Annotated in this window: 106 protein-coding genes and 7 tRNA genes (2 of these 113 only partly in view); 80 read left to right on the top strand and 33 right to left on the bottom strand. The window is 67.7% G+C overall.

The window, feature by feature from the left end:
• The 3 genes from ACLM5J_RS02460 to ACLM5J_RS02450 form a co-directional block, all read left to right on the top strand.
• Positions 1 to 1,405, top strand: partial view of a CDP-glycerol glycerophosphotransferase family protein gene (locus ACLM5J_RS02460; protein WP_413654413.1) — the 3' portion only. It extends 818 nt beyond the left edge of the window; only the last 1,405 of its 2,223 coding nucleotides appear in the window; the start codon falls outside the window, past its left edge; it ends in the stop codon at positions 1,403 to 1,405.
• Between the two features lie 66 nt (positions 1,406 to 1,471).
• Positions 1,472 to 2,470: a dTDP-glucose 4,6-dehydratase gene (gene rfbB, locus ACLM5J_RS02455; RefSeq protein WP_413654412.1), complete on the top strand. Its 999-nt coding sequence runs from the start codon at positions 1,472 to 1,474 to the stop codon at positions 2,468 to 2,470.
• On the top strand, positions 2,470 to 3,894 hold the full coding sequence (locus ACLM5J_RS02450) for a sugar nucleotide-binding protein (protein WP_413654411.1): 1,425 nt from the start codon (positions 2,470 to 2,472) through the stop codon (positions 3,892 to 3,894). Before rfbB ends, ACLM5J_RS02450 begins: the two co-directional genes overlap by 1 nt.
• Here ACLM5J_RS02450 and rfbA read toward each other — a convergent pair.
• On the bottom strand, positions 3,842 to 4,711 hold the full coding sequence (rfbA, locus tag ACLM5J_RS02445; protein WP_413654410.1) for a glucose-1-phosphate thymidylyltransferase RfbA: 870 nt from the start codon (positions 4,709 to 4,711) through the stop codon (positions 3,842 to 3,844). The genes ACLM5J_RS02450 and rfbA overlap by 53 nt on opposite strands.
• A 121-nt stretch (positions 4,712 to 4,832) precedes the next feature.
• On the opposite strand from rfbA, the gene ACLM5J_RS02440 reads away from it, so the two are divergent.
• The 4 genes from ACLM5J_RS02440 (at position 4,833) to ACLM5J_RS02425 (ending at position 12,085) form a co-directional block, all read left to right on the top strand.
• Positions 4,833 to 8,342, top strand: a complete 3,510-nt coding sequence (locus ACLM5J_RS02440; protein ID WP_413654409.1) for a CDP-glycerol glycerophosphotransferase family protein — start codon at positions 4,833 to 4,835, stop codon at positions 8,340 to 8,342.
• 1 nt (position 8,343) lies between these two features.
• Positions 8,344 to 10,452, top strand: coding sequence for an acyltransferase family protein (locus ACLM5J_RS02435; protein ID WP_413654408.1), 2,109 nt, complete (start codon positions 8,344 to 8,346; stop codon positions 10,450 to 10,452).
• Positions 10,453 to 10,577: 125 nt separating this feature from the next.
• On the top strand, positions 10,578 to 11,201 hold the full coding sequence (locus ACLM5J_RS02430) for a PIG-L deacetylase family protein (protein WP_413654407.1): 624 nt from the start codon (positions 10,578 to 10,580) through the stop codon (positions 11,199 to 11,201).
• Complete coding sequence (locus ACLM5J_RS02425) at positions 11,198 to 12,085, top strand: hypothetical protein (protein WP_413654406.1); 888 nt, start codon at positions 11,198 to 11,200, stop codon at positions 12,083 to 12,085. Before ACLM5J_RS02430 ends, ACLM5J_RS02425 begins: the two co-directional genes overlap by 4 nt.
• 38 nt (positions 12,086 to 12,123) lie before the next feature.
• On the opposite strand, the gene ACLM5J_RS02420 is transcribed toward ACLM5J_RS02425, so the two are convergent.
• On the bottom strand, positions 12,124 to 13,872 hold the full coding sequence (locus tag ACLM5J_RS02420; RefSeq protein ID WP_413654405.1) for a glycosyltransferase family 4 protein: 1,749 nt from the start codon (positions 13,870 to 13,872) through the stop codon (positions 12,124 to 12,126).
• On the opposite strand from ACLM5J_RS02420, the gene ACLM5J_RS02415 reads away from it, so the two are divergent.
• The 4 genes from ACLM5J_RS02415 to ACLM5J_RS02400 are packed head-to-tail and all read left to right on the top strand — an operon-like array spanning position 13,871 to position 18,814.
• Positions 13,871 to 14,986, top strand: a complete 1,116-nt coding sequence (locus ACLM5J_RS02415; protein ID WP_413654404.1) for a DegT/DnrJ/EryC1/StrS family aminotransferase — start codon at positions 13,871 to 13,873, stop codon at positions 14,984 to 14,986. The genes ACLM5J_RS02420 and ACLM5J_RS02415 overlap by 2 nt on opposite strands.
• A complete protein-coding gene (locus ACLM5J_RS02410; RefSeq protein ID WP_413654403.1) occupies positions 14,983 to 15,969 on the top strand; it encodes a Gfo/Idh/MocA family protein in 987 nt (328 codons plus the stop codon). Before ACLM5J_RS02415 ends, ACLM5J_RS02410 begins: the two co-directional genes overlap by 4 nt.
• Positions 15,970 to 15,971: 2 nt before the next feature.
• The gene (locus ACLM5J_RS02405; protein ID WP_413654402.1) at positions 15,972 to 17,516 is read left to right on the top strand and encodes a glycosyltransferase family 2 protein; all 1,545 of its coding nucleotides are present in this window, start codon (positions 15,972 to 15,974) and stop codon (positions 17,514 to 17,516) included.
• A gap of 8 nt (positions 17,517 to 17,524) precedes the next feature.
• Positions 17,525 to 18,814 (top strand): nucleotide sugar dehydrogenase, encoded by a 1,290-nt coding sequence (locus tag ACLM5J_RS02400; RefSeq protein WP_413654401.1) that lies wholly within the window; start codon positions 17,525 to 17,527, stop codon positions 18,812 to 18,814.
• A gap of 7 nt (positions 18,815 to 18,821) precedes the next feature.
• Here the strand turns inward: ACLM5J_RS02400 and ACLM5J_RS02395 are convergent, their stop codons facing one another.
• Entirely contained in the window at positions 18,822 to 19,412 is a 591-nt protein-coding gene (locus ACLM5J_RS02395) for an acyltransferase (protein WP_413654400.1), read from the bottom strand.
• A 155-nt stretch (positions 19,413 to 19,567) separates the two neighbouring features.
• On the opposite strand from ACLM5J_RS02395, the gene ACLM5J_RS02390 reads away from it, so the two are divergent.
• The 3 genes from ACLM5J_RS02390 to ACLM5J_RS02380 all read left to right on the top strand — a co-directional run bounded on the left by ACLM5J_RS02390 (position 19,568) and on the right by ACLM5J_RS02380 (position 22,849).
• A complete protein-coding gene (locus ACLM5J_RS02390; RefSeq protein ID WP_413654399.1) occupies positions 19,568 to 20,698 on the top strand; it encodes a hypothetical protein in 1,131 nt (376 codons plus the stop codon).
• A gap of 92 nt (positions 20,699 to 20,790) precedes the next feature.
• Positions 20,791 to 21,765: a sulfotransferase family protein gene (locus ACLM5J_RS02385; RefSeq protein WP_413654398.1), complete on the top strand. Its 975-nt coding sequence runs from the start codon at positions 20,791 to 20,793 to the stop codon at positions 21,763 to 21,765.
• 34 nt (positions 21,766 to 21,799) lie between these two features.
• Positions 21,800 to 22,849: a sulfotransferase family protein gene (locus ACLM5J_RS02380; RefSeq protein ID WP_413654397.1), complete on the top strand. Its 1,050-nt coding sequence runs from the start codon at positions 21,800 to 21,802 to the stop codon at positions 22,847 to 22,849.
• An 11-nt stretch (positions 22,850 to 22,860) separates the two neighbouring features.
• Here ACLM5J_RS02380 and ACLM5J_RS02375 read toward each other — a convergent pair whose 3' ends face one another.
• Positions 22,861 to 24,291, bottom strand: a complete 1,431-nt coding sequence (locus ACLM5J_RS02375) for an SDR family NAD(P)-dependent oxidoreductase (RefSeq protein WP_413654396.1) — start codon at positions 24,289 to 24,291, stop codon at positions 22,861 to 22,863.
• A gap of 135 nt (positions 24,292 to 24,426) precedes the next feature.
• On the opposite strand from ACLM5J_RS02375, the gene ACLM5J_RS02370 reads away from it, so the two are divergent.
• The 10 genes from ACLM5J_RS02370 (at position 24,427) to ACLM5J_RS02325 (ending at position 37,126) form a co-directional block, all read left to right on the top strand.
• Complete coding sequence (locus tag ACLM5J_RS02370; protein WP_413654395.1) at positions 24,427 to 26,130, top strand: class I SAM-dependent methyltransferase; 1,704 nt, start codon at positions 24,427 to 24,429, stop codon at positions 26,128 to 26,130.
• A 143-nt stretch (positions 26,131 to 26,273) separates the two neighbouring features.
• On the top strand, positions 26,274 to 28,016 hold the full coding sequence (locus tag ACLM5J_RS02365; protein WP_413654394.1) for a class I SAM-dependent methyltransferase: 1,743 nt from the start codon (positions 26,274 to 26,276) through the stop codon (positions 28,014 to 28,016).
• A 244-nt stretch (positions 28,017 to 28,260) separates the two neighbouring features.
• The gene (locus ACLM5J_RS02360; RefSeq protein ID WP_413654393.1) at positions 28,261 to 29,229 is read left to right on the top strand and encodes a Rossmann-like and DUF2520 domain-containing protein; all 969 of its coding nucleotides are present in this window, start codon (positions 28,261 to 28,263) and stop codon (positions 29,227 to 29,229) included.
• Positions 29,229 to 30,131: a pantoate--beta-alanine ligase gene (gene panC / locus ACLM5J_RS02355; RefSeq protein WP_413654392.1), complete on the top strand. Its 903-nt coding sequence runs from the start codon at positions 29,229 to 29,231 to the stop codon at positions 30,129 to 30,131. The genes ACLM5J_RS02360 and panC overlap by 1 nt, the downstream gene beginning before the upstream one ends.
• Positions 30,131 to 30,550: an aspartate 1-decarboxylase gene (gene panD / locus ACLM5J_RS02350; protein ID WP_413654391.1), complete on the top strand. Its 420-nt coding sequence runs from the start codon at positions 30,131 to 30,133 to the stop codon at positions 30,548 to 30,550. Before panC ends, panD begins: the two co-directional genes overlap by 1 nt.
• A gap of 19 nt (positions 30,551 to 30,569) precedes the next feature.
• Positions 30,570 to 32,252 carry an L-aspartate oxidase gene (locus tag ACLM5J_RS02345; protein WP_413654390.1) on the top strand — a complete coding sequence of 561 codons (1,683 nt, stop codon included), beginning with the start codon at positions 30,570 to 30,572 and terminating at the stop codon, positions 32,250 to 32,252.
• Positions 32,253 to 32,254: 2 nt separating this feature from the next.
• Positions 32,255 to 33,178, top strand: coding sequence for a carboxylating nicotinate-nucleotide diphosphorylase (gene nadC / locus ACLM5J_RS02340; protein ID WP_413654389.1), 924 nt, complete (start codon positions 32,255 to 32,257; stop codon positions 33,176 to 33,178).
• A 1-nt stretch (position 33,179) separates the two neighbouring features.
• Positions 33,180 to 33,950: a type III pantothenate kinase gene (locus ACLM5J_RS02335; protein WP_413654388.1), complete on the top strand. Its 771-nt coding sequence runs from the start codon at positions 33,180 to 33,182 to the stop codon at positions 33,948 to 33,950.
• A 74-nt stretch (positions 33,951 to 34,024) separates the two neighbouring features.
• The gene (locus ACLM5J_RS02330) at positions 34,025 to 34,348 is read left to right on the top strand and encodes a histone-like nucleoid-structuring protein Lsr2 (RefSeq protein ID WP_413654387.1); all 324 of its coding nucleotides are present in this window, start codon (positions 34,025 to 34,027) and stop codon (positions 34,346 to 34,348) included.
• Between the two features lie 216 nt (positions 34,349 to 34,564).
• The gene (locus ACLM5J_RS02325; protein WP_413654386.1) at positions 34,565 to 37,126 is read left to right on the top strand and encodes an ATP-dependent Clp protease ATP-binding subunit; all 2,562 of its coding nucleotides are present in this window, start codon (positions 34,565 to 34,567) and stop codon (positions 37,124 to 37,126) included.
• Positions 37,127 to 37,188: 62 nt separating this feature from the next.
• Here the strand turns inward: ACLM5J_RS02325 and ACLM5J_RS02320 are convergent, their stop codons facing one another.
• Positions 37,189 to 38,052, bottom strand: coding sequence for an A/G-specific adenine glycosylase (locus ACLM5J_RS02320; RefSeq protein ID WP_413654385.1), 864 nt, complete (start codon positions 38,050 to 38,052; stop codon positions 37,189 to 37,191).
• Positions 38,053 to 38,110: 58 nt separating this feature from the next.
• Here ACLM5J_RS02320 and ACLM5J_RS02315 point away from each other — a divergent pair, with 58 nt between their 5' ends.
• Complete coding sequence (locus tag ACLM5J_RS02315) at positions 38,111 to 38,887, top strand: hypothetical protein (RefSeq protein ID WP_413654384.1); 777 nt, start codon at positions 38,111 to 38,113, stop codon at positions 38,885 to 38,887.
• A 33-nt stretch (positions 38,888 to 38,920) separates the two neighbouring features.
• Here the strand turns inward: ACLM5J_RS02315 and disA are convergent, their stop codons facing one another.
• From disA to ACLM5J_RS02300, 3 genes are all read right to left on the bottom strand, one after another.
• The gene (gene disA, locus ACLM5J_RS02310; protein ID WP_413654383.1) at positions 38,921 to 40,006 is read right to left on the bottom strand and encodes a DNA integrity scanning diadenylate cyclase DisA; all 1,086 of its coding nucleotides are present in this window, start codon (positions 40,004 to 40,006) and stop codon (positions 38,921 to 38,923) included.
• 98 nt (positions 40,007 to 40,104) lie between these two features.
• Positions 40,105 to 41,514 carry a DNA repair protein RadA gene (gene radA / locus ACLM5J_RS02305; protein WP_413654382.1) on the bottom strand — a complete coding sequence of 470 codons (1,410 nt, stop codon included), beginning with the start codon at positions 41,512 to 41,514 and terminating at the stop codon, positions 40,105 to 40,107.
• Between the two features lie 50 nt (positions 41,515 to 41,564).
• Entirely contained in the window at positions 41,565 to 42,230 is a 666-nt protein-coding gene (locus tag ACLM5J_RS02300) for a TetR/AcrR family transcriptional regulator (protein WP_413654381.1), read from the bottom strand.
• A 50-nt stretch (positions 42,231 to 42,280) separates the two neighbouring features.
• On the opposite strand from ACLM5J_RS02300, the gene ACLM5J_RS02295 reads away from it, so the two are divergent.
• On the top strand, positions 42,281 to 43,135 hold the full coding sequence (locus tag ACLM5J_RS02295; protein WP_413654380.1) for an oxygenase MpaB family protein: 855 nt from the start codon (positions 42,281 to 42,283) through the stop codon (positions 43,133 to 43,135).
• Positions 43,136 to 43,158: 23 nt separating this feature from the next.
• On the opposite strand, the gene ACLM5J_RS02290 is transcribed toward ACLM5J_RS02295, so the two are convergent.
• The 3 genes from ACLM5J_RS02290 to ACLM5J_RS02280 all read right to left on the bottom strand — a co-directional run bounded on the left by ACLM5J_RS02290 (position 43,159) and on the right by ACLM5J_RS02280 (position 45,343).
• Positions 43,159 to 43,836 carry a class I SAM-dependent methyltransferase gene (locus ACLM5J_RS02290; RefSeq protein WP_413654379.1) on the bottom strand — a complete coding sequence of 226 codons (678 nt, stop codon included), beginning with the start codon at positions 43,834 to 43,836 and terminating at the stop codon, positions 43,159 to 43,161.
• 17 nt (positions 43,837 to 43,853) lie between these two features.
• Positions 43,854 to 44,492: a VOC family protein gene (locus tag ACLM5J_RS02285; protein ID WP_413654378.1), complete on the bottom strand. Its 639-nt coding sequence runs from the start codon at positions 44,490 to 44,492 to the stop codon at positions 43,854 to 43,856.
• An 89-nt stretch (positions 44,493 to 44,581) separates the two neighbouring features.
• Positions 44,582 to 45,343 carry a hypothetical protein gene (locus ACLM5J_RS02280; protein WP_413654377.1) on the bottom strand — a complete coding sequence of 254 codons (762 nt, stop codon included), beginning with the start codon at positions 45,341 to 45,343 and terminating at the stop codon, positions 44,582 to 44,584.
• Positions 45,344 to 45,395: 52 nt separating this feature from the next.
• On the opposite strand from ACLM5J_RS02280, the gene ACLM5J_RS02275 reads away from it, so the two are divergent.
• From ACLM5J_RS02275 to proC, 6 genes are all read left to right on the top strand, one after another.
• Positions 45,396 to 46,361, top strand: a complete 966-nt coding sequence (locus ACLM5J_RS02275; RefSeq protein ID WP_413654376.1) for a Ppx/GppA family phosphatase — start codon at positions 45,396 to 45,398, stop codon at positions 46,359 to 46,361.
• Between the two features lie 7 nt (positions 46,362 to 46,368).
• Positions 46,369 to 47,160, top strand: a complete 792-nt coding sequence (locus ACLM5J_RS02270) for a sugar phosphate isomerase/epimerase family protein (protein WP_413655002.1) — start codon at positions 46,369 to 46,371, stop codon at positions 47,158 to 47,160.
• 87 nt (positions 47,161 to 47,247) lie between these two features.
• A complete protein-coding gene (locus ACLM5J_RS02265; protein ID WP_413654375.1) occupies positions 47,248 to 47,964 on the top strand; it encodes an ABC transporter ATP-binding protein in 717 nt (238 codons plus the stop codon).
• A complete protein-coding gene (locus tag ACLM5J_RS02260; protein WP_413654374.1) occupies positions 47,961 to 48,698 on the top strand; it encodes an ABC transporter permease in 738 nt (245 codons plus the stop codon). Before ACLM5J_RS02265 ends, ACLM5J_RS02260 begins: the two co-directional genes overlap by 4 nt.
• 129 nt (positions 48,699 to 48,827) lie before the next feature.
• Entirely contained in the window at positions 48,828 to 49,760 is a 933-nt protein-coding gene (locus ACLM5J_RS02255; protein ID WP_413654373.1) for a proline dehydrogenase family protein, read from the top strand.
• Between the two features lie 15 nt (positions 49,761 to 49,775).
• Positions 49,776 to 50,576 carry a pyrroline-5-carboxylate reductase gene (proC, locus tag ACLM5J_RS02250; protein ID WP_413654372.1) on the top strand — a complete coding sequence of 267 codons (801 nt, stop codon included), beginning with the start codon at positions 49,776 to 49,778 and terminating at the stop codon, positions 50,574 to 50,576.
• Between the two features lie 41 nt (positions 50,577 to 50,617).
• Here proC and ACLM5J_RS02245 read toward each other — a convergent pair whose 3' ends face one another.
• The 3 genes from ACLM5J_RS02245 to ACLM5J_RS02235 form a co-directional block, all read right to left on the bottom strand.
• Complete coding sequence (locus ACLM5J_RS02245) at positions 50,618 to 51,925, bottom strand: hypothetical protein (protein WP_413654371.1); 1,308 nt, start codon at positions 51,923 to 51,925, stop codon at positions 50,618 to 50,620.
• Positions 51,926 to 52,681 carry a hypothetical protein gene (locus ACLM5J_RS02240; protein WP_413654370.1) on the bottom strand — a complete coding sequence of 252 codons (756 nt, stop codon included), beginning with the start codon at positions 52,679 to 52,681 and terminating at the stop codon, positions 51,926 to 51,928.
• Between the two features lie 159 nt (positions 52,682 to 52,840).
• Positions 52,841 to 52,914, bottom strand: a tRNA-Phe gene (locus ACLM5J_RS02235).
• Between the two features lie 126 nt (positions 52,915 to 53,040).
• Between ACLM5J_RS02235 and ACLM5J_RS02230 the strand changes: the two genes are divergently transcribed.
• Positions 53,041 to 53,113, top strand: a tRNA-Glu gene (locus tag ACLM5J_RS02230).
• A 111-nt stretch (positions 53,114 to 53,224) separates the two neighbouring features.
• Here the strand turns inward: ACLM5J_RS02230 and ACLM5J_RS02225 are convergent.
• Positions 53,225 to 53,539 carry a hypothetical protein gene (locus ACLM5J_RS02225; protein WP_413654369.1) on the bottom strand — a complete coding sequence of 105 codons (315 nt, stop codon included), beginning with the start codon at positions 53,537 to 53,539 and terminating at the stop codon, positions 53,225 to 53,227.
• Positions 53,540 to 53,717: 178 nt separating this feature from the next.
• Between ACLM5J_RS02225 and ACLM5J_RS02220 the strand changes: the two genes are divergently transcribed.
• A tRNA-Asp gene (locus tag ACLM5J_RS02220) sits at positions 53,718 to 53,791 on the top strand.
• 84 nt (positions 53,792 to 53,875) lie between these two features.
• Entirely contained in the window at positions 53,876 to 54,217 is a 342-nt protein-coding gene (locus tag ACLM5J_RS02215) for a metallopeptidase family protein (protein WP_413655001.1), read from the top strand.
• Here the strand turns inward: ACLM5J_RS02215 and ACLM5J_RS02210 are convergent.
• Complete coding sequence (locus tag ACLM5J_RS02210) at positions 54,208 to 55,089, bottom strand: ATP-binding protein (protein ID WP_413654368.1); 882 nt, start codon at positions 55,087 to 55,089, stop codon at positions 54,208 to 54,210. The genes ACLM5J_RS02215 and ACLM5J_RS02210 overlap by 10 nt on opposite strands.
• Before the next feature lie 209 nt (positions 55,090 to 55,298).
• Between ACLM5J_RS02210 and ACLM5J_RS02205 the strand changes: the two genes are divergently transcribed.
• A complete protein-coding gene (locus ACLM5J_RS02205; RefSeq protein WP_413654367.1) occupies positions 55,299 to 56,792 on the top strand; it encodes an NAD(P)/FAD-dependent oxidoreductase in 1,494 nt (497 codons plus the stop codon).
• Positions 56,793 to 56,861: 69 nt separating this feature from the next.
• Here ACLM5J_RS02205 and ACLM5J_RS02200 read toward each other — a convergent pair whose 3' ends face one another.
• From ACLM5J_RS02200 to ACLM5J_RS02190, 3 genes are all read right to left on the bottom strand, one after another.
• A complete protein-coding gene (locus ACLM5J_RS02200; protein ID WP_413654366.1) occupies positions 56,862 to 57,512 on the bottom strand; it encodes a PaaI family thioesterase in 651 nt (216 codons plus the stop codon).
• 91 nt (positions 57,513 to 57,603) lie between these two features.
• Complete coding sequence (locus ACLM5J_RS02195; protein ID WP_413654365.1) at positions 57,604 to 59,985, bottom strand: hypothetical protein; 2,382 nt, start codon at positions 59,983 to 59,985, stop codon at positions 57,604 to 57,606.
• Between the two features lie 165 nt (positions 59,986 to 60,150).
• Positions 60,151 to 60,226, bottom strand: a tRNA-Lys gene (locus ACLM5J_RS02190).
• A 449-nt stretch (positions 60,227 to 60,675) separates the two neighbouring features.
• Between ACLM5J_RS02190 and ACLM5J_RS02185 the strand changes: the two genes are divergently transcribed.
• From ACLM5J_RS02185 to ACLM5J_RS02165, 5 genes are all read left to right on the top strand, one after another.
• On the top strand, positions 60,676 to 60,879 hold the full coding sequence (locus ACLM5J_RS02185) for a cold-shock protein (protein WP_056905888.1): 204 nt from the start codon (positions 60,676 to 60,678) through the stop codon (positions 60,877 to 60,879).
• A gap of 217 nt (positions 60,880 to 61,096) precedes the next feature.
• Positions 61,097 to 61,297 carry a hypothetical protein gene (locus tag ACLM5J_RS02180; protein WP_413654364.1) on the top strand — a complete coding sequence of 67 codons (201 nt, stop codon included), beginning with the start codon at positions 61,097 to 61,099 and terminating at the stop codon, positions 61,295 to 61,297.
• A 106-nt stretch (positions 61,298 to 61,403) separates the two neighbouring features.
• Complete coding sequence (locus ACLM5J_RS02175; protein WP_413654363.1) at positions 61,404 to 62,021, top strand: DUF47 domain-containing protein; 618 nt, start codon at positions 61,404 to 61,406, stop codon at positions 62,019 to 62,021.
• 4 nt (positions 62,022 to 62,025) lie between these two features.
• On the top strand, positions 62,026 to 63,030 hold the full coding sequence (locus ACLM5J_RS02170; protein WP_413654362.1) for an inorganic phosphate transporter: 1,005 nt from the start codon (positions 62,026 to 62,028) through the stop codon (positions 63,028 to 63,030).
• Positions 63,031 to 63,215: 185 nt separating this feature from the next.
• Positions 63,216 to 64,292: a hypothetical protein gene (locus ACLM5J_RS02165; protein ID WP_413654361.1), complete on the top strand. Its 1,077-nt coding sequence runs from the start codon at positions 63,216 to 63,218 to the stop codon at positions 64,290 to 64,292.
• Between the two features lie 114 nt (positions 64,293 to 64,406).
• Here ACLM5J_RS02165 and pstB read toward each other — a convergent pair whose 3' ends face one another.
• The 5 genes from pstB to ACLM5J_RS02140 all read right to left on the bottom strand — a co-directional run bounded on the left by pstB (position 64,407) and on the right by ACLM5J_RS02140 (position 69,421).
• A complete protein-coding gene (pstB, locus tag ACLM5J_RS02160) occupies positions 64,407 to 65,186 on the bottom strand; it encodes a phosphate ABC transporter ATP-binding protein PstB (RefSeq protein WP_413654360.1) in 780 nt (259 codons plus the stop codon).
• A 30-nt stretch (positions 65,187 to 65,216) separates the two neighbouring features.
• Positions 65,217 to 66,290, bottom strand: coding sequence for a phosphate ABC transporter permease PstA (gene pstA / locus ACLM5J_RS02155; RefSeq protein WP_413654359.1), 1,074 nt, complete (start codon positions 66,288 to 66,290; stop codon positions 65,217 to 65,219).
• Positions 66,291 to 66,296: 6 nt separating this feature from the next.
• On the bottom strand, positions 66,297 to 67,229 hold the full coding sequence (gene pstC / locus ACLM5J_RS02150; protein WP_413654358.1) for a phosphate ABC transporter permease subunit PstC: 933 nt from the start codon (positions 67,227 to 67,229) through the stop codon (positions 66,297 to 66,299).
• A 63-nt stretch (positions 67,230 to 67,292) separates the two neighbouring features.
• On the bottom strand, positions 67,293 to 68,390 hold the full coding sequence (gene pstS / locus ACLM5J_RS02145; protein ID WP_413654357.1) for a phosphate ABC transporter substrate-binding protein PstS: 1,098 nt from the start codon (positions 68,388 to 68,390) through the stop codon (positions 67,293 to 67,295).
• A 173-nt stretch (positions 68,391 to 68,563) separates the two neighbouring features.
• The gene (locus tag ACLM5J_RS02140) at positions 68,564 to 69,421 is read right to left on the bottom strand and encodes an NUDIX hydrolase (protein WP_413654356.1); all 858 of its coding nucleotides are present in this window, start codon (positions 69,419 to 69,421) and stop codon (positions 68,564 to 68,566) included.
• Between the two features lie 44 nt (positions 69,422 to 69,465).
• On the opposite strand from ACLM5J_RS02140, the gene ACLM5J_RS02135 reads away from it, so the two are divergent.
• A complete protein-coding gene (locus ACLM5J_RS02135) occupies positions 69,466 to 70,521 on the top strand; it encodes a hypothetical protein (protein ID WP_413654355.1) in 1,056 nt (351 codons plus the stop codon).
• Positions 70,522 to 70,535: 14 nt separating this feature from the next.
• Here the strand turns inward: ACLM5J_RS02135 and ACLM5J_RS02130 are convergent, their stop codons facing one another.
• Positions 70,536 to 72,707: an RNA degradosome polyphosphate kinase gene (locus ACLM5J_RS02130; protein WP_413654354.1), complete on the bottom strand. Its 2,172-nt coding sequence runs from the start codon at positions 72,705 to 72,707 to the stop codon at positions 70,536 to 70,538.
• Positions 72,708 to 72,795: 88 nt separating this feature from the next.
• On the opposite strand from ACLM5J_RS02130, the gene ACLM5J_RS02125 reads away from it, so the two are divergent.
• From ACLM5J_RS02125 to ACLM5J_RS02110, 4 genes are read left to right on the top strand one after another with little or no spacing between them, the layout of a single operon-like run.
• Positions 72,796 to 73,863, top strand: a complete 1,068-nt coding sequence (locus ACLM5J_RS02125) for an alpha/beta hydrolase (RefSeq protein ID WP_413654353.1) — start codon at positions 72,796 to 72,798, stop codon at positions 73,861 to 73,863.
• Positions 73,860 to 74,816, top strand: coding sequence for a glucosyl-3-phosphoglycerate synthase (locus tag ACLM5J_RS02120; protein ID WP_413654352.1), 957 nt, complete (start codon positions 73,860 to 73,862; stop codon positions 74,814 to 74,816). Before ACLM5J_RS02125 ends, ACLM5J_RS02120 begins: the two co-directional genes overlap by 4 nt.
• Entirely contained in the window at positions 74,813 to 75,676 is an 864-nt protein-coding gene (gene folP / locus ACLM5J_RS02115; protein ID WP_413654351.1) for a dihydropteroate synthase, read from the top strand. The genes ACLM5J_RS02120 and folP overlap by 4 nt, the downstream gene beginning before the upstream one ends.
• Complete coding sequence (locus ACLM5J_RS02110; RefSeq protein ID WP_413654350.1) at positions 75,673 to 76,248, top strand: hypothetical protein; 576 nt, start codon at positions 75,673 to 75,675, stop codon at positions 76,246 to 76,248. The genes folP and ACLM5J_RS02110 overlap by 4 nt, the downstream gene beginning before the upstream one ends.
• Before the next feature lie 6 nt (positions 76,249 to 76,254).
• On the opposite strand, the gene rarD is transcribed toward ACLM5J_RS02110, so the two are convergent.
• Positions 76,255 to 77,163, bottom strand: coding sequence for an EamA family transporter RarD (rarD, locus tag ACLM5J_RS02105; protein ID WP_413654349.1), 909 nt, complete (start codon positions 77,161 to 77,163; stop codon positions 76,255 to 76,257).
• A gap of 152 nt (positions 77,164 to 77,315) precedes the next feature.
• Between rarD and ACLM5J_RS02100 the strand changes: the two genes are divergently transcribed.
• Entirely contained in the window at positions 77,316 to 77,975 is a 660-nt protein-coding gene (locus ACLM5J_RS02100) for a hypothetical protein (protein ID WP_413654348.1), read from the top strand.
• Between the two features lie 115 nt (positions 77,976 to 78,090).
• Here the strand turns inward: ACLM5J_RS02100 and ACLM5J_RS02095 are convergent, their stop codons facing one another.
• Positions 78,091 to 79,188: a 2-oxoacid:ferredoxin oxidoreductase subunit beta gene (locus tag ACLM5J_RS02095; protein ID WP_413654347.1), complete on the bottom strand. Its 1,098-nt coding sequence runs from the start codon at positions 79,186 to 79,188 to the stop codon at positions 78,091 to 78,093.
• A complete protein-coding gene (locus ACLM5J_RS02090) occupies positions 79,185 to 81,098 on the bottom strand; it encodes a 2-oxoacid:acceptor oxidoreductase subunit alpha (RefSeq protein WP_413654346.1) in 1,914 nt (637 codons plus the stop codon). Before ACLM5J_RS02090 ends, ACLM5J_RS02095 begins: the two co-directional genes overlap by 4 nt.
• 323 nt (positions 81,099 to 81,421) lie before the next feature.
• On the opposite strand from ACLM5J_RS02090, the gene ACLM5J_RS02085 reads away from it, so the two are divergent.
• From ACLM5J_RS02085 to ACLM5J_RS02065, 5 genes are all read left to right on the top strand, one after another.
• The gene (locus ACLM5J_RS02085) at positions 81,422 to 82,450 is read left to right on the top strand and encodes an extracellular solute-binding protein (protein WP_413654345.1); all 1,029 of its coding nucleotides are present in this window, start codon (positions 81,422 to 81,424) and stop codon (positions 82,448 to 82,450) included.
• A complete protein-coding gene (cysT, locus tag ACLM5J_RS02080; protein ID WP_413654344.1) occupies positions 82,447 to 83,298 on the top strand; it encodes a sulfate ABC transporter permease subunit CysT in 852 nt (283 codons plus the stop codon). The genes ACLM5J_RS02085 and cysT overlap by 4 nt, the downstream gene beginning before the upstream one ends.
• The gene (locus ACLM5J_RS02075; protein ID WP_413654343.1) at positions 83,291 to 84,142 is read left to right on the top strand and encodes a sulfate ABC transporter permease subunit; all 852 of its coding nucleotides are present in this window, start codon (positions 83,291 to 83,293) and stop codon (positions 84,140 to 84,142) included. The genes cysT and ACLM5J_RS02075 overlap by 8 nt, the downstream gene beginning before the upstream one ends.
• On the top strand, positions 84,139 to 85,125 hold the full coding sequence (locus ACLM5J_RS02070) for a sulfate/molybdate ABC transporter ATP-binding protein (protein ID WP_413654342.1): 987 nt from the start codon (positions 84,139 to 84,141) through the stop codon (positions 85,123 to 85,125). The genes ACLM5J_RS02075 and ACLM5J_RS02070 overlap by 4 nt, the downstream gene beginning before the upstream one ends.
• Before the next feature lie 268 nt (positions 85,126 to 85,393).
• The gene (locus tag ACLM5J_RS02065; protein WP_413654341.1) at positions 85,394 to 86,569 is read left to right on the top strand and encodes a thiolase family protein; all 1,176 of its coding nucleotides are present in this window, start codon (positions 85,394 to 85,396) and stop codon (positions 86,567 to 86,569) included.
• Positions 86,570 to 86,659: 90 nt separating this feature from the next.
• Here ACLM5J_RS02065 and ACLM5J_RS02060 read toward each other — a convergent pair whose 3' ends face one another.
• The gene (locus ACLM5J_RS02060) at positions 86,660 to 86,836 is read right to left on the bottom strand and encodes a hypothetical protein (protein ID WP_413654340.1); all 177 of its coding nucleotides are present in this window, start codon (positions 86,834 to 86,836) and stop codon (positions 86,660 to 86,662) included.
• 15 nt (positions 86,837 to 86,851) lie between these two features.
• Here ACLM5J_RS02060 and npdG point away from each other — a divergent pair, with 15 nt between their 5' ends.
• Both npdG and mshD read left to right on the top strand, forming a co-directional pair.
• Positions 86,852 to 87,523: an NADPH-dependent F420 reductase gene (gene npdG / locus ACLM5J_RS02055; protein ID WP_413654339.1), complete on the top strand. Its 672-nt coding sequence runs from the start codon at positions 86,852 to 86,854 to the stop codon at positions 87,521 to 87,523.
• Positions 87,524 to 87,536: 13 nt separating this feature from the next.
• Positions 87,537 to 88,373 carry a mycothiol synthase gene (mshD, locus tag ACLM5J_RS02050; protein WP_413654338.1) on the top strand — a complete coding sequence of 279 codons (837 nt, stop codon included), beginning with the start codon at positions 87,537 to 87,539 and terminating at the stop codon, positions 88,371 to 88,373.
• 223 nt (positions 88,374 to 88,596) lie between these two features.
• Here the strand turns inward: mshD and ACLM5J_RS02045 are convergent, their stop codons facing one another.
• The gene (locus ACLM5J_RS02045; protein ID WP_413654337.1) at positions 88,597 to 89,316 is read right to left on the bottom strand and encodes a winged helix-turn-helix transcriptional regulator; all 720 of its coding nucleotides are present in this window, start codon (positions 89,314 to 89,316) and stop codon (positions 88,597 to 88,599) included.
• Positions 89,317 to 89,371: 55 nt separating this feature from the next.
• On the opposite strand from ACLM5J_RS02045, the gene ACLM5J_RS02040 reads away from it, so the two are divergent.
• The 11 genes from ACLM5J_RS02040 to ACLM5J_RS01990 all read left to right on the top strand — a co-directional run bounded on the left by ACLM5J_RS02040 (position 89,372) and on the right by ACLM5J_RS01990 (position 96,815).
• Positions 89,372 to 89,665, top strand: a complete 294-nt coding sequence (locus ACLM5J_RS02040) for a MoaD/ThiS family protein (protein WP_413654336.1) — start codon at positions 89,372 to 89,374, stop codon at positions 89,663 to 89,665.
• Between the two features lie 120 nt (positions 89,666 to 89,785).
• A complete protein-coding gene (locus ACLM5J_RS02035; protein WP_413654335.1) occupies positions 89,786 to 90,820 on the top strand; it encodes a GDP-mannose 4,6-dehydratase in 1,035 nt (344 codons plus the stop codon).
• A gap of 96 nt (positions 90,821 to 90,916) precedes the next feature.
• Positions 90,917 to 91,726, top strand: coding sequence for an FkbM family methyltransferase (locus ACLM5J_RS02030; RefSeq protein ID WP_413654334.1), 810 nt, complete (start codon positions 90,917 to 90,919; stop codon positions 91,724 to 91,726).
• A complete protein-coding gene (locus ACLM5J_RS02025) occupies positions 91,723 to 92,934 on the top strand; it encodes a glycosyltransferase family 61 protein (protein WP_413654333.1) in 1,212 nt (403 codons plus the stop codon). The genes ACLM5J_RS02030 and ACLM5J_RS02025 overlap by 4 nt, the downstream gene beginning before the upstream one ends.
• Before the next feature lie 35 nt (positions 92,935 to 92,969).
• Entirely contained in the window at positions 92,970 to 94,382 is a 1,413-nt protein-coding gene (locus ACLM5J_RS02020) for an amidase (RefSeq protein ID WP_413654332.1), read from the top strand.
• 63 nt (positions 94,383 to 94,445) lie between these two features.
• Positions 94,446 to 94,518, top strand: a tRNA-Thr gene (locus ACLM5J_RS02015).
• Between the two features lie 47 nt (positions 94,519 to 94,565).
• A tRNA-Met gene (locus ACLM5J_RS02010) sits at positions 94,566 to 94,639 on the top strand.
• 58 nt (positions 94,640 to 94,697) lie between these two features.
• A complete protein-coding gene (gene rpmG, locus ACLM5J_RS02005; protein WP_110206760.1) occupies positions 94,698 to 94,868 on the top strand; it encodes a 50S ribosomal protein L33 in 171 nt (56 codons plus the stop codon).
• Between the two features lie 135 nt (positions 94,869 to 95,003).
• On the top strand, positions 95,004 to 95,402 hold the full coding sequence (locus tag ACLM5J_RS02000; RefSeq protein ID WP_413654331.1) for a MaoC family dehydratase N-terminal domain-containing protein: 399 nt from the start codon (positions 95,004 to 95,006) through the stop codon (positions 95,400 to 95,402).
• Complete coding sequence (locus ACLM5J_RS01995) at positions 95,402 to 95,788, top strand: MaoC/PaaZ C-terminal domain-containing protein (protein ID WP_413654330.1); 387 nt, start codon at positions 95,402 to 95,404, stop codon at positions 95,786 to 95,788. Before ACLM5J_RS02000 ends, ACLM5J_RS01995 begins: the two co-directional genes overlap by 1 nt.
• The gene (locus tag ACLM5J_RS01990; protein WP_413654329.1) at positions 95,781 to 96,815 is read left to right on the top strand and encodes a UDP-N-acetylmuramate dehydrogenase; all 1,035 of its coding nucleotides are present in this window, start codon (positions 95,781 to 95,783) and stop codon (positions 96,813 to 96,815) included. The genes ACLM5J_RS01995 and ACLM5J_RS01990 overlap by 8 nt, the downstream gene beginning before the upstream one ends.
• 7 nt (positions 96,816 to 96,822) lie before the next feature.
• On the opposite strand, the gene ACLM5J_RS01985 is transcribed toward ACLM5J_RS01990, so the two are convergent.
• The 3 genes from ACLM5J_RS01985 to ACLM5J_RS01975 are packed head-to-tail and all read right to left on the bottom strand — an operon-like array spanning position 96,823 to position 99,695.
• The gene (locus tag ACLM5J_RS01985; RefSeq protein WP_413654328.1) at positions 96,823 to 97,266 is read right to left on the bottom strand and encodes a hypothetical protein; all 444 of its coding nucleotides are present in this window, start codon (positions 97,264 to 97,266) and stop codon (positions 96,823 to 96,825) included.
• Between the two features lie 47 nt (positions 97,267 to 97,313).
• The gene (locus ACLM5J_RS01980) at positions 97,314 to 98,336 is read right to left on the bottom strand and encodes an adenosine deaminase (protein WP_413654327.1); all 1,023 of its coding nucleotides are present in this window, start codon (positions 98,334 to 98,336) and stop codon (positions 97,314 to 97,316) included.
• 57 nt (positions 98,337 to 98,393) lie between these two features.
• Positions 98,394 to 99,695 (bottom strand): aminotransferase class I/II-fold pyridoxal phosphate-dependent enzyme, encoded by a 1,302-nt coding sequence (locus ACLM5J_RS01975; protein WP_413654326.1) that lies wholly within the window; start codon positions 99,693 to 99,695, stop codon positions 98,394 to 98,396.
• A gap of 166 nt (positions 99,696 to 99,861) precedes the next feature.
• Between ACLM5J_RS01975 and ACLM5J_RS01970 the strand changes: the two genes are divergently transcribed.
• The 15 genes from ACLM5J_RS01970 to ACLM5J_RS01900 all read left to right on the top strand — a co-directional run.
• Positions 99,862 to 99,934: transfer RNA gene (locus ACLM5J_RS01970), tRNA-Trp, on the top strand.
• Positions 99,935 to 100,010: 76 nt separating this feature from the next.
• Positions 100,011 to 100,253 carry a preprotein translocase subunit SecE gene (gene secE, locus ACLM5J_RS01965; protein ID WP_413654325.1) on the top strand — a complete coding sequence of 81 codons (243 nt, stop codon included), beginning with the start codon at positions 100,011 to 100,013 and terminating at the stop codon, positions 100,251 to 100,253.
• 56 nt (positions 100,254 to 100,309) lie between these two features.
• Positions 100,310 to 101,134 carry a transcription termination/antitermination protein NusG gene (nusG, locus tag ACLM5J_RS01960; protein ID WP_413654324.1) on the top strand — a complete coding sequence of 275 codons (825 nt, stop codon included), beginning with the start codon at positions 100,310 to 100,312 and terminating at the stop codon, positions 101,132 to 101,134.
• A gap of 85 nt (positions 101,135 to 101,219) precedes the next feature.
• On the top strand, positions 101,220 to 101,648 hold the full coding sequence (gene rplK / locus ACLM5J_RS01955; protein WP_413654323.1) for a 50S ribosomal protein L11: 429 nt from the start codon (positions 101,220 to 101,222) through the stop codon (positions 101,646 to 101,648).
• Positions 101,649 to 101,711: 63 nt separating this feature from the next.
• Complete coding sequence (gene rplA, locus ACLM5J_RS01950) at positions 101,712 to 102,425, top strand: 50S ribosomal protein L1 (RefSeq protein ID WP_413654322.1); 714 nt, start codon at positions 101,712 to 101,714, stop codon at positions 102,423 to 102,425.
• A gap of 216 nt (positions 102,426 to 102,641) precedes the next feature.
• Complete coding sequence (locus ACLM5J_RS01945; RefSeq protein WP_413654321.1) at positions 102,642 to 103,448, top strand: hypothetical protein; 807 nt, start codon at positions 102,642 to 102,644, stop codon at positions 103,446 to 103,448.
• A gap of 263 nt (positions 103,449 to 103,711) precedes the next feature.
• Entirely contained in the window at positions 103,712 to 104,353 is a 642-nt protein-coding gene (gene rplJ, locus ACLM5J_RS01940; protein ID WP_413654320.1) for a 50S ribosomal protein L10, read from the top strand.
• Between the two features lie 76 nt (positions 104,354 to 104,429).
• The gene (gene rplL, locus ACLM5J_RS01935; protein ID WP_413654319.1) at positions 104,430 to 104,816 is read left to right on the top strand and encodes a 50S ribosomal protein L7/L12; all 387 of its coding nucleotides are present in this window, start codon (positions 104,430 to 104,432) and stop codon (positions 104,814 to 104,816) included.
• A gap of 272 nt (positions 104,817 to 105,088) precedes the next feature.
• Positions 105,089 to 106,045 (top strand): ABC transporter ATP-binding protein, encoded by a 957-nt coding sequence (locus tag ACLM5J_RS01930; protein WP_413654318.1) that lies wholly within the window; start codon positions 105,089 to 105,091, stop codon positions 106,043 to 106,045.
• 8 nt (positions 106,046 to 106,053) lie between these two features.
• The gene (locus ACLM5J_RS01925; RefSeq protein ID WP_413654317.1) at positions 106,054 to 106,833 is read left to right on the top strand and encodes an MlaE family ABC transporter permease; all 780 of its coding nucleotides are present in this window, start codon (positions 106,054 to 106,056) and stop codon (positions 106,831 to 106,833) included.
• A complete protein-coding gene (locus ACLM5J_RS01920; protein WP_413654316.1) occupies positions 106,830 to 107,666 on the top strand; it encodes an MlaE family ABC transporter permease in 837 nt (278 codons plus the stop codon). Before ACLM5J_RS01925 ends, ACLM5J_RS01920 begins: the two co-directional genes overlap by 4 nt.
• 2 nt (positions 107,667 to 107,668) lie before the next feature.
• Positions 107,669 to 108,949 carry an MCE family protein gene (locus tag ACLM5J_RS01915; protein WP_413654315.1) on the top strand — a complete coding sequence of 427 codons (1,281 nt, stop codon included), beginning with the start codon at positions 107,669 to 107,671 and terminating at the stop codon, positions 108,947 to 108,949.
• Positions 108,946 to 109,992: an MCE family protein gene (locus tag ACLM5J_RS01910; RefSeq protein WP_413654314.1), complete on the top strand. Its 1,047-nt coding sequence runs from the start codon at positions 108,946 to 108,948 to the stop codon at positions 109,990 to 109,992. Before ACLM5J_RS01915 ends, ACLM5J_RS01910 begins: the two co-directional genes overlap by 4 nt.
• Positions 109,989 to 110,963, top strand: a complete 975-nt coding sequence (locus tag ACLM5J_RS01905) for an MCE family protein (RefSeq protein ID WP_413654313.1) — start codon at positions 109,989 to 109,991, stop codon at positions 110,961 to 110,963. Before ACLM5J_RS01910 ends, ACLM5J_RS01905 begins: the two co-directional genes overlap by 4 nt.
• On the top strand, positions 110,963 to 111,820 hold the 5' portion of the coding sequence (locus ACLM5J_RS01900; RefSeq protein WP_413654312.1) for an MCE family protein. 249 nt of this gene lie beyond the right edge of the window; the window shows 858 of its 1,107 coding nt (coding positions 1-858); the start codon lies at positions 110,963 to 110,965; its stop codon lies off the right edge, out of view. Before ACLM5J_RS01905 ends, ACLM5J_RS01900 begins: the two co-directional genes overlap by 1 nt.

The raw sequence follows: 111,820 nt of genomic DNA, 5'->3' as shown, positions 1-111,820 counted from the left end.
TCCCGGCGCGGCGACCGATGCCCGGGTGGTGGGGCGCGAGCTGATCATCGACGGCGCCGAGCTGACCTTGCCGTTGTGGCACGAGCCTTTCGGGCTGCCCGCCCGACCCCGCCCGACCGGGCCCGTCGAGCTGCCGCACGATGTCGAGGTGGCTGAGGAGTTCGCCGCGACGTTGCCCAGGACGCTGGCCACCGACGTTCAGCTGCTCGAGTTCGTCGCCGAGAAGGGGCGGCTCAAGGTCCGGCTCCTGCCGCCGTTGAGCGAGGACGAACGCGGCCGGTACCGGCAGCAGCAGTTGCAGCTGGTGGAGCCGCCGCTCGACCGCAACCACGTGCTCTTCTCCGCCTACGCGGGCAGTGGCGTCACCGACAGCCCGGCTGCGATCTTCGAGGAGCTCCGCCAGTCCCGGCTCGACCTGCGGTTCAGTTGGGCGGTCACCGACCACTCGGTGCCGGTGCCCGCGGGGGCCGAGGCGTTGATCGTGCACAGCCGGGCCTGGCACGAGGCCTGGGCGAGCGCGCACCTGGTGGTCACCAATGTCGAGGTGCAACGGAACTTCACGCCGCGGGCCGGACAGACCGTCGTGCAGACCTTCCACGGCTACCCGTCGAAGTCGATGGGCAAGGTGCTGTGGGAGTCGAAGAACTTCTCGCCGCGCAAGATCCAGTACCAGTTGGACCGGACCTCACGGGTCTGGAACGTGCTGCTCACCCCGCACCCGTCGATGGACCGGCACTACCGCGAGCAGTACGAGTTCGACGGCAGGATCCTCAACCAGGGCTACCCCCGCGACGATGCGCTCGTCGTCGGGGCGGAGGAGCGCCGCGCCGAGACCCGACGTCGGCTCGGCCTGCGCGACGACCAGATCGCCGTCCTCAACGCGCCGACCTGGCGCGACAACGCTGCCACCGACTTCCGGTCGGCGGCGCTCGCCGACCACCTCGACAACGAGCAGCTGATCGAGGCGCTGGGGGAGCGCTACGTGGTGCTGCAACGCGGACACCGATTCAACGTGGCCGGTACCAGCAGCAGCGGCGTGATCGACGTGACCGAGTACCCGGAGATCAACGACCTGATCCTGGCCGCCGACGTCGCCGTCCTCGACTACTCCTCGCTCCGCTTCGATTTCGCCGTCACCGGGAAACCGATGCTCTTCCTGGTGCCCGACCTGGCCGAGTACACCCAGGACGCCCGCGGCTTCCTCTACAGCTTCACCGAGAGCGCTCCGGGGCCGCTGCTGGCGACCACCGCCGAGGTGATCCGAGAGCTAGGCGACCTGCCGGCGTTGCGAGAGCGGCAACAGCCGGTGATCGACGCCTTCAACGCGCGCTTCAACGGCTTCCACGACGGTCAGGCCGCGGCCCGAGTGGTGGCCGCCCTCGAGGAGCTGCTCGGTCCACCCTGATCTTGTCGACGGGTACTCCACCGGTTTCTCGCGCTGAGCGGCCGTCGACCGTCTAAGGTCACGGGCATGGAGAGACTGTTGGTCACCGGTGGTGCCGGATTCATCGGCTCGAACTTCGTTCACCACCTGGTCGAACAGACCGATACCCGGGTGACGGTCCTCGACAAGATGACCTATGCGGCGAACGAGGCCTCCCTGGCCCCGGTGCTGGGCGACCGGGTCGAGCTGGTCGTCGGCGACGTCGCGGATCGCGCGTTGGTGGACCGGCTGGTCGGGACCCATGACGCCGTCGTCCACTTCGCTGCCGAGTCGCACAACGACAACTCGCTGCGAGACCCCGAGCCGTTCATCGCCACCAACGTGATCGGCACCTTCACCCTGCTCGAGTCCGTGCGTGCCGCAGGGGTCAGGTTCCACCACGTCTCCACCGATGAGGTGTACGGCGACCTCGAGCTGGACGACCCGGAACGGTTCACCGAAGAGACTCCGTACCGGCCGAGTAGCCCATACTCGGCGTCGAAGGCTGCCTCCGACCACCTGGTCCGCGCCTGGGTACGGAGCTTCGGGGTCCAGGCAACGCTGTCGAACTGCTCCAACAACTACGGTCCGTGGCAGCACGTGGAGAAGTTCATTCCGCGCCAGATCACCAACCTGATCGAGGGCCGCCGTCCGCGCCTCTACGGCGCCGGGCTCAACGTGCGGGACTGGATCCATGTCGACGACCACTCAGCGGCCGTCTGGCAGATCCTCAACGAGGGAAAGGTCGGCGAGACCTACCTGATCGGAGCCGACGGCGAGCAGAACAACCTGCAGGTTGTCCGCGCACTGCTGGCGCACTTCGGGCGGGCCGCGGACGACTTCGACCACGTTGTCGACCGGCCCGGGCACGACCTGCGCTACGCGATCGACGCCACCAAGCTCCGTACCGAGCTGGGCTGGAGCCCGCGGCACGGTGACTTCGCCGAGGGCCTCGCCCGCACCATCGAGTGGTACCGCGCCCATCAGGACTGGTGGGGGCCGATGAAGGCTGCCACCGAGGCCGCCTACGCCGCTCAGGGGCAGTGATGGCTCAGCCGCTCGGCGTGACCGAGACTCCGATCCCCGGACTGCTGATCGTCGACCTTCCGGTTCATGAGGACCCTCGTGGTTGGTTCAAGGAGAACTGGAACCGCGAGAAGATGCTGGCGTTGGGCCTGCCCGACTTCGGGCCGGTGCAGAACAACGTCTCGTTCAACACCCGTCGCGGCGTCGCCCGTGGCATCCACACCGAACCGTGGGACAAGTTGGTCTCCGTCGCCACCGGCCGGGTCTTCGCCGCCTGGGTGGATATGCGGGAGGGGGAGAGCTTCGGCACCGTCTTCACCGCCGAGATCGGTCCCGACCGGGCGGTCTTCGTGCCCCGCGGTGTCGGCAACTCGTACCAGACGCTGGAGGATGAGACCTCCTACGTCTACCTGGTCAACGACCATTGGCAGGCCGGCGTCTATCCGGCATTGGATCTTGCCGACCCGCAGCTCGGCATCTCCTGGCCGATCCCCCTTGCCGAGTGCGAACTCTCGGAGAAGGACCGGGTGGAGAACCCGGCGCTCGCAGAGATCTCACCGATCCCGCACCGGACCACCCTGATCCTCGGTGCCGACGGTCAGCTCGGGCGCGCCCTACGGGCTTTGCTGCCCGACGCCGTCACCTTCACCCAGGCGGACGGTGATCTGAGCAGTACTGAGGTGCTGGCCGGGATCGACTGGCGCCGTCATGACGTAGTCATCAATGCGGCCGCGTACACCGCTGTGGACGCCGCCGAGACGGCTGAGGGCGGGCCCGTCTGCTGGGCGGTGAATGCGCACCTGCCGGCCGCCTTGGCGGTGCTCGCCCGCGAGCATGGGTTCACCCTCGTGCACTACTCCAGCGACTACGTCTTCGACGGCGTGCGCTCCAGCCACGATGAAGCGGAGACGTTCGCCCCGCTCGGTGTCTACGGATCGGCGAAGGCGGCCGGCGATCTCGCCGTCGGCTCGGTGCCGCACCACTACCTGCTCCGGACCTCCTGGGTCGTCGGCGAGGGCGCGAACTTCGTGGCCACGATGGCGAAACTGGCTCTCGACGGCGTCTCGCCCTCGGTGGTCGACGACCAGATCGGGCGGCTCACCTTCGCCGACGAACTCGCGAAGGCCACCCTCCACCTGCTGCAGAACCGCGCAGCGTGGGGAACCTACAACGTCACCAACGCCGGGGCTCCGATGAGTTGGGCACAGATCGCTGCCGCCATCTTCGCCCAGCTCGGCCGCGAGGCCGCAGACGTCGCACCGATCAGCACCGAGGAGTACGCGCGCGGGCGGGCTTCAGCACGACGCCCTGCCTACAGCACCTTGGAGTTGGCGAAGCTGACGGACGCCGGGTTCGTCCCTGAGGACCAGTTGGTCGCTCTGGAACGGTTCGTCAGCGACCTTCGGCCAGCAGTGACAGTAGGTACCGGCCGTAGCCGCTCTTGAGCTGGGCCTCGGCGCGCTCGGTGAGTAGCGCGTCGTCGATGTAGCCCAGCCGCCAGCCGATCTCCTCGGGGCAACCGATCTTGGTGCCCTGGCGAGCCTCGATCGCCCTGACGTAGTTACCGGCCTCGTTCAGGTCGTCGAAGGTGCCGGTGTCGAGCCAGGCGGAGCCGCGGGGGAGGACCTCGACGTGGAGTCGGCCCTCCTCGAGGTAGCTCCGGTTGAGGTCGGTGATCTCCAGCTCGCCGCGCGGCGAAGGCTCCAGCTTCCGGGCGCGCGCCACCACCGAGTTGTCGTAGAAGTAGAGGCCCGGGACGGCATAGAAGCTGCGGGGCTCGGCCGGCTTCTCCTCCAGCGAGATGGCGATCCCGTCGTCGTCGAACTCGACGACACCGTAGGCGGTGGGGTCGGCCACCCGGTAGCCGAAGACCGCAGCTCCATCGAGGTCGGCGAACCGGTTGAGGCGGGTACCGAGGCTAGCGCCGTGGAAGAGGTTGTCGCCGAGGATCAGCGCGCAGTGGTCGTCGCCGATGTGCTCCTCGCCGATCAGGAACGCCTGAGCGATGCCGGCCGGTGTCGGCTGAGTGGCATAGGTGAGGTTGATCCCGAACTGGCTGCCGTCGCCCAAGAGCCGACGGAAGAAGTCGGACTCGTGGGGCGTGGAGATCACCAGGATGTCGCGGATGCCGGCCAGCATCAACGTGGAGAGCGGGTAGTAGACCATCGGCTTGTCGTAGAGCGGCAGTAGCTGCTTGCTCACGCCGAGAGTGATCGGGTGCAACCGCGAACCGGTCCCGCCGGCCAGGATGATGCCTCGCATGGCGCGAGTCTAGGGACGGGGGCGGCCCCGGAGGCGAGAATCCGTGAACTCGCTCCGAGCTGGGCTTGCGCATCCTCGGGTAGCGCTTCGGCGAGCGGGGCCGCATGGCATGATTTCGCGCATGTCTGTGACCTCGAGGATCCGCCACTCACTGGTCACCACCGCGGCTCGTGGCCGCCGATTCACGCTCCGTACCCGCGTCGGACGTCGTCTGATCACCCCGGAGATCTCGGTGATCATCCCGTTCTACAACGTGGAGCAGTACTTCGAGGAGTGCCTCGACAGCATCCGCGACGGTGGCGTCGCGAACATCGAGGTGATCCTCGTCGACGACGGATCGCCGGATGGTTCTCGCCTGATCGCGGAGCGGTTCGTGGCCCGGGACCATCGCTTCCGACTGATCATCCAGGAGAACGCCGGCCTGGGCGCGGCGCGTAACACCGGCGTCCGCGCCGCCCGGGGGCGCTACCTCACCTTCGTCGACTCCGACGACCTGTTGGCGCCCGGCGCGCTGCGCGAACTGTTGACCGCGGCCGAGTCGAGTGGTTCGCAGATCGTGGTCGGCGCCGTGGAGCGTTTCACCGCAGCCCGGCGTTGGCGGGCGTCATGGGTCCGCGACGTACACAAGGTGCCGCTGCGCGCGGTCCGGGTGGAGAAGAACCTCCCGATCCTGCGCAACCTGTACACCTGGAACAAGCTGTACCGCCGCGACTTCTTCGACAGTCAGGGCCTCTGGTTCCGCGAAGGTGTCTCGTATGAGGACCAACCGATCGTCACCCAGTTGCTACTCGCAGCCGACGCCGTCGACGTCCTGCCCAGCGTCGTCTACCGGTACCGGGCTCGTGACGACGGTTCCTCGATCTCGCAGCAGACCAGCACGTTGAAGGATCTCCGCGACCGGGTCTCGGCCTGGCGGGAGACCGAGGTGGCGCTGCGCGATCAGTCGGCCGCCGTCAAGGAGGCATGGTTCCAGACCCTCTTCGACGCGCACTTCATCTGGTACGTGACCAGCGACGGCACCGCCGACGACGAGTACTGGAGCATCCTGCGCGCGGTTGTGGTGGAGCTGACCGACAAGGCACCGGCGGCGGTCTGGGACCGGGCTCCGGCCCCGAGCCGGGTGCTGCTTGAGCTGGTCCGTCAAGACCGACGCGACGCCGTCCAGGAGTTCGCCCGGCAGAGCGCCCACGTGCGGAACTTCCTCTTCGACTCCGAGCTGACGGCTGCCGGCATCGACCTCCAGCTCCCGTTCCGGGACGACGCGGACCTCGACCCGGAGCTCTTCTTGATCCGACCCGAGCAGATGACGCTCGGACATCGTTTGGATCAGTTCCGCCAGATCGGCGACGAGATCCAGGTCGCGGGCTGGGCCTATGTGCTCAAGGTGGATCTCGCCCGGCATGACGAGCAGATCGAGTTGGTCCTGGTCGACGACCGTGGCACCGAGACCGCGGTGGAGACCAGCCAGGATCCGGATTTCTGCCAGCGCCACGATCTGTTGCCTCCCGACGTCGACGACTGGTGTGACTACCGCCCCGGCCGCTTCACCGCCCTGGTCCCGGCCGCGATGCTGGCCGGCAGCGACTGGCAGCTCAAGCTGCGGGTTCGCGTGGGTGGACACGTTGTCGAGGACCTGATCACCAAGGCGCTGCGCCGCGGCCCGCTGGGTGCGCCGCCGGCGGTGGCACTGCCCGACGGTGAGCGTCTTGTGCTGACGGCACGAGCCGGTCACCCGGTGATGTTGCGACGGCTTCCGTCGGCGGTCCGGGTCGAGGGAGCTGTGGTTCGCGACCGGGTGTTGAGCGGACGGTTGGCGGACGGCGCGGCGCAGGTCGACTACATCGAGGCAGCGGTCGACACCTTCGCGGTGCGCGGCCGGGTCGCGGCGGACCGGAGCTTCGAGATCACGTTGCCGGTGCCGCCCCAGTTGTCGGACGCCGCGCCGAGCCAGCGGTGGACGTTGAGCGCCTCCACGGGCGCACCGGTCGTGGGGGAGACCCCCGTGACGCAGCACGGTGTGGTCCGGCTCGACCGCGACCGTCGGCTGGCACTGGGCGTCGTGGACCAGCTCCGCGGGGTCGAGTTCGACGAGGTGACGAGCTCCGGCGAGGGCACGCTCACGCTCGCCGGGCACGCCTTCGGAGTAGACGTCACGCAGGTCCGGGCGACGTTGGTCAATGCGCAGACCCGTACCCGCAGCCACGCCGCGGGCGTCGTGGACTCGGCGTTCCGGCTCGATCTCCCGTTGACGCACGAGGTCTTCCGGTTCGGCGACCTTCCGCTTCCGGTCGGCGCCCACCGCGTCCAGGTCGAGGTCAACGTCGGCGGGCGCTGGCGTGAGATCGCTGCGGTGAACGCCCACGCTCTCCTCGAAGAGCTGCCGATCGTGCTCGACGTCCCCACGGTGCGTGGCTCGGTGGGCCGCGGCGGTCGTGAGGCTCTCGACGTCCAGATCAATCGGCCTACCGGCACGGGCAGTACCCGGCAGAGCCAGGCGGCGTTGGTCCGCCAGGCGGAGAGCCAGCGCGGCAAGGCGACGACGCGCGGCATCCTGTTCCGTTCGTACTTCGGGGAGAAGGCGACCGACAACGGGGTGGCGATCCAGGCCGAGTTGGCCCGCCGCGGCTCGGATCTCCCGGTCTACTGGGCGGTCCAGGACCATTCGACGCCGGTACCCAGCGGCGCGATCCCGGTCGTGGTCAACACTCCGGAGTGGTTCGAGCTGCTCGGCTCGGTCACCTACTACGTCGACAACATGTACCAGCCGACCTACCACCACAAGCCTGAGGGCCAGGTGCTGGTGCAGACCTTCCACGGCTACCCGTTCAAGCAGATGGGTCTGCCGCACTGGCGTCACCAGCACTTCTCCCAGTCGCTGATCGACTCCTACGCCCGGCGCTCTGCCGAATGGGACTACCTCGTCTCGCCGGCGCGGTACGCAACTCCCTTGCTCACCAGGGACTTCGGCTACGACGGGCCGGTGCTGGAGATCGGCTATCCGCGTAACGACGTGCTCTTCGCGCAGGACCGGGACCAGGTCCGTGAGGCGACCCGCGAGTCGCTGGGGCTGCGCCCCGGCCAGCGGGCCGTGCTCTACGCGCCGACGTTCCGGGACTATCTCGCCCGCAACAACAACGAAGCGGTGATGTCGGACTTCCTCGACTTCGACCTGATCCGTCGGGAGTTGGGCGACGACACCGTGGTGTTGCTGCGTGGCCACGCGTTCAACGCACGGACCGGGCAGCGCACCGGCAGCATGGCCGGGATGATCGACGTCACCGACTATCCGGAGGTCTCCGACCTCTACCTGGCTGCCGACGTCTGCATCGCCGACTACTCCTCGCTCCGCTTCGACTTCGGTGTCACCGGCAAGCCGATGATCTTCCTGGTCCCCGACCTGCAGCGGTACGTCGACTCGCGGGGCTGGCTCTTCGACTTCGAGCCCACCGCGCCGGGGCCGCTGGTCTCCACGACCGACGAGGTCGTGCACCACCTGCGGAACCTCGATGCGATGGTGGCTGAGTATGCCGACGCCTACGCGCAGTTCCGCGCCGATTTCCTCGACCTGGAGGACGGTCACGCGGCCCAACGGTTCGTCGACGCAGTGATCGCACCACGCGGTGACCTCTGAGGTGAGCGAGCACTCTGCCGGGCCGCGGAACGACTTCCGGCCCGATATCCAAGGGCTGCGCGCCATCGCGGTACTGCTGGTCGTCGTCTACCACCTGTGGCCGAATCGGCTCTCGGGCGGCTTCGTCGGTGTCGACGTCTTCTTCGTCGTCTCGGGTTACCTGATCACCCGGCATCTTGCGGAGGACGTCGAGCGCCAAGGCCGGGTCCGGCTGCTGCGGTTCTGGGCCCGTCGTGCTCGACGCCTGCTGCCGGCGTCGTTGATGGTGCTGGTGGTCTCGTTGGCGGCGGCTTGGGCCTGGTTGCCGCAGACGGTCTGGGAACGGACCGCCGAGCAGGTGGGTGCGAGCGCGCTCTACGTGCTGAACTGGAAGCTGGCCGCTGACGCCGTCGACTACTCGGCGCTCAACGCGGAGGCCACCGTCGCCCAGCACTACTGGTCGCTCTCGGTCGAGGAGCAGTTCTACCTGGCCTGGCCGCTGCTGATCGCGGCGCTGTTGCTGATCGGCCGCCTGGTGGCGGGTCGCAACAACGCGTTGCCCGTGCGGCGGCTGATCGGTGCCGGCCTGGCCCTCACCGTCGTCGCCTCGCTGTGGTGGTCGATCCAACAGACCGCCCAGGACCAGGCAGTCGCCTACTTCGTCACCCCGACCCGGGTCTGGGAGTTCGCCCTCGGCGGTCTGCTCGGCCTGATCTGGCACCGGTATCTGGTCCCCGAGAAGCTCGGTCCGGTGCTGGCGTGGCTCGGACTGGTGGCGATCGGCTGGTCGGCGTTGGTCTTCGACGGCGCCTCCGCGTTCCCCGGCTGGATCGCCTTGGTCCCTGTGCTCGGCACCGTTGCCGTGCTTGCGGGCGGTGCTTCGTCGGCACCGTGGGGGCCGCGCTGGTTGACCTGGCGCCCGAGCGTCTTCGTCGGCACGATCTCCTACTCCACTTACCTGTGGCACTGGCCGCTGATCGTGGTGGCGCCCTACGCCCTGGACCGGCCGATGAGTTCGACGATCGGTGTGGGCATCCTGGTGGCTTCGCTGCTGCTGGCCTGGCTGACCACAAGATTCATCGAGGACCCGCTCCGTCTCGGCCCGTTGCTCCGTCCGACCGGTGCATCGCTCGGCCTTGCGGCGGTGGCGATGGCCGTGGTGATCGCCGCCAGTTCGGCGTTGGTCGCGCTGATCCCCGACGACGGTCCCGCCATCGCTCTCCCCTCGACGACGTCGAGTTGCGTGGGGCCTGGCGCGCTGGACCCGGCCAACGGGTGTGACTCGGTACTGGGCGGTAAGCCCCGCCCGGGGCCGGTTCAGGTCGCCAAGCAGAACAAGGACGTCGCCTACCCGGGTTGCCAGGCGTCCTTCGCAGGCTCGGAGTTGGTCTCCTGCGATCTGGGGGCGGCGCCCGAAGAGGCGACCCGCACGGTCGCCCTGGTCGGCGACTCCCACGCCACCTCCTGGATGCCGGCCCTGGACACGCTCGGCAAGAAGCACGGTTGGATCGTCCGCACCTACACGAAATCGTCGTGCCCGCCGACCTTGGCGCAGCGATCGGTGGAGGGGGAGACGGACAAGACTGCGCAGCCGGACTGCGCGAAGTGGATCCGTAAGGTCAGCGACGCCATCGTCGACGACCCTCAGGTGTCTATGGTGTTCGCGGCCTCCTATTCGACCGCTTACACCTTCGCAGCTCCCGAGAATGAACCGATGGAGGATCCCGCTGTGGACGGCTACGCCGCGTTGTGGCAGCGCTGGTTGGACGCTGATCGTCGGGTGGCCGCGTTCGGCGACGTTCCGCGCACCAATGGTGGTGTTGTGCCCAGCTGCCTGATCGAGACCGACGACGCGATGGATTGCGCGGTCCCGGTGCGCAGGGCGATGCCCAAGAACCGCGCGATCACCAAGGCTGCCGAGCTGATGGCAACCAAGGGCGTCGCGCCGATCCTGCTCCGCGACCAGTTCTGCGATGACCAGTGGTGCTACCCAGTTGTCGGTTCGGTCATCGTTTACCGCGACTACTCGCACCTTAGCCGTGAGTACGCGACGGCGCTGGTCCCGTTCATCGAGGACCGTCTGCCAGTGGCGATCACTGCCGTCGGACGTCCGGCGGCACCAACGAACTAACGGCTCGGCCGTCTTAGTAAAGTGCTGCGGAGTGATCGCGTCGTCCGAGATGCCGAAGGACGTGATCCGGACGAGAGGATCGAGGAGCCCACGTGGCAGACCAGATGACCAGCAGATTTTCACGGGTGCTTGCGATCGGGGCTCACACCGACGACGTCGAGTTGTCCTGCGGTGCAACGTTGAGCAGGATGAAGCGCCAGGGAGCTCGGGTCTTCGTGGCTGCGCTCTCGCGGGCCGAGGCTAGCCTTCCGCCCGGTGTCCCGGTGGATGAGCTCGAACGTGAGTTCCGCAGTGCGATGGCGCTGCTCGGCGCTGATGATCTGCACGTCGGCGGGTTCCCGGTGCGGAATCTCGCGGAGCACCGTCAGGCTGTCCTCGACGAGTTGATCACGCTTCGACGACGTTTCGAGCCGGATCTGGTTCTCACGATGAACAGTGCCGACACCCATCAGGATCACGCGGTTGTCCACCAGGAGTCGCTGCGTGCGTTCCGCGGTGTCACGATGCTGGGCTATGAGCTTCCCTGGAATCAGCGCACCAGCGCCAACGACATCTTTGTCGAGGTCAGCCCGCAGGATCTCGAACGTAAGGTTGAGATGGTGGCCGAGTACAACACCCAAGCGCAGTTGCGTCGAAACTATGCCGCGCCCGAGGCGGTTCGTGCGGCTGCCGTCTTCCGCGGGGTTCAGGGACGTCTTCCTCTGGCTGAGATGTTCGAGTGCATCAGTGTCGTTTGGAGAGAACTGTGACGACGACCATCAACGAGATCCAGCGTTCCCTGGGTGTCGAGGAAAGGGGCACGCTTGAGGTGGATGGTGTCTCGACGCTGAGCGCCCCACGTCCACGTACGTTGTCCTTCGTGAACACCTGGACGCCGGAGGTGGCGGCGGTGGTCGAGGCGAATGATGCCACGGTGTTCCTCGTCCCATCGACGGTCGTAGACCCTGGGCCGAACTGTGTCCCCGTCGAGCGTCCGCGCCTCGCCTACGCACAGGTTCTGCGAGATGTTCTGTCCGCTGAATCGGCTGCGGAGATCGCGCCGACCGCTTTCGTGGACCCGGACGCAACCATCGGCAAAGGCGTGAGCATCGGGCACTTTGCTGTGGTCGAGGCCGGCGTCATTGTGGGGGATGGCGCGCGGATCGATCACCATGTAGTGCTGAAGTCTGGAGTGGCGGTGGGCGACCGGACCAGGATCGGCAGCCACACCAGTATCGGTGGTCCTGGATTCGGTTTCGAGGTCGACGACGCAGGTACCCCGATTCGGATCGGCCACCGTGGCGGCGTGGCAATCGGCGCTGACGTGGAGATCGGCCATCACTGCTCGATCGCACAAGGAACCATCGAACCCACCCGCATCGCCGACCACGTGAAGATTGATGACTGCGTTTTTATCGCACACAATGTCGAGGTCGGTGAAGCCAGTTTCGTGATTGCGTGCTCGGCTGTGTCCGGCAGTGTGCGGATCGGCGCTCGCGCTTGGATCTCCCCGGCCGCAGCGATCATCAACAAAGTCGCTATCGGTGATGACGCGCTCGTCGGTATTGGTGCCGTGGTTGTGCGCGACGTCGACGAGAACACGGTCGTCGCCGGGGTGCCGGCCAAGCCGCGAGGGCAGCGGCACCCGCGTTGACCGGCTTCCCTCCGCGGAGCGTGGCCTGAACAGCTTTCTCAGCTGTTGGTGTCACGCTCCAGGCGGATCTCCGTCATCAGTGCCTCGTAGACGCCGTCGAGGATCTCGGCTTGGCGTTCCCAGGTCCACGACGCGAGCAGGGCCTCATCTTGGTAAGCCTTACGGTAAGCCTCGGGTGCCGCGAGCACCTTGTTGACGGCTCGCACGTAATCAGCGGTGTCCTCTGCCTTGAAGACTTCGCCTTGACCGGTCTCCGTGACCATGTCTGCCATCGCCTTGAGGTTGCTCGTGACGATCGGGAGGCGGGCATGCGAGTACTCGAAGAACTTCGTGCCCAGCGAGATCTCGTGATTCAGCCACTTGTGCGCGGGAATGATCCCGACCGTTGCACTACTGAGGAAAGGCACGATCTCCTCAACCGGAACATACGGAAGTACGTGGAGGCGATCGCCAACGCCGAGCCTATGCGCTAGCTCGATCACCTCCTGCACGTAGTTGTTCGGGGGAAGGTTGACGACGAGCGCGGCGTGGACACCCGGAAGGAGGGGGAGAGCCTCGATCATCGTGGTGAGACCGCGTTGGGGAGCAGCGGCGCCGGAATAGACCAGAAGCGGAACGTCGGGGCCAAGGCCACAGCTGGTGCGGATGTCAGCGCTGCTGGTGAGGGTTGCGTCTGTCGCCGTCAGCGGCGCGTTCAACACCACTGTCGGGCTGACTTTCAAACCGTGTTCAGCGACGAGTAGCTCGGCCAGCGGTTCAGTGACGGTGACCACAGCGTCGGCGGCCGGCGCGTACTCGCGCTCATGCAGGATCTGGGCGGTGTGCCAGTGAGGGTGCGCACTCCACGGCTTGAGCCCCGGAAGGAACTCATGGGCGTCCCACACCAACTTGACCGGACGGCCCGCGGCCCGCGCTCGCCACATGGCTCGAGCGCCGACGCCCAGCATTCGGAAGTCGTTGGCGTGGATGATGTCGGGCTTCAGGCGATCGATCACCGGGCCGAAGGTGGTCTCGAACTCCAGCAGGTGAGGGTCGAACTTGCGCCAAGCCCGTACGCCTAGGAGTCGTTTCGTGACCGACGTCGAGAAACGGTCGATCGGGCTCTCGAGAGTACGGCGGTTCATGGCGACCTGTTCGGTAGCTTCGGCCCGACGGAGCGCCCATCTCCGGCGAGCCTTCTGCCACTTGAGGTCCGCGCGCCTCAGCGCACGGGAAGTCGTGGTGCCTTCGACCGACGCCTGGGCCAGACGGGCGTGCGCATCGGCGACCCGAGCTTGGGCCTCGGTGCGACGAAACTCGGCAAGCCGCGGGAGTCGGTAGGCGAGGGGGTGGCGAAGGTAGCCGGGACGGTTCTCTCGGGGTCGTCGACCGAGGTCATTGTCGTATTCGAGGAGTCGGACCTGCGCATCCCCGATACGCCACCGGCTCTTCCTCTTCTTTGCGCGGCCCAGGAGGTAAACCTCCCACCCCGCGGCGGCTGCGGATCGAGCCTGCTTCTGAACACGAGAGTCACCGATCACCGCGTTGTCGACGAGCATGATGATCCGCCCGCGGGTTTGCGTAGTCGACATCGGGTTTGATGGTCCTTCCGGAGGGTCTGAGTCGTTGTCGACGATACCGGCGGTGGCGCAGGGATCATGCACACGGCTCCGTGGATAGCCGTAGCGAGGTGACTTCCGACGCAGCTTCGGTCGATCTGGCCGGGTGGCGGTTGCCGGAATGAAGCGATTATCTGAGACGATCGCAGCGCGCGACGGCGCGTTTGTACCAACGAGAGGTGAGTTCATGGCTCAGGAATCGGTCCAGCCGATCCCCGCTGCCCGACCGGTCATCGACGAGAGCGACATCGAGGCTGTCGTCCGGGTGATGCGCTCCGGGATGGTCGTCCAGGGGCCTGAGGTCAAGGCGTTCGAGGACGAGTTCAGCGCCGTCAGCGCCTCGGCACACTGTGTCGCCGTCAACTCGGGCACTTCGGCGCTGCACATGACGTTGCTCGCGCTCGGCCTCGGACCGGGCGACGAGGTCATCGTGCCGTCGTTCTCCTTCGCCGCCACCGCGAACGCGGTGCGTCTGGTCGGAGCTGAGCCGGTCTTCGTCGACATCGATCCCGACACGTACAACCTCGACCCGGCCGCCGTCGCAGCCGCGGTCGGCCCGCGTACCGCCGCGATCATGCCGGTCCACCTCTACGGCCTCCCGGCGAATCTGCCGGCGCTGGTCGAGATCGCCGAGAAGTCCGGGCTGGCCCTTGTCGAGGACGCCGCGCAGGCGCACGCCGCCGCGATCGGCGACCGTCCGGTCGGCGCCTGGGGCAAGGGTGGTTGCTTCAGCTTCTACCCGACCAAGAACATGCACTCGCTCGAGGGCGGCATGGTCTCCACCGACGACGCCGAACTGGCCCGCACCCTGCGGCTGCTGCGCAACCAGGGCATGGAGCAGCGCTACGCCAACGAGATCGTCGGCGCCAACGTCCGCCTCACCGACGTCGCTGCCGCCGTCGGCCGCAACCAGCTCACCCGGCTGGGCGAGTGGACCGAGCGTCGGATCTCCAACGCGGCGCGGCTCACCGCTGGCCTCAAGGGCGTGACGACCCCGGTCGTCCCCGACGGCTACCGCCACGTCTACCACCAGTACACGATCCGCGTCCCCGAGCACCGCGACGCCCTCCAGGCCGCGCTCACCGAGCGCGGCATCGGCTCGGCCACCTACTACCCGACGCCGATCCACCGGCTCCGCCCGTTCCTGGCTGCCGACGGCAACCCGGACCCGCGGTGGGAGCTGCCGGAGACTGAGCGAGCAGCCGCCGAGGCGCTCTCGCTCCCGGTCTTCCCGACCCTCACCGACGCCGAGCTCGACCGGATCATCGAGGCCGTCAACGAGTCGATCGAGGCGCTGGCATGACGCGCCTGCGGGCCGGCCTGATCGGCATGGGCGCGATGGGTCGCAACCACTTCCGGGTGCTCGGCACGTTGGAGAACGTCGACCTCGTCGGCGTCGTCGACCCGGCGCTCGGGACTGCGGAGCATGCCGGCGTGCCGGTCCACGCCGAGCTGGAGCAGTTGCTCGCGGCCGGGGTGGACTACGTCACCGTCGCCTGCCCGACCTTCCTGCACGAGCAGGTCGGGCTGCAGTTGGCCGAGGCCGGCGTGCACGCCCTGATCGAGAAGCCGTTGGCCGCCACCAGCAAGGGAGCCCGCGCGGTGCGCGACGCCTTCGCGGAGCGTGGCCTGGTCGGTGGCGTCGGCCACATCGAGCGCTACAACCCGGCGCTGCAGAGCCTGCGCGAGCGGCTCGCGGCCGGCGACCTCGGCGAGGTCTACCAGGTCGTCACCCGGCGCCAGGGACCGTTCCCGGCCCGGATCGCGGACGTCGGGGTGGTCAAGGACCTCGCCACCCACGACATCGACCTCACCGCCTGGGTGACCGGACGTGACTACGTCAGTGTCGCGGCGCAGACCGCGCGGCGCAGTGGCCGTGAGCACGAGGACATGGTCGCGGTCACCGCTGAGTTGAGCGACGGCGTCATCGCCTCGCACCTGGTCAACTGGCTCAGCCCGCAGAAGGAGCGCACCACCGTCGTGACCGGCGAACGGGGCGCCCTGATCGCCGACACCCTGACCGCGGACCTCACCTTCCACGCGAACGGCGCGATCCCGCTGGAGTGGGAGTCGCAGCGCAACTTCCGTGGCGTCGCCGAGGGTGACGTCACCCGCTACGCCCTGGCCCGCCGCGAGCCCCTCCTAGTCGAGCACGAGAAGTTCCGCGACGCAGTACTGAGCGGCGACACCAACCAGATCGTCGACCTCGACCAAGGGGTGCGGATCGTCGAGGTCTCCGAAGCGATCCTGGAATCAGCAGCCAACAACGCGACGGTGAAGCTCTAGCCATGCTTCCCGACGTGTCGGTGATCGTGCCGGTCTACAACACAAGGCGGTACCTAGCCGAGTGCCTGGACTCGGTCCTGGGCCAGACCATCGGTCGAACGAACGTTCAGATTGTTGCCGTGGACGACGGGTCGACCGACGGCTCCGGCGAGTTGCTTGATGAGTACGCTTCGCGGTTCCCAGACCAGGTCGTTGTCCTCCACCAGGCGAACTCCGGCGGGCCGGCAGCGCCGTGCAATGTCGGCCTGGAACATGCAACGGGCCGCTATGTCTTCTTCCTCGGCTCCGACGATTACCTCGGAATCGAAGCCCTTGAACGGATGGTCAGCAAGGCAGACGAGTGGGGCACCGACGTAATGTGTGTCCGCTTGATCGGCACTCAAGGCAGGGTGATCCCGCAGGAACTGTTCGCGGAGAACCAGCCGGAGATCGGATTCCCCGACCAGCGGCCCTTCCTCACGGCGAACACCAAGCTCTTCCGGCGTGAACTCCTAGAGAAGCACGGTATCCGGTACCAGGAGAACATCGCGATCGCCAGCGACCAGACCTTCACCATCGAGGCCATGTATCGCGCTGGCCGAATCTCGGTGCTGGGCGACTACGACTATTACTACGCAGTGTTGCGCTCTGAGGGCGGCAACCTGATGTTCGACCCGAGCTGGGAGCGTCGTCTCGACTCGATCGACTTGACGATGGACTACGTCGCCGAGCTGATCGACGATCCAGGACTCCGTGACGAGGTTCTCTACCGGCACTTCCGGTGGGAGTACAGCGGGCGGCTGAAGAACCTGCTCGAGCACGACGAGGTAGAGCAGCAACGTCTGCTGGCGCGGGTGGCTTACGCTACTGATCGCCACTTCACCGACCGCATCGCAGCGATGATGACCGTGCCTGGCCGGCTACGGCTGGAGTTGGCTCGCAAGGGTGACCTTGAGTCGTTGGTCGAACTATGCCGAGTTGCCGACTCGGATGAGCGCCCAGTCCGGGTTGTCCTGCCCGAAGGCCTCCACCTGAGGTATCCGGGTTTCGGGAAGGCGCCGCGATCCTGGTACGCAGAGACGATGAACGTACGCGGCGTCATCCGGCGGATCAGCCCCGAGGTCACCGACGTCATGCAGACTCGATCGGCTGTCGTCGTTGAGGCCCGCGCGCCGATCGACCCGGTCAGCGCCCCCTACCTGCGCGTGGTGTTGGCGCCCATCGTTGCGGGCGAGAAGGTGGCGCAGGGCAAACCGGTCACCGATGACGTCCCTGGCACGATCGTCGGCGCCGTGGATTTCACCGCTGACGGCAGGATGACCGCGAGCTTCGCCTCCCTCGATCTGCGAAGGGCCGCCCACGAGCGGTTCTCGCTGCGTCTGCAAGTGACGGCCGCCGGGGAACGCTTCGACTCGGCATTCAATGCGCCGGCCAGATCCAACCTAGGAGACCTGGCCGTCGGTCGGGGCACGGAGATCAGGCTCCGCACCGGTCCGCTCGGGCGAGTTGTGCTCTCGCGAGTTGCGGCAGAACGTTCGAGCCGACTCGGTTTTCTATCTCGACGATGAGGATAAACGTGAACATCTGTGTAGTCGCCCTCGGCAAGATCGGCCTTCCGCTGGCCGTCCAGTTCGCCAGTTCGGGTGCCACGGTGATCGGCGCCGACGTCGATCAGCGGGCAGTCGACCTGGTCAACCGCGGCGAGGAGCCGTTCCCCGGTGAGGCCGACCTCGGCGTGAAGATGAAGGCGGCGGTCGAGGCAGGCCTGCTGAGCGCCACCACCGACACCGCTGCCGCCGTCGCCCAGTCCGACGCGGTCATCGTCGTGGTGCCGTTGTTCGTCGACGCCGACGGCGTGCCGGACTTCGGTTGGATGGACGCCGCCACCCGCGAGATCGCGAAGGGTCTGCGGCCCGGCACCCTGGTCAGCTACGAGACCACGTTGCCGATCGGCACCACGCGCGAGCGGTGGGCCCCGATGTTGGAGGCCGGTTCCGGCCTCACCGCTGGTACCGACTTCCACCTCGTCTTCAGCCCGGAGCGGGTGCTCACCGGGCGGGTCTTCGCCGACCTGCGGAAGTACCCGAAGCTCGTCGGTGGGATCAACACCGCCTCGACCGAGGCCGGCGTCGCCTTCTACGAATCGGTGCTCCAGTTCGACGAGCGCGGCGACCTGCCTCGCCCGAACGGCGTCTGGAACCTCGGCACCAGTGAGGCCTCGGAGTTCGCCAAGCTGGCCGAGACCACCTACCGCGACGTCAACATCGGTCTGGCGAACCAGTTCGCGCGCTATGCCGACAAGGTCGACGTCGACGTCCAGTTGGTGATCGAGGCGTGCAACTCGCAGCCCTACAGCCACATCCACCAGCCTGGCATCGCCGTCGGCGGTCACTGCATCCCGATCTACCCGCGGATGTACCTGTGGAACGACCCCGAGGCCACCGTCGTCCGCGCAGCCCGCGAGGTCAACGCCGAGATGCCGTCGTATGCGGTCGATCTGCTCCAGGCGGCCCACGGAGACCTGGCCGGACTCTCCGTGCTGGTGCTCGGCGCGGCCTACCGTGGCGGCGTCAAGGAGACGGCCTTCTCAGGCGTCTTCGGGACCGTGGCCGCGCTCACCGCCCGTGGCGCCACCGCCTACGTCTCGGACCCGATGTACACCGACGCCGAACTCGAGGCGCAGAAGCTGACGCCGCACCGCGGTGAAGCGGTGGCGGCCGCGATCATCCAGGCCGACCACGCTGAGTACCGCTCGCTCACCCCGGCGGATCTGCCCGGTGTCCGGGTGCTGGTCGACGGACGTCGGGTCACCGACGCCGCAGCATGGCAGGTCGACGGCGTCCGGCGGGTCGTGATCGGCGGCTGACGCGGGGTCAGGCTTCGGTGAGGACGCCGTCCGTCTCGACGTAGACGGCGCCGGTAGCCGGGCAGCTCCACCGGCCGTCGCCCTCGTCGGTCAGCCGCTGGCCGGCCTTGCCGACCCAGCCGATCCGGCGTGCCGGAACGCCGACCACCAGAGCGAAGTCGGGCACGTCCTTGGCGACCACCGCGCCGGCTGCGATCATCGCCCAGCGGCCGATCTTCAACGGTGCCACACAGACCGCGCGGGCGCCGATCGAAGCGCCGTCCGCGATCTCGACGCCGACCGCGACCCAGTCCGAAGCACGCTTGAGGTTGCCGTCGGGGTCGACCGAGCGGGGGTACTGGTCGTTGGTGAGCACAGCGGCCGGGCCGATGAAGACGCCGTTGCCGAGGGTCGCCGGCTCGTAGACCAGGGCGTGGTTCTGCAGCTTCACGTTGTTGCCGAGCCGGCAGCCGGTGCCGACGTAGGCACCGCGGCCGACGATGCAACCGGTACCCAGGGCGGCGTTCTCCCGGATCTGCGCGAGCTCCCAGACCGTGGTGCCGTCGCCGAGCGTTGCTGACGGTGCGACCTGGGCGGAGTCCTTGACCACTGCGTTCATGTCGACCAAGGTACGACAGCTGGGTGCCGGTGGTTGCGCGTGCCCTTGGGGGTCGGCCCGCAGGCAGGCCGCCGCAGGGTGGGCGGCCGTGGGTAGGCTGGATGCCGAAGCCCCCGAGCCCAGGAGTTCCGACACCCATGTCAGACGGCCACACCGTGACCGCATTCGAACCTGGGGCGCATGTCATCCACATCGGTCCCCACAAGACCGGATCGACGGCGGTCCAGGTCGCGCTCTTCCAACAGCGGCTCGATCTCCTCGAACGCGGCGTCTACGTGCCGCAGCACAAGCAGCGCCGCCGTCAGGCCGGCTGGGCGCTCGGCCTTGAAGGTATCCCGGCCGGTGTGCCGCGGCCGCCGATGCATCGCTGGAACGGATTGGTAGCCGAGGTCGGCGCGGTCGATGGCCTCCGGGTCTGCGTGAGCAACGAGGACTTCGGCCGGGCTTCGCCCGAGCAGGCGCGGCAACTGGTCGAGGGTCTCGGCGGCGACGACCCGCAGATCGTGGCTGCGGTGCGCAACTTCGACCGCTTGCTTCCGTCGCTGTGGCAGGAGCGGGTGAAGGCCGGTATCGACACCGGCTATGAGGACTGGCTCAAGGTGGTCCTGGGCGACGACCCGACCGCCTGGGAGAAGCGGGACGCGCTGGGCTTCCACGACGTCCAGCAGATGGTGGAGCGGTGGGTCGAGGTGGTCGGCGTCGACCGGTTCACCCTGGTCGTCATCGACGACGCCGATCCAGCCGACCTGTTGACCCACTTCGAGGCGATGTTGGACCTGCCGGCGGGTCTGCTCAAGGGACACCCGGCGGAGTCGAACCGCGGCCTGACCTACGCCGAGGCAGAACTCCTCCGGACCTTCAACCAGTTGGCGGAGAAGGCGGAAGTGCCGCGGCCGCTGAGAGCCCGCTACCTCAACCACGGATTCGTGCGGGCCTTCAAGGCCAGCAAGCAGCGCTCGCCCGGCCCGTCGAGTGCGCCGCACCCGACCTGGGCCTGGGAGTGGATCCAGGCCGAGAACGCCGCCCGAGCCGACTACGTCGAGAACTGTGGGGTTCGGGTCCTCGGCTCCGCGGACTCGCTGCGGGTGATGCGCGACCCGGTCCAGATCCCCGAGGACTGGACGCCGCAGGTGCCGATCGAGCTGATCGCCGAGGGCCTCTTCGAGCTGCTCACGAAGCTCGACGCCGACAAGAAGAACACCGCCGCGCGGATCGAGCAGCTCGAGGCGCGTCCGGTGCCACAGAGTCTGCGCGGTCGGGTCGCGCGGCGACTCATGGGGCGCTAGCCGGGTGATCGGCACCGCCGATCACCTCGATAGGATGACGCCGATCGGTCAGCCCCGGCCGGTGCGAGCCCACGATCTCGGCTAGGTGACTCATGGAACGCTCCCTGCTGCTCGTGGTCGGTCCCGGACGGAGCGGGACCAGCTCGATGGCTGGCGCGCTGAGCGCCTCGGGATTCACCGCGCCCGGTGCCAGCGAAGGGAACCGGACGAACCCCAAAGGGTTCTTCGAGCCGCGCTGGATGGTCGATCTCCACAAGGAGCTGCTGCGTCGTAGCGGGATGATCGCCCTCGACCCGGACCCTGAAGGCCTGGAACTGGCCTCGGTTCCCAGCTCGCGCACGGCCGTGCGTGCAGAGGTTCGCGAGTGGCTGGCCGCCAGGTTCGAGGAGAGCCCCCGGCTGGTGCTCAAGGATCCCCGCCTGATCTGGTTCCTCGACCTGTGGACCCAGACGGCACGCGACCTGGGGGTCGAGCCGACCAGCGTCTTCATGCTGCGGCATCCGGCGGAGGTGACGGCGAGCCGTAGCACCTACTACGACGCCCGCGACGTCGCCGCGGTCGCGGGCTGGATCAACGTGGCCACGTTGACCGAGCGGTCGACCCGCACCTCGCGCAGCATCGTGCACTATCCGGACCTGTTGGCCGACTGGCGCAGTCAGTTCACCCGCATCGGTCGCGACGCCGGTATCGCGTTCGATCCTGCGATCGAGGTGAGCCCGCACCCGGTCGACGACCTCCTCGACCCCGCGCTGCGCCGGATGAGCCCCGATTGGGACGCGGTGGCCGCGCCGTTCTGGCTCCGTGACCTCGCGGAGCGCAGCTACCAGGCGCTACTGGCTGAGAGCCGCGGCGAGCAGGTGGACCCCGCGCTCTTCGACGCGTTGCGTGGCGAGTACTTGGAGAGCTGGCACGCAGCGCTCGGGATGACGAACATCGAGCGCCGACGGCTTACTCGGCAGGCAGAACGCCGGGGAGCGCGGCGGGCCCGCACGGCAGTACCGGAGCCGGCCGACGGCGGGTTGCGGACCCGCGCGGCCTCGGCGGCGCGGCGACTGCTCGGTCGTTGAGGATCGCGAGAGCTGAACATGCAAGACTTCGCGTGTGCCTGATGCCCGCCTCATTCTGATCACCGGTACCGGTCGTAGCGGTACCAGCACGATGTCCGGCCTCTTCCACCATCTTGGTGTCGAGGTGCCCGGGCCGCACCTCGGTGCGAACGACTCGAACCCCAAGGGCTTCTACGAGTCGCGGTGGTCGGTGCGGTTCCACGAGGAGCTGTGCAGCCGCGCCCGGATGCATGTGATGGATTCGCGCCCCAGCGCGTTCGAGGATGTCCAAGCGGTGATCGGTCCACGCGACCGCGCCAAGTTGACCCGTTGGGTGGCCAAGGTCGGCGCGGGACATGACCAGATCGTGGTCAAGGATCCGCGCAGCGTCTGGACCCAACAGCTCTGGGCAGAGGCAGCAGCGGCCGACGGGCGGGAGTCGGTCTACATCTCGATGCTGCGCCCGCCCGCCGAGACGATCGGCAGCCGCGCCGCCTACTACGCGAGCGCCGACGAGGCCAAGCGACGTCGCTACGAGATCTTCAACATCGCCCGGTGGGTCAACAACCAGGTGGTGAGCGAGCGGGAGACCCGGTCGGCGTCCCGGTCGTTCGTCGCCTACGCCGACCTGCTGACCGATTGGCGCGCCGAGGCCGAGCGGCTTGCCACGGAACTGGGGATCGTCTGGCCGGGTGAGATCGCGGCGGGAGTCGAGAGCCCGGTCGACGACTTCATCAGCCCTGATCTGCGCCGGGTCCAGGTCACCTGGGACGACCTGGAGATCCCGGCCGAGCTCCGCCAGATCGCCGATGAGGTCTGGGCGGCGGTCACCACCCTGCGTGACGCAGGCGGCCACCACACCGAGGCTTCGGCGGCGATGGACGACCTCAGTGAGCGGTATCAGGAGCTCTTCCGGCGCTCCAGCGCGATCAGCCACGACGCGATCGAGGCACGGCTGGCCGAGTATGAGCGTGCCCAAGCGCAGGCCCAGAGCGCTGAACCGCCGGCTCCGGCCGGAGATCGACGCGCGATCACCGACGTCGGGTCCCGGGAACTGATCGGCGTCCTCGCCAGCCGGGCGCGGAGCCGGCTACGGCGAAGCTGAGGCGGTCTGGATCAGGCTTCGGCCTGGTCCAGCAGCGAGGCGAGCGGGTCGTCGCGGCGGACGTCGATGATCTGCCCGGTGACGTCGGCGAGGAGCACGTCGAGCGACGTGCGGGCGACGGTGTCCGAAGCGAGCAGTGAGTCGCTCGGCTCCTCGCCGAACGCCTTGGTGCGCATCGGCGTGCCGGTCCGTTCGGGGTTGATGCAGTTGACCCGGACGCCGTCCTCGGCCCACTCGTCGGCGAGGGCCTGGGTCAGGTTCACCACCGCGGCCTTGGCCGAGGAGTAGAGGCTGTAGCCCGCACGGCCACGGGTGTAGGAGCTGGAGGTGTAGAGCAGCAGCCCGCCCTTGCTCTCGCGCAACGCGTCGTAGAACGCCTGGGCGATGAAGACCGGTGCCAGGTAGTTGACCTCGGTGGCCGACCAGATCGTCTCCTCGCTGGTCTCGGCGAGGTCGCCGCGCGGCAGGATGCCGGCAGTGTTGACCACGTAGTCGATCCGGCCGTCGGCGGCGAGCACCTTGTCCCGTGCTGCCACGATCTCGTCGCGGCGCTCGACGTGGGTACCGGTGGCCGACCGGCTGAACCGGTGCACGCGGGCGCCGCTCCGCTCGGCCAGGTCGGCGACGTCCCCGCCGATGCCGTAACTGCCGCCGAAGACCACGACGGTCTTGCCGGCCAGCCGTTCGGAGTACTCGGCGTCGGTGTGTCCCTTGGGCTGGTCCTGCACGGTGAGCTGGAAGAGCTTGTCGGCGATGTAGACGTCGATCGGCTCGGTGACCTTCATGTTCCGCTCGTCGCCGGCGACCACGGTGATCGGTACCTCGGGCAGGTACTTGAGCACCACCGAGCAGTCGTCGGTGGCGACGAAGTCGGGGTCGGCCGCCGCCCGCTCGTAGGCCCGAGCGATGGTGCCGACCCGGAACGCCTGCGGGGTCTGCCCCCGGCGCAGGGCCGAGCGCGGCGGGATCGCCCGGATCACGTCGTTCTCGTCGACCTCGATGATGGTGTCGGCCGAGGGGATCGCCACGTCGACTGCCTCGTGCACCTCGAGCGCGGTGAAGCACTCGCCGATGATCCGGTGGCTGACCAGCGGACGGACGGCGTCGTGGAGCAGGACCCGAGCCTCGGGGTCGCCGATCTCCTCAAGCGCCTTCATCGACGTCTCGCTGCGGGTCGCGCCACCCTCGAGGATGGCGGTGACCTTGGTGTAGCCGCCCTTGCGCACAATGGCCCGCACCGAGTCCAGGTGGCCCGGCGACATCAGGATCAGGATCTCGTCCACCTGAGGGTGCGAGTGCATCACCTCGAGGGTGTGCTCCAGGATCGTCTTCCCCGCGACCTTGATCAGTTGTTTGGGGATGTCGAGGCCGACCCGTGAGCCGACACCGCCGGCGAGGAGGACGGCGACGTTGCGGGGAGCAGAGGGAGCACCTTCGGACATGCGATCTACTCTCTCATCCTGCGTGCTCCAGCACCGAGTGGGTAGTGTTCGCCAACGTTGCTGACCCCGAAAGGCTCCGGAGGGCCCATGCCTGGTGCGAAGGCCCGAGTTGGCTTGGCACGTCTGGTGGCGCGGATGCGTCCGCAAGCGTCCACGCCCCCGGCAGCGGTGGCCGGTATCGTCGAGTCGATCAACCGGAACCGGTTGGTGGGCTGGATCTCGGTGCCGAAGGACCATCCCGATGTGCCGATCACGCTGCACGCGGGGCGGTTGCTGATCGCCTCCACCTTCCCGACCGCGGATGCGCCGATCTCCCGGTCGGTCGTGCGCCAGCGGCACGACGAGGAGACGGGGGCGCGTCGCCGTCAGGGTGTCGCCAGTCCACGCCGCGACGATCGACGCAATTCGGGTCAGCAGGTGCGCGCCTTCTCCTTCCAGATCGCGGGCCTGTGGGACTTCCTCGGACGACGCACGCGGCTGAGTGTCCGCGTCGGCGGGCAACCGTTGCCGATCGCTGGTCACGGCATGTTCCTGACCCCGCGGCACGGCGGCAACCGAGAACTGGAAGAGCTCGAGGAACTCCTTGCCGGGGGTTATCAGCTCACCAAGTCCGGATACTTCGTGGCGCCGCAGGAGTCGCGGGGCGCCTGGCGGAACTCGGTCGTCGACCTCTACAGCCGGACCCGTGCCTTCCTGGCCGATACCCACGGCTACGAGGCGTTCCTCTTCTACGGCAGTCTGCTCGGCTCGGTCCGCGAAGGAGGTCCGATCGGGCACGACAACGACTTCGACTGCGCCTATATCTCGCGCCATCGAAACGGTCGCGACGCCGGCGAAGAGCTTGTCGAGATCGCCCTGGATCTGATCAAGGCGGGACTGAACGTCGACCTGCGCAGCAGGCTCCTGCACATCAACGATCCGGCCAGCGGGCAGCGGGTGGACGTCTTCCACGGCTGGTTCGACGAGTCCGGGGTCCTGCAGACCGCCTGGGGAACGGCCGGCACGACGGCGTTCACCGAGAGCGACTGGCAGGGCACCGAGGAGGTCGACTTCGCCGGCGGCAAGGTGTTGCGCCCGGTGGCGGCCGAAAAGATGGTCGCGCACCTCTATGGCGACGACTGGCGGCAGCCCAAGCCCGGTTTCAACTGGGCGTTGAGCCGGACCGACGCCGCTGGCGAGGGACGTCTCAGTGTCGAGCAGCGGACGAAGGTGTACTGGGCGAACTTCTATGCGCGGACTGGTTATGCGGCGGGTTCGACGTTCTTCGAGTTTGTGAATGCGCATCCGGCGATGCCGGCGACGGTGATCGACATCGGTTGTGGTGATGGTCGTGACTCGCGGGCGTTCGGTGGTGCCGGGCGTCGGGTGTTGGGGTTGGACCAGTCGCCGGTGGGTATTGAGAATGCCCGGCAGGGTGCGGTTGAGGCGGGCCTGGGTGAGACGGTCCGTTTCGAGGTCTGCGATGTGGCGGATGTCGATGAGCTCGGTCGGGTGCTGGATGAGGGTGTGGAGGATCGGCAGGGTCCGATCCTGTTCTACCTGCGGTTCTTCCTGCACGCGATCAATGAGGAGATCCAGGAGCGGTTGATGGCGGCGATCGCCACTCATGCGCGACCGGGTGATGTGTTCGCGGCGGAGTTCCGTACCGATAAGGATGAGTCGGCGACGAAGGTGCACGGTAACCATTACCGCCGGTTCCAGAATGCGGTGGAGTTCCGGGAGTCGTTGACGAAGTTCGGTTTCGGTGAGGTGTTGTTCGAGGTTGAGGACACGGGCTTGTCGCCGTACGGCGAGGAGGACCCGGTCCTTTACCGCGTCATCGCCCGCGCCGACTCGTGAGTCGGCCGGTGGCCGCATCGGCGGTGCCAGTGCTGGGGCGAATCTTGGTGCGTCGTCCGGTGAGAGCAACGATTAGTCGATAGTGTGCCTGAGTTCGGTGCAGCAGGGGGAGGCACGGGTGGCGGGAGTTGAAGGTGGCGAAGGTGACAGTGCGTGATCAAGTGAGTGGACTTGCGCGGCGTTCGCGTGCCTTCGTGGCGCGCAAGGCAGCGGGTTCGGCGTCTGCTCCCGTGACCGGCGTGGTCGAGAAGTTCACCTGGTACCAGGCAGTCGGCTGGGTCTCGGTGCCGAGCGGTTCGCCGTCCACCCCGGTCGACCTCTACGTCGACAAGGTTCTGGTGGCCACCACCCACGCCACTCCTGCGGTGGCGGTCCGTGCCTCGGCGGTCCGGGCCGCCGGCGACGTCGACCGCCCGCGCGGTATCGCCAGCCCTGAGGGCGGGCGTCGCAATTCCCCCGATGAAGTTCGGGTCTTCAGCTTCCAGTTGCGCGGGTTGTGGCGGTTCATGAAGCGCACCACGCGGGTCAGCATCCGGGTCGGAGGTGTGCCGCTACCGATCGCTTGGCACGGTCTCTACCTGAACCCGATCAAGGACGGCAAGCGGACTCCGCAACAGCTGCGACGTCGTCTGAAGGACGGCTACAAGCTGGCCAAGACCGGACGGCTGACACTCTCTAAGGATCTCGACAGTTCGTGGCAGGAGAAGGCAATCGACATGTATGAACAGACCCGTGAGGTGCTGGCCGAGAAGTACGGCTACGACGCCATCATCTTCTACGGGAGCCTGCTGGGTTCGGTCCGTGAAGGCGGTCCGATCGGCCACGACGACGACTTCGACTGCGCCTACCTCTCCGCGAAGCGCACCGGCGCCGAGGCCGCGGCCGAACTCGTCGAGATCGCTCTCGACCTGATCGAGGCCGGTTTCTCGGTGGACCTGCGTCTGAACTGCATCCACCTGCACGACCCGGAGACCGACCAGCGGATCGACCTCTTCCACATGTGGTTCAACGAGGCGGGCCAGCTCCGGATCCCGTGGGGGATCGCGGGCACCTCGGCGTTCACCGAGAGCGACTGGCAGGGCACCGAGGAGGTCGACTTCGCCGGCGGCAAGGTGTTGCGCCCGGTGGCGGCCGAAAAGATGGTCGCGCACCTCTATGGCGACGACTGGCGGCAGCCCAAGCCCGGTTTCAACTGGGCGTTGAGCCGGACCGACGCCGCTGGCGAGGGACGTCTCAGTGTCGAGCAGCGGACGAAGGTGTACTGGGCGAACTTCTATGCGCGGACTGGTTATGCGGCGGGTTCGACGTTCTTCGAGTTTGTGAATGCGCATCCGGCGATGCCGGCGACGGTGATCGACATCGGTTGTGGTGATGGTCGTGACTCGCGGGCGTTCGGTGGTGCCGGGCGTCGGGTGTTGGGGTTGGACCAGTCGCCGGTGGGTATTGAGAATGCCCGGCAGGGTGCGGTTGAGGCGGGCCTGGGTGAGACGGTCCGTTTCGAGGTCTGCGATGTGGCGGATGTCGATGAGCTCGGTCGGGTGCTGGATGAGGGTGTGGAGGATCGGCAGGGTCCGATCCTGTTCTACCTGCGGTTCTTCCTGCACGCGATCAATGAGGAGATCCAGGAGCGGTTGATGGCGGCGATCGCCACTCATGCGCGACCGGGTGATGTGTTCGCGGCGGAGTTCCGTACCGATAAGGATGAGTCGGCGACGAAGGTGCACGGTAACCATTACCGCCGGTTCCAGAATGCGGTGGAGTTCCGGGAGTCGTTGACGAAGTTCGGTTTCGGTGAGGTGTTGTTCGAGGTTGAGGACACGGGCTTGTCGCCGTACGGCGAGGAGGACCCGGTCCTTTACCGCGTCATCGCCCGCGCCGACGGCTGAACCACCCGCGGACGTCATCCGAGCGGTGCCCCCGTCGGCACGCAACGGATGACGTCCGGGGACGGCGGCCTGTGATTCAGGCCACCGTCGTCCCTGGTTCCCAAGGTGGAATCAGCGGGCGTAGCCTCGTGGTTGCACTGAGTAGGAATGCTCAGTCGGCACCAAGCCACCAACAAACCGTCTGGTACCCACACCGGCCCGCACCGCGGGTGGTCGGAGGGACTGAAACGTGAGGCTGCACGAGATGAAGACCGCACCCCTGCGGGTGGGCGTGGTCGGCGCTGGACGCGTCGGCGCTGTCCTGGCCGCTGCACTGCGTGCCGCGGGCCACGAGATCGTGGCCATCGCTGGCGAATCCGAAGCCTCTCGCGCTCGCGCCGCGGCCCTGTTGCCGGGCGTCGAGATCGCCAAGCCGAGCGCTGTCGCGCGGGCCTGTGACCTGCTGCTGTTGACCGTTCCGGACGACATGCTCGCCAATGTGGCCGAGATGCTCTCCGCCTCCGGCGCGATCCACGCCGGTCAGTACGTGGCCCACACCTCCGGGCGCCACGGCTTGGCTGTGCTGGAACCGGTCCGTGCGGTCGGTGCGCACCCGCTGGCTGTCCACCCGGCGATGACCTTCACCGGCACCGAGCTCGACCTCTCCCGGCTCTCCGGTTGCGTCTTCGGCGTGACTGCCGAGGCCGACGAGCGCGCGCTGGCCGAGTCCCTCGTCGCCGACCTCGGCGGCCGCCCGATGTGGGTGCCCGAGGACCGTCGCACGCTCTATCACGCGGGTCTGGCCCACGGCGCGAACCACCTCGTCACCCTGGTCGCCGAGGCGATGGAGATGCTGGTGGCGGCCGGGGGAGACAACCCCGCCGACACGCTCCGTCCGTTGCTGGAGGCGGCGCTGGACAACGCCCTGCGCAAGGGCGACGCGGCGCTCACCGGCCCGATCGTGCGGGGCGACGTCGAGACGGTCCGTGCGCACCTGGCCGACCTCACCCAGAACGCTCCACACACCCTGCCGTCGTATGTCGCGATGGCCCACGCCACCCTCGACCGCGCTGCGGCCGACGGCCGGTTGATGCCGTTGCGCGCCGCCAAGATGTCGCAGGTGCTCGACTCCGCACTTGCTCCGAACTCCGCCCAGCTCCCGACCGCACGCCCCGACGTCGCCCGCCCGACTCAGGGCGGCGAGCGATGGGCCACCGACGGGATGATCAGCTGATGACGACGACGCCGATCCTGGTTTCCACGCGCGCCGAACTCGCTGCCGTGCTCGCCGAACGGCGGACCGCCGGTCAGCGGGTCGGCATGGTGCCGACGATGGGTGCGCTGCACGAGGGCCATGGCTCCTTGATGGAGACCGCGCGGGACGCCGTCGGCGACGGTCCCGTCGTGGTCTCGGTCTTCGTCAACCCGCTCCAGTTCGGTGCGGGTGAGGACCTCGACCGCTACCCGCGCACCCTGGACGCCGACCTCGAACTCTGTGGCGCGCACGGCGTCGATGTCGTCTTCGCGCCGTCCGTGTCCGAGGTCTACCCCGGCGGCGATCCGCAGGTGACCGTCGAGCCGGGGCCGCTCGGCTCGATCCTGGAAGGCGCCACCCGCCCCGGCCACTACCGCGGCGTGCTGACCGTGGTCGCCAAGCTCTTCGGCCTGGTCCGTCCCGACGTCGCCGTCTTCGGCCAGAAGGACTACCAGCAACTGGTGCTGATCCGGCGGATGGTCTCCGACCTGTGCCTCGGCGTCGAGGTGATCGGCGCCGAGACCGTCCGCGAACCCGACGGCCTCGCGCTCAGCTCCCGCAACCGCTACCTGAACGAGGTGGACCGCGAGCGGGCCTCGGCACTCAGCCGGGTCCTGAACCGTGCCGTCCGCGACGCCGACCACGGCCCCGAGTTCGCCCTCGGGTCCGCACGTGCGGAGCTCCGCAAGGCCCGTGGCGTCAACCTCGACTACCTGGTGATCACCGACCCCGATCTCGGCGCCGTCCCGGAGCAGGGCGAAGGCCGGATCCTGATCGCCGCCCGGGTCGGCACCACCCGGCTGATCGACAACCTGCCCATCCACTTCGGCGCCACCGCGTCGACCACAACCTCACCTAACACCACCGAGGGAGACAGCTGATGCTGCGCACCATGATGAAGTCCAAGATCCACCGGGCGACCGTGACCCAGGCCGACCTGCACTACGTCGGGTCGGTCACCGTGGACGAAGACCTCCTCGACGCCGCGGACCTGCTGGCCGGCGAGTTGGTCCACATCGTCGACATCACCAACGGTGCTCGCCTGGAGACCTACACCATCGCCGGCGAGCGGGGCTCCGGCGTGATCGGGATCAACGGCGCCGCAGCCCGCCTGGTGCACCCCGGCGACATGGTGATCCTGATCGGCTACGGCCAGATGAGCACCGAAGAGGCCAAGGAGTTCCAGCCGTCGGTGGTCTTCGTCGACGCCGACAACAAGATCCTCGCCACCGGCTTCGACCCGGCCGAAGCCCCCGAGGGCAGCGGCCTGCTGCGTGGCGACCTCGTCAGCGGTCGCTGACCACGCTGTCACCCGCTCCGTGACCACTCTCCCTATGCGGCTCACCGCGCCGGTCCCTGGTTGGACCACGCGGGCCGACGTCGTCGTGATCGGGTCCGGCATCGCCGGGCTCACCGCTGCCCTGCGGATCCACAGCGCGTTGCGCGAGCGCAGCGACGACGACGGCGCCCGCGTCCTGGTCGTCACCAAGGACGTCCTGTCGGCCGGCTCCACCCAGTGGGCACAGGGTGGCATCGCCGCCGCGCTGGGCCCTGGCGACACCCCTGAGCAGCATCTGAGCGACACCTTGGTCGCCGGAGCCGGGGCGTGCGACGTGGAGGCCGTACGGGTCCTGGTCACCGAAGGTCCGGAGGCGGTCCAGGAGCTGATCGACCTCGGCACCCGCTTCGACCACCACGACGGCGTGCTGTCGCTGACCCGGGAAGGCGGGCACCACCGCGACCGGATCGCCCACGCCGGCGGCGACGCCACCGGTGCGGAGATCCAGCGCGCCCTGATCGCCGCGGTCGAGGCGTCGTCGGGCATCGAGGTGATCCAGCATGCGCTGGCCCTCGACCTGCTACGCGACGCCGACGGCCGGGCCGCGGGCGTCACTCTGCACGTGATCGGCGAGGGGCAACGTGACGGCGTCGGTGCGGTCCACGCGCGTGCCGTCGTCCTGGCCAGCGGCGGGATGGGACAGGTCTTCAGCCAGTCGACCAACCCGGCCGTCTCCACCGGTGACGGGATGGCCCTGGCGCTGCGCGCCGGAGCGAGGCTGCGCGACCTGGAGTTCGTACAGTTCCACCCGACCGTGATGTACCTGGGTCCCGACAGCCGGGGCCAGCAGCCGCTGATCTCGGAGGCGGTCCGAGGCGAGGGCGCGTTCCTCGTCGACTTCGAGGGGAACCGGTTCATGCGGGGGCAGCACGAGCTCGCCGACCTCGCGCCGCGCGACGTCGTCGCGAAGGCGATCACCCGGCGGATGTTGGAGACCGGGCAGCCGCACATGTGGCTCGATGCGCGGCACCTCGGTGCCGAGTTCTGGGAGCGCCGCTTCCCGACCATCCTGGCGACCTGTCGCAGTCATGGGGTGGACCCGATCAACGAGCTGATCCCGGTAGCCCCGGCCCAGCACTACGCCTCGGGCGGCGTCGTCACCGATCTGTGGGGGCGCACCGACATCACCGGGCTCTACGCCACCGGAGAGGTCGCCTGCTCCGGGGTGCACGGCGCCAACCGGTTGGCCTCCAACTCGCTGCTCGAGGGGTTGGTCTTCTCGCGGCGGATCGCCGAGGTACTCCCGGACGAGTTGGCGCCCTGGGCGGAACCGGTCGCGGACGACCGGCCGCGAGGCGTCGTCGACGGCGCGGCGCGGGGTGAGCTGCAGCGCACCATGACCGAGCAGGCCGGAGTGCTCCGGAGCCAGGCGGGCCTGAACGCCGCCGAGGTGGAGCTGCGCGAGCTGCTGGAGCGGCCGGTCGGGGCGATCGACGTCGCGGCCTGGGAGACCACCAACGTGCTCACGCTCAGCCTGGCGTTGCATTCCGGCGCCTCGGCCCGGGAGGAGACCCGCGGTTCGCATTGGCGCGAGGATTATCCCGAGCGGGATGACGCCGCATTCGCCGGCCATTTCGACATTCGCCTGGTCGACGCCGACCTGGTGCAAACGTTCATCCCCGCCGCGGCGACCGACCTGTTGCCGACTTCTCCAGGAGCCTGACGATGGATATTGCCGCCACTGCATTCGACGAGATGCCGACGGCGTTGATCGCCGAGTTGGAAGGTGCGGGCCTCGATGCCGACGATGTCTATGCCCAGGTTGTCCGGGCCTTGGCTGAAGATGTGCCGACGGAGGATGTGACCAGCGTCCCCACCATTCCGGCTTCTGATCGGGGTGTCGCCGACTTCGTGACCCGTGAGCCGGGCACGGTCGCCGGACTGGCCATTGCCGAGTTGGTATTCCGTTATGTCCTGGGCGCAGCGGTTCGGGTGGAACGCCCGGTCGCGGATGGCGAAGCGGTCGCCGCTCGGACGACAGTGCTCACCGTTTACGGAGCGACCCGTTCGCTCTTGATCGCCGAACGGACGGCGCTCAATTTCCTCTGTCATCTTTCCGGTGTCGCCACCGGTACTGCGCGCTGGGTCGCTGCGTTGGAAGGCACCTCGGCACGCGTTCGCGATACCCGTAAGACCATTCCGGGATGGCGTCGGATGGAGAAGTACGCGGTCCGTTGCGGCGGCGGCGTCAACCACCGCGAATCGCTCTCGGATCAGGCGTTGATCAAGGACAATCATGTCCTGGCCGCCGGGGGAGTGGTCGCCGCCTATCGCGCGGTGCAGCAACGGTACGCCGATGCTCAGCCACCCTTGCCGATCCAGGTGGAGGTGGACTCCCTCGATCAGCTCCGCGAACTGCTGGAGATCGGTGTCGACTCGATCCTGCTGGACAACATGACGCCGGACCAGTTGGCCCAGGCAGTCCGGCTCAGCGATGGGCGGGCGACCTTGGAGGCTTCCGGCGGCCTCACTCTGGAGAGCGCCGCCGCCGTCGCCGCGACCGGGGTCGATTTCATCGCCGTCGGTGCACTCACCCACTCGGCGAAGGTCTACGACATCGGCATGGATCTGCGCCCGGACGGGGCCTGAGATGGCCCTGCTGGCCGCGGACATCGGGAACTCGCACACGGTGATCGGCCTGATCGAGGACGGCGAGGTCTCGGCGCATTGGCGGGTGGCCACCGACGAGCGGCGCACCAGTGATGAGTGGGCACTCCTGGTCCGTGGGCTGCTGGCGAGCGTGGAGACGACGGTCGCCGGGGTCGCGGTCTGCGCCACGGTGCCGGCGGTTCTGCACGAATGGCGCGAGATGCTCGATACCCACTTCGGGGACTGCCCGGCGGTGGTGGTCGAACCGGGCGTGCGTACCGGTATCCCGGTGTTGACCGACAACCCCCGTGAGGTCGGTAGCGACCGCATCATCAATGCGCTCGCCGCCGCCAAGGGATACGGCGGACCCAGCATCGTGGTCGACTTCGGTACCGCCACGACATTCGATGTGGTCACCGCGGCGGGACAGTATGTGGGTGGTGCCATCGCGCCCGGAATCGAGATCTCGCTGGAAGCGCTGGGTCGTCGTGGCGCACAGTTGCGTAAGGTCGAATTGATGCGGCCGCGCGCTGCGATCGCGAAGAACACGGTCGAAGCTCTGCAGTCGGGTCTACTCTTCGGAGTGGCAGCCCAGGTCGATGGCATGGTCGCGCGGATGATTGCCGAATTGGGCCATCCGGTTGCCGAGGTGAATGTAATAGCAACCGGGTATCTTGCGCCACTCGTTCTGAGTGAATGTTCCGCATTCACCGCCCATGACCCGTGGTTGACATTGCGGGGCCTAGAATTGGTGTTTCGCCGGAACGCCTGATGAGGTTGAGTTCGGTTAGACCTGTGCAATGATGCACAGGACATATCACCGGCGCAGGGCGAGGAGTCTTTGAAATGGCACAAAAGGTCCACATTGTTCTGGTTGACGACATCGACGGTAGCGAGGCGTCGGAGACCGTCACTTTCGGCATGGACGGCGTTTCCTACGAGATTGACCTGAGCACCGACAACGCTGCCAAGCTGCGCGAGGCGGTGGCGCCTTTCCTCGGGCACGCCCGACGCGTCGGCGGTCGCAAGGCGTCCGGTCGCCGCCCGAGCGCCGCTGGTGGCCCGGCTGCCTCCGACGTCCGTGACTGGGCGCGACAGAACGGTTACGAACTCTCCGACCGGGGCCGGGTTCCCGCCGAGGTCCGTGAGGCGTACGACGCCGCACACTGATCATCAGTTGCAGCGCGGGTGACGGCGGTGCCGTGACCCGCGCTGCGGCGTTTCCGCAAGGCCCTGTCCGGACAGGCGATCCGCGTGTTCGCTGTGAGCGGACCGAGATGGCGGGCTCGGCGGGAACACGTAGGGTGGACTCATACGTTGGTACCACTGTCCGCACGTCCATCCGAGGTGCGCAGCGGACCAAGCAGCAGATAGCGAGGCGCGTACATGTTTGAGCGGTTCACAGACCGAGCCCGACGAGTTGTCGTGCTGGCCCAAGAAGAGGCCCGCATGCTCTCGCACAACTACATCGGAACCGAGCACATCCTGCTCGGTTTGATCCACGAGGGCGAAGGCGTTGCTGCCAAGGCGCTGGAGTCCCTCGACATCTCCCTCGAGGCGGTGCGCGCCCAGGTCGAGGAGATCATCGGCCAGGGCCAGCAGGCGCCCAGCGGCCACATCCCGTTCACGCCGCGTGCCAAGAAGGTCCTGGAGCTCTCGCTCCGCGAGGCCCTCCAGCTCGGCCACTCCTACATCGGTACCGAGCACATCCTGCTCGGTCTGATCCGCGAGGGCGAGGGCGTTGCCGCCCAGGTGCTGCAGAAGCTCGGCGCCGACCTCAACCGGGTCCGCCAGCAGGTGATCCAGTTGCTCTCCGGCTTCCAGGGCAAGGAGGCGGCCTCCTCCGGCGCTCCGACCCAGAGCGACGCGCCGTCGTCGTCGCTGGTGCTCGACCAGTTCGGTCGCAACCTCACCCAGGACGCCCGCGAGGGCAAGCTGGACCCGGTGATCGGTCGCGAGCAGGAGATCGAGCGGGTCATGCAGATCCTGTCCCGCCGGACCAAGAACAACCCGGTCCTGATCGGTGAGCCCGGTGTCGGTAAGACCACGATCGTCGAGGGCCTGGCCCAGGACATCGTGCGTGGCAACGTGCCCGAGACCCTCAAGGACAAGCACGTCTACACCCTCGACCTGGGGGCGTTGGTCGCCGGTTCCCGTTACCGCGGTGACTTCGAGGAGCGCCTGAAGAAGGTGCTCAAGGAGATCCGCACCCGCGGCGACATCATCCTCTTCATCGACGAGATCCACACCCTCGTCGGTGCGGGTGCCGCTGAGGGCGCGATCGACGCGGCCAGCATCCTCAAGCCGATGCTCGCCCGCGGCGAACTCCAGACCATCGGTGCCACCACGCTCGACGAGTACCGCAAGCACCTGGAGAAGGACGCCGCGCTGGAGCGCCGTTTCCAGCCGATCCAGGTCGCCGAGCCGTCGATCGCGCACACCATCGAGATGCTCAAGGGCCTGCGCGACCGTTACGAGGCCCACCACCGGGTGACCATCACCGACGAGGCGCTGGTCTCGGCCGCAACGCTGGCCGACCGGTACATCTCCGACCGTTTCCTCCCGGACAAGGCGATCGACCTGATCGACGAGGCCGGCTCCCGACTCCGGATCCGCCGGATGACCGCGCCGCCGGACCTCCGCGAGTTCGACGAGAAGATCGCCGAGGTGCGTCAGCGCAAGGAAGCCGCCATCGACGGGCAGGACTTCGAGGCCGCAGCGTCGCTGCGTGACGAGGAGAAGCAGCTCATCCTGGCCAAGGCCGAGCGCGAGAAGCAGTGGCGCGCCGGCGACATGGACGTCGTCGCCGAGGTGGATGAGGAGCTCATCGCCGAGGTTCTCGCCGTCGCCACCGGTATTCCGATCGTCAAGCTCTCCGAGGAGGAGTCGACCCGACTGCTCAAGATGGAGGACGAGCTGCACAAGCGCGTCATCGGTCAGGAAGAGGCCGTCAAGGCCCTCTCCCGTGCCATCCGGCGCACGCGTGCCGGTCTCAAGGACCCGAAGCGTCCGGGCGGATCGTTCATCTTCGCCGGGCCCTCGGGTGTCGGTAAGACCTGGCTCTCCAAGACGCTGGCCGAGTTCCTGTTCGGCGACGAGGACGCGCTGATCCAGCTCGACATGTCGGAGTTCTCCGAGAAGCACACGGTTTCGCGTCTCTTCGGTTCGCCTCCCGGCTACGTCGGCTACGAAGAGGGCGGTCAGCTCACCGAGAAGGTGCGCCGCAAGCCGTTCTCCGTGGTGCTCTTCGACGAGGTCGAGAAGGCCCACCCCGATATCTTCAACAGCCTGTTGCAGATCTTGGAAGAGGGTCGTCTCACCGACTCGCAGGGTCGCGTGGTCGACTTCAAGAACACCGTCATCATCATGACCACGAACCTCGGTTCGCGTGACATCGCCAAGGGCGTCAGCCTCGGTTTCGGCAACGCCTCCGACGCGCAGACCACCTACGACCGGATGAAGACCAAGGTCCAGGAGGAGCTCAAGCAGCACTTCCGGCCCGAGTTCCTCAACCGTGTCGACGAGGTCGTCGTCTTCCCGCCGCTGTCGCAGGAGCAGATCGTGGCGATGGTCGACAACATGATCGCGTCGGTGGAGAAGCGGATGAAGGACCGCGACATGTCCCTCGAGCTGACCCAGGCCGCGAAGGACCTGCTCGCCAAGCGCGGGTTCGACCCGGTCCTCGGTGCGCGTCCGTTGCGCCGTACGGTGCAGCGCGAGATCGAGGACGTCCTGGCCGAGAAGATGCTCTACGGCGAGGTCGGCCCCGGCCAGATCGTGCTGGTCGACGTCGAGGGTGAAGGCCCCACCGCGACCTTCACCTTCGTCGGCCAGAAGGTCGGCACACTGCCGGACTCGCCGCCGCTGGAGGCAGCCCTCAGTGAGGGTGCCGCCGACGGTGAGCCTGGCCCGGTCGATGTGCCCAAGGCTGACGGCGAAACTGCCTGAGCAAGCCCGGAAAGCCCCGCTTCGGCGGGGCTTTCCGCATTTCCGGAGTAGCTGTTCCCGGGTCAGGGCAGGGCGTAGAGGTCCCCGTCGCGGACCAGGAGCCCATCGTCGAGCAGACTGCGCAGCGCCCGTTCCCGTTGCTCCTCCAGCGACCAGACGATGTCGAGGCGGCTCTTGGGCACCGCCCCCGGTGCGTCGCGGAGCACCGCAAGGAGTCGGCCGCGGACCTGGCGGTCGGTGCCGGCGTAGGTCTGCGCTTTGCGCGGAGGACCGGCCCAGGCCGGCTTGTCGGCGGCGACCCAGGCGCAGGATTCTGCGATCGGGCAGGCCTCGCAACGGGGGGAGGAGGCCGTGCAGACCAGCGCCCCGAGTTCCATGACGGCGACCGCCCAGGTGGCCGCGGTCGGCGCGTCGTCGGGAAGCAGCGACGCCGCCAACTCGCGTTCGGCCTTCCGCACCGACTGGTGCGGGAACTCCTGGCCGGTCAGGGCCCGGGCGAAGACCCGGCGCACATTGGTATCCAGCACGACCTCGCGTCGACCGTAGCCGAAGGAGGCGATCGCGGCCGCGGTGTAGTCGCCGACGCCGGGAAGGGTCAGCAGCTCCGTGTAGGTGTCCGGTACGACGCCGCCGTGGTGCTCCACGATCGCCGTCGCGGCGGCGTGCAACCGCAGCGCCCGCCGGGGGTAACCCAATCGTCCCCACGCGCGGACCGCCTCCCCGGCGTCTTCGGCGGCGAGGTCGGAGGGGGTGGGCCACCGGGCCATCCACTGTTCGTGGATCGGCAGCACCCGGGCTACCGGGGTCTGTTGCAGCATGAACTCGGAGACCATCACCGACCAGACCGAGGCGTCGTTCCCGCGCCACGGAAGGTCGCGGGCGTGCTCGTCGAACCAGTCCAGGACAGGGTTGTGCAGCTCACTCATCGTCTTCATCGTAGTGTCGCTCCCGCACTCTTCGGCCGGGGCTGGATACGGTTCGGCTATGAGCGGTGTCACCCGGCCGACCGGGCCTCTTCCTGCACGGGTCTACTGGGTCCGGCGTGCGTTGGTGCTGGGTACTGCTTTCGTCTTGGTCTTCGCACTTGCCCGGCTGGTCGGCGGGGGCTCCGACGGCGCTGCTGACGACGCCGCGGGCACGGCCAAGCAGGCGGCTGCGCAGCCGACCAGCGAGGTCGACACCAAGCCGGAGTCCGGCGGGCCGGGCGCCGAGAAGCCGACCGTGGAGAAGCCGACCAAGCCGGTGAAGAAGAAGCGCACCCTGCCGGTCGCCGACGGTGACTGCCTGCCCGAAGAGGTTCGGGTCTCCCCGGAGATCCGGAGTGCTGCAGCGGGATCGGAGCGGATCGTCATTCCGCTGACTCTGACCACCGACCGCGAGGCCTGCATCTTCGACTTCTCCGCTGCCTCGGTGGTTCTCAAGATCACCTCGGGCCGTGACAACATCTGGAGCAGCCAGCAGTGCCCGACCGCGCTCGTCGAGCGGAAGGTCGTGGTCCGTTCGATCCTGCCGAAGACCCTCAATGTCCGGTGGAACGGTCGTCGCTCCGACGAGGAGTGCAGCGGGAACGCCGGCTGGGCCTACAAGGGCGGCTACCACGCGATTGCGGCGACCCTCGGCGGTGAGCCGGTCGACCAGTACTTCGAGCTCACCAAGGCAGAGCGCAAGGTGATCACGAAGGTGCGCGAGCCGGAGAAGAAGACGAAGCGCAAGAACCGCGCCGACGCGAACGCCGGCACGAACGCCACTCCTCAGCGCTGACCAGCTGGAACGTGTGACGTCGCGGACCAGCGGTCAGACGTAGCGTTCGAGGATGCTCGACTCGGCGAGCCGGGAGAGTCCTTCGCGCACGCTGCGGGCCCGCAGCTCGCCGACGCCGTCGACGGCCTGCAGGTCATCGATGCCGGCCGAGAGCAGCTTCTGCAACGTGCCGAAGTGGTCGACCAGCCCGTCGACGACGCTGACCGGGAGCCGGGGGACCTTCGCCAGCAGGCGGTAGCCGCGCGGGGCGACCGCGCCGTCGAGGTGTTCGGCCGCGCCGAGGCCCAGAGCCTTGGAGACCGAGGCCGCGTCGACCAGGTCGGTCGCGGAGAGGCCCTCGAGACGGTGCAGCAGCTCGGTCGGCGTCTTGGCGCGCCGGCCGGCCGGGAGGTAGTCACGGATCACCAGCTCGCGTTCGGTGTCGACGCCGGTGACCAGCTCCTCCAGTTGGAGGGAGAGCAGGCGGCCGTCGGTGCCGAGCTCGAGGATGTAGTCCTCGATCTCGCGGGCGATCCGGGTGACCATCTCCAACCGCTGGGCCACCACCACGACGTCGCGGACCGTGACCAGGTCTTCGATCTCCAGGGCGGACAGGGTGCTGGAGACCTCGTCGAGGCGGAGCTTGTAGCGCTCCAAGGTCGCCAGCGCTTGGTTGGCGCGGGAGAGGATCTGGCCGGTGTCTTCGAGGACGTGGCGGGTCTGGCCGACGTAGGCGGCGATGATCTGCATCGACTGGGAGACCGAGATGACCGGGAACCCGGTCTGCTTGGCGACCCGGTCCGCGGTGCGGTGCCGGGTACCGGTCTCCTCCGAAGGGATGGTGTGGTCCGGCATCAGGTGGACCGCGGCGCGGTGGATCTTGGTCAGATCGGCGTCCACGATGATCGCGCCGTCCATCTTCGCCAGCTCGCGCAGACCGGTGGCGGTGAAGGGCACGTCGAAGGTGAATCCGCCGGTGGAGATGGAGTCGACGACCTTGTCCTGACCAAGCACGACCAGGGCGCCGGTGCGGCCACGCAGGATGCGTTCGAGGCCGTCGCGCAGGGCGGTACCAGGGGCGATGGACGCCAAAGTCGCCCGTAGCCGAAGGCTGTCGTCGGTCGGCTCGATAGTGGCCACGTTTTCCCCGTTCGGAGGTTGCTGCTGCGCGTCGCCCCAGTCTAGGGCGCGCGGGTGGGGCTTGTGCGCTCAGAGGCCGCGCGGCGGAGGTGAAGCCGTCAGACCTTGCGGGGCTGACCGTGGCTGACCTGCCCCTGGAAGCCGAGCAGACGCATCACGCTGCCGATGTTGGGCACGTCGAGCACCTTCATCCCGTCGACCATCCGCTCCTGGCGACCGGGACCGGAGCTCCCGCGTTCGCTGGGGACGACGGCGTACCGGAAGCCGAGGCGGGCGGCTTCGGCGAGGCGTTGCGGGAGGTCACGGACCTGGCGGAGCTCGCCGGCCAGGCCGAGCTCTCCCATCGCGACGATCCCCGACGGAGCCTCGCGGCCATGCGTCGCGGAGGCCAGCGCGATCGCGATCGCCAGGTCGGTGGCCGGCTCGTGCAGGCGGGCGCCGCCAACGGTGGCGACGAAGACGTCGTTGGTGTGCAGGGCCAGACCGGCGTGCTGTTGCAGGACGGCAAGGACCATCGAGACCCGGGACGAGTCGACCCCCGACGTCGTGCGCTTGGGTTTGTCGGCCGGCGTGGCGACCAGCGCCTGCACCTCGGCCAGCATCGGCCGTCGCCCCTCCATGCTGACCGCGACGCAGGTACCGGGGACCTGGTTGGCGTGGTGCTCGACGAAGAGACCGGTCGGGTCCGCGACGGCGTTGATCCCGGCCGAGGTGAGCTCGAAGCAGCCGACCTCGTCGACCGGGCCGAAGCGGTTCTTCACCGCACGCAGCATCCGGAACCGGGAGTTGCGGTCGCCCTCGAAGTGGAGCACCACGTCGACCAGGTGTTCCAGGACCCGAGGACCTGCGATCGAGCCGTCCTTGGTGACGTGGCCGACCAGGACGGTGGTGATGTTGCGGGTCTTCGCGACCCGGACCAGTGCGGCCGCGACCTCTTTGACCTGGCTGACGCCGCCGGGGACGCCGTCGACGTCGGCGGCACCCACGGTCTGTACCGAGTCGATCACCAGCAGTTCGGGCTTGACCGCCTCGATGTGGCTGAGCAGAGCGCTGAGGTCGGTCTCGGCGGCGAGGAAGAGTTCGTCGTGGACGGCGTCCGTGCGGTCGGCGCGCATCCGGACCTGCGCGGCGGACTCCTCGCCGGTCAGGTAGAGGGTGCGCCGCCGGGAACGGGCCGTCTGCGCGGCAACCTCCAGCAACAGGGTGCTCTTGCCGACGCCTGGCTCACCGGCCAACAGGATCGCGGCCCCGGGGACCAGCCCGCCGCCGAGGACCCGGTCGAGCTCGGCGACACCGCTCCCGCGCCGGGTGGCCTCGGCCACCGAGACCTGCCCGATCGGGACGGCAGCGGCGCTGACCGGCCCGGCCTGGGTGCGGGCGGTGACCACGGCCGCTTCGGCGACCGAGCCCCAGGCCTGGCACTCGCCGCAGCGGCCGACCCATTTGGCGGTCTCCCAGCCACATTCGCTGCAGCGGTAGGCGGGGCGGTTCTTGCGAGCTGTGGCCATGGGGAAGAACCTACGGGGCACCTCCGACACGTAGGCGACTATCCCCAGCCCTATCCGGTGGCGGGCTCCTCAGCGCCCGCCACCTTGGCCTTGGCGCGGGGACGCCGTGGCTTGGGGTCCGGCATCGACGCCAGGGTGAGCAGGAGTTGGACGCAGTGCTCGCTGAACTCCTTGCGGGTGACCTCCAGCGTGCCGGCGACGTAGCCGCGGAAGGTGTAGGCCAAGGCTCCGGCCAGGCTGCTCGCGACCAGGTCACGGTGGCCGGAGGACCGGGAGGCCGGGATCTGGTCGCGGAGCATGGCGACCAGGGCATGGCCGACGATGTCGCCCCGCGAGCGGAGCATCGAGTCGTCGGCCGGGGCCAGGAAGAGCACCCGGCCACGCGACGGTTCGTCGATGGTCGCCTTGATCACCGCGGCCACCGCGGCCCGGGCGAAGCCCTCAGGATCCTTCGGGGCCCCGGCGACCGCTTCGGTCAGCATCGCGCTGACCTCCTCGGCAACGATGTCGAAGGAGGCATAGACGAGTTGGTCGCGGGAGAGGAAGTGCTCGTAGAAGTAACGCTCGCTGAGCCCGGTGACCCGGCAGACCGCGCGCACCGTGAAGGCGGCGGTGCCGCCCTCGGCGAGCAGGAGGACCCCGGCCTCAAGCAGCTGTTGCCGTCGTTGAGCCCGACGGAACTCAAGCGTCGTCCCGCCCCATTGACCTCTCGCCATGTCCCCATAGAAACGTTGACAACGTGCGTTGTCAACCTTAGTTTCCTTCCATGAGCTCCCCGCTATCAGCCGTCGGCAACACGCAGAACCGGGCCGACACCTTCGACGCCACCCCCTACCTGGAGGGGATCGCCGGAGTCTTCGCCGGAATGGCGAACGTGATCATGCAGTTGGGCCACCCCGCCGTCGGCTACGGCGTCTACGAGAGCCCGGTCGACAGCGGCAACGCGATGAAGCGCCCGATCAAGCGGGCCCGCACCACCGGTACGTTCCTCGCCGTCGCGTTGCTGGGCACCGACGAGGACCGTCGCAACATGCGCAAAGCCATCGACTCCGTCCACCGGCACATCCGCTCCGGCCCGGACAGTCCGGTGAAGTACAACGCCTTCAGCCCCGAGCTGCAGCTGTGGGTCGGGGCCTGCCTGGCCAAGGGCACCTTCGACATCATCGAGCAGATGCACGGCCTGCCCGATGACGCCACGATGGAGCTGCTGCTGCAGCACTTCGGTGCGTTCGCGACCAGTCTGCAGGTCCGGCCCGAGCAGTGGCCGGCCGACATGGCGGCCTTCGAGGCCTACTGGAACGAGGGCCTCGCCAAGATCGACATCGACGACACCATCCGCGGGCACCTGCTGGCCCTGCTCAACCTGGAGAACATGCCGAAGCCGGTCGCGCTCGGGTTGCGTGGCTTCGTGCGGTGGGTCAACACCGGCTATCTGCCGCCGTCGTTCCGGGAGCAGATGGGGCTGAGCTGGACCGCCCGCGATCAGCGTCGGTTCCGTCGCTTCATGCGCGCCTACGGCGCGGTCAGTCGCCGTTCGCCCCAGGTGCTGCGGCTCTTCCCGCTCAACCTCTACCTGTGGGACCTGCGCCGTCGGGTGCGGGCCGGCAAGCCCATCGTCTGAGCCGGTTCCGTGAGGGCTGAGCCTCAGTAGGTGCGGTGCCAGAGGTTGACGGCGTAGTCGACCGTGGTGCCGACATGGCTGGCCACGATCTCCTCGGCGACGTCGCGGGTGAACTCGATGCGGACCACCGCCTCCAGATCGGCGCGGCTCTCGAACTGCCAGGAGGTGAGGATCGGGGTCCTGGTCCAGCCGTGCTGGGACCAGAAGCTCTCGACCCGCTCCGGCATCACGTACGGGTAGCCGCGACGGAACCAGCCGCCGAAGGTGGAGGTGGTCGGGTCGTTGTCGATCACGTAGGCCGTGCCGCCGCGACGGATCACCCGGTCGAGTTCGGCCAGTCCGGGCTCGCAGCCGGGGCCGAAGAAGTAGGCCCATCGAGCATGCACGACGTCGACGCTGGCGTCGGGGAGACCGGTCGCCTGGGCAGTGCCGCGGCGGGTGGTCACCGTGGGGAGGCGCTTGCTCCGTCGTCGAGCCAGGGCGAGCAGGTCGGAGTGCGGTTCGACGCCGACCACCTGAGTTGCCTCCTCCGCCCAGCGAGGCAGGTGGAAACCGGTGCCGCAACCCAGGTCGAGGACGGTGCGATCGCGCCATGGCGCGATCGCACGCATCGCGTCCTCAACGAGTCCGTCGCGGTCGAAAGCCCGGTTCTCGATCTCGTAGGTAGCGGTGTGGTGCCAGATGTTCGGACTCGGCACCACACCGGGGAGCCGAGGATTCAGATCCGCACCAGACCGTTGGGGGTCTGGAAGTGTGCGGCGACGACGCCGGGGGTGCCGTGCGGGGCGACCCACTCCACCTTGACGTCCTCCAGCGGGGACTCGACACTCTCGCCGAGCCACTCGCTGACCCGCTGCGGGTCGCCGGCGATCTCCAAGCAGGCAAGGGAGAAGTCCGGGGAACCGCCGTGGCTGGGGTGGTCCTCCGCGGGGGAGAGCCACTGCACGAAGAACGGCAGCTGCGGGTCCGCGATCAGACCGTTGACGCCGATCTGCTTCCAGCTCAGGGCGTGGCCGTCGGGGCGGTGCCGGCTGCCGTCGGCGGCGGCGCGACCGAGGCGCTGCTCGACGGAGGCGATGTCATCGACGGCGACGACCCAGCCGAGCCAGCCGCCGCCCAGGGCGGAGCGGGCACGAACGGCCTGACCGAAGGGCGCCTTGTCGGACGCCGGGTGGTCGAGCACCTCGACTACCTCGAGGTAGGTGTTGTCGGCTAGCGGCATCGTGCGATTGCGCGTGCCGAAGCGCGGGTGAATACCGCCATCGATGAATTCGCGTCCGATCAGGGCGCTCAGTCGGTCGGCAGTGGCCGCAAGGCCATCGGGTCCAGCTGCAAACGAAAGGTGGTCCAGGCGCATGCAAATCATTCTGCGGGGGCCCTGATTCGTTGGTCACACTGGGGTCTGAGTCTCTTGACGTCGAGACGACTTCGTGCGAAGGGGCCTGCTCAGTGGGGCGATGCGGGATGCAGGGCCAGCGCCGAGCGGGAACGCAGGTGTGCCTCGCAGTGCGTGACCAGGGCCGCGTAGCCCGCCTCGCCCATCAGCGCGGTCAGCTCGGCAGCGTTGGTCACGTAGAACGGCTCCACGTTCACGTGGGCCTCGGTGTTGCCGGTGCAGTACCAGTCCAGGTCGTGTCCGCCCGGACCCCAACCGCGCCGGTCGTACTCGGCGATGCTCACCTCGGTGTAGCTCTCGCCGTCCGGTAGCTCGACGGTCCGGAACGTGCGGCGGATCGGCAGCTGCCAGCAGACGTCCGGCTTGGTCTCCAACGGGTTGCGTCCCTCGCGGATCGCCAAGGCATGCAGGGCGCAGCCTGCGCCGAGGTGGAAGTCGCTCCGGTTGGCGAAGATGCAGCCGGCACCCCCGCTGGTCTCGATCTGCCGGGTCTTCCGCTCGCCGTCCTCGTCCTTCTCGACCCAGTCCTTGCGGCGCAGCTTGCCACCGGGGTGGAACTGCCACAGGTCGGCGTCGAGACGGTCCGCGAACTCGGCGACCCGCTCCTCATCGTCCTTGTCCGAGAAGTGCGCGCCGAGGGTGCAGCAGCCGACCTCGGGGGAGTCCGCGTAGATCCCGGCACATCCGTTGCCGAAGATGCAGGTGTAGTTGGAGGTCAACCAGGTGAGGTCGCAACGGAAGACCTGGTCGGCGTCGGCGGGATCGGGGAACTCGACCCACGCACGGGGGAAGTTCAGGGGCACCTCGGGCACACCGCCAACCCTACGTCGTGCAGGCGGCTACCGTGGGCCTATGAGGTTGGGCGTGCTTGATATCGGATCCAACACGGGTCACCTACTCGTGGTGGATGCGCACGGCGGTGCTGCGCCGCTGCCGGCGTACTCCTACAAGGAGCCGTTGCGGCTGGCCGAGCACCTCGACGCCGACGGTGCGGTCAGCCGGGTCGGGGTCGACGCCCTGGTCGAGTTCTGCGCCGCCTCGCTGCGGGTCGCCGAGGACAAGGGCTGTGAGGAGATCCTCGCCTTCGCGACCTCGGCGGTGCGTGAGTCGAGCAACGTCGACGACGTCCTGGAGCAGGTCCGGTCCCGGACCGGGGTCGCCCTGGAGGTGCTGGCCGGTGAGGACGAGGCGCGGCTGACGTTCCTCGCTGTCCGGCGCTGGTTCGGTTGGTCGGCGGGCCGGTTGGCGGTCTTCGACATCGGTGGCGGCTCGCTGGAGATCGCGGGTGGTGCCGACGAGGCGCCCGACGTCGCCTGGTCGCTGCCGCTGGGGGCGGCGCGCCTGGCCCGGGACTGGTTCACCGAGCTCCCGATGGACGAGGCGACGCTGCGCGAGATCCGCCGGCGCCTGCGTGCGGAGATCGCGCGTGACGCCGGCAACCTGTTGCGGCACGGCCCGCCGGACCGGGCCGCGGCCACCTCCAAGACGTTCCGTTCGTTGGCCCGGATCTGCGGGGCGGCGCCGTCGACCGAGGGGCCGTTGGTGCCGCGGATGCTGCCGCGTGGCGAACTGGGGGACTGGCTACCGAAGCTGGCCGCGATGACGGCGCAGGAGTTGGCCGAGCTGCCCGGCGTCTCGCCGAGCCGCACCCACCAGATCCTGCCGGGGGCGTTGGTCGCCGAAGCGGTGATGGACATCTTCGACCTCTCCGGCCTGGAGATCTGCCCCTGGGCGTTGCGGGAAGGCGTGATCCTGGAGCGCTTCGACCAGCTCAGCGTGCTCGACGAGGACGGCGACGGGGTGCGAGACCTCGCGGGCGGGACCACCTGACGTGCCCCTGATCGGTCTCTCCACCGCCTCGGTCTACCCCGAGTCCACCGCGCATGCCTTCAACTACGCGGCGCTGCTCGGCTACGACGCCGTCGAGGTGATGGTCGGGATCGACGCACTCAGCCAACAGACCACCGCGATCCAGCAGTTGATCGACCATCACGGGGTGCCGGTCTGTGCGGTGCACGCACCGTGTCTGCTGATCACCCAGCGGGTCTGGGGGACGGACCCCTGGGGCAAGTTGGAGCGCTCCGCCGAGATGGCAGCGGCGCTCGGAGCCGACGTCGTGGTGGTGCATCCGCCGTTCCGTTGGCAGAAGGACTACGCGCGGGAGTTCGTCCAAGGCATCGAGGGCCTCGAGCTCTCCACCGGGATCGCCTTCGCCGTGGAGAACATGTATCCCTGGCGGGCGAGCAGCAAGCGGTCGGTGGAGGCCTACCTGCCGGGTCGGGACCCCTCCACGGAGCCGTACGCCAACGCGACGATCGACCTCTCGCATGCCGCGGTCGCCCAGACCGACCCGATCGCGATGGCCGAACGGCTCGGCGAACGGCTGCGCCACATCCACCTCACCGACGGCACCGGTAGCGCCAAGGACGAGCACCTGGTTCCGGGGCGCGGCAACCAACCGGCAGCCGAGTTCCTGAAGTACCTCGCCGCCGCTGACTTCTCCGGCCACGTCGTCGCGGAGATCAACACCCGGAAGGCGGCCACCTCCCAGCAGCGCAGCGCGGACCTGGCCGAGTCGCTGGACTTCGCGCGCGAACATCTCGGGATGCCGAGGATCGAACGCCCCTGAACTCCGCGCGCCGTCCTCCGGAGGGCAGGAGCATGTGCTCGCATCTGATGACGTCACCGGCGGGCCAGGCGTGCGATAGTGAAACGCATGGTGGAGTTCGCCATCGACCTCAGTTCGCTCACTGTCGTGCGCGGGGAGCGAACGGTCCTCTCCGAGCTCGATCTCCAGGTGCCGGCCGGCCAGGTGACCGGCCTGTTGGGGCCGTCCGGTTGCGGTAAGTCCACCTTGATGCGAGCCATCGTCGGGGTGCAGCAGATCGCCTCGGGCACCGTCACGGTGCTGGGTGAGCCGGCCGGCTCCGCAGGGCTGCGTAGCCGGGTCGGCTACATGACGCAGAGCCCGAGTGTCTACGGCGATCTGAGCGTTGACGAGAACCTCCGCTTCTTCGCCCAGGTGCTCGGGGTCGAGCGCGGTGCCGTGGCGCGCGTGCGTGAGGTCGTCGATCTGGGCGACTTCGGGGATCAGGTGGTCGCGCGACTCAGCGGCGGTCAACGGTCCCGGGTCAGCCTCGCGGTGGCGCTCCTCGCAGAACCGTCGCTGCTGGTGCTCGACGAACCCACGGTCGGGCTCGACCCGGTTCTCCGCGTCTCGCTGTGGGGACTCTTCTCGCGGCTCGCCGCAGCAGGCACGACGGTGCTGGTGAGTAGCCACGTGATGGACGAGGCGGAGCGCTGCGACCGGTTGCTATTGATGCGCGACGGACGGTTGATCGCCGACGACACCCCGGCCGCGATCAAAGCCGCAGCCGGGGTCGACGACGTCGAGCAGGCGTTCCTGCATCTGGTTCGAGGAGATCGCCGATGAGTCCGCGGGTCACCTTCGCGGTGGCCGGTCGGGTGCTGCGTCAACTGCGCCGTGACCACCGCACCCTGGCGATGCTTCTGGTCCTGCCCTGTGCGCTGATCACCTTGCTGTGGTGGATGCTCAGCGACCTTCCCGGCGACCGGTTCGCGGTCTTCGGACCCGGTCTGCTGGCGATGTTCCCGTTCATCGTGATGTTCCTGGTGACCAGCGTGACCACACTGCGCGAACGGAGCGGGGGCACCTTGGAGCGGTTGTTGACGATGCCGCTGGGCAAAGGCGACTTCCTGCTCGGCTACGCGCTGGCCTTCGGATTGGTCGCCGCGGTCCAGTCCGGGCTCGCGGTCGGGGTCAGCGTCGGTGTGCTCGGCCTGACGGTGGAAGGCTCGGTGGCGCTGCTGCTCGTCGTGGCGATCGCCGACGCGGTGCTGGGTACCGCTCTCGGCCTCTTCGTCTCGGCCTTCGCGCAGAGCGAGTTCCAGGCGGTCCAGTTCATGCCCGCGGTGGTGATCCCGCAGATCCTGCTCTGCGGCCTGCTGGTGCCGCGCGCTGCGCTGCCCGGCGTGTTGGAGTCGATCAGCAACCTGCTCCCGATGTCGTACGCCGTCGACGCGATGCAGGCGTTGACCGACGGCAGTTCGAGCGGCGAGGTATGGCGCGATATCGCCGTGGTGGCCGGATTCGCGGTGGTGGCGCTCGGCCTGGGCGCGGTCACCCTGCGCCGCCGGACGCCCTAACCGGCCACACGCGTCCACCGGCGGTCGAGCCTGCCCACCGGTGGTCGAGCCTGTCGAGACCAGTCCCGCCAGGCTCGCTGTCACGCGCGTCGGCTGGCATCTGCCGACGCGCGGCGTAGCCTGCTGAACATGTCACTGCTCCGGCAACCTTTGCTGGCGCTCTCCCGGAGTGCAGCAGTCAAGAAGCTCGCCACCACGCTGCCGGTCTCGTCGGGGATCGTGGCTCGTTACGTGCCGGGCGAATCCACCGGCCAGGTCCTCAAGACGGTCGCGAACCTTCAGGCAGCAGGGTTGCGCACCAGCGTCGACCATCTCGGTGAGGACACCCTCGATCTCGCCCAGGCCGAGGCCACGGTGCGCGCCTACGAAGAGGTATTGGCGGCGTCGGCGAACAGAGGCTTGGCCCAGCTCGGCGAGGTGTCGGTGAAGCTGACCGCGATCGGGCTCGCCCTCGACGACGGGGAACAGGTGGCGCTGGCCAACGCCAGGCGGATCTGTCGGGCGGCGCGCAACGCCGGTGCCCAGGTGACCGTCGACATGGAGGACCACACCGCGACCGACGTCACCCTGCAGATCGTGAAGGCGCTGCGCGCGGACTTCCCCGACACCGGCGCGGTGATCCAGGCCTATCTGCACCGCTCCGAGGACGACTGCCGGGCGCTCGCTGAGGAGGGTTCGCGGGTGCGGTTGTGCAAGGGCGCCTACGCCGAGCCGGCCGACGTCGCCTTCACCGAGCCGCACCAGGTGGATCTGGCCTACGTGCGATGCCTCAAGGTGCTGATGAAGGGTGCCGGATACCCGATGCTCGCCACCCATGACCCGCGGATGATCGCGGTCGGTGCCGCGCTCGCCCGATCGGCGGGCCGGCGGCGCGGACAGTACGAGTTCCAGATGCTCTACGGGATCAGGCCCGAGGAGCAGCGGCGGCTCGTCGCCGAGGGTGAGACGATGAGGGTGTACGTGCCTTACGGGCGCGAGTGGTACGGCTATCTGATGCGGCGCCTCGCCGAACGGCCCCAGAACCTCTCGTTGTTCGTGAAGTCCCTTGTCTCGAAGACGTAGCTGCTGAGGAGAACCATGAGCCAGACCGCCATCATCGGTGCCGGAGTGATGGGCGAGACGTTGCTGTCGGGTCTGGTTCGGGCCGGCCGCTCGACCGACGAACTGCTGGTCGGGGAGAAGCGTCCCGAGCGGGTCGCCGAGCTGACCGAGCGCTACGGCGTCCGCGTCGTCGACAACGTGGAGGCGGCCCGCGCCGCTGACACCGTGGCGATCGTGGTGAAGCCTCAGGACATGGCTGCGGTGCTCGCCGAGATCGCCCCGGCGCTACGCCCCGGTCAGCTGCTGGTCTCCCTGGCGGCCGGGATCACCACCGCCTTCATCGAGGAGCACGTGCCCACGGGCGTCGCGGTGGTCCGGGTCATGCCGAACACGCCGGCCCTGGTCGACGCCGGGATGGCAGCGATCTCGCCCGGCAGCCACTGCGACGACGAGCACCTGGACATCGCCGAGGCGCTACTCTCGGCGACCGGCAAGGTGCTTCGCGTGCCCGAGCACCAGATGGACGCCGTCACCGCGATCTCCGGCTCCGGGCCGGCGTACATCTTCTACGTGGTCGAGTCGATGATCGAGGCGGGTGTCCACCTCGGTCTGCCGCGCGCCGTCTCCAGCGAACTGGTGATCCAGACCGTGGTCGGCTCCGGCAAGATGCTTGCCGAGACCGGCACCCACCCGGCGGTGCTGCGCGAGCAGGTCACCTCGCCGGCCGGCACCACCGCGGCGGCGTTGCGTGAGCTCGACGTGCACTCGGTACGCGCCGCCTTCCTGGCGGCGATGGAGGCTGCCCGGGACCGTTCCCAGGAGCTGGCGGGCTCCTGACACCGCCGTGTCCCACGTCTTGCGGTACCGGACGTGGGACGTCATGCGGTGGGTGGACCCGCTTCCTCGGAACGCATGACGTCGTGCGGGACGGTCGCGAAGACCAGGAAGTCGCCGTGGGTGCCGTAGCCGGCCACCCGGCCCGCGGTCGGCGTGCCGTCGAAGGTCAGCATCAGCCAACCCTCGTCGAGTTCGACGAGGGTCGGCCACGGCAGGTTGCTGGGGTACGGCGCATCGACGGTGCCGATCTCGCGCATCTTCAGGTCGAAGACCGGGAACCGGTGCCTCAGCGCACCGGGGCTGTCCGGCCCATCGCTGGCCAGTACCCGCCAGTCGCCGCCGAGTCGCAGGATCTGGGTCCCCTCGGTGGCGGTGCGCGCGGTCGCCGTCCCCAGCAACTCCCAACCTGCCAACGCGTTCGGGGTTCCGGCGCGCAGTAGTGAGGGACCGAAGACGAAGAACTCGGAGGCGACCACCAGGGCGAGGTGCCAGTGCCCGTCGATCAGGGTGAGGTGGGGATCCCAGACGCCGACGCCGTGGACCGCATCGTTGAGGTCGAGGGCAGTAGTGGTGACCACGTGTTCGCCGGCCAGAAGGTCTGCGGTGGAGGTGCCGAGGGCGATGCCGACATCGTCATGGTCGAAGTCGCCCCAGGTGCTGGTTGCGACCAGCCAGCGACCGTCGGTGCGGATCAGGTGGACGGCATGGTCGCCGCGCACCTCGCCGTCGCGTTCGAACCAGAGCGTGGCCCGGTGTGACAACCGGTAGCTGCGTGGGTCGAACGCCCAGACCCCGCAGTGGGCGGTGCCGAAGAAGCCTGGGCCGGCATGGGTAGCGGTCACGAACAGTTCGCCGTCGTGGGTGAAGGGTGAGCCGTCGGCGTAGGTGACCAGGTGCAGGTCGCGGAGGCCGAGCTGCCCGAACCGGCCCTCGGCGCGGATCGGTGCGGTGCTGTGGGTGCTGATCGCGGTGGAGTCGAAACCGGTGAGCTCGGCGCGGGCTCGCGCCGTCCAGGTGACCCCGTCATGGGTCAGTACGGTCGCCTGGTTGCCGGTGACCGCGACCCCGAGCCGGACCGGGGGATGGGTGAGCCGTCCGCTGCGCCGGCTCTCGTGGCGGGTCCGCGTGCCGTCGCCGGCGACGATGTCCAGGCCTGCCCGCGAGCGGTCCGGGTCGTACCACCCCTCGATCCGGGTCGCGGAGTCGGCGAACCCGGCGACCACGCGGCCGCCGTCGCAGCCGACCTCGACGGCGTGGCAGGGCGGTCGCGGATCGGTGCCCGGAGGCAGATCGGAGACCAGCTGTAACGGGCGGCTCCGATGGACCTCGACGAACGGGCCGGGCAGCACCTAGGGGCTCGCCTCGCCGGACGGGTCGACGAGCTCGAGCTCGGAGGCGGGACGGGGGTCGATCCGGTCCTCGGCGCTGTTCGGCAGGAACTGCGCGGCGATCACCGGCCAGGCCGCGTCGATCAGCTCGACCAACTTGATCCGCCGGGCGCGCTGGACATGCGGCTTGTCCAACTCCCGCGCGACGAAACGCATGATGAAGCGCCGGAGTTCGCCGTCCAGACCGGAGACCCGTTGCAGGACGGCGGAGCGGACCTTGTCGGTGCGGACCTGCAGGCTGATCTCCTGCTCGGTCGGGGGCCGGATGTCCCAGACGATGGTGAGCGGGTCCTCCAGGTGCATCCGCACCTCGAGCGGAAGCACGACGTCAGCCATGAAGCGCATCGAGTCGACGCTGAGGTGGAGGTCGAAGACCACCGAGACCGGCACGAAGATCTGGTAGCCGGGGATCTCCCCCTCGAGCGGGTGGCCGTAGGACGGCTTGTAGGTGCCCGTCGCGGTGGCCTTGGCGAACTTGCGGCCGGGCCCGGCTCCGATCGGGCCGAGCGCGAACGAATCGCCGAGCACCCGGTCGATCGACTGGGTGACGCGCTCCTTGTGCAGGATCAGGCGCATGAACTCGGGCCCGAACCGGCTGAAATCGGAGCGGGCGGCACCGTCGCCGACGGCTGGGGGAACCGGGCTGGAGGCGTCGGGCGCGGGCGCCGACGTCGCCTCCGGCTCTCCGGGCTGAGTCGGCGCTGAGGACTGGGTCACAAACAACGACCCTAGCCGAGGAATCCTTCTGGCAAAGGGCTACGCGGTGATCGGGAGGTGGCGAGAACCCAGCCTGGTAAGGCGGTTGAGCCTCGCCTGGAGAGGCGGGGGAGAAATGTCTTCGGGGCCGTAGACGATGTCTACGGCCCCGAAGGAGGGTGGCCAGGGGCGGGGTCGAACCGCCGACCTACCGATTTTCAGTCGGTCGCTCGTACCAACTGAGCTACCTGGCCGCGCCGGGCAGAAACATACCCCACCTGGGCCGTGGGGGCGAAACTCGCGCTGCTTTGGCGTGCGGCCCGCCCTCCCCTTATGCTGTGCGAGCACGAACGAACGGCCTCGGCCGCTCGCGCGGGCAGGCCCCCATCGTCTAGTGGCCTAGGACGTCGCCCTTTCACGGCGGTAGCACGGGTTCGAATCCCGTTGGGGGTACAGCAGAGGCAAGGCCTCCGACCAGCCAGAAGGCTGAGTTGGGGGCCTTTCTTGTTTCTTCCATCAACCCCGCGTCAACGCCGCGGGAGTGCGTGCAACGGGTGCTGGTGTTCAGGTGTCGTCGCGTTGCCACAGCATCTCGACGCCCAGCAGGATGGCGCAGCCGACGCCGACCGAGCCCGGGGCCGCCACCAGGGCCACATGGATCGGGCTACCTTCGTCGGGCAGGAAGAGGTCGACCCAGCCCAGCGCCAAGGCGAACGCGGTCGAGATGCCCCCGATTCGCGACGTCCATTCGAACAGACGCATGTGCCACGGATCGGCCACCGACGACTCCCGGGAACGGATGTCGATGCTGAAGAAGATCAGCAACACGGCGAGGAAGGAGATCAGCGAGACCATCTCGCTCGAGGGCATGTGGCGCATACCCGCAGACCGTAGCAACGGTTCTCGCTCCTGGCTGCAGGCTTGGTACGGGCTTGGTCGGGAGGGGAGAAGCGGCGCGACGGGAGCCTGGCAGGACCCCGATTTGGGTATTGCCGGGGTTCGTGGGTTAAGGTTCAACCGCTTCGAAACGAGCAAAGCAGTACAGCAAGAAACGCAAGGCCCCGTAGCGCAGTTGGTTAGCGCGCCGCCCTGTCACGGCGGAGGCCGCGGGTTCGAGTCCCGTCGGGGTCGCAAGACCAGGAGAACCTCCGGTAGCGAAAGCTGCCGGAGGTTTTCTGTTTGTCGCACTCGCGTAGGTTCAGCCACGTGATCGAGATGGACCGCGCCGAGTTCGAGGCGCTCGTGGACCGGGCGCTCGATGCGATCCCGAACGAGATCGCGGGGCTGGTGCAGAACGTCGTCGTCCTGGTCGAGGACGACGCCCCGGCCGACGATCCCGACCTGCTGGGCCTCTACGACGGCGTCGCGCTCACCGAGCGGGCCGCGAACCATGCGCTGGAGCTGCCGGACCGGATCTTCATCTACCGCAACCCGCTCCTCGACTTCTGTGAGGACGCGGCCGATCTGGAGGAACAGGTGACGATCACCGTGGTCCACGAGATCGCGCACCACTTCGGCATCGACGATGCCCGGCTGCACGACCTGGGCTACGCCTGAGGGCAGCTGCGCGGAAGTTCGCCGGCCGGCTGTGAGACCAGCTCGCCGAAGAGCCAACGTTGGAAGGCGGCTTGCTCGGGGGTGATCGCCAAGGTGAGCATCCGCTCATTGCGGCAGAAGGCGTCGGCCAACTCCAGGACGTTGATCATCTGGCTCATCAACGGCGGTGCCTCGCGCGCGATCTCGATGGTGAGGTCGAGGACGCGCGGGTCGTCGTCGCTGGCGCCGTCGAGGCGGTCGAGGCCGCTGGCCTTGCTCCACTGCTCCCCGAACGCACCGAACAGGTCGGAGAGCACCCGGGCGGTCGGGTAGGCGGCCGCATGGGCCAGGGCGAGCAGACGGAGTTCGCGGTTGAGGTCGCGGAAGTGCCGCGACCAGCTGGCGAACTGGCCCACGGAGAGCTGAAGCAGGTGGATCTGGCGCCCCTCGCCAGGCGCCACCTTGGGGCGGTTCAGCGAGGTGCTTTCGTAGACCTCCCCGAAGACGCTCGGGTCGTCGACCAGGCTGGCGGCCGGTTCGAACCAGACCGTCTTGCCGTCGCGCTGCAGGTAGGCGCCCCAGTTGCTCGAACACATGGCGACCATGCCCAGACCGCGGCCGATGGTGGAGAGCAGTTCGTCGTCGTCGCCCATTCTCGGGTTCGGCACCGGCGGATGCGCGGAGCCGTCGGAGACCTCGAAGCGTGGGTGTAGGCGGGTCCCGCGGATCCGCAGACTGATCGGGGGGACGGCGTGCAGCAGAGCGTTGGTGACCAGTTCGGAGATCGCCAGCTCGGCACAGCCGATCAGGTCCTCGCGATCGAGCTGACGGCATGCCTGAGCGGCCCAGCGCCGAGCGTCTTGGACGGATCGGGGGTTGGGCTCAAGCGTCATCGTCGGCTTCGTCAGCGACAATCCAGCTCTCCTGCAGGCGGGCCAGGTGCAGTCTTCGTGGGCCAGTTCCCTGGCTCCCTACCCTGATTCACGAAAGGTGAAACATCAATTTTTCACAGATCCAGGGCGCGGGCCGGTCCCGATTCCGTCCCGGGCCGCGCGAGTGGGATCATGGCTGGACAACTGGCAACAGGAAAGGCCCCCAGGGGATGTCAAGCGAAGAACAGACCAAGCACCGGGTAGTGGTGATCGGCTCCGGCTTCGGCGGGCTGTTCGCTACCAAGGCGCTGAAGCGAGCCGACGTTGATGTGACCATGGTCGCAAAGACCACCCACCACCTGTTCCAGCCCCTGCTGTACCAGGTCGCCACCGGCATCCTGTCGCAGGGCGAGATCGCGCCGCCGACTCGCGAGGTGCTGGCGCGTCAGAAGAACGCCCAGGTCCTGCTCGGTGAGGTCACCGCGATCGACCTGGATGCCCGTACCGTCACCCACAACGTGTTGGGTCGCGAGACGGTCACCGGCTACGACTCGCTGATCGTCGCGGCCGGCGCCAGCCAGTCCTACTTCGGCAACGACCACTTCGCCGAGTTCGCACCCGGCATGAAGAGCATCGACGACGCGCTCGAACTCCGCGGCCGGATCTTCGGTGCCTTCGAGATGGCCGAGAACGCCGCCTCCCGCGGTGAGCCCACCGACCACCTGCTCACCTTCGTCGTGGTCGGTGCCGGCCCCACCGGCGTCGAGATGGCCGGGCAGATCGCGGAGCTCGCGCACAAGACGCTGCGCAAGGACTTCCGCTCGATCGACACCCGCGACTCCCGGGTGATCCTGGTCGACGCCGCCCCGCAGGTGCTGCCGCCCTTCGGTGCCAAGCTCGGCGCCAAGGCGAAGGCGGAGCTGGAGAAGATCGGCGTCGAGGTCCAGCTCGGTGCGATGGTGACCGCCGTCGACGAGCGTGGCCTCGAGCTCAAGGAGAAGGACGGCACCGTCCGCCGCATCGACTCGGTCGCCAAGATCTGGGCGGCCGGCGTGCAGGCGAACCCGCTCGGCCGTACCTTGTCCGAGCAGACCGGTGCCCCGCTCGACCGGGCCGGCCGGATCGCGGTCAACCCCGACCTCACCCTGCCGGGTCACCCCGAGGTCTTCGTCCTCGGCGACATGATCAACCTGGACCACCTGCCCGGCGTCGCGCAGGTGGCGATCCAAGGCGCGAAGTACGCCGCCCGGGAGATCGACCACCGGCTGAGCGGTAAGGAGCCCCAGGCCCCGTTCAAGTACTTCGACAAGGGCTCGATGGCGATCATCAGCAAGTTCCGCGCTGTCGCCAGCGTGGGCAAGCTGAAGCTCAACGGTCTGCTGGCCTGGCTGATGTGGCTGGCGGTGCACCTCATGTACCTGACCGGCTTCAAGAGCCGGGTCGGTGCGCTGCTCAGTTGGGCGATCACCTTCATCGGCAACGACCGCTCCGAGCGGACCGTGACGGAGCAACAGATCTTCGCCCGGGTCGCCCTGGAGCGTCTCGACGGCGGTACCCGCGAACTGGTCAGCGATCCGGGCGAGATGGACGCCATCATCGAGTCGCGGCGGCGGGAGCTTGAGGCCGTCGCCGAGGAGGAGTCGCGGCTCACCGACTCCGGTGCGCGCGGCGTCCCGGACGAGAAGGCCCCCGAGCCCAAGCCGGACGGCGCCTCGGCTCGCTGACGCTCCGCAGAACTGACGAACGGCACCTGAAACCTGGTTTCGGGTGCCGTTCGTGCGTCTGCGGGGTGCCTACTCGAAGCGTTCGGGGCGCTCGCCGTCCACCCGCGCCCAGCGCGGCAGGATGAAGATGCCCTCCGCCTCGACAGTGACACCTTCGGCGTCCTGCAGATGGCCCTTGACGGTCGTCTTGACGCCGTCGACCTTCTCGATCCAGCACTCACCGCGCAGGTCGCCGAGCGGTGTTCCGCGCCGGTAGCGCACGGTCAGGGTGCCGGTCATGCCAGGCGAACCGCCTGCGGCGGCCGCCTCGCCGGCGAGTTGATCGAGGATCAGCGCGCTGACGCCGCCGTGGACCAGTCCGGGAGGGCCCTCGTAGGCCGCGCCGAGGTGGAACTCGGCCCAGGCCCGGCCTTCCGGTTCCTGGGTGATCACCAGCGGTGGTGCGACCGCGTTCCGGAGCCCGATCACCGCGTTGCCCTGGGCACGGACCGTGCCCGAACCAGACCGGTTGACGCCGTAGGAGCCGTCCATCTGGCTGGCCTGGAGCCGGGCGACCAGTTGGTCGATCTCCGCACGGACGGCGACCAGTTCGGCCTCGGCGACCGTGCTGCGGATGACGGCGTCGACGAGCAGGCGGGTGGAGGCTGCGAGGTCGCCGCGGACGGCGTGTTCGCGCTCCGACTCCTCGACCTCGGACGGGTCTTCGGGGGTGTCGAACATGAGGGCACTCTAAGCGTGCCCGGCGTGCTGTGCAGCCGTAGATACCGCTCGGTGGAGCAAGAATCTCAACTCCGGGTAAGTGGCACCGGGCTCACTGTCCGTGACGACGACGGTCCGACTCGGTGGCCCGGCGCCGGGCCTCCGCCTGACAGGCCTCCAGGACCGGCATGAACTCGCGCCCGTCGACCATGGTGGAGTCGATCACGAACGCCCGCATGCTCTTGCGCGCGATGCTGACCTTCCAGTTACGACGTCCAGGCGTTCCGGCGGTGACCAGGTCCGTGTAGGGGCTGGTCAGGTCGAAGCGGTGGTGGCTGTCCTTGCTGCGGACCTCCAACGTGCCGTTCACGATCTTGATCCGAGCCGGTGCCGCCGTCGAGTGGGCGCTCCACAGGATCAGCGTCAGCACCCCGCAGAAGGCCGCGATCGCGATCTCGGTGATCGCTCGGCTGTCGTAGGCGAGGTAGCCGGTGCCCACCGTGGCGACCAGGCTGAGGAACATGAACATGGCCAGCAGATGCTGGGTGGACCGCTGCGGGGCGAACTCCACCAGCGCCGGGACTCCGCCGGTCGGCACCCCGGACCGGGCCGGCGGCCGGTGCTTGCGGACGATCGACTCGTCCTCGTCGATCCCCTCGTAGGGGCGCGGGGCCTGAGACGCGGGAGCGGGCTTGGCAGAGGGGCGCGCATCGGCGCGTGGGTCCGGTGTGCTGGCTTCGGCGGCACGTGCTGCAGTTGCGCGGCCCTTCTCCCGGGGAGTTGTGGGACTGCTCGTCTTGCCGGTGGCGGGTGCGGTTGGGGCCGCAGACGCGTCACGGCCCTCTGCGCGGAGCACCGCCTCCAGAGCCAGCGCCATGATCGCGTCGTCCGCGGCGGGGTTCGGGGGCGGGTCGTCAGGACTGGTCGCAGCGCGCCGCTTACCGGCCCGGGTGGGTTGCTCGACGGTGCTGACCGGCCTGTCGGCGTCAGCGGGCGCGCCGGCCTGCTCGTCCTCCGGCGGGTCGACGCTCTCCGCGTCCGGGTCCGCGGCGTGGATCCCGCCGTGGTGCGGCGGGTCGTGCGGCGTCGTGGTGCGGGGCGTCGGCGCGACGAGGGCTGAGACGTCCGGGTCCGTGGCCGTCGGAAGGTCGGACAGGTTCGGCGCCGTGGCATCGCCGAGGTCGGCTGCCCGCTCACTCGGCTGCTGGGGTGACTCGGCTTCTTGAGCCTCCTGGGCGGCCCGAGCCGAGGTGAGGGGAAGGTCGCGGAGCGCGGCAAGGACGTCGATCGGGTCGGCGCGGGTTGCCTTGGGCGCTTCCTTGACGGTCTCGCGCAGCGAGGCGAAGACGTCGACGCCGTCCGGGATCTCGGGCGCGTCGAAGTTGAGGACCGGCTCCGCGGCGACCGCAGGTACCGCGACGTCGGGTGTCTGGAGCTCAGGCGCGGCCAGGTCCGGTCCGGCGAGGTCCGATGCTGCGACGTCGGCTGGCGTGGGGTCGGTGTCGGTGAGCTCCGGTGCCGTGAGTTCGGGTGCCGTGGGGTCGGTGTCCGTGAGCTTCGGTGCCGTCACCTCAGGCAGCGGCACTGCGGTCGGCGCCGATGCAGCATCGATGGGTGCCGGCGGCTCTTCGCTGACGGCGTCCCCGTCCGGCTGCTGCTCGGTCTCGGCAGCGCCGCGGCGCATCCGGACCATCCGGGCCAGCCGCTCAGCACGCTCGTCGCGCGCCGGGACAGCACCGGCCAGTGCAGCGGTCGCCGCCTGCAGGTCGAGCTCCGGGTTCGGCTGGGGCGGTGCGGACTCCGGATGCGCTTCCGCGGTCTCCTCGGCGTGGCCTGCTGCGCGGGCCTCCGGTGCTGCGATGAAGGCCTCGGCGGCACTCTCCGTAACCGTCTCGTTCACCGCGGCCTCGTTCACGGCGGCCACGTCCGGAGCCGCGACATCCGCCGCTGTAGGCGCGTAGTCGTCGGTGAGCCGTACAGAGTCGCGCTCGACTGCCGGGACCGTCGGTGCGGCGCCGGTAGCTTCATCCGCGTTGGCTACGGAGCTGGCCTCCGCGCTGAACGCGGGCGAGGGTTCCTCCAAGACCGAGATCCGGGTGTTGAGCGGATCGAAGCCTGACTCCTTGCGGCGGGCGCGGAGCCCAGCCAGCGAGAGTCGGCCCACGGTGGGGTCGTCGGCCGGTGTTGGTACCTCAGCGGTCGGCGTCCGCGGCTCGGCGGGCTCGATCGGTCCGTCCACCTCGACGTTCGAGACCTCGGCGATGTCCGGCTGATTGATCGCGCCGACGATCTCAGCAGCGAAGTCCCGCTGTTTGCCGCCGCGCTGGGCCCTCCGCTCCGCGAGCCGGGAGAGCGCGCTGGGGCGCGCCAGTGTCGGGTCCGGTTGTACCGGATCGACAGCCGTGATGTCGTCGTCCGCGGTGCGGGTTGCGAGCCAACGATCAATCAGGCCGCTTCGTGGCGTTCCCTCTTCAGCCGAAGCCTGCTCCTCCATACCCAGCAAACTACGCAAGTTCGTAGTTCGTTACGCAGGCTTCGCAAAAAGGTCCGGATGGCAAACAGGGTGTTGCCAACCCGCGCCGGCGGTGGTTGGGCGCCAGACCCCACAAAGACCGGCAAGAACACACGCCGCTCTTGGAGCTGGGTGCGGGAAAGGTGCTGGTAGGCCCTGTGGGACTCGAACCCACAACCAACGGATTAAAAGTCCGGAGCTCTGCCAATTGAGCTAAGGGCCCGGGACTGGAGCAGTACGCGTCGACCACGTACCCGCCAGGCCCGCCGCCGCTCGCGCTGGTACCAACGCGAACAGTGACTGGGTGGATCTTATCGGAGCGCACCCTTGGCCGTCCCCAGGGTGGTCGATCCGCAACCAGCAGGTGCGGATCGGCTGCGCGTCGGCTCCTGAGCAGGTGAGAGTCGTTGCCTCTCAGGTAAGGAGGGGTGACACCTATTAACAAGAATGTTCGCCAGGATTCACCTCCCAAGGATGGTTCCCTTTGAGCGCGAAGTTGGTAGTGTTTGGCGTGCAACGGTGCAAGTTCCAGCAAGGCTGACGCCCGGGAGTTTGTGATCCAAAGGCGTTTCTTCTCGTGGGATGTCTCACTAGTCGGAGCGACGTGTCACCGCATCTGTTGTGGGGCCGTCGAAGTGGCGGCTTCTCGCCCCGATTAAGGAGTAACGAGCAATGGCTCAGGGCACCGTGAAGTGGTTCAACGCTGAGAAGGGCTTCGGCTTCATCGCGCAGGAGGACGGCGGCGACGACGTCTTCGTGCACTACTCGGCGATTCAGAGCCAGGGCTACAAGTCCCTGGACGAGAACCAGAAGGTGGAGTTCGACGTCACCCAGGGTCCGAAGGGCCCGCAGGCGGAGAACGTTCGCCCTGTCTGATCGGCTCTACGCTGATTGACATCCCGAACGAGGGCCAGCTGGCCTGACTTCAGCGAAGGTCCCAGTCCGAAAGGGCTGGGACCTTCGTGGCATTTTCGGGTCATTTTCCGCCGGAGGGGTTTAGCGCAACCGAACCGGGGGGATGATGGTCGTGCAGGTGCGCCTCGGGGAGTGGGGTAGCGCGCCGTGCGTTCGAGATCGGGGGAGGAGGAGTGCCGTGCAAGACCAGTTCGATGTGACGCTTGAGGATGGTGAACTCCTCGTCGAGGTCGAGTTGACCGCGAACCTGATCGTCGCTGCCAGTGAGTCCGATGGCCCGCTCTCGCAGGCTGAGATCGACACCATTCTGGGTGTCTCACCCGGGCGTGCGCCCGAGCTGAGGGACGGCGCAGAATCCGCTCCGGACGCCCCGGCCTAGCCGCTGGGGCCGCCTCGCGACGCGTCTGATTCGCCCGCAGTTGGGCGACACGCCGCAGTACGCCCTAGCATGTTGGCGTTCTTCTCCTCCTCATCAGGAGTTCTTCGTGGCTTTCCGCTTTCGACCGGTAGACGCTTCCTTCTACGACCTCTTCTCAGAATCGGCGCAGCACCTCGTCCGGGGAGCCGAACTCCTCGCCGAGATGCTCTCCGACACCTCGGACCGGCCCGTCGTCGCAGCTGCGATGCGCGACGCCGAACACGCGGCGGACGAGACCACCCACGCCATCGTGCGCCGGGTGAACAGCACCTTCGTGACGCCCTTCGACCGCGAGGACATCTACGACCTCGCCTCCGGCCTTGACGACGTCATGGACGAGATGGACGAAGCCGTCGACCTGATCCTGCTCTACGAGGTGGGCTCTCTGCCGGCCGAGCTCTCCGCCCAGGTGGAGGTGCTCCAGCGGTGCGCCGAGCTGACCGCCGAGGCGATGCCGCGGCTGCAGGCGATGCAGAGCCTCGACGAGTACTGGATCGAGATCAACCGTCTCGAGAACGCCGGTGACAAGACGCACCGGCGGATCCTGGCGAGCCTCTTCAGCGGTAAGTACGAGGCGCTCGAGGTGCTGAAGCTCAAGGACATCACCGAGGCGCTCGAGGGCGCTATCGACGCGTTCGAGACGGTGGCCAACATCGTCGAGCAGATCGCCGTCAAGGAGTCCTGAGTCCGTGGAACTCGCGATCGTCATCGCGGTTGTCGTCGTTGCCCTCGTCTTCGACTACACCAACGGCTTCCACGATGCCGCCAACGCCATTGCGACGTCGGTCTCCACGCGGGCACTGACCCCGCGGGTGGCTCTGCTGATGGCCGCGGTGATGAACTTCATCGGTGCCTTCCTCGGCCAGGAGGTCGCCAATACGGTCGGCTCGGTGATCACGCCGGGTGACGGTACGCACGGCCTGGTGATCGTGATGGCCGGCCTTCTCGGCGCCATCGCCTGGAACATGATCACCTGGTACTACGGTCTCCCGTCCTCCTCCTCGCACGCGCTGATCGGTGGCCTGGTCGGCTCCGCGGTCGCGGCGGGTGTGACGGTCAAGTGGGACGTCATCGTGGAGAAGGTCGTCATCCCGATGATCTTCTCGCCGCTCTTCGGTTTCGCGGCTGCCTTCCTGGTGATGCTCGGCATCATGTGGCTCTGCCGCAAGGCGAACCCGCACAAAGCTCAGCGCACCTTCCGGATGTTGCAGACCATCTCCGCGGCCGGTATGGCGCTGGGTCACGGTCTCCAGGACGCCCAGAAGACGATGGGTGTGATCGTGCTGGCGCTGATCGCGGGTGGCTTCCACTCGGCGGAGAGCGACTCGATCCCGTTCTGGGTCGTCGTCTCCGCGGCCGGTGCGATCTCGCTGGGCACCTACTCGGGTGGTTGGCGGATCATGCGGACCCTCGGTCGCCGGATCATCCATCTCGACCCGGCCCGTGGTTTCGCCTCCGAGGCAGTGGCAGCCGGTGTGCTCTACACGACCGCCTTCGCCTTCCACGCCCCGATCTCGACCACCCACACGATCACCTCCGCGGTGATGGGTGCCGGCGCGACCAAGCGGTTCTCCGCCGTCCGCTGGGGCGTCGCCAAGTCGATCGTCACCGCCTGGGTCCTCACCTTCCCAGCCGCCGGTGCCGTCGCCGCCGTGGCCTACTACCTCTGCCACTTCTTCCTCGAGGTCATCTGATTCTCCCGGTCCCTCTGGGAGATAGTCCCTGACGTTAAGCCCCTGAAATCACAGATTTCAGGGGCTTTTCGTTCGCCAGCGTCGATCAGATGACGCGAAGTTGCGACTTCCTTCGACGACGGGCCGGGCTGAGATTGGCCTGTGGATGATGCGTCAGAGCCCTGGTCCGTAACGATCATGGAGTGATGAGCTGCCGCCGTCACCCGATCCAGGAACAGATCCGGTCGATGCTGCCCTCCGCTCGACCACACCTTGCGGTTCCCGTCGCCGTCGACCCCGACGGCGTCAACGGACCGACCAAGCGGCAGGCGGAGGTGAGCCGCGGCTGGCGGCGTACCTCGCGGGGGCTCTACCTGCCCACCTCCGTGGACGCCGCGCTACCCGAGCAGCGGATCGTTGAGGCTGCGATGTGTCTGCCGAGTCAGGCTGCTGGCCTGACGGGCTGGGCAGCGTTGCGTTGGCGAGGCGCCACCTGGTTCGGCGGACGCCGAGCGAACGGTGAGGAAGTACCGGTCACCTTGCTCGTCGGTGACCACAAGGTCCGAGAGCAGCCGGGCTTCGTCGTCAGCGAGGAACGGCGGTCCTTCGCGAACTGGGAGATCCTGGACGGCGTGCCGGTCGCTTGCGCTGCAGGTGCGGTCGCCTTCGACATGCGCTACGCGCCCAGCCAACGCGAAGCGGTGGTCACCTTCGAGATGGCTGCCTTCCACGATCTGGTCAGCGTCGCCGAACTGGCCTCCTATCTGGCTTGCCTGAACGGATGGACCGGCGTCCGGCAGGCTCGAGAAGCGTTGGGGCTGCTCGACGAGAACTCGTGGTCGCCCCAGGAGAGCCGGCTGCGGTTGTTGTGGATGGCCGCGGGGTTGCCGAGCCTGCTGTCGAATCGGCCCATCTTCGATCAATGGGGTCGGCATATCGCGACGCCAGACCTTTTCGAGCCGCAATCGGGCCTGGCGATCGAGTACGACGGCCGCGCGCATCTCGAAAGTGCCCAACGGCGTCGGGATGTGGCTCGAGCCGAAGCCATGCGCCGAGCGGGACTTGAGGTTGTTGTTGTCGTCGAGGGGGAGCAGCGTCGCCCTGACGAACTTCTTGATCGGCTACAGGCAGCACTCAGCCGGGCGCGAGTGGGAGCGGCTAACTCTCGGCTTTGGACCACGACGCCGCCTTCTTGGTGGGTGCCGACGTGGACCGTCGAGCAACGTCGTCAATTGGACTTCGAGCAGCGTCGACGCATCCTCGGGCATCGCCAAGCAGCCTGACGTACTAGCGGGTTCGTGTCATTCCCCGGTCACTGCCGAACGAAAAGCCCCTGAAATCCTTGATTTCAGGGGCCAAACGTCAGGGACTATCGCCCCAGGGGAGGAGGGGGTGGGTCAGCCGAAACGGCCGGAGATGTACGCCTCGGTGGATTCGTTGTCCGGGTTGGAGAACATCTTCTTGGTGGGGTTGAACTCGACCAGGTGACCGGGTTCGCCGACGGCCTTGAGGTTGAAGAAGCCGGTGTCGTCGGAGACGCGGGCGGCCTGCTGCATGTTGTGGGTGACGATCACGATCGTGTAGTCCGACTTGAGCTCGTGGATCAGGTCCTCCACAGCGGCGGTCGAGATCGGGTCGAGGGCCGAGCAGGGCTCGTCCATCAGCAGCACCTGCGGCTCGACGGCGATCGCACGGGCGATGCAGAGACGCTGCTGCTGACCACCCGAGAGGCCCATACCGGGCTTGTTGAGCCGGTCCTTGACCTCGTTCCACAGGTTCGCGCCCCGCAGCGACTTCTCGACGATCGCGTCGGCCTCGGACTTCTTCATCCGCTTCGCGTTCAATCGGTTCCCGGCCAGCACGTTCTCGTAGATCGACATCGTCGGGAACGGGTTCGGGCGCTGGAAGACCATGCCGATCTCGCGGCGCACCGCGACCGGGTCGATGCCCGGCCCGTAGAGCGACTGGCCGTCGACGACGACCTTGCCCTCGACCCGGGCGCCCGGGATCACCTCGTGCATCCGGTTGAGCGAGCGCAGGAAGGTGGACTTGCCACAACCCGAAGGGCCGATGAACGCGGTGACCGCGCGGGCCCGGATCGTCATGTTGACGTCCTGGACGGCGAGGAAGTCGCCGTAGTAGATGTTCAGGTCGGAGACGTCGATGCTCTTTGCCATGTCAGTTGCTTTCCTTGTGGAGCTGCGCGCTCAACGCTTGGTCTTGGGAGCGAAGAACCGGCCGACGGCGCGGGCCAGCAGGTTGAGGAACAGGACGAGTGCGATCAGCACCAGTGCGGCGCCCCAGGCGCGCTCCTGGCCGAACTCCGGAGGGACTCCGGGCTGCATGTAGCTGTAGTAGATGAAGACCGGCAGCGAGGCCATCCGCTCGGAGAAGGCGTCGAAGTTCACCGAGTCGGTCTTACCCGCGATGATCAGCAGCGGCGCGGTCTCGCCGGCGACCCGGGCGATCGCCAGGGTGACACCGGTGATGATGCCGCCGAGCGCGGTCGGCACGACGACCTTGGTGACGGTGCGCCACTTCGGCACGCCGAGCGCGTAGGAGGCTTCGCGGAGCTCGTGCGGCACCAGCTTCAGCATCTCCTCGGTGGCCCGGACGACGATCGGGATCATCAGCACCGCGAGTGCCACGGAGCCGCCGAAACCCATCCGGACGCCGGGGCCGAAGAAGAGCACGAAGAGCGAGTAGGCGAAGAGGCCGGCGACGATCGAGGGGATACCGGTCATCACGTCGACGAGGAAGGTGATGATCCGGGCCGGGAGCCGGTTGTTGCCGTACTCGACCAGGTAGATCGCGGTCATCACGCCGACCGGAACCGAGATGACGGTGGCCCAGGCGGTGATGATCAGGGTGCCGACGATGGCGTGGTAGATACCGCCGCCTTCGCCGACGACGTTGCGCATGCTGTAGGTCAGGAACTCCGCGCTCAACGCGGGCGCACCGTTCTTGACGACCTGCCAGATCAGGGTGACCAGGGGAATCAGTGCGATTCCGAAGGTCGACCAGATCAGGATCGTGGCGAGCCTGTCCTTGCTACGCCGGGCCCCTTCGACGCCGCGCGACCAGGCAGGCAGGACGACGGCGAGCAGGACCACGGTCAGGAAAGCCGCGGCGTAGATCCCCCAGCCGGCGAGCAGCGTGATCAGCCCGGCGACAGAGACCGAGATCAGCAGGGCGATCATCGGCGCGAACTTGGGCAGCTGCGGGGCGACCAGCGGCAGGGCCGTGTAGGTCTTGGCAGGTGCGGTCTCAACAGTGTTCATGGCAGATCAGCCCTTCACCTGGCCGCGGCTCGCGATCCAGCGGCCGAGGAAGTTCACAGCGAACGTGACGACGAACAACACCAGGCCGCTGAAGATCAGCACGTTGACCGAGATGCCGGAGGCTTCGGGGAACTTCAGCGCGATGTTGGCGGCGATCGTGGAGGGGTTCTGGGTGGAGATCAGGTTGAAGGTGACCACGCCGGTGGCCGAGAGCACCATCGCGATCGCCATCGTCTCGCCGAGCGCGCGGCCCAGACCGAGCAGGATCGCGGAGATCACGCCGGAGCGACCGTAGGGGAAGACCGTCATCCGGATCATCTCCCACCGGGTGGCACCCAACGCCAAGGCGGCCTCTTGGTGCAGCGTCGGCGTCTGGGCGAAGACCTCACGGCTGATCGAGGTGATGATCGGGAGCGCCATCACGGCCAGCACGATGGCGGCGGTGAGGATGGTGCGCCCCGACGTCGCCGGACCTTCGAAGAAAGGCAAGAAACCCAGACGCTCCTGGAGCGTCTGGTAGAAGGGCAGAACCTTCGGGGCGAGGAACTGGATTCCCCACAGGCCGTAGACCACGCTGGGCACCGCGGCGAGCAGGTCGATCAACCCGCCGATCACGCCGGCCAACCGGCGCGGTGCGTAGTGCGAGATCACCAACGCGACGCCGATCGCGAGCGGTGCCGCCATCAGCATGGCGAGTGCGGCGGCCAGCAGCGTGCCGAAGAGCAGCGGCCAGACGTAGACGATGATGTTCGACTCGCCGATCTCCTGCGGGCTCGCCGTGATCGCCGGCCAGCCTTCCAAAGTCAGGAAGATCGCGACGCCGGCAAGCGCGGCCAGGATGATGAAGGCCGCACCGGTGGCGAGGCCGGCGAAGATCGTGTCTCCGGGCCTACTGGCCGAACCGCTACGGGGTTCGGCGCTGCTCTTGGTAATGCTCACGTGAGTTGACTCCTAGGACCCGAGGAAGGGGCGGGGCACCTGCCCCGCCCCTTCCTCACCAAGTCACTTGGCCGCGATAGCGGAGACGATCTTGGTGGCCTCAGCGGACAGGGCGTCCGAGAGGGGTGCCGAACCGGCGTTCTCGGCAGCGGTCTTCTGACCCTCTGCACTGAGGACGTAGGTCAGGTAGCCCTTGACCAGGTCGGCGGTGGCCGCGTCGTCGTAGGTCTGGCAGGCCAGCAGGTAGGAGGTCAGGACGATCGGGTAGACGCCGGCCTCTTCGGTCTTGTGGTCCAGTTCGACGGCCATGTCGACCGCGGGACGACCCTCGATGCGGGGCGAGACCTCGAGGATCTTCGCCGCGGCCTCGGGGCTCGGGGCGACGAAGTCGGTGCCCACCTGGACGTTGACCTTGCCCAGATCGCCGGCCTGGCTGGCGTCGGCGTACCCGATGCTGTTGGGGTTGTCCTTGACCGCGCTGATCACACCGGAGGTGCCGGTGGCGCCCTCGCCGTGCTTGATCGGCCAGGTCTCGACCTCACCGTGCGGCCAGGCGTCCGGGGCGACCACGCTGAGGTAGTTGGTGAAGTTCTCGGTGGTTCCCGAGTCGTCGCCGCGGTGCACGGCGTTGATGTTGGCGTCGGGAAGCTTCGCCCCGTCGTTGAGCGCAGCGATCGCCGCGTCGTTCCACTTGGTGATCTTGCCGTTGAAGATCTTGCCGATGACGTCGGCGCTCAGGTTGAGCTCGTCGACGCCCTCCACGTTGAAGACGACCGCGATCGGGCTGACGTAGGCCGGGACCTCGATCGGGTCGGTGCCGCAGTGGGTGGTCGCCGCGGTGAGTTCGTCGTCGGCGAGGAAGGAGTCGGAGCCGGCGAAGGCGAAGCCGCCGGAGATGAAGCTCTCCCGGCCGCCACCGGAACCGACGGGGTCGTAGTTGACCGTGACGCCCGAGCCGTTGGCGCTCTGGAAGCCGGCGCGCCATGCGGTCTGCGCTGCCTCCTGGGAGCTGGCGCCGCCACCGTTCAGGGTGCCGGAGAGACCGCTGTCGCTGCCCTTGTCACCGCTGTCCTCGTTGGCAGCACCGCAGGCGGTCAGAGAGATCGCCGCGATGGCGGCAACAGCCGGAGCGACGCCCCGACGAAAAGAAGTGCGCTTCACTTCAATACTCCTGGTTCTAGATCACTTGTCGAACCTGAAGGTAGGAAGGCCAAGTGACCGAACCGGACGGCCTTGGTGAACGGATGGTGAACGTCATTTGGCGCTTTGGTCACCGGTGGGCGGAGATGCGACGGCCATCACGTGAACGACGGCGTGAAGGGGTTGACTCGGGGTTAACGGAGCAGCCAGATCTCGGTCGCCACGACCTGCCCGTTGCGATGGTGCGCCACCAGGAGTTCACCTGGTTCCAACCCGGGGTCGTCGACACCGAGCGCCCTGAAGACGTCAGGAAGGACGGGGCGGTGGGTACACAGCACGGTGCGGCGCCCAGCAGCGAGGAGCTGGTGGACGACGTCGGCCACACCTGCGGGGGTGGCCTCCTCCTCACTCATCACCGGGACGGTATGGATGGTGCGATCGGTGGCGTCGGCGTAGGGGACGAGGGTGGTCACGCAGCGGGTGCTGGGGGAGGAGACCAGGCGCCGCACGTCGTAGGCAGCCAGGACGCCGACCGCGTGCCGGGCCTGGACGTCGCCGGTCGCCAGCAGCGGTCGGAACCGGTCGTCGGTGCGCCAGCGAGACCGGGATCGGGCGTTGGCGTGCCTCAGCACGATCAGGGTGTGTGTCTTCTCGGCGACGCCGACCGCCTCGGCCAGGGTGTCCCGGTCCCGGCTGTGGGTGAGCAGGGCGGCGGCCTCGGCGTAGCTGACCCAGGCGACGGCGTCGATCTCGTCGTTGGGTCGGTAGCCGGAGACGTCGGTATCGGAGACCGCACGGCCGATCCAGTAGTGCACCCGCTTGTCCCGGCCGTTGACGAAGTAGTGCTGCCGTTCCAGGGGGCGGCCGAGCCGGATGTCGAGCCCGGTCTCTTCGGCTACCTCTCGTACCGCGCAGGCCGTGACGTGTTCGCCGCGATCCAGTTTCCCTTTGGGAAAGGACCAGTCGTCGTAGCGCGGCCGGTGCACCAGCAGCACCTCGCCCGGCTTGCGGACGACGACGGCGCCCGCAGCGATGATTTCAGCCTGCGGCATACGGCTAGTCTCACATCACCCTTCGACATCCAGGAGCACCGCCCGTGAAGTTTCTCCGAACGCGAGCCCGACGCTGGACCGCGGTTGCCGTGGCCGTGGTGGTGCTGGCGGCCGTGGCTGGTGTGGTCTGGTGGAAGTGGCCGGAACCGACTCGGTTGCAGGAGGCGGCGCGGCTGCTCTCGGCGGAGACGCAGCGGGTCAACTTCACCGATTGGGCGGCGATCCGGGCAGAGCTCAAGGTCTCTGACCCGACGGGAGCGGCTGGTGAAGCGATGGTGGAGAAGGCGTTGGACGCGGAGCTGACCAGCTCGACCCTCGCGTCGTCGTCGGCGTTGCTGATGGAGGGGTTCGGTTTCAATCCGCTCGCCTCCGAGTGGGAGGTGTTGGGGCAGTCGGTCGAGGGTCAGGTGATCATCGTCCGTACCGACGAGAGCCTGGGTGCGGTGCGCAGCGCGATCACGGAGTTGGGTTTCAAGAAGCCGGGTAAGGATGCCGGCGACGGCGCCGTCTGGCAGGGCGGACCGGACGCCGTCGCCGCGGTCACCGGCCTCGCCACCTACGAGCTGTCCCATCTGGCGTTCCTCGACGAGGAGGGTCTGATCCTGGGTTCTGACTCGCCGGAGTACCTGGCCAAGGCGGTCAAAGTGGCGAAGGGTGACAAGGACGGTCTGGAGCAGGACGATCTGCTGGCGGCGGCTGGCGAGCCGTTGACGGCGAGCGTGCTGCTCGGCGACCAGGCCTGCGGTGAGCTGACCATGGCGAACGCCGACGAGAGTGCTCGTGCCGCGGCGCGCACACTGATCGATGAGGTCGGTGGGGTGTCGCCGCTGACGGCCTACCTAGTGGCGGTCGGGCCGGGCAAGGATCTGACGGTCGGGTTCGGATTCGACGAGGACGACCAGGCCGACGACGACAAGGCGCCTCGCTCCGCGCTGGCCAAGGCGGAGGATCCGGGGCAGCTGCTGGCCTACCCGGAGGTCTTCGCGTTCGACTCGGCCGAGGCCGACGGCAGCGTGCTGGCGATCCGGGGCGAGCTGCAGCCCGACGCCTTCCCGCTCTCCGCTCTCGCCGACGGTCCGGTCCTGCTCGCCTCCTGCTGACCCCGAGGGCGCAGCTAGCGGCGGCGGTGGCTGGCGATCAGCAGGGCCTGGAGGTGCTGGGTACCCGGGCTGCGGGTCCAGGTGCCTTCGCTGTCCAGCTCCCAGGCGTCGGTCTCGGGGTCGAAGGCCCGGTCGAAGAGTTCGGCCAGTTCGTCGACCAGCTCGCGTCGCGGCAGCCGGACCAGCACCTCGACGCGGCGGTCCAGGTTGCGGTGCATCATGTCGGCCGAGCCGATCCACGCCACCGGCTCGCCGCCGCCTGCGAACCAGAAGATCCGACTGTGCTCCAGGAAGCGGCCGAGCACCGAACGGACCGTGATCGACTCCGACAGCCCCGGGACGCCGGGGCGCAGCGAGCAGATCCCGCGCACCAACAAGCGGACCGGGACACCGGCCCGCGACGCCAGGTAGAGAGCGTCGATCACGGCCTCGTCGACGACCGAGTTCGCCTTGATCCAGACCGCTGCCGGTCGACCGGCGCGGTGGTGCGCGATCTCGCCGTGGATCTGCGCGATCAGGCCGTCACGCACCGAGTCCGGTGCCACCAACAACTGGTCGTAGGAGGCGTTGCGGGAGTAGCCGGACAGGTTGTTGAACAGGTGCGCGACGTCCTCGCCGATCACCGGGTCGCTGGTCAGCAGGCCGAGATCCTCGTAGCTGCGCGCCGTCTTGGGGTTGTAGTTGCCGGTCCCGATGTGCGTGTAGCGACGGATCCCCTCGGGTTCGTCGCGGACCACCATCGCCAACTTGCAGTGCGTCTTCAGGCCCACCTGGCCGTAGACCACGTGACAGCCCGCATGCTCCAGCTTGCGGGCCCACCGGATGTTGTTGGTCTCGTCGAACCTGGCCTTGATCTCGACGATCACCAGCACCTGCTTGCCCGCCTCGGCGGCGTCGATCAACGCGTCGATGATCGGCGAGTCGCCGGAGGTCCGGTAGAGGGTCTGCTTGATCGCCAGGACGTGCGGGTCGGCCGCCGCCTGCTCGATGAAGCGCTGGACCGAGGTCGCGAACGAGTCATACGGGTGGTGCAGCAGGACGTCGTTGCGACGTACCGACTTGAAGACGTCGACCGGGCTGGCCGACTCCACCGGGGCCAGCAGCGGATGGGTGGTCGGCACGAACGCGTCGTACTTGAGGTCGTCGCGGTCCAGGTCCGCGATGTCGTGCAGGCCGCGGAGGTCGAGCGGGCCGGGCAGTCGGACCACCTCGCCTTCCGAGACGCCGAGCTCGTTGACCAACAGCTCCAACACTTCGGCGTCGATCGACTCCTCGACCTCGAGCCGGACGGGCGGGCCGAACTTGCGGCGCAACAGGCCCTTCTCCAAGGCGGCGAGCAGGTTCTCGGCGTCGTCCTCCTCGACCTCGAGGTCTTCATTACGGGTGACCCGGAAGGTGTGGGTCTGCAAGACCTCCATGCCGGGGAAGAGCCGCTTGAGGTGCTCACCGATGACGTCCTCGAGCGGCACGAAGCGCTGGTTGCCGAGCGCCACGAACCGGTTGAAGTTCGACGGCACCTTGACCCGCGCGAAGTGCTCCTTGCCGGTCTTCGGGTTACGGACCAGGACGGCGATGTTCAGCGAGAGCCCGGAGATATAGGGGAACGGGTGCGCCGGGTCGACGGCCAACGGGGTCAGCACCGGGAAGACGCGCTCCTTGAAGAGCCGCTTGCAGAACTTCTGCTCCTCGCGGTCCAGCTGCTCCCAGCGCAGCAGCTCGATGCCCTGGTCGCGTAGCGACGGCACGACGTCGTCGCTGAAGACCGACGCATGCCGGTTCATCAACTCCGAGGTGGTGCGCCAGATCGTGTCGAGAACCTCGCGCGGACGTTGCCCCGAAGCCGTGCGGACGGCGACACCGGCGGCGATCCGGCGCTTGAGGCCGGCGACCCGGACCATGAAGAACTCGTCGAGGTTGCTGGCGAAGATGGCCAGGAAGCGGGCCCGCTCGAGCAGCGGGAGGGTGGTGTCCTCGGCGAGCTCCAGGACCCGCTGGTTGAAGCGCAGCCAGGAGAGCTCGCGGTCGGCGAAGCGGTCGGCGAAGGCCTCCAGGTCGGCGATCTCCTCGGCGTCGGCGAGGTAGGGAGGGTCGACGTCGAAGGGCGCCGGATGAACCACCAGGACGTCGTCGCTGGGCCCCTCATCGAAGGGGTCGATGGCATGGGTGGGCAGGCCCTCGGCGCTCATGCCGGTCAGTGTGGCATCCCGTGGTGAACAGCAGGTGACTCTTCGCGTACGCCCGGGGCGGGTGATGAGCGCAGAGTAGGGTCACCTCATGTCCACAGCCGCTTCAGTCGTTGCCACCACGCGCGCCGCTCAGCGAATCGTCGAGCGCGGAACCGTCCGGGCGCTGCTCTCCCTGCCCGACCGAGCCAAGCGTGCCCTCGCCGGTGCACCGGTGGTGCTCGACGGCCAGACCCTCGATGTCTCCACCCAACTGGTGCTTCGGTTGCAGAAGGTCTCGCGGAAGAAGGGTGCCGAGGAGTTCCCGATCCCCGAAGGTCGCGAGGTGCTGGCCGAGCAGAGCGCGCTGCTGAAGGGCGAGTTCGCTCTCGGTGCGGTCAGCGACACCGAGGCGGGCGGCGTCGGAGTACGGGTCTACGTGCCGCGCGAGTTGGTGCCTTCGCGGCAGCGGCCCACCCTGATCTTCATCCACGGTGGCGGATTCATCTACGGCGCTGAACACTCCACCCACGACAGCGTCTGCCAGTTCCTGGCACAGCGTGCCGGCGTCCAGGTGATCTCGATCGACTACCGGCTCGCGCCGGAGGCGGCTTTCCCCGCGGCGTACGACGACTCTCTGGCTGCGTTCCGCGCGATCGTCGAAGCATCCCAGGAGTGGCGCGTCGACACCGACCGGATCGCCGTCGGCGGCGACTCGGCCGGCGGCAACCTGGCTGCGGCGGTCGCTTTGGCTGCCGCCCGCGAAGGCCTGCCGCTCGCCTTCCAGTTGCTGATCTACCCGGTCACCGACGCGCTCACCCGGCACCGCAGTCGCGACCTCTTCGGCCAGGGCTTCTTCCTCACCGACGGCTTCATGGACATGGCGATCGACAGCTACCTGCCCGACCATGCGTTGCGGTCCGACCCGCGGGTCCATCTGATCGAGGCTGAGATCCCGGACGGCGTCGCACCGGCGCTGCTGGTCACCGCCGGTTTCGACCCGTTGCGTGACGAGGGCGAGGCGTACGCGCGGCGCCTGGTCGATGCGGGTGTCGAGGTCGAACTGCGCCGCGAGACCGGGCTGATCCACGGATTCTTGAACTGGGTAGGTGTGCCCTGCGCAGCGCGCGACGCCGTCACAGTGATGGCTGAGCAGCTCGCCGCGGCGTTGAAGCGGTGACTCTCACCGCAATGGAGCAGTGGTCCGACCGGCGTACCCGGCGGTGGCAGGAGTGGACGCTTCCCGAGTTGCTGGAGGCCAAGGGTGACACCACGGTGAGCCTGGTGGTGCCGGCCCGCAACGAGGCGGCGACCGTCGGCGACGTGATCTCGCGGGTCCGCGATGCCCTGGTCGACACCGTGCAACTGCTGGACGAGGTCGTGGTGATCGATTCGGACTCCACCGACGACACCTTCGCGGTCGCCAGCGACGCCGGCGCGCGGGTGCACCGGGCGGCGGAGATCCGGCCTGATCTCGACTGGTTCCCTGGCAAGGGCGAAGCGATGTGGAAGTCACTCTTCGTCACCCGTGGCGACATCGTCGTCTTCATGGACGCCGACCTCCTCGACTGGGATACGCACTTCGTGCCGGGTCTGCTCGGTCCGCTGTTGACGGACCCCGGCGTCGAGCTGGTCAAGGGGTTCTACGAACGTCCGCTGCTGAACGCCAAGGAGGCGCCGGACGGCGGAGCCTATGAAGGCGGCCGGGTCACCGAGCTGGTGGCTCGTCCCTTGATCGCCCTGCACTTCCCGGAGCTTGCCGGGCTGGTCCAGCCGTTGGCCGGGGAGTGGGCGATCCGGCGTGAGCTGTTCGCGTCGCTCTCGGTGCCTACCGGGTACGCCGTGGAGCTGGCCGCACTGATCGACACGATGCGCCTGCGCGGAGCCGACGCGATCGCCCAGGTCGACCTCGGCCGCCGCGCGCACCGACACCAGGCGCTGCGCGATCTCGGTGGGATGGCGGCCCAGATCCTGGCTGCTGCACACACCCGGGCGGCAGGCCTGAGCGCACCGGGTGATGGACTCTCCTTGCGCCAGTTCCAACATGACGCCACCGGGTCGGTACCGGTGGACAGGTTCGTGCCGACGGTGGAACGTCCTCCGGCGCGCGAATATCTGGAAGGAACCCGATGACTCTGAAGTTGGGGCGTCACGAGTTCGACGACCAGCAGACGTTGATGATGGCGATCGTCAATCGCACCCCGGACTCGTTCTACGACAAGGGTGCGACCTGGGCCGAGGACAAGGCCTTCGAGCGCGTCGCGCAGGTGGTCGACGAGGGCGCGGAGATCGTCGACATCGGCGGCATCAAGGCAGCGCCCGGCGTCGAGATCGACGCCGCTGAGGAGATCCGCCGGGTAGGCTCGTTCGTGGGCAGGGTGCGCGCGGCGTACCCCGACCTGGTGATCTCGGTCGACACCTGGCGCGCCGAGGTGGGCCGCGTGGTCTGCGCCGAGGGCGCCGACCTCCTCAACGACGCCTGGGGCGGCGCGGACCCGGAGCTGGTCGACGTCGCCGCCGAGTTCGACGCCGCTATCGTCTGCACCCACACCGGAGGGGTGACGGTCCGGACCCGGCCGCACCGGATCGAGTACGACGACGTGGTCGCCTCCGCGATCAGCGACACCGTTGCCTATGCCGAGCGGGCGTTGGCCGCCGGTGTCGACCGGCGTTCGATCGTGATCGATCCGGCGCACGACTTCGGGAAGAACTCCTTCCACTCCCTCGAACTGACCCAACGTCTCGACGAGATGGTGGCCACCGGCTGGCCGGTACTGGTCTCCTTGTCGAACAAGGACTTCGTCGGTGAGGCGTTGGACCTGCCGGTGGGCGAACGCCTCCTCGGCACGTTGGCCGCCAGCGCGATCAGTGCCTGGCACGGTGCTCGGATCTACCGGGTCCACGAGGTCGCGGAGACGAGGCAGGTTGTCGATATGGCGAATGTGATCGCCGGCCGACTGGCGCCGAAGCGTGCGATCCGGGGGCTGGCATGAGTCGCCTCGCAGTGATCCCGGCGGCCCCGGGGCTGCTCTCCGCCTACGCCGGGCGGATCGACCCGCTGGCTGAGGTCCGAGCGGTTGTCGAGCAGGCTGTCGCCTGGCTGACGGCCGACGCGGAGGTCGTGCAGGTCGTCTGTGTCAGGGCCTCGCAGCTGGATCGCGCGCGCGGGTTGGCGCGCAGCGGCAGCGAGCGGATCGCTACCGAGCTCTTCGCCGGCTTCACCGGTGAGCTGCGCTGGTCGGAGCCCGACGACTTCGTGGTCGACGTGCCCACCCTGCTGCTCGCCGACGGTTCGGCGCGGCGTGGGGAGAAGGCACCTGGCCACCTGGACGAGCGCGGCTTCGAGTTCGACGCCGTCATCGAACGGGCGCTGGGCTCCGGCGAGGCCGATCCGTTGGCGAAGCTGGACCAGGAACTCGGCGAGGAGCTGCTGGTCGGCGGTGCCGTGGCGTTCCGCCGACTCGGCGAACTCGATCTCGCTGTGGCCCAGGCGAACCTGGACTACGCAGCAGATCCGTTCGGCGTCCGGTACTGGGTGGCGCGCTGGAGCCTCACGCAGGGCTGAACAGCGTCAGATCGCTGACGCCTCGACGACGAGGCGAAGCTGGCGGCGTCGGTGGGCGATCGCCTCGGCGGTGAAGACCGCCAACGAGGCCCAAACCAGTGTGAAACCGAACCACCGGGCAGCGGGCATCGTCTCGTCGTAGAGCCAGACCCCGATCCCGAACTGCAGGATCGGGGCGAGGTACTGCAGCAGACCGAGGGTGACCAGCGGCAGACGGGTGGCCGAACCGCCGAAGCAGAGCAGCGGGATCACGGTGATCACGCCGGTGCCGACCAGCAGGAGCACGTGACCGGCACCCTCGGTGCCGAAGTGGCTATCGCCCTGGGCGGTCAGCAGCGCGAGATAGCCCAGCGCGAGCGGAGCCAGTGCCAGCGTCTCGAAGGTCAGGCTCTCGACGGCGCCGGCGTTCGCCTGCTTCTTGGCGAGCCCGTAGGTGCTGAAACTGAACGCGAGCAGCAGGGCGACCCACGGTGGACGTCCGTAGTCGACGGCGAGCACGACGACGGCGGCCGCGGCGACGCCGAGGGCCAACCACTGCAATGGCCGCATCCGCTCGCCGAGGATCAGCACGCCCATCAGGACGGTGACCAGGGGCGTCACGAAGTAGCCCAGCGACGTTTCGACAACGTGGCCGTGGTTGACGCCCCAGATGTAGCTGGTCCAGTTGACGGCGATCACGATCGCTGCAAGGAGCAGGAAGTAGCGGGTCCGGGGGACCCGCCAGAGTGCGTACAGGGAGGCACGCTTGTGCAGGGCGAGCACCACTGTGCCCATGAAGAGGAGTGACCAGAGCACGCGGTGGGCCAGGATCTCCACGGCACCGGCTGGCTCGAGCAGCGGCCAGTAGAGCGGGAACAGGCCCCACATCAGGTAGGCGGCGACGCCTAGGATCAATCCGCGCTTCTCATCTGCCACCCCAGCAGCGTACGCGCGAGCGTGGCTGATCCCGTGATCGAAAACTTTTGCAACATCAAAGGTTTGGGCCGGCGCCTCGGGCGGTAGAAGGAGTGCGGACTTCAACACCGATGTCAGCTCCGTGGGGGCTGCTGACTACCCGAGGAATCTCTATGCGTATGAAGCGTTTCATCACCGGCGCGGTTGCCGCCGGTCTGCTCGGCCTCGTGCCGACCACCCTGGCCGCTGCACCGGCCCAGGCGGCCACTCCGTCCGCGACGGGGATCAACGCTCAGATCTCCAAGTCGAAGACTGAGTATGGCGACTCCTTCTACATCAACGGCAACGTTGCATCCGAGTTCGGCTATCCGGTCGGCACGCTGACCCTCTCGCGCAAGCTCGCCGGCGAGTCGTCCTACAAGGTAGTCGGCACGGACACCACGCCCGGCTCTTTCTGGTTTGATCTCAAGGCTGCCGGCAACGCTACCTACGTGCTTTCGTTCAGCGGTGGCAGCGACTCCCAGTACGACTACCAGCCGTCGACGCTCACCGGGAAGCAGTCCGTCTTCCGCAAGGTGACGGTCAAGACCAACAGCCGCACCATGACCGCCAAGGGCAAGGTCACGCCGAGCTTCGGCAAGAAGAAGATCCTCGTCCAGATCAAGAAGGGCGGCTGGAAGACCTTCAAGAAGGTCAAGACCAACAAGGCCGGCAAGTACTCGGTCCGCCTCCCCGGAAAGCGCGGCAAGGGCAACAAGTACCGCCTCGTGATCAAGGCGGACAAGCGCTTCGCGACGAACAACTACCACACGATCACGTCGCGCATCTACTGACGTAAACAAGCAAAGCGCCCGACCGGTTCTCCCGGTCGGGCGCTTTCTGTTGTCCGCTCGATGTGACCTCAGCGCGCTGTTTCGGTGGATTTCCGAGCGCTGAGGTCACATTGGGCTAGATGGTCCAGGTGTCTCCGCCGTTGATGAGGGCTTGGAGGCGGGCGTTCTGGTCGCCGGGGTTGTCGCCTTGGGCGGTGCGGACCTGGGCGCGGGCTTCGTCGTCGTAGGTGGGGCGGTCGACTTGGCGGAAGATCCCGATGGGGGATTGGTTGAGGTAGCCGGCGTCGGTGAGTCGGGAGATGGCGAACGCGGTGGACGGGTCGGGGTTGTGGGCGTCGTGGACCAGGATGGCCTCGATGCCGACCTGGTCGAGTTCGGCGACCTCGACTCCGCCGGTGGTGTTGCGGATCAGGCCCTTGGTGCCTAGTCCGGTCTCTTCGTCACGGGTGCCGAAGGTGATCGGTTCGCCGTGGACGAGCGGGATGATCGCGTCGGCCTTGGTGTCGGGTGACTTGATCGCGTCGAAGGCGCCGTCGTTGAAGATGGGGCAGTTCTGGTAGATCTCGACCAGCGACGTGCCGCGGTGGGCGGCGGCCGCGGTGAGTACCGAGGTGAGGTGTTTGCGGTCGGAGTCGATGGTGCGGGCCACGAAGCTGGCCTCGGCTCCCAGTGCGAGGGAGACGGGGTTGAAGGGGTGGTCCAGGGATCCCATCGGGCTGGTCTTGGTGACCTTGCCGGCTTCGGAGGTGGGGGAGTATTGGCCCTTGGTGAGGCCGTAGATCCGGTTGTTGAACAGCAGGATCGTCATGTTGACGTTGCGGCGCAGGGCGTGGATGAGGTGGTTGCCGCCGATGGAGAGGGCGTCGCCGTCGCCGGTGACGACGAAGACGTGGAGGTCTTCACGTGCGGTGGCCAGGCCGGTGGCGATGGAGGGTGCGCGTCCGTGGATGGAGTGCATCCCGTAGGTGTCGAGGTAGTAGGGGAACCGCGACGAGCAGCCGATGCCGGAGATGAAGACGACGTTCTCGCGGCGGATGTTCAGCTCGGGCAGGAACCCTTGGACGGCCTTGAGGACGGCGTAGTCACCGCAGCCGGGGCACCAACGGACCTCCTGGTCGGAGGTGAAGTCCTTGCCGGTGAGCTTCTCGCCCTCGTCAAGGGTGGGCACGCCGTCGGTGCCGCGCAGGGTGGGGAGACCGAGATCGGTGCTCACGAGATCGCCTCCTGGCTGTTCTGGGTGAGGTCCACGCTGATGCCCTCGGCCTCGGCGACGAGTTCGCCGATGGCTTGGGCGAGGTCGGCTGCCTTGAGGGGCAGGCCGCGGACTTGGTTGTAGCCCTGGGCGTCGACGAGGTACTTGGCGCGCAGCAGCATGGAGAGTTGGCCGAGGTTCATCTCGGGGACGAGGACCTTGTCGTAACGCTTGAGGATCTCGCCGAGGTCCTTGGGGAACGGGTTGAGGTGCCGTAGGTGGGTCTGGGCGACCTTGTATCCGGCCTTGCGGACGCGGCGGACGCCGGCACCGATGGGGCCGTAGGTGGAGCCCCACCCGATGACGAGGACCTTCGCGTCCCCGGTGGGGTCGTCGACTTCGAGCGGGGGCAGGGAGTCGGCGATGGCGTCGATCTTGGCTTGCCGGGTGCGGACCATCTGGTCGTGGTTGGCGGGGTCGTAGGAGATGTTGCCGTGACCGGCGCCCTTCTCCAGGCCACCGATGCGGTGCTCGAGCCCGGCGGTGCCGGGGATCGCCCACGGACGCGCCAGCGTTTCGGGGTCGCGGGAGTACGGCTGGAACTCCGCCCCATCGAGGGTGTCTAGGGTGGTGAAGTTCGGTTCGATGAGCGGGAGGTCCTCGATCGCGGGGATCGACCAGGGCTCGGAGCCGTTGGCGAGGTACCCGTCGGACAGGAGCATGACGGGGGTGCGGTAGGTGATGGCGATCCGGGCTGCTTCGACGGCGGCGGTGAAGCAGTCGCCGGGGGTGGCCGGGGCCACGATCGGGACAGGTGATTCACCGTTGCGTCCGAACATCGCCTGCAGCAGGTCCGACTGTTCGGTCTTGGTCGGTAGCCCGGTGGAGGGGCCGCCGCGTTGCACGTTGACGACGACCAGGGGGAGTTCGGTCATCACCGCCAGGCCGATCGCTTCACCCTTCAATGCGACACCGGGACCCGAGGTGGTGGTGACGCCGAGTTGGCCGGCGAACGAGGCTCCGATCGCGGAACCGACACCGGCGATCTCGTCCTCGGCTTGGAAGGTGGTGACACCGAAGCTCTTGTGCTTGCTCAACTCGTGCAGGATGTCGGTGGCCGGGGTGATCGGGTAGGAGCCGAGGAACACCGGGAGTCCGGAGCGGACGCCGGCGGCGACCAGGCCGTAGGAGAGCGCGAGGTTGCCGGTGATGTTGCGGTAGGTGCCGGCCGGCATCACTGCGGGCTTCACCTCGTACTGCACCGCGAACGTCTCGGTGGTCTCGCCGAAGTTCCAGCCGGTCTTGAACGCGGTGATGTTCGCATCCCTGATGGCGGGGGCCTTGGCGAACTTCTTGGACAAGAACTCGATGGTGGTCTCGGTGGGGCGGCCGTACATCCACGACAGGAGGCCGAGGGCGAACATGTTCTTGGCGCGTGCGGCGTCCTTACGCGACAGGCCGAACTCGGCGACCGAGGCGACCGTCATCCCGGTCAGGTCGACCGGTTGCACGTTGAAGTCGCCCAACATGTCGTTCGCGTCACCGAGCAGGTCGAGCGGGTTCACCGCGTAGCCGGCCTTGTCCAGGTTCCGCTTGGAGAAGTCGTGGGTGTCGACGATGATCGTGGCGCCCTTCGGCAGGTCACCCAGGTTGGCCTTCAACGCCGCCGGGTTCATCGCCACCAACACATCGGGGGCATCGCCGGCGGTGAGGATGTCGTGGTCGGCGAAATGCACCTGGAACGACGAGACACCCGGGATCGTGCCCTGAGGGGCCCGGATCTCGGCGGGGAAGTTCGGCAACGTCACCAGATCATTGCCGAACGCCGCCGACTCCTGAGTGAACCGATCACCAGTGAGCTGCATGCCGTCACCGGAGTCGCCAGCGAAACGGATGATCACTCGGTCGAGCTGCTTGACCTGCTTGGTCACCGCCACAACCTTCTTCCTGCGCAGATGGACGTCAAACGTACTGAGGGTATGTCAAAACTGGAACCTGTTCCACTTTTCAGTCGAACTGGCGCCCTCGTGCTCGACTCCGAGATGGGGCGAGCCCGGGATCTTCCAATATACGGATTCTCGCTGACCATTCTGGACCCGTTCGCGGCATTGCGCTCGGCGGGGTGCGCGATGCGGACAACTCGGCGATGTGACCACTGCCACACCTGGATCAATGACGCGCTTTTCGATAAAGTCAGCTAATCTGCTCGACATTAACGAGATACGCCCTCCGTCGAGGGTGGGAAAGAGTGGTCATGAACAGGAAGCTCAAGGCAGTTGTGGTGGCATCGCTCTTTGGTGCGCTGACCTTGTCCGCCTGCAGCAGTGCTGGCGGTAGCGACGACGACAAGACGATCAACCTGGTCGGCTTCGCAGTCCCCGAGGCTGCGAACGACGCCATCGCGGCGAAGTTCGCGCAGACCGATGCAGGCGAAGGTTCCAAGCTCTCCGGCTCCTATGGCGCCTCCGGCGACCAGAGCCGCAAGGTGCTCGACACCAAAGGTAAGAACGTCGACTACGTGCACTTCTCGCTGGAAGGCGACGTCACCCGTCTGGTCGACGGCGGACTGATCGCCGACGACTGGAACGCCGGCCCCAACAAGGGCATCGTCTCCTCCTCGATCGCCGTCATCGTGGTGCCCAAGGGCAACCCCGACGGAATCAAGGGTTGGGCCGATCTGACCCGCAAGGACGTCAAGGTCGTTACCGCTGACCCGGCATCGTCGGGTGCGGCGCGCTGGAACGTGCTCGCCCTCTACAGCTACGCCAAGTCCCAGGGCTTCACCGAGGACCAGGCCGACGACTACCTCAAGAAGGTCTTCGCGAACGTCGGCGCCTGGGCGACCAGCGGTCGGGAGGCCACCGAGGCCTTCGAGAACGGTCAGGGCAACGTCCTGATCACCTATGAGAACGAGGCGATCCTGGCCCGCCAGCAGGGCAAGGAGTTCGACTACATCGTGCCCGAGCAGTCCTTCCTGATCGAGAACCCGGGTGCCGTCCTGAAGAAGGCCGACGACATCGCCAACGACTGGCTGGACTTCGTGCTCAGTGACGAGGGGCAGACCGAGTTCGTGAAGAAGGGCTTCCGCCCGGTCGGTGGACTCGACATCTCCGGTATCCAGGTCGAGGGCGCCAACGACCCGAGCAACCCGTTCCCGGTCCCGACCGACCTCGGCACCATCGAGAAGCTCGGTGGCTGGAAGAAGGTCACCAGCGAGTGGTTCGGTAAGGACGGCGAGAAGCTCCGCTACGACCAGTTGGCTGCAGAAGCCAAGAAGAAGTGACACAGCTACTTGCAGAACCCGCCGGAGGGCCCACGCGCAAGCGGAGGCCCTCCAGTGGGCTGTTCCGGCTCTCGGCGGCCTCGGGGATCGGCCTCGGTCTCGGCGTCCTGTGGTTCAGCATCCTGGTGCTGCTTCCCCTGGCCGCCGTCGTCGGCGCCGCAGCGGCCGGCGGATGGGGCGCGTTCTTCGACACGCTCACCGAACCGGAGACCTTCGCCGCGCTTCGGCTGACCGTCGTGCTCGCACTGCTGGTCACCGTCGTCAACGCCGTGGTCGGCACGATCGTTGCCTGGGTGCTGGTCCGTGACCAGTTCGTCGGCAAGCGGATCTTCGACGTCGTCATCGACATTCCTTTCGCGCTGCCGACGATCGTGGCGGGCCTGGTTCTGCTGAGCGTCTACGGGCAGGACAGTGCAGTCGGCTACAACATCGTCAACACGCGCGTCGGCATCTTCCTCGCGCTGCTCTTCGTGACGCTGCCCTTCGTGGTCCGCACGGTGCAGCCGGTGCTGATGGAGTTGGAGGCCGAAGCCGAGGAGGCTGCCGCCTCCCTGGGCGCCTCGCGGCTGACCACCTTCCGTCGGGTGATCCTGCCCAGCCTGGTTCCCGCGATCACCGCCGGCTCGTCGCTGGGCTTCGCCCGGGCTATCTCCGAGTTCGGTTCCCTGGTGCTGATCTCCGGCAACACGCCGTACCGCACCGAGATGGCGTCGTTGAAGATCCTCCAGTTCCTGGAGAGCGACAACCAAGCGGGTGCCGCCGCTGTCGCCGTCCTGTTGTTGCTGGTGGCCATCGCGGTGATCGTCGCGCTCGACGTCATCTCCAGAAGGGTGGCGCGCCGTGCCTGACCTCAAGACCGTCCGCGCACAGAAGGGCCCCGTCACCTATCTACTGCGGACCTTCGTGATCGTGTACCTCTTCGCCCTGGTCATCTGGCCGGTCAGCGAGTTGGTGAAGCTCACCTTCGCGCCCACCGAGCCTGGAGAGGCGGGTGGCCTCGGCGCCTTCCTCGACCGGTTGCAGGACCCCGCGATGACATACGCCTTCGGGCTGACCGTCACCTGCGCCTTCTGGGCCGTGCTGATCAACCTGGTCTTCGGCCTCGGGATCTCGTTGCTCCTGGTGCGTTACGAGTTCCCCGGACGCCGACTGCTCTCGGTCCTGGTCGATCTACCGATGTCCGTCTCGCCGGTGGTGGTGGGTCTGGCTCTGGTGCTCGCCTACTCCAGCGGATCGGGCTGGTTCGGGGAGAGCCTCGAAGGGCTGGGCATCTTCATCATCGGCTCGACGCCCGGCATGATCATGGCGACCGCCTTCGTCAGCCTGCCGCTGGTGATCCGCGAGATCATCCCGGTGCTCGAGGAGATCGGCACCGACGCCGAGGTGGCCGCGCACAGCCTGGGTGCCAACGCCTGGCAGACCTTCCGCAGGATCACCCTGCCCAGCATCAAGTGGGCGATCGCCTACGGCGTGGTGCTCAGCCTGGCCCGGTCGCTCGGCGAGTTCGGTGCCGTCAAGATCGTCAGCCCCGGCGCCCAGTTCCGTGGCGAGACCGCCACCCTCCTCATTCAGCGTCAGTACACCAACTACGCCGAGTCGTCGGCCTATGCAGCAGCCTTCGTGCTGGTGCTCGCGGCGATCCTGGCGTTGGTCGTGGTGACGTTCATCCGCCGTCCGGAGGACCGCACATGAGTATTGAAGTCAAAGGAATCAACAAGACCTTCGGGGACTTCGTCGCACTCGACGACGTCAACGTATCGCTGCCTTCGGGCCAACTGACGGCGCTGCTCGGGCCGTCCGGCGGCGGCAAGTCGACGCTGCTGCGGATCATCGCCGGGCTCGACACCGCCGACTCCGGCTCGGTCAGCATCGAAGGTGTGGACGCGACCTCGCTGCCGCCGCAGAAGCGGAACGTGGGCTTCGTCTTCCAGCACTACGCGGTCTTCAAGCACATGACGGTGGCCAAGAACGTGGCCTTCGGTCTGGAGATCCGCAAGCGTCCCAAGGCCGAGGTGGCGGAGCGGGTCCACGAGCTGCTCAAGCTGGTCCATCTGGAGCAGTTCGCCAAGCGGCTGCCCTCCCAGCTGTCCGGTGGCCAGCGACAGCGGTTGGCGCTGGCGCGAGCACTCGCCGTCGAGCCGACCGTGCTGCTCCTGGACGAGCCGTTCGGGGCCCTCGACGCCAAGGTGCGTAAGGAGCTGCGCGACTGGCTGCGCCGGTTGCACGACGAGGTCCATGTGACCACCGTCTTCGTGACCCACGATCAGGAGGAGGCCCTGGAGGTCGCCGACGAGATCGTGGTGATCAACGAGGGTCGCGTCGAGCAGGTGGGAACTCCCGACCAGCTCTACGACGAGCCGGCCAACGACTTCGTGATGTCCTTCCTGGGGGAGGTGACCACGTTGTCGGGGCAGTTGGTGCGACCGCACGACATCGAGATCACCACCGCGCCCGTCGGGCCGGCGTCGGTCGAAGGTCAGGTCAGCAGGTTGCTGCGGATCGGCTACGAGGTGCGCGCCACCGTGCTCACCACCGACGGGCAGACCGTCGCCGCCACCCTGACCCGGACCCAGGCGCGCAGTCTGGGGCTGACCGTAGGCCGCAACGTCTGGCTCGACATCGTCGAGGGCGCGACCGCCGTCGCCCATCCTGCGGAAAGGCTCGTCCTCTCCTGAGTGACGCGCCTTCGAGCCGTTCCATCTCGTTCCGCCCAGCTCCGCCGGATCGTCCCCAACGTTCTGGTTGCCGACACGCCGTGTGCCGCAACCACCACGTTGGGGACGATCGGATTTCGGCGGGTGTCCACAAGGTGGGTGCTGCGCATCACGTGGGACTTCGGCTGTGGGATTCTGTGAAACCTGTTCCAATGCTGGGACGACGTGAGGGCGGGCGCGGGAGTGCCGCCTCAGGTAACACCATGAAGCTTTTTTCGAGGAGATGAACATGCCCGAAGCAGTGATCGTGAGCGCCGTGCGTACCCCGATCGGTACGTCCTACAAGGGCACGCTGCGCGAGACGCTGGCCGAGGAGCTGGCGACGGTCGTCGTCGGCGAAGCGGTCAAGCGCTCCGGCCTGAACGCTGAGGACTTCGGCGACGTCATCCTCGCCGAGTCGACCGCCGGTGGCGGCGACATCGCGCGCTACGCCGCTGTTGCCAACGGCATGATCCAGGTCCCCGGCCAGGCCGTTCAGCGCTGGTGCGCCGGCTCGCTGACCGCGATCGGTAACGCCGCCGCGCACATCCGCTCGGGCATGGAGACCGCCATCATCGCTGGTGGCACCCACTCCTACTCGACCTCGCCGGCGATGACCTCCAAGCTCGCTGACGGCTCGATCAAGGAGGGCATGCGCCCGTCCTTCCCGTACTACGAGACCGAGGAGTACGGCCGCGCCACCGACGACGTCCTGGTCAACGTCGGCTTCAACATCGCCAAGGAGCGCGGCATCACCCGCGAGGAGATGGACGCGTGGGCCTTCCGCTCGCACCAGCGCGCCATCGCCGCGATCGACGCCGGTCAGTTCCTCGACGAGATCGTTCCGGTGAAGGCTCGCCTGGAGGGTGAGATCGTCGACTTCTCGGTCGACGAGCACCCGCGTCGCGGCGGCTCCCTGGAGAAGCTGGCCGGCCTCAAGGGCGTCCGTGACATCGAGGGCTTCACCATCACCGCCGGTAACTCGTCGGGCGTCAACGACGCGGCCTCCGCGCTCGCGATCGTCAGCGACGAACTGGCTGCCGAGCGCGGCCTGACCCCGCTGGCCCGGATCCGCGCCTGGGGCGCCGTCGGCGTGCAGCCGCACCTGTGTGGCGTCGGTGGCGTCGACGCCATCCCGCACGTGCTCAAGCGGGCCGGCCTGAGCGTCTCCGACGTCGACCTGTGGGAGATCAACGAGGCGTTCGCCTCCGTGCCGATCGCCGCGGTCAAGGAGCTGGGCATCGATGAGGAGAAGGTCAACCCGTGGGGCTCCGGCTGCTCGCTGGGTCACCCGATCTCCGCTTCGGGTGGCCGTATGGTCGCCACCCTCGCGCACGAGCTCAAGCGTCGTGGCGGCGGCATCGCCGTTGCCTCGATGTGTGCTGCCGGCGGCCAGGGCGGCGCCGTGGTCATCGAGGCCATCTGATCGCTCGCACTCTCTGCTGAGACGGCGTCACCCCGCGAGGGGCGGCGCCGTCTTCGCTTTGCACGTGCGCCGACCTGGACGTCGTCGCCGCTACCAGCGGTGCCGGGCGTCCTTGAACGGTCGTTGGCGGGGCTTGATCGAGGTGAGGCCGGTGGCGGCGAAATGGTCCCAGCCTCCGGGCAGCTGACCGACCGCCATCGGCTTTCTGTCATCCTGCAAGCGGACCTGTGGACGTCGCAGCACGCGGTCGTCCGGCAAGAAACTCATGAGGAGCCCCCCAAGATGACCGAGATTGACCTGAAGTCGCAGACCATCGCCGTGCTGGGAGGCACCGGCCCCCAGGGACGCGGTCTTGCCCGTCGTTTCGCGCAGGCCGGTCTGAGCGTGGTCATCGGCAGCCGTGGCGCCGAGAAGGCTGAGGCGGCTGCCGCCGAGCTCGCCGAGGTCACCGGTGGCACCGTGACCGGCGCCGACAACTCGGGCGCGGCGGCCCAGGGCGACATCGTCCTCGTCGTCGTTCCATGGGACGGTCACGGCGAGCTCGTCGCCAGCCTCGCCACCGAGCTGGCCGGCAAGATCGTCGTCGACTGCGTGAACCCGCTCGGGTTCGACAAGCAGGGTGCCTACGCACTCGAGGTCGCCGAGGGCTCCGCCACCCAGCAGGCTGCCGGTCTCCTGCCCGAGAGCCGCGTGGTGGGTGCCTTCCACAACGTCTCCGCCGTGCTGCTGGAGGACCCGGAGGTCACCGACCTCGGCACCGACGTGCTCGTCCTTGGCGACGACCGCGAGGCGACCGACACCGTCCAGGCGCTCGCCGACACCATCCCCGGCGTCCGCGGCATCTACGGTGGCCGGCTGCGCAACGCGCACCAGGTCGAGGCGCTGACCGCCAACCTGATCAGCATGAACCGTCGCTACAAGGCACACGCAGGCGTCCGGATCACCGACGTTTGAGAGACTGGTCGGTGTGATTGACGAGATTCGGGCTTGGGACATCGAAGTACGCGACCAGGTGATCGACCTGGTCCGCGCCTGCCGCGAGGTGGACGGCCACTCGCCGCTCGACGAAGCGGCGGTGCTGCGACTCAAGAACCGAGGACTCACCGGATCTCGTCTCTGGCTGGCCGATCGGGCCGGCTTCGCGCTCCTGCATGACGGCGGCCTCGAGCTGGCGGTTGCTCCCGAGCACCGCGGCTCGGGCCTCGGCACCGCTCTGGCGAGCGCCGCCGTCGAGGAGGCACGTACTGCTTGGTCGCACGGCGATCACCCGGCCGCTGCGGCGTTGGCGCAGCGGTTCGGGTTCGCCCGCGCTCGTGAACTGTGGGTGATGCGCCGTCCGGTCGGGGCGGAACCCGCGCTCTCGGGTGAGATCGGGATCCGGGCCTACACCGACGCGGACCGCGACGAACTCCTCCGGGTCAACGCCGAGGCGTTCGCCAGCCACCCGGAACAGGGGGCGATGGACGCCGACAACCTCGCCGAGCGGATGTCGGAGCCGTGGTTCGACCCGGCCGGCCTGCTGGTCGTCGCCGACGGCGAGCGGATGCTCGGCTTCCACTGGACCAAGCAGCACAGTCCGGAGGTCGGCGAGGTCTACGTGGTCGGGACGGACCCCGCCGCGCAGGGCCGCGGCCTCGGCAAGGCGTTGACCATCGCCGGGCTCCGGCACCTGGCCGGCGTGCTCGACGCGGACGGCGAGGTGATCCTCTACGTGGAGAGCGACAACACACCCGCTCGCCGGCTCTACGAGTCGCTGGGCTTCACCCACGTCGCCGCTGACACGCACGTCCAGTACCGCCGCTGACCCAGCGGGGGTCTCGACTTCCGGAGATCGAGCTGGCGAGATCGGTGTGGTCTCGGCAGGCTCGACCAACGGGTGTGTGGTCTCGTTTCCGGAGATCGAGCTTGTCGAGATCGGTCTGGTCTCGATGTTCGGAGATCGAGCCTGTCGAGATCGGTCTGGTCTCGACTGGCTCGACCAACGGGTGTCTGGTCTCTACAGGCTCGACCAACGGACAGCGTCAGGCTTAGGCGTCGATCTCGCTGGCCTCGTCGGCGTTGGCCGCGTCCTTCGGCAGGACGAACCGGTAGCCGACGTTGCGAACGGTGCCGATCAGGGTCTCGTTCTCCGGGCCCAACTTGGCACGTAGGCGCCGCACGTGGACGTCGACGGTGCGGGTACCACCGAAGTAGTCGTAGCCCCAGACCTCCTGCAGCAGCTGCTGGCGCGAGAAGACCCGCCCCGGGTGCTGGGCGAGGTACTTGAGGAGTTCGAACTCCTTGAAGGTGAGGTCGAGCGGTCGACCACCGAGGCGTGCGGTGTAGGTGGCGTCGTCGACCACCACCTCGCCACTGCGGATCACGTGCGAGTCCGGGTCGGCGGCGTCACGCTGTGCCGCGATCCGCCCGATGCTCAGGCGGAGCCGGGCCTCCAACTCGCCGGGGCCACACGTGTTGAGCAGGATGTCGTCCATGCCCCAGTCGGCGGAGACGACGCCGAGTCCGCCCTCGGTGATGATCAGCAGCACCGGCGACGGTGAGCCGGTCGTCCGGATCAGTCGACACAGATCCCGGGCCTGAGCGAGGTCCTGGCGTCCGTCGACCAGGATGAGGTCGGTCTCCGGAGCTTCGAGCAGTGCGCTGCCCTCGGCAGGCAGGATCTTGACCTGGTGGTTCAGAAGTCCGAGTCCGGGCAGCACCTCGGCCGACGGCTGTAGGGCGCTGGTGAGAAGCAGCAGAGTACTCATCTGCCCTCCTCTCGCCGCCTAGCGGTTGCGGTTGCGTTGGAGAAGAATATCGGTTGTGGAACCTCTGACGACCTCGACGCCCGATTCTGGGACCTCTATCACTGTTCGGTACTGGGCGGCGGCCCGCGCTGCGACCGGACGCCACGACGACGACTTCCCGGCCATCGAGCCGCTCACCCTGGCGGAACTGAGGAGCCTCGTCGTCGCCCGGCACCCCGACGCCGACGCCGTCCTCGGCCTCTGCTCGGTGCTGGTCAACGACCGTCCGGTCAACGGTGACGCGGCCTTGGAACACCAGGTCCGCGCGGGGGACTCGGTCGAGTTCCTGCCACCCTTCGCTGGCGGCTGACAGTCGGCCTCGCCCCGGTCGGCGCGCCCGCCGGCGTGACTATCGGGCGCCCCATTCGTTTCTCGGCTACCACCAACACTGCGCCGTTCCGATCCCGGAGCGGCCCGACAGAGGTAGCCCATGAAGACCGCAATCGTCACCGGAGTGGCGGGCCAGGATGGCATGTATCTGGCCCGAGATCTGTTGGCGCGCGGTTGGCGGGTGCTGGGCACGACGCGGCCCGGTAGTGGCTCGTCCGCCCGGTTGAAGCCCTATCTCGACGGGGTGGAGCTCGTCGCCGCCGACCTGGGCGACATCGCGGTGTTCGCGGAGCTGGTCGATCGGCACCGCCCTGACGCCGTCTTCAACCTCGCCGGGTTCAGCTCGGTCGGGCGCAGCTGGGGCGACCCGGCTCTGGTGCTGCACACGAACGCCACCGTGGTCGCCAGCATGTTGGAGACCCTGCTGCGCCATCGCGACGCCACCGGCCGTGAGGTCAGGTTCTTCCAGGCCTCCAGCGCTGAGATGTTCGGCTCGGAGGTCTCCGGGGCGCTCGACGAAGAGACGCCGCACCGGCCGCGGACGCCGTACGCAGTGGCGAAGAGTGCCGCGCACCAGCTGTTGATCAGCTACCGCGAGAAGTACGATCTCTTTGCCTGTAACGGAATTCTCTTCAATCACGAGAGCCCGTTCCGTGGCCAGCAGTTCGTCGCCGGGAAGATCGTGCGCGCTGCAGCCGAGGCTGCCTGCGGGCTCTCGCCGACCGTCACCCTCGGCGATCTCGACGTCCACCGTGACTGGGGCGCCGCCGTCGACGTCGTCGAAGGGATCCGGCGCAGCCTGACCCACGATCGACCGATGGACTATGTCTTCGCGACCGGCGTCAGCCACACCCTGCGCGACATGATCGAGGTCGCGTTCAGCTCGGTCGGCATCGACGACCCCTCGCCCTACCTGAAGCTCGAACCCCAGATGTGGTCCTCGACCCAGGCGGACGCCTTGCTGGGCAACGCTTCGCGGGCGCAGGTCGAGCTCGGTTGGGAGGCGCACTGCGGCTTCGCCGAACTGATCAGCGACATGGTCCGGGTCGACCTCGAGCGACTGCGTACCGGTGTCGAAGAAGACGAGCAGTACCTGGCCCGACGCACTGCGCAGGTGCCGGCTCTCAAGCCGTGACCCCGCGAACAGCGGATCGTTGGACCACCGCTCGGGCAACAAACGGGCGCCGCTGCCGCGGCCCTCGTGAGCTGTATCCCCCAGGAGAGCCAACAGATGATCCGTAGTGTTCCGCTGGCCGCACGGCGTGTGCGTCAGACCCTCGGCAGTTTCGACAACGGCCCGCGCCTGCTGGTCGACCTGGCGCGCCAAGGCACCACCGGCAAACCGGAGACGATCACCTTCCGGCCGCGTTCCGGTGGGGCGATCACCGTGCCGAACCGTCCCGGCGCGCGAGTTCCTGTCTACGAGATCTTCGTCGAGGACGAGTACCAGCTCGACTGGTTCCTGCGCGGGCTGGGCGACGAGCCCGTGGTGCTGGACGTAGGCGCCCACGTCGGCTGTTTCACCGTCTCGGTGGCGACCCGGCTGCCGGGCGCCCGGGTCTTCTCCTACGAGGCGTCCCCGTCCACCTCGGAGTTCTTGAGTCGCAACGTCGACGACAACCAACTCCAGGCCCGGGTCAGCGTCAACAACCTCGCGGTCCAGGCCGTCGCCGGCGAGTTGGAGATCGCGGACAACGGAGCTGGCAGCGGCCACAACGGCGTCCTCCACCTCGACGGTGCCGCCGACACGGTCCGGGTCCGCAGCGTCTCGATGGCAGAGGCGTTGACGGCGTCCGGCCGTACGGCCGACCTGGTCAAGATCGACACCGAGGGCGGCGAGTACGACATGGTGCTCGGCTCCGACCCCGCCGACTGGGCCGGCGTGCAGCGCGTGGTGCTGGAGTACCACGACCTTCCCGGCCACTCCTGGGCGGAGCTCGAGGACTTCTTCACCAGCGCCGGCCTGCAGGTCCTCCAGCGTGAGGAGTTCGGTCCGCGGCTCGGCATGGCGTGGCTCGCCCGCGCCGCCATCTCTCGATGACCCGACTGCCGAGTCGGCTGCAGCCGGCGTGGCCGTTGGTCAAACGGCTGCACCGGCTCGCTTCCTTCCTGCTCGGACTCGTCGGCAGGCAGAGTTCCCGCTTCGCCGGCGATCGAGCGTTGCCGCGCCGGGCCACCAGCCGATCGGCGCAGACCGCTCAGCGCGAGCCTGAGGTCACCCTGACGACGGCGGACGCTGGCGAGCTCCTGCGCCGCCCTTTGGCCCAGGGAACGCCGCCGGCGCACTGGATCTTCGACGAGGCGACGAGCTTCGACGTCGCGCCGCGGTTCACCCTGTCGGTGCCGCGGGGCATCGCCCTGGGCGACTACGGTGCGGTGATCACCGCTCAGGGCACGCTCGACTTCGAGACCAGTGAGTATTTCGGGATCGAGAGCTGGCGCGAGCACCCGCTCTACCTGCGCCCGCGGCTCCCGCAGGTGGAGGAGTTCGACGGGACCCTGGCGGTGCTGGCGACCCGCGGCGGGAGTTACAACTACTACCACTTCCTGCTCGACGTGCTGCCCCGCTACGGGGTACTGCGTGACTCCTTGGGCGACGTCGAGCTCGACGGGCTCTACGTGCCTTCCGACACCGGGTGGCAGCAGACGCTGCTGGCGATGACCGGGCTCGACCAACACAAGCTCATCCCGGCCCGCAAGCACAGTGCGGTGCAGGCCGAACGCCTCCTGGTGCCGTCGCTGCCGAACCCGAAGGAGGTCGCGCCGACGGCGACCGTCACCTGGCTACGGGAACGACTCCCGGCCGGTGACCTCTCCGGGCGCCCGCGCCGGATCTACGTCACCCGCGGCCAGGTTCCGAACAGCCGACGGCTGGTCCGCGAAGCGGAGTTGCTGCCGTTGCTCGCCGAGCGCGGCTTCGTCTGCGTCGAGCCGGGCGGTCTCTCGATCCAGGAACAGATCGACACCTTCGCGGCGGCCGAGGTCGTCGTGGCGCCGCATGGGGCGGCGCTGACCAACCTGGTCTTCGCCAGCCCCGGGGTACGGGTGCTGGAACTCTTCCCGGCCGAGTTCGTGAAGGCCTGTTTCTGGGCGATCAGCCAGAGCATTCCGGGCGCCCAGCACAGTTACCTGGTGGGCGGCGATGTCGCGGCGCACGGCCCCGGCAGCGCGATGAACAAGATCCAGGCCGACATCCACCTCGACCCGGAGGAGATCGTGGCGGCCGTCGACCGGCTGCTCGCAATCTGACACAGGCTTGGTGACTCACGGGTAACGTGTGGCACATGTCACCTCTGCATGCATTCGGCGACGACGCTCTGGGTGAGCTCGACGCCGTAGGAATCGTGGAACGCATCCGGTCCGGCGCCGTGTCGTCGAGTGAGGTCGTCGAGGCGGCGATCGCCCGTATCGACGCCGTCGGCGACGAGTTGGGCGCGGTAGCGGTCCGTGCCTACGACGCGGCGCGCGCGGAGGCCGCCGCGCCGCGCCCCGGCTATTTCTCCGGTGTCCCGACCTTGGTCAAGGACAACTCGGACGTCGCGGGTCTGCCCACGCAGCAGGGCGGGGACGCGTGGGTCGGCGCGCCGGCCGAGGCGGACGGCGACTTCGCCCGGATGTACCGAGCCACCGGTCTGGTCGTGTTGGGCAAGTCGCAGCTGTCGGAGTTCGGCTTCAGCGCTTCTGCTGAACACCCGAGGCTGGGCCCGGTGCGCAACCCGTGGAATCTGGAGCACACCGCCGGTGCGTCGTCGTCGGGTGCTGCGGCCCTGGTGGCCGCAGGTGCATTGCCCTTGGCTCACGCCAACGACGGCGGCGGTTCGATCCGGATCCCGGCCGCCGTCAACGGGCTGGTGGGTCTGAAGCCGACCCGGGGGCGCCTCGCGCAGGACAAGATGCTCCGAGAGATGCCGGTGCGGATCGTCGCGGACGGCGTCGTCACCCGAACGGTGCGCGACACCGCCGCGTTCTACCGGGAGGCGGAGAAGGTCTACCGCAACCTCAAGCTTCCGCCGATCGGCGAGATCTCCGGGCCGGGGCGCAGGCGGTTGCGGATCGCCCTGGTCACCGAGTCGGTGGGTCGCGACGCCGCCCCCGAGGTCGCGGAGCTCACGCACGGCGTGGGCAAACTGCTGGAGCAGATGGGGCACCGGGTGGAGGTGGTCGCGCCTCCGGTACCGGACACCTTCGCCGACGACTTCCTGCTCTACTGGTCGCTGCTCAGCCTGTTCAGCGTGCAGATGGGGAAGCGCACCTACGGCCCGACATTCGATGCGAGCAGACTCGACAACCTCACCCTGGGTCTGGCGTCGCACTGTCGCCGGAACCTGCACCGGTTGCCGTTGGCGACTGCCCGGATGGCCGCCTCGAAGCGGACCTCCGCGAAGTTCTTCTCGGGCTACGACGTGGTGCTCACGCCCACGCTGGCCCACTCGACGCCCAAGATCGGCCACCTGGATCCGACCCAGCCGTTCGAGGTGATCATGGACCGCCTGCTCGACTGGGTGGCGTTCACGCCGCTGCAGAACGCCACCGGCGATCCGGCGATCTCGCTGCCGTTGGCGCGCGACGCCCAGGGGATGCCCCTGGGGATGATGTTCGCGGCCAAGCAGGGCAACGAAGCGACCTTGCTGGAGTTGGCTTTCGAGCTCGAGGAGGCCGTCGACTTCGCGCCGATCCAGGCTGGAGACCCCCTCTGAAACCGTGAGTGGACGCCCGATTTTTGCTTTCCGGAAGGCGTGTGTAATGTTCTCTCCTGTTGCGCCCCTTTAGCTCAGTCGGCAGAGCGTCTCCATGGTAAGGAGAAGGTCTACGGTTCGATTCCGTAAAGGGGCTCTGGGTTGGGGCTCAGCCGGTTCGCCGGCTGGGCACCCCGTCCCGGCGGCGGGGTAGCTCAGGTGGTTAGAGCACACGACTCATAATCGTGGTGTCGCGGGTTCGAGTCCCGCCCTCGCTACTCAATATGACGCAACACACCGGACGGTGTGTGGACCAGACTGTGAAGAAGGATTCCCGTGGCCAGCAAGAGCTCTGACGTTCGCCCGAAGATCACGCTCGCGTGCGTCGACTGCAAGGAGCGGAACTACATCACCAAGAAGAACCGTCGGAACGACCCCGACCGTCTTGAGCTGAAGAAGTTCTGCCCGCGTTGCCGCACGCACACTGCGCACCGCGAGACGCGCTGATCGCGCACTAGTACTCCGATCAAGGGCTACACCTGGTACTCCCAGGTGTAGCCCTTGACGCATTTCGCGGCGGGCGAGGCGGGGCCGGTGGAGGCCACGGCTCGCCGGCCCCGGCGCGCTGCTAGCGTTTCGCCTATGCCGATTGACGCTTCCCTGGTGGGTAGGGAGTTCCCGCCCACTGCCCCGTATCCGGTGACCGAGGTCAAGGTCCGCGAGTTCGCGACCGCGATCGGTGCCACCTACAGCGAAGGTGTGGTGCCTCCCACGTTCCCCATCGTCGTCGCCTTCGCGGCGATGAACGACTTCCTGGCGGATGTCGAGGCCGACCTCTTCCGGATCGTGCACGGCGAGCAGCGGTTCGCCTACGAGCGGCCGGTCCGTCCGGGTGACGTGCTGAGCGCCACGCTCACCGTCGACACGCTGCGCCAGATCGGCGGCAACGACATCATCGGCACCTCCAGCCTGATCACCGACGCCGACGGCGCCGTGGTCTGCCGGACGAAGTCGACCCTGATCCACCGCGGAGAAGCCTGATGAGTGACCTCACCCCCCAGCAGTTCACGGTGACCCGCGCCGACCTGGTCCGTTACGCCGGGGCCAGCGGCGACTTCAACCCCATCCACTACTCCGAGCGCGTCGCCACGTCGGTTGGCCTACCGGGGGTGATCGCGCACGGCATGTTCACCCTGGCTCTCGCGGCCCGAGCGGTGGAGGAGTGGGCCGGCGGCCCGGACCGGGTGGTCGAGTTCGGAGCCAAGTTCACCAAGCCGGTGATCGTCCCTGACAACGACGAGGGCGTCGTGATCGATGTCTCCGGCAAGGTCACCGCCGAGGACGACGCGACCCGCTCCTTCTCCGTCTCGGTGACCTGCGACGGCGTCGGCGTGCTCGGGGCGATGAAGGCCGTGGTGCGTGTCTGAGGTGCGCCTCGCTGATCTGACCACCCTGCGGGTCGGGGGACCGGCCCGCAGCTTCGTGCGCGCCGCGACCGAGGACGAGCTGATCGCCGCGGTCGCGGCCGCCGACGACGCCGGTGAGCCGGTGCTGCTGGTGGCAGGCGGGAGCAACCTGCTGGTCGCTGACGAGGGATTCGCAGGCACGGTGATCCAGGTCGCCACCGCCGGTGTCGCGGTCGGCTCCGTCGACGGGCAGGTCGAGGTAGCCGTCCAGGCCGGGGTGATCTGGGACGAGTTCGTGGCCCGGGCCGTCGCCGAGGGTTGGAGCGGGATCGAGGCGCTCTCCGGGATTCCCGGTGCGGTCGGTTCCACCCCGATCCAGAACGTCGGCGCCTACGGCCAGGAGGTCTCGGCGACCATCTCCGAAGTCAAGGTCTGGGACCGGCGGCTCCGCGGCATTCGGCGCTTCACGGGCGAGGAGTGCTCATTCGGTTACCGGCACAGCCGGTTCAAGGCGGACCCGAGCCGGTTCGTGGTGCTCGAGGTCAACTTCCGCCTCGAGAACAGCGAGCTCGGCCAACCGGTCCGCTACGCGGAGCTGGCGCGCACCCTCGGCCTTGAGGTGGGGGAGCGGGCGCCGCTCGCCGACATCCGGGATGCGGTGCTGAGACTGCGCAGCGGCAAGGGGATGGTGCTGGATGCCGCAGACCACGACACCTGGAGTGCTGGTTCGTTCTTCACCAATCCGCTGCTGGCGCCGGAGCAGGCGGCTGCGTTGCCCGACGCGGCTCCGCGCTACGCCCAGCCCGACGGCACCGTGAAGACCAGCGCCGCCTGGCTGATCGAGAACGCCGGATTCGGCAAGGGGTTCGCGCTGACGCCGGATGCGGCCGCCAGCCTCTCCACCAAACACACCCTCGCGCTGACGAACCGCGGCAGCGCCGGTGCCGAGGAGGTCCTGGAGTTGGCACGGGCGGTGCGCGACGGCGTCGAGCGGGCGTTCGGCGTCCGGTTGGTCAACGAGCCGGTGCTGGTGGGCTGCACGCTCTGAGTCGGAGTCAGACCTGCCGCTGGGAGGCCGACAGCGCGAGGAAGAAGAGCACGAGCGCCACGGCAATACCGATGAGGATGGTGCCGATCAGGCCCATCACGTAACCCGCCTTGGCCTCACTCATCCCGCCCAGGGGCTGCGGGCTCTCGTTGATCTCACGAACCACGCGCCTGCCGTAGTACAAGGCGAAGGGGCTGGCCAGCAGCGGAAGGCAGAACGACATGCCGCCGAAGAGTGCAACGATGCCCCAGATCAGCGCGGTGTTGGAGTCCTGGTGGGTCGGCGGCGGCGGTGGGAACGGCGTCGGATAGCCCCAGCCAGGGGGCGGCGCTGCCGGCCACGGCTGTTGGGTGTAGCCGGGCGGCGGGGCCTGCCAGCCGGCGGGCGCCTGTCCCGGAGGGGGTGTCGGCTGCTCCGGGGGGATCGGGCCGTTCTGCGGAGCGTCGTTCATGCGCCGGAGTCTTCCACCTCCGTTGCGCTGGCGCGCATGGTTTCAGCTCAGCTGGCGAGCCAGGCGTCGATGTCGGCCATCGCTGTGGCCACCACGTCGGAGGGGGCGCGTGAGGCACGGAAGCTCATCCGAGCCAGCTCGGCGAGCTGGCCGTCCGAGAGGTCGTGCGCAGCGCGCATCGTGGCGTACTGACCTTCGAGCCGAGAGCCGAAGAGGAGGGGATCGTCGGCGCCCAGAGCGATCGTCGCGCCGCCCTCCAGGAGCTGAGGCAACGGCACCGAGGTGAGGTCGCTGTAGACCCCAAGCGCGACGTTGGAGACCGGGCAGATCTCCAGGGCGATGCCCTGGGTCGCGATCCGCTCCAACAACGCGGGGTCCTCGCCGACCCTGACTCCGTGGCCGAGGCGGTCGGCGTGCAGGTGGTCGAGACACGCACGGATGTTCTCCGGGCCGCGCAGCTCGCCGCCGTGCGGTGCGAGCAACAGGTCGGCGCGGCGCGCGATCTCGAAGGCTCGCCCGAAGTCGGCGGTGTTTCCGCGGCGTTCGTCGTTGGAGAGCCCGAACCCGACCACACCGCGGCCCGCGTACTGGCTGGCGAGGCGGGCCAGAGCGCGGGCGTCGAGCGGGTGCCTGGTCCGGTTGGCGGCGATGATCACCGCGATCTGCAGCCCGGTCCGCTCGGACGCGTCGCGGACGCAGTCCAGGACCAGGTCGGTGAAGGCGGTGACGCCGCCGAAGAGTGCGGCATATCCGCTCGGGTCGACCTGGATCTCGAGCCAACGTCCACCGTCGCGGACGTCGTCCTCAGCGGCTTCCAGCACCAGTCGACGGACGTCGTCGGGGGTGCGCAGTACCGAACGTGCGACGTCGTAGAGGCGTTGGAAGCGGAACCAGCCCTTCTCGTCGGCCGCGGAGAGCTGCGGCGGCCACTCCGAGACCAGAGCGTCCGGGAGCGAGATGCCGTCGCGCGCCGCCAACTCGACCAGGGTCTGGTGCCGCATCGACCCGGTGAAGTGCAGGTGCAGGTGCGCCTTGGGCAAGGTGGCCAGATTCCGTCGAAGTTCACCCACGCCAGAACCGTACCGAATGCGTCGGTGCTCCCCTCGCTCTCGCACCCGCCTACGGCGTTAGCTGGAGAGCTTCTCGGCTGCGGCCAGCAGGACGCAGGTGGCGACGGCGTCCATCGCCTCGGTGACGGCCTCGGGTGCCGGGAAGGTCGGGGCCAGGCGGATGTTGCGGTCGCGCGGGTCCTCGCCCTTCGGGAACGACGAGCCGGCCGGGGTCAGCGCGATCCCGGCCTCCTTGGCCAGTTGTACGACCCGGGCCGCGGTGCCGTCGAGCACATCGAGGCTGACGAAGTAGCCACCGGTGGGCTGGGTCCAGGTCGCGACCTCGAGGCCGCCGAGCCGCTCGGCGAGCACCCGCTCCACCTCGGCGAACTTCGGGGCGATGATCTCGCGGTGCTTGACCATGTGCGCGCGCACGCCTTCGGCCGAACCGAAGAACTGGGCGTGGCGCAGCTGGTTCACCTTGTCCGGGCCGATCGCGCCCTTGCCGAGGTGTCCGGTGTACCACTTCACGGTCTCGACCGAGCCGGCCAGGAAGGCGACGCCGGCACCGGCGTAGGTGATCTTCGAGGTGGAGGCGAACATGATCGGCCGGTGCGGGTGGCCCGCCGCGGCGGCCAGCGACAGGATGTCGGCGCTCTTCGCCTCGTCCTCGGTCAGGTGGTGGAACGCATAGGCGTTGTCCCAGAAGATCTTGAAGTCCGGTGCTGCGGTCGGCATCGAGGCGAGTCGGGCGGCGATCTCCTGCGACACGATGGAGCCACTCGGGTTGGCGTAGGTGGGCACGATCCAGATGCCCTTAATGCTCGGGTCGGAGGCGGCGAGTTCCGCGACGGCGTCGACGTCGGGGCCGTCGTCGTTCATCGGGACGGTGACCATCTCGATGCCGAACCACTCGAGCAGGGTGAAGTGCCGGTCGTAGCCGGGCACCGGGCAGATGAAGGTGACCTTCTCCTCCTGGCCCCAGGGGCGTTCGGAGTCGACGCCGCCCTTGAGCCAGAGGTCGACCAGCACCTCGCGCATCATCACCAGGCTGGAGTTTCCGCCGGCGACGACCTGCTCCGGCTCGACCCAGAGCAGGTCGGCGAACATCTCGCGGATCTCGCGGATGCCTTCGAGGCCGCCGTAGTTGCGGACGTCGACGCCGGCTGCGTCCTTGGTGCTCGTCGGCAACGTGAGCAGGCCGTCGGAGAGGTCGAGCTGCGAACTGGCCGGCTTGCCGCGGGTCAGGTCGAGCTTCAGGTCGAGTGCCTTGAGCGCGTCGTACGCAGTGCGCTGTTCGGTCAAGAAGGCAGCCAACTCATCGGCAGACAGGGCGGAGAGGGGCGCAGGGTTCTGGCTCGGCTCGGTCACGAGACCCATGTTTCCACGTGCGCTCCCCGCGCGGCTACGAGGGGCGGCGCGTGGCTGAAGTGGGGCCCATTTGGACTCTGCCTCCGGCTTCGTCATAGACTCATCCCCTGGTGTTTCTCGCCAAGGTTCAGTCATGCCCACCAGCTACCGGGTTTACTGTTCAGAGAAGCACCGAAGGGCACTAGCTCAACTGGCAGAGCATCGGTCTCCAAAACCGAAGGTTGGGGGTTCAAGTCCCTCGTGCCCTGCAAAGCAATGCAGAACCAGCAATGCAGAAACGTCGAGTGATCGGCGAAGCCGAAGAGTCAGTGGAAGGTGGAGAACGTGTCCAACAGCGACGCGGTTCACGAGTCCGGTGGGAAGCCTGAGCGCACCGGGCCGCTGACTTTCATTCGCCAAGCCATTGCCGAACTGCGTAAGGTCGTCTGGCCGACCCAGGAGCAGCTCACCACCTACTTCATCGTGGTGCTGGTCTTCGTGGTCGTGATGATGGCGATCGTCTCGGTCCTGGACCTGGCCTTCGGTCGCTTGGTCTTCGAGGTCTTCGGCGGAGCCGGAAAGCAGTAGTAACGTCGAACGCGGAGGCACACTGCCTACCGCGTTCGCGGTGACATTTCATCAACATGACGGAGCATCACGTGTCGGAGCAGTACGACGAGGTAGCGGTCGAGCCGGTCCAGGAGGAATCTCCTGTTGACGCCGAGCTGACCGACCAGGACGACGTCGTCGAGTCCGAGTTCGATGGCTCCGAGGTCGAAGACGACCTCGACGAGGACGCCGGCGACGCAGCCGAGGACGACGCGCCCGCAGCCGAGCAGCCCGAGGTGGACCCGCTCGAGGCGTGGCGCAACGAGCTGTGGGCCAAGCCGGGCGAGTGGTACGTCATCCACACCTACTCGGGTATGGAGAAGCGGGTCAAGGCGAACCTTGAGAACCGCGTGATCTCGCTCAACATGGAGGACTACATCCACGAGGTCGTGGTCCCCACCGAGGACGTCGCGGAGATCAAGAACGGTCAGCGCAAGACCGTCAACCGCACCCGTTTCGCCGGTTACGTCCTGGTCCGGATGGACCTCACCGACGAGTCGTGGGCAGCTGTGCGCCACACGCCGTCCGTGACCGGTTTCGTGGGTAACAGCCACCAGCCGGTGCCGCTGACCCTCTCCGAGGTCGAGAACTGGTTGGCCCCGACGGTCGCCGCCGAGGTCGAGGCCGAGGCTGCTGCTTCCGGTGCCGAGACCCACACCGCTGCGCCTGCGCGCAAGACGATCGAGGTCGCTGACTTCGACGTCACCGACTCGGTGATGGTGGTCGACGGTCCGTTCGCCACGCTGCACGCGACGATCACTGAGATCAACGCCGAGGCGCAGAGGGTCAAGGCCCTCGTTGAGATCTTCGGCCGGGAGACTCCGGTCGAGCTGAGCTTCAACCAGATCCAGAAGGTCTGAGGCTCACAGCTTCACCCAGGTGGCAGAGGGTGTCCGCCCTCGAGATGACCACGAAACCGCAAGTCAAAAAGGACCCGATTAGACAATGCCTCCCAAGAAGAAGATTGCTGCCCTGGTCAAGGTGCAGCTGCAGGCTGGCTCCGCCACTCCCGCTCCGCCGGTCGGTACCGCTCTCGGTCCCCACGGCGTGAACATCATGGACTTCTGCAAGGCGTACAACGCCCAGACGGAGTCCATGCGTGGAAACGTGATCCCGGTTGAGATCACCATCTACGAAGACCGCACCTTCACCTTCGTGACCAAGACCCCGCCGGCTGCGGAGCTGATCAAGAAGGCCGCTGGTCTGGCGAAGGGCTCGGCTGTCCCGCACAAGGACAAGGTCGGCAAGCTGACCAAGGACCAGGTGCGCGAGATCGCTCAGACCAAGCTTCCTGACCTGAACGCCAACGACATCGACGCAGCCATGCTGATCGTCGAGGGCACCGCCCGCTCCATGGGCGTTACCACCGACTGAATCCCCGTGGGAGGGCCGCGCTGGCCCGCTAACCACATCTCCGTATCGACTTAAGGAATCTCCATGCAGCGCAGCAAGACCTACCGCGCGGCGGCTGAGACGTTCGACAAGAACGAGCTCTACGCCCCGCTGGCCGCGATCAAGATCGCCAAGGCCGCAAGCAAGAAGAAGTTCAACGAGACCGTGGACGTCGTCATGCGACTCGGTGTCGACCCCCGCAAGGCCGACCAGATGGTCCGTGGCACCGTCAACCTGCCGCACGGCACCGGTAAGACCGCCCGCGTCCTCGTGTTCGCCAACGCTGAGAAGGCAGAGGCCGCCCGCGAGGCCGGCGCTGACTTCGTCGGTGGCGACGAGCTCATCGAGAAGGTCAACGGCGGCTGGCTCGACTTCGACGCCGTGGTTGCCACCCCCGACATGATGGGCAAGGTCGGTCGCCTCGGCCGCGTGCTCGGCCCGCGTTCGCTCATGCCGAACCCGAAGACCGGCACCGTGACCCCGGACGTCGCGAAGGCTGTTGCCGACATCAAGGGCGGCAAGATCGAGTTCCGCGTGGACCGTCACTCGAACCTGCACTTCATCATCGGCAAGGCCTCCTTCTCGGAGACCCAGCTCGCTGAGAACTACGCCGCTGCCCTCGAAGAGGTGCTGCGTCTCAAGCCGGCCAGCTCCAAGGGTCGCTACATCAAGAAGGTCACCGTCTCCACGACGATGGGCCCCGGCGTCCAGGTCGACCCGAACCGCACCCGCAACGTTGCGGGCGAGGACGAGGCCTGACGCAGCCGAGCGTCCGCGAGCTTGCTCGTGTGACCGAGGCAAGGACGGCCAGGTCCCGAAAGGGACGTCGGCCTGAGCTTCTGCTCTGAGAACATCCAGAAGGCCCCGAGCGCCAAGGCGCTCGGGGCCTTCTGCATTTCCCGACGCCGGGCCGCGGAGTACGTGCGGGTAGGGCACGATGCGGGCGCTCACCAACTGCGTGGTTGACTTCGGTTCATGTCTCGTAACATCCCCGCGCGTACCGCCGTCGTCGCCGTCACCGTTGCTGTGTTGGCTGTTGCCCTGCTCCTGGGCCTGACCCTCTGGGGCAAGCACGCCCAGGACGAGCAGGGCGAGGGCGGCGCGATGAAGGTACCCGCCGGCTTCACCGCGATCGATGCGGACAAGATCTTCGAGACCATCGCCGACGCGCAGGCGGACGCCGGCTCGTGGCAGGTGACGACCCTTGCCCAGGTACAGGGCCAGGAGCAGGCCAGCAACGTGGTCCAGGTCGAGCGGCGCGGCGACGTTCAGGCGTTCCGGATCCAGATGCCGAACCCAGCCGGGGGAGTGCTCGAGGGCCTGTGGGACGGAACCACCTTCTTTGAGAAGAACCCGCAGGGCAGCGGCGCCACCACCTGGTACTCCTACCCCGCTGGCACCTTCAACGCTGAGGCGCTGAACCGCCTGTCGACCGACGTCGCCGGCCTCCAGGAGGGGTTCACCACCATTGAGGCGAAGGTCGTCGGCACCGAGGTGATCACCGACCTCCAGGACCGCGAGGTGAAGACCGTGAAGTACCGGGTGATCCTGGAGCCGAGCGAGGACGCGGCTGCCCCGGGTGTGGACCCGACGGTGCAGCGGGTGCAGATCGAACTGTGGCTGGACAGCAAGAACCGCCCGGTGCAGCTGCAGAGCGCGGCCCCGACCTCGGGTAGCGAGACCACCACGTACTACTCCGACTACGGCAAGTCCTTCGACATCCAGGCGCCGAGCGCCGACCAGGTCACCGAGCGCAAGCTGGAGACCCAGGACGCCCAGTAGCGCGTGTGGGGCCGTCGATTTGGAGGTGCGTGGACGGCCCCTTAAGCTTCTTCTCGGAAACCAGAGACCGCCGGTCGTCACGCTGCCCGTCAGTGTGCCGAAGGTCCCCGCAAGGGGCGGCCTGCGCAGGTGCCCAGAGCAAGATCCGAGGATCTATCAACGCCCTGAGCGCATGCGCCAGGGCGTTTTGTCTTGGCCGGGCTTGCCCGATCAAGCGCTGCCGCGGAGGTCTCGAACCAACGAAGTAGTTCGGAAGGAGACCCATGGCACGGCCAGACAAGGCAGCTGCTGTGGCAGAGGTTGTTGAGGCATTCAACAACGCTGCCGGCGCTGTACTGACCGAGTACCGCGGTCTCACCGTTGCGGAGCTGCAGCAGCTGCGGCGCTCGCTCGGCGAGAACGCCAACTACGCCGTGGTCAAGAACACGCTTGCTCAGATTGCCGCCAAGGAAGCGGGAATCGAGGGCTTTGACGAGCTCCTTACCGGCCCCACCGCCATCGCCTTCATCGAAGGTGACGTCGTTGAGGCTGCCAAGGGCCTGCGTGACTTTGCCAAGGCGAACCCCGCCCTTGTCATCAAGGGTGGCGTCCTCGACGGCAACTTCCTTGACGCTTCCGAGATCGCCAAGCTGGCCGATCTTGAGTCGCGCGAGGTGCTTCTGGGCAAGCTGGCCGGCGCACTGCTGGCCTCGCTCTCCCAGGCCGTCTACCTGCTCAACGCCCCGATCTCGCAGGCTGCCCGGCTCGCCGGCGCCCTCGAGGCCAAGGCGCAGCAGGACCCCACGATCCTCGCAGGTGGTGCCGGTGCTCCCGCTCCGGTCGACGCCGCCGAGGAAGCCCCGGCCGAGGAGGCCGCCGAGGAGTCCGCTCCTGAGGCGTCCGAAGCCGAGTCCACCGAAGCCTGATCGGGCCGACGTACCACCTGTAACCCTGGCCCGCGGTTAGTACGCCGCGGGGCCACAAACGGAAGGAAACGCCACCATGGCGAAGCTCAGCACCGCAGAGCTGCTCGACGCGTTCAAGGAAATGACCCTCATCGAGCTCTCCGAGTTCGTTAAGGAGTTCGAGGAGACCTTCGGCGTGACCGCCGCTGCTCCGGTCGCCGTTGCCGCTGCCCCGGCCGCCGGTGGCGCCGGTGAGGCCGCTGCCGAAGAGAAGAGCGACTTCGACGTCGTCCTCGAGGCCGCTGGTGACAAGAAGATCAACGTCATCAAGGAGGTGCGCGGCCTTACCTCCCTCGGTCTGAAGGAGGCCAAGGAGCTCGTCGAGGGTGCGCCCAAGGCGATCCTCGAGGGCGTCGACAAGGCCACGGCCGAGAAGGCGAAGGAAGCCCTCGAAGGCGCCGGCGCCACCGTTTCGGTCAAGTGATTCATCGACGTTCCCGGCTGGTCCCGATCAGCTGAGAGCGTCACGCTTCAGGGCGGTCATCCCACTAGGGGTGGCCGCCCTGCGGCATTTCGTCGTCCCCGGTCAAAGAATTGGAACAGGTTCTGCCAACTACGTGACCGACGTCGCAGAAACCCCGTAACTTTGGCCAGACGCCCGCGTTGACACTCAGGAGTAACTAGCGGGCGGATGGGCTGTGACCTGGGAGGGTTGCTTCGCTGCGCGTCAGCCGAAGTACGACGAAAGAGGGCATCATGGGCGTTGAGATCAAGATCAATGAGCTGACCAAGTCGTTTGGGAAGCAGCTGATCTGGGGTGACGTTTCGCTGACCATCCCGGCCGGTGAGGTCTCGGTCATGCTGGGCCCGTCGGGTACCGGTAAGTCGGTCTTCCTGAAGGCCCTGATCGGCCTGATCAAGCCGGACAAGGGCTCCATCCTGATCGAGGGCACCGACATCGCCTCGTGTTCGGAGAAGGACCTCTACGAGATCCGCAAGCTGTTCGGGGTGCTGTTCCAGGACGGCGCGATGTTCGGCTCGATGAACCTCTACGACAACGTCGCCTTCCCGCTGCGTGAGCACACGAAGAAGAGCGAGTCGGAGATTCGCAACATCGTGATGGAGAAGATGGACCTGGTCGGTCTGATCGGCGCGGAGACGAAGCTCCCCGGTGAGATCTCCGGTGGTATGCGGAAGCGGGCCGGTCTGGCGCGGGCGTTGGTGCTCGACCCCGAGATCCTGCTGATCGATGAGCCGGACTCGGGTCTGGACCCGGTGCGTACGTCCTTCATCAACCAGCTCTTCATCGACCTGAACGCGCAGATCGACGCGACGTTCCTGATCGTGACCCACGACATCAACAGCACCCGGACGGTGCCGGACAACATCGGCCTGCTCTACCACAAGCACCTGGCGATGTTCGGTCCGCGCGAGATGCTGCTGAGCTCGGAGGAGCCGGTGGTGCGTCAGTTCCTGAACGCACAGACCGTGGGCCCGATCGGTATGTCGGAGGAGAAGGACGCCGACGAGCTCGAGGCGGAGAAGGACATGGTCATGCCGCCGCTGCCCCCGATCCCGCTGCAGCTGGAGCCGTCCAGCGGCATTCCGCGCAAGCGGCAGCGTCCGGCCGGTGAATGGTGCCGTCTCAACGGCGTGACGCCGCCCCCCGGATCGTTCGAGTCGGCGAACGCCGGTCTCGCCCCCGGTTCCTGACGCCGTCCATGACGACGACCTCTCGTGTTCTCGCGCCGATCGGGACCGCGGGCAATCTCTTTGCCTTCGGTCTCGACGTCGGCCGCTCGATGTTCCGGCGACCCTTCCAACTGCGCGAGTTCATCCAGCAGGCCTGGTTCATCGCCTCGGTAACGATCATTCCGACCGCGCTGGTCGCGATCCCGTTCGGTGCGGTGATCGCGCTGCAGGTGGGTGGGCTGATCAAGCAGTTCGGGGCGGAGTCGTTCACCGGCTCCGCATCGGTGCTCGCCGTGGTCCGAGAAGCGGGACCGATCGCGACCTCGTTGTTGATCGCGGGCGCCGGCGGTTCGGCGATCGCGGCTGACCTCGGCGCGCGCAAGATCCGCGAAGAGCTCGACGCGATGATGGTGCTGGGGATCGATCCGATCCAACGGCTCGTCGTGCCGCGGGTGCTGGCCTGCATGTTGGTCGCCGTCTTCCTCAACGGTCTGGTCTCCGTCGTCGGTGTCGCCGGAGGTTACTTCTTCAACGTCGTCCTCCAAGACGGCACTCCAGGCGCCTATATAGCCAGCTTCACAGCGCTCGCCCAACTACCAGACCTGTGGCAAGGGATGGCGAAAGCCTTGGTCTTCGGCCTGATCGCAGCGATCGTGGCCTGCTACAAGGGGATGAACGCGGGTGGTGGCCCCAAGGGCGTGGGTGACGCCGTCAACGAGTCCGTGGTGATCACCTTCATGTTGCTGTTCATGGTGAACTTCGTGATGAGCGCGATCTACCTCCAGCTCGTCCCGTCGAAGACAGGGTGAGCCCAGTGGCGAATTTGAAGTCGGTCGTGGACCGACCCGCGAAGCTGCTCGACACGCTGGGCTCCCAACTGGCGTTCTACCTGCGTGCGTTGGCCTGGACCCCGCGCACGATCCGGCGGTACAAGAAGGAGGTCCTGCGGATCCTCGCCGAGGTGACCCTGGGCTCCGGTTCGCTGGCCGTGATCGGCGGCACCGTCGGCGTGATCACGGCGATGTGCTTCTTCACCGGTACCGAGGTGGGTCTGCAGGGCTACGCCGCGCTGAACCAGATCGGCACCGCCGCCTTCTCCGGCTTCGTCTCCGCCTACTTCAACACCCGCGAGATCGCCCCGCTGGTCGCGGGCATCGCATTGGCGGCGACCGTGGGCTGCGGCTTCACCGCACAGCTCGGGGCGATGCGGATCTCCGAGGAGATCGACGCCCTCGAAGTGATGGCGATCCCGTCGCTCCCGTTCCTGGTCACCACCCGGATCATCGGCGGCCTGATCGCGGTCGTTCCGCTCTACATCGTCGGTCTGCTCGCCTCCTACTTCGCGACCCGGCTAACCGTCACCACCTTCTTCGGCCAGAGCGCCGGTACCTACGACCACTACTTCAACCAGTTCCTCCCGCCGGGTGACGTGCTCTGGTCGTTCGGCAAGGTGCTGGTCTTCGCAGTCGTGGTGATCCTGATCCACTGCTACCACGGCTACAACGCCAGCGGTGGTCCGGCGGGCGTCGGCGTCGCGGTGGGCCGCGCGGTCCGTACCTCGATCGTGGCCATCAACGTGATCGACCTCTTCTTGTCGATGGCGATCTGGGGCACCAGCACCACAGTCAGATTGGCGGGCTAGCGATGAACAAGGTCCTGGCTCAACACAAGGTGATCGGCCTCGTCTTCCTGGCGCTGATCCTGACCGGCATCTGGTTCACCGGTGCGATCTTCAGCAAGAAGTTCGTCGACTACGACGAGGTCACCCTGGAGGCCTCGAACGTCGGTCTGGCGCTGCCCTCGCGGGCCGACGTCAAGATCCGCGGCGTGATCGTGGGGGAGGTACTGGAGACCAAGAACGTGCGCGGGCGCGCCGAGCTGGTCCTCGGGCTCTACCCGGAGAAGATCGACACGATCCCGGAGAACGTCACCGCACGGATCGAGCCGAAGACCCTCTTCGGCGAGAAGTACGTCGCGCTCCAGGTCCCGGCGCAGCCGTCGACGCGCGCGATCCGGGCCGGTGGGCGGATCACCCAGACCGTGCTGAGCACCGAGGTCGAGGAAGCCCTCAACGACCTGTACCCCCTGCTACGTACGGTCTCGCCCGGCGACCTCAACAAGACCCTGACCGCGCTGGCCACGGCGCTGGAAGGCCGCGGCGAGGCTCTCGGCGGCAACCTCGAGGTGCTCGACAACTACCTGAAGCGGATGAACCCCCAGCTCCCGAAGCTGGTCGAGGACATCAAGCTCACCGGGCAGGTCTCGGACGTCTACAACGACGTGATCCCGGAGATCGCCTCCATCCTGCGCAACTCGATCCTGACCGGGAAGACCCTGACCACGAAGGAGAAGGAGCTCACCCGGTTGTTCCGCGACGTCTCCAAGTTCTCCGGTGTGACCGGAGCCTTCCTGGCCAAGAACGAGGAGAACCTGGTCCGCGTCGCCGACCTCGGCGCACAGCAACTGCGGGTCCTGGCCAAGTACTCGCCGAGCTTCCCGTGCCTGGTCAAGGGCATCGTCGGTGCCGGGGCGGGGCAGGCCGAGGCCTTCCGCGGCCAGACCTTGCACATCAACCTCGAAGTCGTTCCGAACCAGCCGCGCAAGTACGGACCGCAGGACAAGCCGCGGTTCGGCGCCAAGAACGGGCCCTACTGCGGCACCTTGCCGAACGTGCCGTACAACCAGGCGAACCCGTACCGGAACCCGCCGAACTTCGACGACGGCGTCGACGAGCCGACCGGCAAGGGCATCATGCGTACGCTGCCCGGCTTCGATGTCAGCACCACCGCCGGCGGTGCGGCCGAGGCCGCGCTGGCCCGCGGTCTGCTGGCCGCGCAGTTGGGGGAGCCCAGCAGTGAGGTCTCCGACCTCGGGGTGCTGCTCTACGCGCCGCTGCTGCGCGGCACGGAGGTGAGCGTCAAGTGATCGGGCTCGACAAGAAGACCAGCGCAGATCTGGTCAAGCTGATCATCTTCGTGATCGTCACGATGCTGGCCACCAGCGTCTTGGTCGTGATCATCGGCAACCTCGGTGGTGGCAGTTCGCGGAACTTCCGCGCGGACTTCGTCGACGCCACCGGTGTGGTCAAGGGCGACGACGTCCGGATCGCCGGCGTCAAGGTCGGCACCGTCAAGGACGTCGAGATCGTCGACCGGACCCGGGCTCGGGTCACCTTCTCGGTCGAGGACCACGCGGCAGTCACCGACGACACGCATGTCGCGATCCGGTACCGCAACCTGGTCGGCCAGCGGTACCTCTCGCTGACCCAGCGCGGCGACGGCGGCGGCAACCTCAAGGAGGAGACGGTGATCCCGGTCGCCAAGACCTCCCCGGCCCTCGACCTCACGGTGCTGTTCAACGGCTTCAAGCCGCTCTTCCAGGCGCTTTCGCCGCAAGACCTCAACCAGCTCTCCTACGAGGTGATCCAGGTCTTCCAGAACGAGGGCGGCACCGTCGAGGGGCTGCTCGGCCACACCGCGGAGGTCACCCAGACCCTCGCTGCGCGTGACCAGGTGATCGGTGACCTGATCGTCAACCTCAACGACGTGCTGGTCACCATCGGCGACCGCGACGACGAACTCTCCACTCTGATCGTCAACCTCAAGACCCTGGTCTCGGGGCTCCGCGACGACCGCCAGGAGATCCTCGGGTCGCTCGACAACATCTCCGAGTTGTCGGAGCAGACCGCCGACCTGGTCGACGGCGTCCGCGAACCGTTCGTCAACGACGTCAAGGCGCTGCGCAAGTTCGCCGGCAACCTGAGCAAGGGCCGGGCGGAGATCGACCGGGCGTTGCAGGTGCTGCCGATCAAGCTGACCAAGATCGGGCGCACCGCCACCTACGGTTCGTGGTTCAACTTCTTCCTCTGCTCGGTGGAGGGCCAGGTCAAGGTCGGGCCGCTGCCTGCGCTCACCGTCAACTACCCACCGACGGAATCGCTGACTCCGAAGAGGTGTTTCCTTTCATGAGTAAGCCATTTCGTGAGCGCAACCCCGTCGTGATCGGCGCGATCAGCATCGCCGTCCTCGCGGCGCTGATGCTGGCCGCCTTCCGGGCCGGTGACCTGCCGTTGATCGGTGGGGGCGACACCTACCACGCCGCCTTCGCCGAGGCCGGTGGCCTGAAGTCCGGCGATGAGGTCCGGATCGCCGGCGTCCGCGTCGGCAAGGTCGAGAAGGTGGCCCTGGACGGCGACCACGTCCAAGTCACCTTCCGGATCGAGAAGGACGCCGCGTTCGGAGCGGACTCCGCTGCCTCGATCAAGGTCAAGACCCTGCTGGGCGCCATGTTCCTGGCCATCGAGCCGCGCGGCTCGGGGCAGATGAAGGAGGGCACCGAGATCCCGGTCGAGCGGACGTCGTCGCCCTACAACGTGGTCGACGCCTTCACCGGGCTCGCCGAGACGTCGGAGGACATCGACGTCGAGCAGCTCAAGACGTCGCTGGCCACGTTGACCGACCTCGCTGCGAACACCCCCGAGGAGTTCCAGGCCGCGCTCAAGGGTGTCTCGGCGCTGTCGCAGAACCTGGCGGCCCGCGACGAGCAGATCAACACCCTGCTCAAGAACCTGCGCAAGGTCTCCGGCGTGCTGGGCGACCGCGACGCTGACATCGTCACGCTGATGAAGGACGCCGACGTCCTCTTCAAGGCGCTCGTCGGACGTCGCGACGCGATCCACAAGCTGCTGGTCTCGACGTCGAAGATGTCGCAGGAGCTCACCGCTCTGGTCCGCGACTCCAAGGCCGACCTGAAGCCGGCGCTGACCAACCTCGACACCGTCGTCCGGGTGCTGCTCAAGAACCAGGACAACCTCGACGAGTCGCTCCGCCTGATGGCCCCGTTCTATCGAGTCTTCGCCAACACCCTGGGCAACGGTCCGTGGTTCGACACCTGGATCACGAACATGCCGCCGCCCCCGCAGATCGGAGGTGGTCGGTGATGAAGCGGTTGATCATCCCGGGCCTGATCGTGGCGCTGCTGATCGCGGCCGCGTTCACCATGTTCGGTGGCGACGAGCGTAAGTACGTGACGGCGTCGTTCCCGCGGACGGTGGCGATCTACGAGGGCTCCGAGGTCCGGGTCCTGGGCGTCGGCGTCGGGCAGGTCGAGTCGGTGGAGCCGCAAGGCACCAGCGTCAAGGTGAAGATGTCCTACGACGCCTCGGTGAACCTGCCGGCCGATGCGCAGGCGGTGATCGTCTCGCCGAGCGTGGTCGGTGACCGCTTCGTCCAGCTGACCCCGGTCTACAAGGGCGGCGAGAAGCTGAAGGACAACGGCGTCATCAAGGAGACCAGCATGCCGCTGGAGCTCGACGAGATCTACGGCAGCATCGACGACCTGGTCGTCGCGCTGGGCCCGGAGGGCGCCAACAGCGACGGTGCCTTGACCCAGCTGCTCGAGGTCACCGCCGAGAACTTCAAGGGCCAAGGTGCCAAGGTCAACAGCACGATCAAGGACCTGGGCAAGCTGACCGGCACTCTGGAGAACAACAAGGACGAACTGTTCGGCGCGGCCGAGGAGCTGGAGGGCTTCATCAGCACGCTGGCCGACAACGACCAGCTCGTCCGCGACTTCAGCTCCTCGATGAGCGAGGTCTCCAAGCTGCTCTCCGGCGAACGTGAAGAACTCTCCGCCTCGCTGAGCAACATCAGCCAGGCGTTGGGCCAGGTCAACTCGTTCGTCAAGGACAACGAGGCCCTGCTGGGCAAGAACATCAAGGGTCTGAACCGGATCTCCAAGACGCTGGTGAAGCGGCGCGGTGAGCTGGACGAGATCCTCCGGATCGGGCCGTTGGCG

Origin of the sequence: Nocardioides sp. Bht2 (assembly GCF_047308515.1) — a bacterium.
Classification (GTDB): domain Bacteria; phylum Actinomycetota; class Actinomycetes; order Propionibacteriales; family Nocardioidaceae; genus Nocardioides.
This window is presented reverse-complemented; position numbering and strand designations above follow the sequence as displayed.

What these genes read in the sequence shown, in the direction of transcription:
- rfbB (WP_413654412.1), top strand. Translation starts at nt 1,472, where the DNA reads ATGGAGAGACTGTTGGTCACCGGTGGTGCCGGATTCATCGGCTCGAAC.
- ACLM5J_RS02450 (WP_413654411.1), top strand. Translation starts at nt 2,470, where the DNA reads ATGGCTCAGCCGCTCGGCGTGACCGAGACTCCGATCCCCGGACTGCTG.
- rfbA (WP_413654410.1), bottom strand. Translation starts at nt 4,711, where the DNA reads ATGCGAGGCATCATCCTGGCCGGCGGGACCGGTTCGCGGTTGCACCCG.
- ACLM5J_RS02440 (WP_413654409.1), top strand. Translation starts at nt 4,833, where the DNA reads ATGTCTGTGACCTCGAGGATCCGCCACTCACTGGTCACCACCGCGGCT.
- ACLM5J_RS02415 (WP_413654404.1), top strand. Translation starts at nt 13,871, where the DNA reads ATGGCTCAGGAATCGGTCCAGCCGATCCCCGCTGCCCGACCGGTCATC.
- ACLM5J_RS02420 (WP_413654405.1), bottom strand. Translation starts at nt 13,872, where the DNA reads ATGAACTCACCTCTCGTTGGTACAAACGCGCCGTCGCGCGCTGCGATC.
- ACLM5J_RS02410 (WP_413654403.1), top strand. Translation starts at nt 14,983, where the DNA reads ATGACGCGCCTGCGGGCCGGCCTGATCGGCATGGGCGCGATGGGTCGC.
- ACLM5J_RS02405 (WP_413654402.1), top strand. Translation starts at nt 15,972, where the DNA reads ATGCTTCCCGACGTGTCGGTGATCGTGCCGGTCTACAACACAAGGCGG.
- ACLM5J_RS02395 (WP_413654400.1), bottom strand. Translation starts at nt 19,412, where the DNA reads ATGAACGCAGTGGTCAAGGACTCCGCCCAGGTCGCACCGTCAGCAACG.
- ACLM5J_RS02385 (WP_413654398.1), top strand. Translation starts at nt 20,791, where the DNA reads ATGGAACGCTCCCTGCTGCTCGTGGTCGGTCCCGGACGGAGCGGGACC.
- ACLM5J_RS02375 (WP_413654396.1), bottom strand. Translation starts at nt 24,291, where the DNA reads ATGTCCGAAGGTGCTCCCTCTGCTCCCCGCAACGTCGCCGTCCTCCTC.
- ACLM5J_RS02370 (WP_413654395.1), top strand. Translation starts at nt 24,427, where the DNA reads ATGCGTCCGCAAGCGTCCACGCCCCCGGCAGCGGTGGCCGGTATCGTC.
- ACLM5J_RS02360 (WP_413654393.1), top strand. Translation starts at nt 28,261, where the DNA reads ATGAAGACCGCACCCCTGCGGGTGGGCGTGGTCGGCGCTGGACGCGTC.
- panC (WP_413654392.1), top strand. Translation starts at nt 29,229, where the DNA reads ATGACGACGACGCCGATCCTGGTTTCCACGCGCGCCGAACTCGCTGCC.
- panD (WP_413654391.1), top strand. Translation starts at nt 30,131, where the DNA reads ATGCTGCGCACCATGATGAAGTCCAAGATCCACCGGGCGACCGTGACC.
- nadC (WP_413654389.1), top strand. Translation starts at nt 32,255, where the DNA reads ATGGATATTGCCGCCACTGCATTCGACGAGATGCCGACGGCGTTGATC.
- ACLM5J_RS02335 (WP_413654388.1), top strand. Translation starts at nt 33,180, where the DNA reads ATGGCCCTGCTGGCCGCGGACATCGGGAACTCGCACACGGTGATCGGC.
- ACLM5J_RS02330 (WP_413654387.1), top strand. Translation starts at nt 34,025, where the DNA reads ATGGCACAAAAGGTCCACATTGTTCTGGTTGACGACATCGACGGTAGC.
- ACLM5J_RS02325 (WP_413654386.1), top strand. Translation starts at nt 34,565, where the DNA reads ATGTTTGAGCGGTTCACAGACCGAGCCCGACGAGTTGTCGTGCTGGCC.
- ACLM5J_RS02320 (WP_413654385.1), bottom strand. Translation starts at nt 38,052, where the DNA reads ATGAGTGAGCTGCACAACCCTGTCCTGGACTGGTTCGACGAGCACGCC.
- ACLM5J_RS02315 (WP_413654384.1), top strand. Translation starts at nt 38,111, where the DNA reads ATGAGCGGTGTCACCCGGCCGACCGGGCCTCTTCCTGCACGGGTCTAC.
- radA (WP_413654382.1), bottom strand. Translation starts at nt 41,514, where the DNA reads ATGGCCACAGCTCGCAAGAACCGCCCCGCCTACCGCTGCAGCGAATGT.
- ACLM5J_RS02300 (WP_413654381.1), bottom strand. Translation starts at nt 42,230, where the DNA reads ATGGCGAGAGGTCAATGGGGCGGGACGACGCTTGAGTTCCGTCGGGCT.
- ACLM5J_RS02295 (WP_413654380.1), top strand. Translation starts at nt 42,281, where the DNA reads ATGAGCTCCCCGCTATCAGCCGTCGGCAACACGCAGAACCGGGCCGAC.
- ACLM5J_RS02285 (WP_413654378.1), bottom strand. Translation starts at nt 44,492, where the DNA reads ATGCGCCTGGACCACCTTTCGTTTGCAGCTGGACCCGATGGCCTTGCG.
- ACLM5J_RS02265 (WP_413654375.1), top strand. Translation starts at nt 47,248, where the DNA reads ATGGTGGAGTTCGCCATCGACCTCAGTTCGCTCACTGTCGTGCGCGGG.
- ACLM5J_RS02260 (WP_413654374.1), top strand. Translation starts at nt 47,961, where the DNA reads ATGAGTCCGCGGGTCACCTTCGCGGTGGCCGGTCGGGTGCTGCGTCAA.
- ACLM5J_RS02255 (WP_413654373.1), top strand. Translation starts at nt 48,828, where the DNA reads ATGTCACTGCTCCGGCAACCTTTGCTGGCGCTCTCCCGGAGTGCAGCA.
- proC (WP_413654372.1), top strand. Translation starts at nt 49,776, where the DNA reads ATGAGCCAGACCGCCATCATCGGTGCCGGAGTGATGGGCGAGACGTTG.
- ACLM5J_RS02225 (WP_413654369.1), bottom strand. Translation starts at nt 53,539, where the DNA reads ATGCGCCACATGCCCTCGAGCGAGATGGTCTCGCTGATCTCCTTCCTC.
- ACLM5J_RS02215 (WP_413655001.1), top strand. Translation starts at nt 53,876, where the DNA reads ATGGACCGCGCCGAGTTCGAGGCGCTCGTGGACCGGGCGCTCGATGCG.
- ACLM5J_RS02210 (WP_413654368.1), bottom strand. Translation starts at nt 55,089, where the DNA reads ATGACGCTTGAGCCCAACCCCCGATCCGTCCAAGACGCTCGGCGCTGG.
- ACLM5J_RS02205 (WP_413654367.1), top strand. Translation starts at nt 55,299, where the DNA reads ATGTCAAGCGAAGAACAGACCAAGCACCGGGTAGTGGTGATCGGCTCC.
- ACLM5J_RS02200 (WP_413654366.1), bottom strand. Translation starts at nt 57,512, where the DNA reads ATGTTCGACACCCCCGAAGACCCGTCCGAGGTCGAGGAGTCGGAGCGC.
- ACLM5J_RS02195 (WP_413654365.1), bottom strand. Translation starts at nt 59,985, where the DNA reads ATGGAGGAGCAGGCTTCGGCTGAAGAGGGAACGCCACGAAGCGGCCTG.
- ACLM5J_RS02185 (WP_056905888.1), top strand. Translation starts at nt 60,676, where the DNA reads ATGGCTCAGGGCACCGTGAAGTGGTTCAACGCTGAGAAGGGCTTCGGC.
- ACLM5J_RS02165 (WP_413654361.1), top strand. Translation starts at nt 63,216, where the DNA reads ATGAGCTGCCGCCGTCACCCGATCCAGGAACAGATCCGGTCGATGCTG.
- pstB (WP_413654360.1), bottom strand. Translation starts at nt 65,186, where the DNA reads ATGGCAAAGAGCATCGACGTCTCCGACCTGAACATCTACTACGGCGAC.
- pstA (WP_413654359.1), bottom strand. Translation starts at nt 66,290, where the DNA reads ATGAACACTGTTGAGACCGCACCTGCCAAGACCTACACGGCCCTGCCG.
- ACLM5J_RS02140 (WP_413654356.1), bottom strand. Translation starts at nt 69,421, where the DNA reads ATGCCGCAGGCTGAAATCATCGCTGCGGGCGCCGTCGTCGTCCGCAAG.
- ACLM5J_RS02130 (WP_413654354.1), bottom strand. Translation starts at nt 72,707, where the DNA reads ATGAGCGCCGAGGGCCTGCCCACCCATGCCATCGACCCCTTCGATGAG.
- ACLM5J_RS02125 (WP_413654353.1), top strand. Translation starts at nt 72,796, where the DNA reads ATGTCCACAGCCGCTTCAGTCGTTGCCACCACGCGCGCCGCTCAGCGA.
- folP (WP_413654351.1), top strand. Translation starts at nt 74,813, where the DNA reads ATGACTCTGAAGTTGGGGCGTCACGAGTTCGACGACCAGCAGACGTTG.
- ACLM5J_RS02110 (WP_413654350.1), top strand. Translation starts at nt 75,673, where the DNA reads ATGAGTCGCCTCGCAGTGATCCCGGCGGCCCCGGGGCTGCTCTCCGCC.
- ACLM5J_RS02100 (WP_413654348.1), top strand. Translation starts at nt 77,316, where the DNA reads ATGCGTATGAAGCGTTTCATCACCGGCGCGGTTGCCGCCGGTCTGCTC.
- ACLM5J_RS02085 (WP_413654345.1), top strand. Translation starts at nt 81,422, where the DNA reads ATGAACAGGAAGCTCAAGGCAGTTGTGGTGGCATCGCTCTTTGGTGCG.
- ACLM5J_RS02070 (WP_413654342.1), top strand. Translation starts at nt 84,139, where the DNA reads ATGAGTATTGAAGTCAAAGGAATCAACAAGACCTTCGGGGACTTCGTC.
- ACLM5J_RS02065 (WP_413654341.1), top strand. Translation starts at nt 85,394, where the DNA reads ATGCCCGAAGCAGTGATCGTGAGCGCCGTGCGTACCCCGATCGGTACG.
- ACLM5J_RS02060 (WP_413654340.1), bottom strand. Translation starts at nt 86,836, where the DNA reads ATGAGTTTCTTGCCGGACGACCGCGTGCTGCGACGTCCACAGGTCCGC.
- npdG (WP_413654339.1), top strand. Translation starts at nt 86,852, where the DNA reads ATGACCGAGATTGACCTGAAGTCGCAGACCATCGCCGTGCTGGGAGGC.
- ACLM5J_RS02045 (WP_413654337.1), bottom strand. Translation starts at nt 89,316, where the DNA reads ATGAGTACTCTGCTGCTTCTCACCAGCGCCCTACAGCCGTCGGCCGAG.
- ACLM5J_RS02035 (WP_413654335.1), top strand. Translation starts at nt 89,786, where the DNA reads ATGAAGACCGCAATCGTCACCGGAGTGGCGGGCCAGGATGGCATGTAT.
- ACLM5J_RS02030 (WP_413654334.1), top strand. Translation starts at nt 90,917, where the DNA reads ATGATCCGTAGTGTTCCGCTGGCCGCACGGCGTGTGCGTCAGACCCTC.
- ACLM5J_RS02025 (WP_413654333.1), top strand. Translation starts at nt 91,723, where the DNA reads ATGACCCGACTGCCGAGTCGGCTGCAGCCGGCGTGGCCGTTGGTCAAA.
- ACLM5J_RS02020 (WP_413654332.1), top strand. Translation starts at nt 92,970, where the DNA reads ATGTCACCTCTGCATGCATTCGGCGACGACGCTCTGGGTGAGCTCGAC.
- ACLM5J_RS02000 (WP_413654331.1), top strand. Translation starts at nt 95,004, where the DNA reads ATGCCGATTGACGCTTCCCTGGTGGGTAGGGAGTTCCCGCCCACTGCC.
- ACLM5J_RS01995 (WP_413654330.1), top strand. Translation starts at nt 95,402, where the DNA reads ATGAGTGACCTCACCCCCCAGCAGTTCACGGTGACCCGCGCCGACCTG.
- ACLM5J_RS01985 (WP_413654328.1), bottom strand. Translation starts at nt 97,266, where the DNA reads ATGAACGACGCTCCGCAGAACGGCCCGATCCCCCCGGAGCAGCCGACA.
- ACLM5J_RS01975 (WP_413654326.1), bottom strand. Translation starts at nt 99,695, where the DNA reads ATGGGTCTCGTGACCGAGCCGAGCCAGAACCCTGCGCCCCTCTCCGCC.
- nusG (WP_413654324.1), top strand. Translation starts at nt 100,310, where the DNA reads ATGACGGAGCATCACGTGTCGGAGCAGTACGACGAGGTAGCGGTCGAG.
- rplK (WP_413654323.1), top strand. Translation starts at nt 101,220, where the DNA reads ATGCCTCCCAAGAAGAAGATTGCTGCCCTGGTCAAGGTGCAGCTGCAG.
- rplA (WP_413654322.1), top strand. Translation starts at nt 101,712, where the DNA reads ATGCAGCGCAGCAAGACCTACCGCGCGGCGGCTGAGACGTTCGACAAG.
- ACLM5J_RS01945 (WP_413654321.1), top strand. Translation starts at nt 102,642, where the DNA reads ATGTCTCGTAACATCCCCGCGCGTACCGCCGTCGTCGCCGTCACCGTT.
- rplJ (WP_413654320.1), top strand. Translation starts at nt 103,712, where the DNA reads ATGGCACGGCCAGACAAGGCAGCTGCTGTGGCAGAGGTTGTTGAGGCA.
- rplL (WP_413654319.1), top strand. Translation starts at nt 104,430, where the DNA reads ATGGCGAAGCTCAGCACCGCAGAGCTGCTCGACGCGTTCAAGGAAATG.
- ACLM5J_RS01930 (WP_413654318.1), top strand. Translation starts at nt 105,089, where the DNA reads ATGGGCGTTGAGATCAAGATCAATGAGCTGACCAAGTCGTTTGGGAAG.
- ACLM5J_RS01925 (WP_413654317.1), top strand. Translation starts at nt 106,054, where the DNA reads ATGACGACGACCTCTCGTGTTCTCGCGCCGATCGGGACCGCGGGCAAT.
- ACLM5J_RS01915 (WP_413654315.1), top strand. Translation starts at nt 107,669, where the DNA reads ATGAACAAGGTCCTGGCTCAACACAAGGTGATCGGCCTCGTCTTCCTG.
- ACLM5J_RS01905 (WP_413654313.1), top strand. Translation starts at nt 109,989, where the DNA reads ATGAGTAAGCCATTTCGTGAGCGCAACCCCGTCGTGATCGGCGCGATC.